The following is a 115,343-nucleotide window of genomic DNA, read 5'->3' as shown; positions in this document are numbered from 1 at the left end:
CTGGAGCGACTGAAACGCGAAGAACCGGACAACTTCGGCGATATCCAGGAAATCGAAGCGGAAATCGAACGACTCAGCGCGCGCATTCACCGTGTGCCGTTCCTCGACACGTTCGACCTCAAGTACAACCTGCTGGTCAAGCAACCCAACCCCAGCTCCAAGGCCGTGATGTTCTGCCTGATGGACGTGTCCGGCTCGATGACCCAGGCGACCAAGGACATCGCCAAGCGCTTCTTCATCCTGCTGTACCTGTTCCTCAAGCGTAACTACGACAAGATCGAAGTGGTGTTCATCCGCCATCACACCAGCGCCCGGGAGGTCGACGAGGAGGAGTTCTTCTACTCGCGGGAAACCGGCGGCACCATCGTCTCCAGCGCCCTGAAGCTGATGCAGGAGATCATGGCCGAACGCTATCCAACCAACGAATGGAACATCTATGCCGCCCAGGCCTCCGACGGCGACAACTGGAACGATGATTCGCCGATCTGCCGCGACATCCTGATCAACCAGATCATGCCGTTCGTGCAGTACTACACTTATGTAGAGATCACCCCGCGCGAACACCAGGCCCTGTGGTACGAGTACGAACGCATCAGCGAAGCGTTCAGCGATACGTTTGCCCAGCAGCAGCTGGTATCGGCCGCCGATATCTATCCGGTCTTCCGTGAACTCTTCCAGCGCAGGTTAGTGACATGACCTCCAGAGAGCAGAAACAGCCCAAGCGCCAACCCATTTCCACCGGCTCGGAATGGACCTTCGAACTGATCCAGGCCTACGACCGCGAAATCAGCCGTATCGCCGAGCGCTACGCCCTGGACACCTACCCCAACCAGATCGAGGTGATCACCGCCGAGCAGATGATGGATGCCTATGCCTCGGTGGGGATGCCCCTGGGCTATCACCACTGGTCCTACGGCAAGCACTTCCTCAGCACCGAGAAGTCCTACAGCCGCGGCCAGATGGGCCTGGCCTACGAGATCGTGATCAATTCCGACCCCTGCATCGCCTACCTGATGGAGGAAAACACCATCTGCATGCAGGCGCTGGTGGTCGCGCACGCCTGCTACGGCCACAACAGCTTCTTCAAGGGCAACTACCTGTTCCGTACCTGGACCGATGCCAGCTCGATCATCGACTATCTGGTTTTCGCCAAGCAGTACATCACCCAGTGCGAGGAACGCCACGGTATCGACGCCGTCGAGGACCTGCTCGACTCCTGCCACGCCCTGATGAACTACGGCGTCGACCGCTACAAGCGCCCCTACCCGATCTCCGCGGAGGAGGAACGGCGTCGGCAGAAGGAGCGTGAAGAACACCTGCAGAAACAGATCAACGACCTGTGGCGAACCATTCCCAAGGGCGCGGACAAGCTCAGCGAGAAGGACAACGCCCGCTTCCCCTCCGAACCCCAGGAGAACATTCTCTATTTCATCGAGAAACACGCGCCGCTGTTGGAACCCTGGCAGCGGGAAATCGTGCGGATCGTGCGCAAGATCGCCCAGTACTTCTATCCGCAGCGCCAGACCCAGGTGATGAACGAAGGCTGGGCGACGTTCTGGCACTACACCCTGATGAACGATCTCTACGACGAAGGCCTGGTCACCGACGGCTTCATGATGGAATTCCTCGCCTCCCATACCAGCGTGGTGTTCCAGCCCGGCTTCGACAGCCCCTACTACAGCGGGATCAACCCTTATGCCCTGGGCTTCGCGATGTACCGCGACATCCGCCGGATGTGCGAGGAACCCACCGAAGAAGACCGCCGCTGGTTCCCCGAGCTGGCGGGCAGCGACTGGTTGTCGAGCATCAAGTTCGCCATGAGCAGCTTCAAGGACGAGAGTTTCATCCTGCAGTACCTGTCGCCCAAGGTGATCCGCGACCTGAAGCTGTTCAGCATTCTCGACGACGATCAACGCGACGACCTGCTGGTACCGGCCATCCACGACGAAAGCGGCTACCGGACCATCCGCGAAACCCTGGCCGCCCAGTACAACCTGGGCAACCGCGAGCCCAACGTGCAGATCTGGAGCATCGACCGCCGCGGCGACCGTTCGCTCACCCTGCGCCACCAGCAACACAACCGCAAACCCCTGGGCGACTCGACCGAGGAGGTACTCAAGCATCTGCATCGCCTCTGGGGCTTCGACATCCACCTGGAAACCCTGCAGGGCGACCAGATCATGAAGACCCATCACGTCCCCCCCAAAGGCGAACACGGCGAAAGCGAGTACGGTCGACTCGACCTGGCCGTGATTCACCTCTGAGTTGCAGACACCTCCGTTGGCGGACAACACAGGTTATCCTGTCCGGCTAACGGAGGTTTTTCATGCAGATCTATAAAGTCGGCGGTGCGGTACGTGATCGCCTGCTGGGCCGCGCGGTCACCGATATCGACTGGGTCGTGGTCGGTGCCACCAGTGAAGAGATGCTCGCCAGGGGCTTTCGCCCGGTCGGAGCGGACTTCCCGGTGTTTCTCCACCCCAAAAGCGGCGAGGAATACGCCCTGGCCCGCACCGAACGCAAGAGCGGGCGCGGCTACGGCGGTTTCACCTTCCATGCCAGTCCCGAGGTCACCCTCGAAGAGGACCTGATCCGTCGCGACCTGACGATCAACGCCATGGCCGAAGACGACCACGGCAACCTGACCGACCCCTACCACGGCCAGCAGGATCTCGAAAATCGCGTATTGCGGCACGTTTCCCCGGCATTCGCCGAAGACCCCCTGCGCGTATTGCGCGTTGCCCGCTTTGCCGCCCGTTATGCCGGCCTCGGGTTCACGGTGGCGCCACAGACGCTCGCACTGATGCGTCAGTTGGCGGAGTCGGGCGAACTGGAGGCGCTGACACCGGAGCGCAGCTGGAAGGAAATCTCCAGGGCCCTGATGGAGGAACAGCCTCAGGTATTCATCCAGGTACTGCGCGAATGTGGCGCCCTGGCAGTGCTGTTTCCCGAGATAGATGCCCTCTTTGGTGTCCCGCAGCCAGCCGCCCACCATCCGGAGATCGATACGGGTCGGCACACCCTGAGCGTGCTGGAACAGGCCGCCCGCCACCAGCAACCCCTGACCGTACGCTGGGCCTGCCTGCTGCATGACCTGGGCAAGGGTCTCACCCCCGAGGAGGAATGGCCGAGGCACATTGCCCACGAAGCCAGGGGGCTTGCTCTGATCAAGGCCGTCAACGAGCGCTACAAGGTGCCCCGCGATTGCCAGGAGCTGGCCTTGCTGGTGGGTGAGTATCACACCCACGGCCATCGCGCTCTCGAACTGAAAGCCTCGACCCTGCTGGAGCTACTGCAGAGTTTCGATGTCTATCGTCGGCCGCAACGCTTCGAGGAATTCATCGCCGCCTGTGAAATGGATGCCCGCGGGCGCCAGGGGCTGGAACAGCGGGATTATCCGCAGGCCGCCTACCTGCGCGGCGCGGCGCAGGCGGCCAAGGCCGTCGCGGTTCAGCCGCTGATCGAAAAGGGCTACAAGGGACCGGCACTGGGCGAGGCGCTGCGCCGCGAGCGCCTGACCGCCCTCAAGGCCTACAAGGAGAAAAACACGACCGCCCGTTGAGGAACATGGTCCGATGTGGGAGCGGGTTTGCCCGCGAAGCTCTGCGCTATATCAAGGACGCCGCACCGGCAAGCCAGCTCCCACAGGCTGACGAGGCTTCGGCTCAGGCCGATGCCGCCAGCAACGCGGCCGGTGTCAGTTGCTCGCCGCGCCATTCGAACGCAACGGGAGCCAGCACCTGATCGATCCGCGCCTCGCGCCATAACGTCGCAAAACTCTTCCCGGCTTCGGGATGCAGCTTTTGCGGCGCAATCAGCGATAATGGCCACAATACGAATGCATTTTTCAGGATTTCGGCACGCGGCAGGATCAGCCCGTCGAAATTCCCTACCTGCTCACCATACAGCAGGACATCGATATCCAGCGGCAAGCCTTTGCGATCCGGCGCATAACGGCCGTTGTCGGCCTCGATGAACTTCAGTCGACGATCCAGCTCCATCAACGGCAGATCGGTCAGGGCCGAGACCACCAGGTTGAAGAACGGCCCGCTCCTGATCCCCACCGGCTGGCTCTCGAACACCGCCGAGCAGCGGATATCCTGCAGAAACCCGGCAAGGGCATCCAGACCGGCGCACAAATGGGTTTCGCGCTCGATGTTGCTGCCGAGCCCGAGATAAACCTGAGTTAGCGACATCCGCGCTCGATCTCCACGCCCACGCCCCTGGCGGCCGCAACCGCCCCCGGCTTGGTCAACTTGAGGTGCAGCCAGGGAATCTGGAACTCGCTCATGAGCACTTCGGCCAGGCGCTCGGCAAAGGTTTCCACCAACTGGAACTGCGACTGCTCGGCAAAAGCCTGGATCCGCGTCGACACGCTGGCGTAGTCGAGCGCCAGGGTCAGGTCATCCCCTGCCGCGGCCGGGCGGTTGTCCCAGGCGAAACTGAGGTCAAGACGCAGGCATTGCCTGATGCCGCGCTCCCAGTCGTAGGCCCCGATCACCGTGTCGACTTCCAGGCCCTCGATAAACACTCTGTCCAAGCACTCTTCTCCGCAGCACGACAAGGGCGCAATGCGCCGTTAGAATCAGGGCGTCCTCGCCCGGAATAGTTAGCATGTTTTGGTTACTGGCGATCCTCGCCTACCTGCTCGGCTCTCTGTCCTTCGCCATTTTGCTCAGCCGCCTGACCGGTACGCCCGATCCGCGAATGAGTGGTTCGGGCAATGCCGGCGCCACCAACATGCTGCGCCTGGCCGGCAAGAAACTGGCGATCCTGACGCTACTCGGCGACCTGCTCAAAGGCCTGCTGCCGGTACTGATCGCCGGGCTAGCCGGCATGACGCTGCAACAACAGGCCTGGATCGGCGTCTGCGCCGTTCTTGGCCACCTGTTTCCCCTCTATTTCCGCTTTCGCGGCGGCAAGGGGGTGGCGACAGCGGCCGGCATGCTGCTGGGGCTCTACCCTCCAGCGGCCCTGCTGGCCATCGCCACCTGGATCCTGACCTTCTACCTCACCCGCACCAGCTCGCTGGCCGCCTTGATCGCCACACCGCTGACCCTGCCGCTGCTGGCCTGGCAGGAGCCGGCGGCGCTGTTGCCGATGAGCGTACTGACCGGGCTGATCGTATGGCGCCACCGTGGCAATCTACGCGACCTTTTCGCCGGCCGCGAACGGCATTTCTAGATATTGCCCGTGAAAGCCGAGCCACAGCGCCTCAAAGTGGCGGCAACTGCTCCATCGGCCAACGCGCCTGTACGCTGATCGCCAGGCTTTCATGCTGCCCGGCCTGCAGGCGCTGGCAGCCGGCAAAGGCAATCATCGCGCCGTTATCGGTGCAGAACCTCGGGCGTGCATAGAACACCTCGCCCTTCAGGTCGCCGAGCATTTTTTCCAGGGACTCGCGCAAGGCCTTGTTGGCACTGACGCCACCGGCGATCACCAGACGCTTCATGCCGGTCTGCTTCAACGCCCGCTTGCACTTGAAGGTCAGAGTCTCCACCACTGCCTGCTGGAAGGCCAGCGAGATGTCGCAACGGGTTTGCTCACCGTCGTCTCCAGCGCTGACGCACTGCTGCCAGGTATTGAGGGCAAAGGTCTTCAGGCCGCTGAAGCTGAACTCCAGGCCCGGACGGTCGCACATCGGCCGCGGGAACACGAAGCGCCCGGGCACACCCTGTTCGGCCAACCGGGCGATTTCCGGGCCGCCCGGATAATTCAGGCCGATCAGCTTGGCGGTCTTGTCGAAGGCTTCGCCGGCGGCATCGTCCAGGCTTTCGCCCAGCACGCTGTACTGACCGATACCCTCGACCTGCACCAACTGCGTGTGCCCGCCGGAGACCAGCAGGGCGACGAAAGGAAACTCCGGTGGCTGCTCCTCGAGCATGGGCGCCAGCAGATGACCTTCCATATGGTGCACGCCCAACGCCGGGATATCCCAGGCGAAAGCCAGGGCCTGGGCGCACGAGGCGCCGACCAGCAAGGCGCCGACCAACCCTGGGCCGGCGGTATAGGCGATCGCATCGATCTCGGTCGGTGCACAGTCGGCCTCGGCCAGCACCTGGCGGATCAGCGGCAGCATGCGCTTGACGTGATCGCGGGAAGCCAGTTCCGGCACCACGCCACCATAGGCCCGGTGCAGGTCGATCTGGCTGAACAGCGCGTCGGCCAGAAGGCCGCGCTCACTGTCGTACAGCGCGACGCCGGTCTCGTCGCAGGAGGTTTCTAATCCCAGTACTAGCATGGGTTTGCGCCCTGAGGCTGAATTCGAAGGCGCGCATGATAGTCGTCCCCCCCAGCTCCGACCAGCGGTTTTCGATCAGAGGCTTTGCATTCCGCGCCCCGAGGGGTTAACATCCGCAACCCTTAAAAACCGATGATCTCCAGTGCGCTTTTGCCTGAGGACGTCGACCCCGGTAATGAATGAAGGTAGCTCTGGATGCCAGCCGTCAAAGTTAAAGAGAACGAACCCTTCGACGTAGCTCTGCGTCGTTTCAAGCGCTCCTGCGAAAAAGCCGGTGTTCTGGCTGAAGTTCGTAGCCGCGAATTTTACGAGAAGCCAACTTCCGAGCGTAAGCGCAAGGCAGCTGCTGCTGTCAAGCGTCACGCCAAGAAAGTTCAGCGCGAACAGCGCCGCGCCGTTCGTCTGTACTAATACACAGACGTTCGCTGCAAGCTTCTGCCAAGCCCGGCCCTCAGCCGGGCTAATGGCATTTGCGGATATCGCTTGATGCTTCACCGTCAAAGCCGCCGATGCGGCCCAGACGAACCCGCTTCACCACGTCAGAACTGGCTTATAGCCAGCGGTGCACGTCTTTACTGACGAGCCTAACAAGGCTACCGGCGAGCACACCCTTTCCAGCTTGCGGCAAATCCGTGGTCACCTTGACCTCCAGCGGGCCCGACAGCGACATTGTACAAATCGAAATTCGACAGGCCGCCCGATTCAAGGTCAGCCGGTTTCGACAGATACATTTCCCGACGATGCTTGAGCAGACGACGAACGGTCGCGCAGCCAACAGGCCTGCATGCCTCACGTCGACAGGCCCTTTCGGGATCTCCCAGCAGCGCAGTGACAACGAGAACGCCATGGCCGGGCTGATACCCCAGAGCTTCATTGACGACCTTCTGAACCGTACCGACATCGTCGATGTGGTCAGCTCGCGCGTGCAACTGAAAAAGGCCGGCAAGAACTACACCGCCTGCTGTCCTTTCCACAAGGAAAAGACCCCGTCCTTCAGCGTCAGCCCGGACAAGCAGTTCTACTATTGCTTCGGCTGCGGCGCGGGGGGCAATGCCCTCGGCTTCATCATGGACCACGACAACCTGGACTTCCCCCAGGCTGTCGAGGAGCTGGCGAAAGCTGCCGGCATGGAAGTCCCCCGCGAGGAAAGGGACAACGGCCGCGGGCGCAAGCCACGCCAGCCGACCGACTCGCCGCTCTATCCGCTGCTGACCGCGGCCGCCGAATTCTACCGCCAGGCGCTCAAGAGCCATCCGGCGCGCAAGGCTGCCGTCGATTACCTCAAGGGCCGCGGCCTGACCGGCGAAATTGCCCGCGACTTCGGCCTGGGTTTCGCCCCGCCGGGCTGGGACAACCTGTTCAAGCACCTGTCCAGCGACACGCTGCAGCAGAAGGCCATGATCGACGCCGGCCTGCTGATCGAGAACGCCGAAACCGGCAAGCGCTACGACCGCTTCCGCGACCGCGTGATGTTCCCTATCCGCGACACCCGCGGCCGCATCATCGCCTTCGGCGGCCGGGTGCTCGGCGACGACAAGCCCAAGTACCTGAACTCGCCGGAAACCCCGGTGTTCCACAAGGGCCAGGAACTCTACGGCCTGTACGAAGCGCGCAAGAACAACCGCAACCTCGACGAGATCATCGTCGTCGAGGGCTACATGGACGTCATCGCCCTGGCCCAGCAGGGCCTGCGCAACGCCGTGGCCACCCTGGGCACCGCGACCAGCGAAGAGCATATGAAACGCCTGTTCCGGGTGGTGCCCAGCGTGCTGTTCTGCTTCGACGGCGACCAGGCCGGCCGCAATGCCGCCTGGCGCGCGCTCGAGGCCACCCTGAGCAGCCTGCAGGACGGCCGGCGCGCGCGCTTTCTGTTCCTGCCGGAAGGCGAAGACCCGGATACCCTGATCCGCGCCGAAGGCACCGACGCCTTCCGTGCCCGGATCAACCAGCATGCGCAGCCCCTGGCCGACTACTTCTTCCAGCAATTGACGGAAGAGGCAGACCCACGCTCGCTGGAGGGCAAGGCCCACATGGCCACCCTCGCCGCCCCGCTGATCGACAAGGTGCCAGGCGCCAACCTGCGCATCCTGATGCGCCAGCGGCTGACGGAAATCACCGGCCTGAGCAGCGAAACGGTCAGCCAACTGGCGCAAAGCGCGCCAGCACCGATGCCGGGTGCCTACGACCCGGGCATCGACTACGGCTTCACTCCGGACTACTCGGACCACCCGGACTATTCGGATTACCACCAGCCGCAGGAGGCCTACGTGCCCCAGCAGCAGGAGTGGACGCCGAAGAAATCCGCTGGCGGTGGCAAGAAGTGGGAAAAGAAACCCTGGGACAAGAACGGCAAGCGTGGCGGCGATCGCGACCAGCCACACCCACCCAGGGTCCCGGCACCGGTGGAGCCCCCGATCCAGGCCGCGGTGCGCACGCTCATTCACTACCCGCAACTGGCCGGCAAGGTCGAGACCGCCGGTCACTTCGCCGATGAAGACAACAGCACGACCCAGTTGCTGGTGGCCCTGCTCGAGGCCTTGCAGAAGAATCCTCAGCTAAGCTCCATTCAGATGCTTTCGCGCTGGCACGGCACCGAACAGGGCCGATTGCTGACCCGTCTGGCGGAAAAGGAGTGGCTGATCGACGGAGAAAACCTTGAACAACAGTTTTTCGACACCATAACTAGCTTGTCAGCCCGCCAGCGCGAGCGAAAGCTGGAACAACTTCTCAGGAAATCGCGACAGAGCGAGTTGAGCGCCGAGGAGAAATCCCTGCTGCTCGAATTGCTCAAACGCGATGTTCCTGCATCAAACCCGACCTCAACTGGCGCGTGAGGTCATAGCTCAGGTATAATCCTCGGCTTGTTTTTTGCCCGCCAAGACCTTCAGTGGATAGGGTGTTATGTCCGGAAAAGCGCAACAGCAGTCTCGCCTCAAAGAGTTGATCAGCCGTGGTCGTGAGCAGGGTTACCTGACTTACGCGGAGGTCAACGACCACCTGCCGGAGGATATTTCAGATCCGGAACAGGTGGAAGACATCATCCGCATGATCAACGACATGGGGATCAACGTATTCGAGAGTGCTCCGGATGCGGATGCCCTTTTGTTGGCCGAAGCCGATACCGACGAAGCCGCTGCCGAAGAAGCAGCTGCGGCGCTCGCGGCTGTGGAAACCGACATCGGTCGCACTACCGACCCGGTGCGCATGTACATGCGCGAAATGGGCACGGTGGAGCTGCTCACACGTGAAGGCGAAATCGAAATCGCCAAGCGTATCGAAGAGGGCATCCGTGAAGTCATGAGTGCCATCGCGCACTTCCCTGGCACGGTTGAATACATCCTCGACGAGTACAATCGCGTCACCAGCGAAGGTGGCCGCCTGTCCGACGTTCTCAGCGGCTACATCGACCCGGACGACGGCACCGCGCCGCCTGCCGCCGAAGTTCCGCCACCGGTCGATGCCAAGTCCGGCAAGGACGACGGCGACGACGACGAAGACGAAGAATCCGAAAGCGGTGACGACGAGGAAGAGGCCGAAAGCGGTCCGGACCCGGTCGTTGCGGCACAGCGTTTCGGCGCCGTCGCCGAGCAGATGGAAATCACCCGCAAGGCGCTGAAGAAGCACGGCCGCCACAACAAGGCGGCCATCGCCGAACTGTTGATCCTGGCCGACCTGTTCATGCCGATCAAGCTGGTGCCCAAGCAGTTCGAGATCCTGGTCGAGCGCGTTCGCAGCGCCCTGGATCGCCTGCGTCAGCAGGAACGCGCCATCATGCAGCTGTGCGTGCGTGATGCCCGCATGCCGCGCGCCGATTTCCTGCGCCAGTTCCCTGGCAACGAAATCGACGAGAGCTGGAGCGATGCCCTGGCCAAGGGCAAGGCCAAGTACGCCGAAGCCATCGGCCGCCTGCAGCCGGACATCATCCGTTGCCAGCAGAAGCTGACCGCACTCGAGGCCGAAACCGGCCTGACGATCGCCGAGATCAAGGAAATCAACCGTCGCATGTCGATCGGTGAGGCCAAGGCCCGCCGCGCGAAGAAAGAGATGGTTGAAGCCAACCTGCGTCTGGTGATCTCCATCGCCAAGAAGTACACCAACCGTGGCCTGCAATTCCTCGACCTGATCCAGGAAGGCAACATCGGCCTGATGAAGGCGGTGGACAAGTTCGAATACCGTCGTGGCTACAAGTTCTCGACCTATGCCACCTGGTGGATTCGTCAGGCGATCACTCGCTCGATCGCCGACCAGGCCCGCACCATCCGTATTCCGGTGCACATGATCGAGACGATCAACAAGCTCAACCGTATTTCCCGGCAGATGCTGCAGGAAATGGGTCGCGAGCCGACGCCGGAAGAGCTGGGCGAACGCATGGAAATGCCTGAGGACAAGATCCGCAAGGTATTGAAGATCGCCAAGGAACCGATCTCCATGGAAACCCCGATCGGTGATGATGAAGACTCTCATCTGGGTGACTTCATCGAAGACTCGACCATGCAGTCGCCAATCGATGTCGCCACCGTTGAAAGCCTCAAGGAAGCCACCCGCGAAGTGCTGTCCGGCCTCACCGCCCGTGAAGCCAAGGTACTGCGGATGCGTTTCGGCATCGACATGAATACCGACCACACCCTCGAGGAAGTCGGTAAGCAGTTCGACGTGACCCGCGAGCGGATTCGTCAGATCGAAGCCAAGGCGCTGCGCAAGCTGCGTCACCCGACGCGAAGCGAGCATCTGCGCTCCTTCCTCGACGAGTGATGGACAAAACCCCCGGCCCGCCGGGGGTTTTGCTTTTCAGCAGGGTACAAAAGCCTCTCCTCCCCCACAGCCCGTCTACACTCGAAACAATCCCCGTGCCATAACGAGACCGTTATGCCCAGACTGCCAGCCCTGCTACTGCTGTCGCTGCTCGCCTGGACCGCAACGGCTGGCGCGTTGAGTCTCACCGATGAGGAACGTAGCTGGCTCGCGGCCCATCCGGAGCTTCGCCTGGGCATCGATAGCGCCTGGCCGCCGTTCGAGTTTCGCGATGAGGACGGGCGCCATCAGGGACTGTCCGCCGACTACATGGCACTGGTGGAAAAACGCCTGGGCATCAGGCTCACACCCGCCGAGCCAATGAGCTGGGCAGCGGTGCTGCAACAGGCACGCGATGGCAAGCTCGACCTGCTGCCCGGCGTGATGTCCACGCCGGAACGTCGGGCCTACCTGGCCTTCACCCGCCCATACCTGGACTTTCCGATCGTCATCCTCGCCCATGAGGGCGGTGCCAAGCCGCGCAACCTGCAGGAACTGTATGGCCTGAAGATCGCCGTGGTCGAAAGCTACGCCCCCCACGAGCTGTTGCGCACCCATCATCCGGACCTGAACCTGGTCGCCCTGCCCAACGTCAGCTCGACCCTCCAGGCCCTGGCCACCGACGAGGTCGATGCCGTGGTCGGCGATCTCGCCTCCACCGTCTGGAGCCTGCGCCAACTCAAGCTCGACGGCCTGTATGTCAGCGGCGAAACGCCCTACCGCTACCAACTGGCCATGGGTGTGCCGCAGGAGCAGAAGATCCTGGTGGGCATTCTCGACAAGGTCATGGCCGACATGAGCCCCGCCGAAGTCGACGCCATCCAGAAACACTGGGTCGGCAACGTCATGAGCGGCCCCTCGTACTGGGTCGATATCCTCAGCTACGGCTTGCCGGGCGTCCTACTGCTGGTCACCGTGCTCGCCGTGGTGATCCGCGTCAACCGGCGCCTGAGCTCGGAGATCTCCCGGCGGGTGGCCCTCGAACAGGAACTGCGCAGCAGCGAGTACCACTACCGCGGCCTGGTGGAGAGCCTGTCGGCGATTGCCTGGGAAGCACGGATGGAGGATTACACCTATACCTATGTCTCGCCGCACGCCGAAGCCCTGCTTGGCTATCCGCTGGCCCACTGGCTGGTACCGGGCTTCTGGCGCAGCATCACCCACCCTGCCGACCTCACCCGCGCCCACGCCTTCTTCGATCACCAGGTCCTGGCCGGCCTCGACCACAGCCTCGATTATCGGGTGATCACCGCCGACGGCCGGACCCTGTGGGTGCGCGACATCGTCAGCCTGATCGGAGAGGGTGATGATCTGGTCATCCGTGGCTTGATGATCGACATCAGCGAAACCAAGCACACCGAGGAGGCGCTGCGCCTGTCGGAGCAGAAATTCGCCTCGGTATTCCAGCAGTGCCCCGACATCCTGGTGATCGCCCGGCTATCGGACGGCTGCCTGCTGGAGGTCAACGAAGCCTTCGAGGAACAGATCGGCCTGCGCGCCGCGCAGGTCCTGGGGCGGAGCGCCACCGAACTCAACATCTGGGGCATCGAGGGGGTCGGTCCCGGCCTCCTCCAGCGCCTGCAGGGTGGCAGCCTCCGCAACCTGGAAATGCCCTTTCGCCGCAGCAACGGCCAGCTGTTCACCGGGCTGATTTCCGCCGAGGTTTTCGAACTCGACACCACCCCCGCGCTGGTGGTCGTGGTGCGCGACATCAGCCAGCTCAAGGAAACCCGGGAGCAACTGCAGACCTCCGAGGAAAAATTCGCCAAGGCCTTCCACGCCTCTCCGGACGGCATGCTGCTGAGCCGCCAGCGCGACGGCATGCTGCTGGAAATCAACGAAGGCTTCACCCGCCTCACCGGCTACAACAGCGCCAGCTCGCTGGACCACTCGGCCATGGATCTGGGCCTGTGGGTCAACCTCAACGAGCGCAAGCACATGCTCGAACTGCTGCAACGCGATGGCTTCGTCCGCGACTTCAATTGCCATATCCGCCGCAGCGACGGGCAGATCCGCCTCTGCGAAGTCTCCAGCCGCCCCCTGCCGATCGGCGGCGAAGACTGCATGCTGACCATCGCCCGGGACATCACCGAACGCCACCTGATGCAGGAGAAGCTGCAGCAGGCCGCCACGGTCTTCGAAAGCACCGCCGAAGGCGTCCTGATCACCGACACCCGGCAGCACATCAGCGCGGTCAATCGCGCCTTCAGCGAAATCACCGGCTACAGCGAAACCGAGGCCCTGGGCAACACCCCGCGCCTGCTCGCCTCGGGCCAGCACGACAGCGCCTTCTACGCCGCCATGTGGCACCAGTTGAGCGCCGACGGCCACTGGCAGGGCGAGATCTACAACCGGCGCAAGAATGGCGAACTCTATCCCAGCTGGCTGACCATCAGCGCCGTGCGCAACCGCGACCAGGTCATCACCCACTTCGTCGCCGTGTTCGCCGACATCTCCAGTATCAAGCACGCCCAGGCGCGGCTCGACTACCAGGCCCACCACGACCCGCTGACCGGCCTGCCCAACCGCACCCTGTTCGAAAGCCGCTTGCAGGCGGCGCTGAACAGCCAGCAGGAAAATGGCGGCCAGGGCGCGGTGCTGTTCCTCGACCTGGATCGTTTCAAGCATATCAACGACAGCCTCGGCCACCCGGTCGGCGACCTGCTGCTCAAGGGCATCGCCCAGCGCCTGAAGGAGCAACTGCGGGATATCGACACCGTGGCCCGCCTGGGTGGTGACGAGTTCATCATCCTGCTGCCCGGCCTGCACCAGCCCAGCGACGCCGAGCACCTGGCCAACAAGCTGCTGGGCTGCTTCAGCGCGCCGTTCCAGGCCGGCGAACACGAGTTCTTCATCAGCGCCAGTATCGGCACCAGCCTCTACCCCGGCGACGGCACCGATGTCGCCACCCTGATCAAGAACGCCGACGCGGCGATGTACCGCTCCAAGGCCAAGGGCCGCAACCGGGTCGAAAGCTACACCCGCGACCTCACCGCCCAGGCCAGCGAACGGGTCGCGCTGGAACACGAGTTGCGCCGCGCCATCGAACGCCAGGAACTGGTGCTCTACTACCAGCCCAAGATCAGCCTCGACGATGGTGCACTGGTCGGTGCCGAAGCGCTGATCCGCTGGCACAACCCGACCTACGGCGACGTGCCACCCGAGCACTTCATTCCGCTGGCGGAAGACAACGGCATGATTCTGCAGATCGGTGACTGGGTCCTGGAGCGCGCCTGCCGCCAGATGCAACGCTGGACCTTGCGCTACGGCGAGTTCGGCCCACTGTCGGTCAACCTCGCCGGCGCACAATTGCGCCAGCCGAACCTGCTGGCACGCATCGAACAACTGCTCAAGAGCCACCACCTGCGCCCCGGCTGCCTGCAACTGGAAATCACCGAAAACTTCATCATGAGCCAGACCGAAGAGGCCCTGGATGTCCTGCACCAGCTCAAGCGCCTGGGCGTGCAACTGGCCATCGACGACTTCGGCACCGGCTACTCCTCGCTGAGCTACCTCAAGCGCCTGCCGCTGGACATCCTCAAGATCGACCAGTCATTCGTCCGCGGCCTGCCGGACGACCCCCACGACGCCGCGATCGTCCGTGCCATCATCGCCCTGGGCCGCAGCATGCAGTTCACGATCATCGCCGAGGGCGTGGAAAACCTGGCGCAGCAGGCATTCCTCGCGGCCGAAGGGTGCGAACAGATCCAGGGCTACATCGTCAGCCTGCCGCTGTCCGCCGACGAATTTGCCGCGACCTTTCTTCACATGACGCTTTCGGAGTTTTCGGATGGCACAGGAGAGAAACCGTCGTTATAATTCGCGGCCAACTGAGGGCCTATAGCTCAGTCGGTTAGAGCAGAGGACTCATAATCCTTTGGTCCACGGTTCGAGTCCGTGTGGGCCCACCACCTTCAAAGCCGCGCGTTGCGCGGCTTTTGCGTTTCTGGCCTTTATGTTGTCGGCTAATATCCCTATCTCGAAGCGGCCATGACCAGTCCGTCTGTGCTGGTAGTTCAGTAGAGACAGGCCCTCTTGCAGAACTGGACGCTGAGCCGAATAACTCGCACAATCGGCTCACGAAATGAGCCGAATAGCCCTCTTATTCGGCTCACGCGTTTGCCGAGGCGCCAATGACCGACCTTCCCTACTGGATCTGGCAGCAGCCAGACTGGCCCAACTTCACCTGGCAGGCCGACACTCTGGCTCCCTGCCTGCTGAGATGCAGTGAGGCCCAAGGACGCCTGCTCGGCATGGCTCGCGCTATCGACGCAGAAAGCAACGCACAGAACGAACTGGATGCCCTGCTGCAAAACATCATCACCTCCTCGGCCATCGAAGGTGAGCAATTGAATGTCGGCTCGGTGCGCTCCTCGCTGGCGAGGCGCCTGGGGTTGGCTGCTGATCATCAGGTCAGCCCGCGCAGCGAAGGTCTGGCCGAGTTGCTTCTGGATGCGATCCAGCATCACACACAGCCATTGAGCCTGGAGCGCCTGCTGCATTGGCATACCTTGCTTTTTCCTGTTGACGAAGGCCCTCTGGCAGCACGTATCAGTGTGGGAAAGTTGCGAGGTGACGAGCCCATGCAGGTTGTCTCCGGACGCCTTGATCGGCCAGTCGTGCACTTCGAGGTGCCCCCCCGTAGCGGACTCGATCAGGAGTTGGCAACCTTTATCCACTGGTTCAATACCAGCCAAACGGATAACACACTGCATCCACTCCTGCGTGCCGCCATCGCCCACTTCTGGTTTGTAACACTGCATCCGTTCGATGATGGCAACGGTCGCTTGACCCGTAGCCTCACCGACCTGGCCCTGGCGCAGGCTGAGCAGCAAGCTATCCGTTTTTATGCGATGTCCGCCAGCATCCTCGAAGATCGCAAGGGTTATTACCAGATACTTGAAAGCAGCCAGAAAGGCTTGCTGGATATCACCGCCTGGTTGCAGTGGTTTCTACAAACCTTGCTGCGTAGCCTGGAACACGCCCAGCAGCGGATCGATCGGGTACTGATCAAGGCCAGGTATTGGCAACAGCATCGTCAGTATCAGCTCTCGACCGAACAGTTGAAGGTGCTGAATAGCTTGCTCGATGGCGGCGAGAAAGGGTTCGTGCACGGAATCAGCGCTGCGCAATATCAGGCGGTCGCCAAGGTCAGTAAGGCCACGGCGACTCGGCATCTGGCCGACTTGCTGGAAAAAGGCTGCCTGATCCGCCTTCCGGGCGGTGGCCGCAGTACCCGCTATCAGATCCCCGGCCTGCATTGGGTGGATCAAGTGGATCAATAATGTGAGCACACCTCTCCGACGGAGTAGCACCTTGCCTGACAGCCGCATCCCCCTCGACGAAATCGATCGCCAACTGATCGCCGCCTTGCAGATCAACGCGCGCGAAAGCGTGGCCATGCTCGCCCGGCAATTGGGCATCGCCCGCACAACCGTGACCTCGAGGCTGGCGCGCCTGGAGAAGGCCAAGGTGATCACCGGTTATGGTGTGCGTCTCGGTCAGCGGGTAGTGGATGGCGGGCTGCAGGCCTATGTCGGGATCACGGTACAGCCGCGCTCCGGCAAGGATGTGGTGCGCAGGCTCAGTGCCATGGCACAGATCCAGCAACTCTGTGCGGTGAGTGGGGAGTTCGACTACGTGGCCTGGCTGCGCAGTGATTCGCCAGAGCAACTGGACCAGTTGCTCGACCAGATCGGCAGCGTCGAGGGTGTGGAGAAAACCACGACTTCGATCATCCTCAGCAGCAAGGTGGATCGGGGACAGCCGGTCTGACCAGGCGTTTCCACAAGAGCGCTTTCGCGGGCAAGCCCCTTCCCACAAAGGACCAAAGCCTTGAGTACGCCGCCAAACCCGTAGGAGCGGGCTTGCCCGCGAAAAGATCAACGCATTGCTGCAAAATGCCCACCACCTTCGTCATAAAGCATCACCGATCAACAAAACGACGACACTCTGCGTCTTATTTACGTACTCCCCGCTCCCTACAATGGCGCCAGTCTTTTCCTAACTACACTTCTACCGGGTAACGTTTCCGGCAGGAGTCGCCAGCAAGGTCCGCCATGAACAAGAAGAATCGCCACCCAGCCGACGGTAAAAAACCGGTCACCATTTTCGGCCCGGACTTTCCTTTCGCCTTCGATGACTGGATCGAGCATCCGGCCGGGCTGGGCACGATTCCGGTGGAGAACCATGGCGCCGAAGTGGCCATCGTCGGTGCCGGTATCGCTGGCCTGGTGGCCGCCTATGAACTGATGAAGCTCGGCCTCAAGCCGGTGGTGTACGAAGCCTCGAAGATGGGCGGCCGCCTGCGCTCCCAGGAGTTCGAAGGCGCCAAGGGCATCATCGCCGAGTTGGGCGGCATGCGTTTCCCGGTATCGTCCACCGCGTTCTATCACTATGTCGACAAGCTCGGCCTGGAAACCAAACCCTTCCCCAACCCGCTGACCCCGGCCTCCGGCAGCACGGTGATCGACCTCGAAGGGCAGACCCACTACGCGGAAAAACTCGCCGACCTGCCGGCGCTGTTCCAGGAAGTCGCCGACGCCTGGGCCGATGCCCTGGAGGACGGTGCGCGCTTCGGCGATATCCAGCAGGCCATCCGCGACCGCGATGTGCCACGCCTGAAGGAGCTGTGGAACACCCTGGTGCCCCTGTGGGACGACCGCACTTTCTATGACTTCGTCGCCACCTCGAAAGCCTTCGCCAAGCTGTCTTTCCACCACCGCGAGGTGTTCGGCCAGGTCGGTTTCGGCACCGGCGGCTGGGACTCGGACTTCCCCAACTCGATGCTGGAAATCTTCCGCGTGGTCATGACCAACTGCGATGACCACCAGCACCTGGTGGTCGGCGGCGTCGAGCAGGTGCCGCTGGGCATCTGGCGGCATGTCCCGGAGCGCTGCGCGCACTGGCCGGCCGGCACCAGCTTGAGTTCCCTGCACCACGGCGCGCCGCGCACCGGGGTGAAACGCATTGCCCGCGCCGCCGATGGCCGCTTCGCGGTGACCGACAACTGGGGCGACACCCGCCATTACGCCGCCGTGCTCACCACCTGCCAGAGCTGGCTGCTGACCACCCAGATCGAGTGTGAGGAATCGCTGTTCTCGCAGAAGATGTGGATGGCCCTGGACCGCACGCGCTACATGCAGTCGTCGAAGACCTTCGTCATGGTCGACCGGCCGTTCTGGAAGGACAAGGACCCGGAAACCGGCCGCGACCTGATGAGCATGACCCTCACCGACCGCCTGACCCGCGGTACCTACCTGTTCGACAACGGCGACGACAAGCCGGGGGTGATCTGCCTGTCCTACTCGTGGATGAGCGACGCGCTGAAGATGCTGCCGCAGCCCATCGACAAGCGGGTCAAGCTGGCCCTGGACGCCCTGAAGAAGATCTACCCGAAAGTGGACATCGCCGCACGCATCATCGGCGACCCGATCACCGTGTCCTGGGAGGCCGACCCGCATTTCCTCGGCGCCTTCAAGGGTGCGCTGCCCGGCCATTACCGCTACAACCAGCGGATGTACGCGCACTTCATGCAGGCCGACATGCCCGCCGAACAACGCGGCATCTTCATCGCCGGTGACGACGTGTCGTGGACACCGGCCTGGGTCGAGGGCGCGGTACAGACCTCGCTCAACGCGGTATGGGGCATCATGAACCACTTCGGTGGCCGCACCCATGCCGAGAACCCGGGCCCGGGCGATGTGTTCGCCGAGATCGGTCCGATCGCCCTGGCCGACTGAACGGAGTCGAACCCATGCGCGTAGCGCTTTACCAATGCCCGCCCCTGCCACTGGACGTGGCGGGCAACCTGCAGCGACTGCAGCAACTGGTGACCGAAGCCCATGGCGCCGATGTCCTGGTGTTGCCGGAGATGTTCCTGACCGGCTACAACATCGGCGCCGAGGCGGTCGCGGCACTGGCGCAAGCGCGCGACGGCGCGGCGGCGCAACACATCGCCGCGCTGGCCCGGGCGGCGAACATCGCCATCGCCTACGGCTATCCGGAGCGTGCCGAGGACGGCAACCTCTACAACGCCGTGCAGTTGATCGATGCCCGGGGCAACAGCCTGTGCAACTATCGCAAGACCCACCTGTTCGGCGACCTCGATCACGCGATGTTCAGTGCCGGGCCGGACGAGTTCCCGGTGGTCGAACTCAATGGCTGGAAAGTCGGCCTGCTGATCTGCTACGACGTGGAATTCCCGGAAAACACCCGGCGCCTGGCCCTCGCCGGCGCCGAATTGATCCTGGTGCCCACCGCCAACATGGTGCCGTTCGACTTCGTCGCCGACGTGACCATCCGCGCCCGCGCCTTCGAGAACCAGTGCTACGTGGCCTACGCCAACTATTGCGGCCACGAGGAGGACATCCAGTACTGCGGCCAGAGCAGCATCGCCGCGCCGGACGGTAGCCGTATCGCCCATGCCGGCCTGGACGAGGCACTGATCATCGGCACGCTGGATCGCGCAGCAATGCAGCAATCCCGGGCCAGCAACCGCTATCTGCTGGACCGGCGCCCCGCGCTCTACAGCCAGCTCAGCCGGGACTGACCCGACGTTATCCGCTAGCATGGGCACTTCTCTGAAACGGAAGTGCCCATGCCTGCGCCCATCGCCCACGCCCCCGAATACCTGACCCTGGCCAACGGCCTGCGGGTCTCGCTGCGCCATGCGCCACAACTGAAGCTTTGCGCGGCGGCCTTGCGGGTAGCGGCAGGCAGTCATGATGCGCCCGCGGCCTGGCCAGGGCTGGCACACTTCCTGGAACACCTGCTGTTTCTCGGAACCGAGCGCTTTGCCACCGCCGACGGGCTGATGGCCTACGTCCAACGCCACGGTGGCCAGGTGAATGCCAGTACCGCCGAACGCAGTACCGAATTCTTCTTCGAACTGCCACCCCAGGCCTTTGCCGGCGGCCTCGAACGCCTGTGCGACATGCTCGGCCGGGCCCGTCTGGACCCCGACGAACAATTGCGCGAACGCGAGGTGCTGGAGGCGGAATTCATCGCCTGGTCGCGGGATGTCGTGGCGCAACGGCAGTTCCGGCTTTACGCCGGGTTGGCCGAACACCACCCGTTGCGCGGCGTACATGCCGGCAATCGCGCCAGCCTGCAAGTCGAGGCGCCGGCCTTCCAACAGGCGCTACGGGATTTTTACCAGGGCTTCTACCAGACCGGGCAGATGGCCCTGAGCCTGGTCGGCCCACAGCCGCTGGACGAGCTGAGGTCACTGGCACAGACCCTGACTGCCGAGCTGCGTCCGGGCCAGGCGGTCGAACAGAAGTCGCCACCGGCCTTGTTCGCTCACGGCAGGCAAGGTTATCAACAGGCTGATGCTCAGCAGCTCGACCTGCTGCTGGCCTGGGACGATCTGCCCGATGGAGCCCGGCAGGCGCTGGATTTCCTCTGCACCTGGCTCAACGACAGCCAGCCCGGCGGATTCTCGGCCGCGTTGCGCGAGCGCCTGTGGATAAATTCGCTGACCGCCACCGTGCTCTATCAGTTCGCCGGACAAGCGCTGGTGCGACTCGAATTCGCACTGACGCCCCAGGGCGTCGGCCAAGGCGCCGCGATCCAGGCACTGCTCGAGGACTGGCTGGCCTTCTTCGCCAGCCACGCCGACTGGCCAGGGCTGCGCCGGGAATACCGACTGCTGCAGAACCGCAGGATCCGTAGCGGCACCGCCCTGGAACAAGCGCGCCGGGATGCCGCCGATACCCCGGCAGAACTCTCGGAGGCTGCCCTGTCGGCCCTCAAGGCCCTGCTGCACCGGACCCACGCCGCGCCTGTGGATAACCAGGCGGCGTCCTGGCGGCTACCACCGGCCAACCCGTTCCTGCGCTCCACCGCACCTGCCGAGCACCCTGGGCTGATCCGTGGGCAGACCAGTGCCCACCGCGGCCTGCGCACTTTTGCCCAGGACCGCCTGCACAAACGCCGCGACTCATCCGCCATCACCCATATCGAGCTGCCGGCGGATGACAGCGGTGAAGCCGCCGTCTATCTGCGCTGGCAACTGGACAACCCGCACAGCACCTCTGTCCTGCAGGCGCGACTGAGCCACAGCCTGCACAACCTGCGAGCCCAGGCGCGGCAGGCCGGTGTGGAACTGTCCTTCACGGTTCAGGCCGGTGCCTGGCAACTCCAGCTCATCGGCTGGCGTGAACCGATCCCGGCGATTCTCGAACAGGCCCTGCGCTGCCTGACGAGTCCGGCCGATGGATTCTGGCAAGCGCCCACCGAACAGCCCAAGCCACTGATCCCCATTCGCGAACTGCTCCGCCAGTTGTCCGAACAGACGCAGCCGGCCGATGACCCCACAGCGGCCTGGGATACCGAGCAGCTGGGCAAGCTCTGGGCCGAGGCCAAATGGCAAGGTCTGGCCCTGGGTTTTCCAGCCGCCACACAAGCTGCCCTCAACAACGCGTTGAACCGCACGCCTGGCAGCCCGATACGACAACCGCCCCGGCTGCCCGTGGTACCCGGTCAGAGGCGTTGGCAAAGCGTGCCCTGCGACACCGGCGAGCAGGCCCTGCTGCTGTTCTGCCCGGCCGCCAGCGCCAGCATCGTTGACGAGGCCTGCTGGCGGGCACTCGGCCAACTGATCCAGGCCCCCTTCTACCAGCGCCTGCGGGTCGAGTTGCAACTGGGCTATGCGGTGTTCAGCAGCGTCCGCCAGATCCATGGCCGCAGCGGTCTGCTGCTCGGCGTACAATCTCCCGGCGCATCGCTCGCGGCGTTGCTGGGGCACTTCGAAAGCTTCCTGGCGAGCCTGCCCGAACGGATCGCCAGCCTGGACGACAGCACCTGGCATGCCCAGCGCGAGGCTCTGGCCGCACAGTTCAACCTGGCGGACCTGCCCTTGGCCCAGGCCGCCGAACTGCTCTGGCAGGGGCATCTGGCCGACCACTCGTCGGATTACCTGGCACAACTGGCCACCGCCATTCGCGGCCTGGAACGCACGCCCCTGCAAGCGGCCGCCAGACAACTCGCCCAGGCAGCAGGAGGCTGGCTGTGCCTGGCCAACGGCGCCGAACCGGAGTCGGCCTGGCAGACCCCAACGGGATCATTACTCGAGCTGCAATGAGCTTTCTCCAAGAAAACGGTCTACTTAGCCGGTAAGATTCAGTAACATTAGCTTGCTAAGCATTTGAACATCTCCCGCCGGAGGTGGACTATATGTATAGACACCCATCCACCCAACCGAAGGAGTCATTCATGGCCTGGACCAAACCCGCCTACACCGACCTGCGTATCGGCTTCGAAGTCACCATGTACTTCGCCAACCGTTGATCGGTCGACCTGCAGTGCAACGCCTCGGTTCGCCGGGGCGTTTTCGTTTTCAGTCCCTGAGTGAGTGACAGGTTCATGTACGTCCAGATTCTCGGCTCCGCCGCCGGCGGCGGCTTTCCCCAATGGAACTGCAACTGCGCCAACTGCGCGGGGTTCCGCGCCGGCAGCCTGCGGGCCACGGCACGCACCCAATCCTCCATCGCCCTTTCCGATGACGGCGTGAACTGGATCCTGTGCAATGCCTCGCCGGACATCCGCGCCCAGCTCCAGAGCTTCGCCCCCATGCAGCCGGGCCGGGCCCTGCGCGATACAGGCATCAGCGCGATCATCCTGATGGACAGCCAGATCGACCACACCACCGGCCTGCTCAGCCTGCGCGAGGGTTGCCCGCACCAGGTCTGGTGCACCGACATGGTCAAGGAGGACCTGAGCACCGGCTTCCCGCTGTTCAAGATGCTGAGCCACTGGAATGGCGGCCTCGACTGGCAACGCATCGAGCTCGAGGGCCGCTTCACCATCGCCGCCTGCCCCAACCTGCGCTTCACCCCACTGCCGCTGCGCAGCGCCGCCCCACCCTACTCGCCGCACCGCTTCGACCCGCATCCGGGCGACAACATCGGTCTGATCGTCGAGGACCTGCGCACCGGCGGCAAGCTGTTCTATGCCCCGGGCCTGGGCAAGGTCGACGAGCCGTTGCTGCGGATCATGGCCGAAAGCGACTGCCTGCTGGTGGACGGCACCCTGTGGGACGACGATGAAATGCAGCGTCGCGGCGTCGGTACCCGCACCGGCCGGGAAATGGGCCACCTGGCGCAAAGCGGCCCCGGCGGCATGCTCGAGGTGCTGGAGCAACTACCGGCACAGCGCAAGGTCCTTATCCACATAAACAACACCAACCCCATCCTCGACGAAGACTCGCCGCAACGTGCCGAACTGCAGCGACGCAATGTCGAAGTCGCATACGACGGCATGAGCATCGAGCTGTAGGAGCACCACCGAATGAGCCAAACCCCGCTGTCCCGCGCCGAGTTCGAGCAGGCACTGCGTGCCAAGGGCGCCTACTACCACATCCATCACCCCTACCACGTGGCGATGTATGAAGGTCGCGCCACCCGCGAACAGATCCAGGGCTGGGTCGCCAACCGGTTCTATTACCAGGTCAACATTCCCCTCAAGGATGCGGCGATCCTCGCCAATTGCCCGGACCGGGAAATCCGCCGCGAGTGGATCCAGCGCCTGCTCGACCACGACGGGGCACCCGGCGAGGATGGCGGCATCGAAGCCTGGCTGCGCCTGGGCCAGGCGGTCGGCCTGAACCCCGATAAGTTGCGCTCCCAGGAACTGGTGCTGCCCGGCGTTCGGTTCGCCGTGGACGCCTACGTCAACTTCGCCCGCCGGGCCAGTTGGCAGGAAGCCGCCAGCAGCTCGCTGACCGAACTGTTCGCGCCGCAGATCCACCAGTCGCGGCTCGACAGCTGGCCGCAGCACTACCCCTGGATCGATCCCGCCGGCTACGAATACTTCCGCACCCGCCTCGGCCAGGCCCGGCGCGATGTCGAGCACGGGCTGGAGATCACCCTGCAGCACTACACCACGTACGAAGGCCAGCAGCGTATGCTGGAGATTCTCCAGTTCAAACTGGATATTCTCTGGAGCATGCTCGATGCCATGAGCATGGCCTATGAACTGAATCGCCCGCCCTACCACAGCGTGACCGACCAGCGGGTCTGGCACCGAGGAATCCCCCTATGAGTTTCGATCGCGGCCTGACCCCGAAATGGCGCCCCGGCTACCGCTTCCAGTACGAACCGGCGCAGAAGGGCCACGTACTGCTGTACCCGGAAGGGATGATCAAGCTCAACGAGAGTGCCGCACTGATCGGTGGCCTGATCGATGGCCAGCGCGATGTCGCGGCGATCATCGCCGAGCTGCAGAAACAGTTCCCCGACGTAGCCGAGCTCGGCGAGGATATCGAGCAGTTCATGGAGGTCGCCCGTGCAGAGCACTGGATCGAACTTGCCTGACCCCGGCCTGCCACCCACGCCGCAGGTCGGCCTGCCGCTGTGGCTACTGGCCGAGCTGACCTACCGCTGCCCGCTGCAGTGCCCATACTGCTCGAATCCGCTGGACTTCGCCGGGCAGGGCCAGGAACTGAGCACCGAACAATGGTTCAAGGTCCTGCGCGAGGCTCGGGAAATGGGTGCCGCCCAGTTGGGCTTTTCCGGCGGTGAACCGCTGGTGCGCCAGGACCTTGTCGAACTGATCGCCGAGGCTCGCCGGCTGGGCTTCTACACCAACCTGATCACCTCCGGCATCGGCCTGACCGAACAGAAGATCAGCGATTTCAGGCAGGCCGGCCTCGACCATATCCAGATCAGCTTCCAGGCCAGCGACGAACAGGTGAACAACCTGCTGGCCGGCTCGAAGAAGGCCTTCGCGCAGAAACTGGAAATGGCCCGGGCGGTGAAGGCCCACGGTTATCCGATGGTGCTGAACTTCGTCACCCATCGGCACAACATCGACCGCATCGACCGCATCATCGAGCTGTGCCTGGCCCTGGAGGCGGACTTCGTCGAGCTCGCCACCTGCCAGTTCTATGGCTGGGCGCAGCTCAATCGCCAGGGCCTGCTGCCTACCCGCGAGCAACTGCAGCGCGCCGAACGCATCACCAATGAGTACCGCGCCCGGCTGCAGGCCGAGGGCAACCCGTGCAAGCTGATCTTCGTTACACCGGACTACTACGAGGAGCGCCCGAAAGCCTGCATGAACGGCTGGGGCAGCCTGTTCCTCACCGTCACTCCGGATGGCACCGCGTTACCCTGCCATGGCGCCCGGCAGTTGCCGGTACAGTTCCCCAACGTGCGCGACCACAGCCTACAACATATCTGGTACGACTCGTTCGGTTTCAACCGCTTTCGCGGTTACGAGTGGATGCCCGAACCGTGCCGTTCCTGTGACGAGAAGGAAAAGGACTTCGGCGGTTGCCGTTGCCAGGCCTTCATGCTCACCGGCGACGCCAGCAACGCCGACCCGGTCTGCGCCAAGTCCCACCACCATGATGTGATCCTGCAGGCCCGCGAAGAAGCCAGCCTGGAGGGGCCGGCCATCGAACAACTGGTGTTTCGCAACGAGCGCAACTCGCGCCTCATCGCCAAGGGCTGAGCCCAGCGCCGAGTGCCACGTCACGTCATTCAGGCGAGTATCTGCAAGCCGTGCTTCTGCACGATGCTCAGCAGCTTGAGTGCCATGCCGCTGGGCTGCTTGTCGCCAGCCTCCCATTGCTTGACGGTCGATACGCTGGTGTTCAGGTAACGGGCGAACACCGGCTGGCTGACCTGGTTGCGCTCGCGCAGCGACTTGATCTGCTCGGGGGCGATCTCGTCCGGTACCGGCGCCAGGCACGAGGCGTCGAACTCGCGCATGGTCGCCTTGCCGATCGCACCGATTGCATGCAGGGCGCTGGCCGATTCATGGACCGATTCCAATGCCTCGGATTTATACCGCTTGCTCATAAGCTATCTCCACAAACTCTCTCATCTCCAGCAACTGCCCGATCTGCCGGCTGCTCAGGTTCTCATAGGCCTTCGCCAGCGCCCTGAAGGCCTTGAGCTCCTGCTGGCTGATATTGCCCTGGTCACTCTTGGCGAACAGGAACTGGAAGATCCAGTAACAGCCGCCCCGGGCCAGGACGATGGAACGATGACGGTTTTCGTTCAGGCGCTTTTTCCACACGCCACCCCCCAGGTTGTCGGCCTGCCCCCTGACCACCGCCCCCATTGCCAACACCAGTTCGGCGTCGTCGATCCTTGCCTTCCTGGCGCTGGCGGCGAATCCCCTGGTCTTGAAAACCCTGTATCGCATGGAAATCCTTCTCCATAAAACGTACCACCAGGTGGTATATAAATTCAAATCCATTGAGGTTCTTTCCGCCCGATGGCAGCAACGCTCGCCCCGCACCTCAATGCGAGCCGAAATACCGCCCACAAAAAAACACCCCGTGCCAAAAGAGTCAGGCACAGGGCGACGCGTTATACCGCAAGACGGTTCGGAATCAGATTTGGGAAAAAACGACGCGCCAAGTCAGACGGCGATTCCCCTGCGGCATTGCACCTGGGCGGTACGGACTCGGGAGAAGGCCCGGGCCAGGCGCAGCAGCATTTCGTCGATGGTGCTCTGGCTGACGGTCAGGGCCGGGGTAAAGCGCAGACTGTCGGCGGTCGGCGCATCGAGCAGCAGGCCTTCCTGCAACGCGGCCTTGACCACCGCATCCGCCGAAGCGTCGCTCAGGGTCAGCCCCCAGAGCAGCCCGGCGCCGCGCAGTTGGCCGTGCTCATAACGCCGTGCCAGCCGATCCAGGCCCTGTTGCAGGTAGTGCCCGCGCTCAGCCACCTCGTCGAGGAAGCCATGCTTGAGCAGCGTATCGAGCACCGCCAGGCCGGCCGCACTCATCAAGGCGTTACCGTGGTGGCTGCCACCGATTTCGCCGGGCTCGAAACAGCAGGCCGTGCCCCGCGCCAGCAGCGCCGACAACGGCGCGCCACCACCCAGGCCCTTGCCGAGGGCGATGATGTCGGCACGCACCGCGTACCGTTGCTCGGCCAGCAGGCTGCCGCAGCGGCCGATACCGGTCTGCACCTCGTCGAAGATCAGCAGGATGCCCAGCGCCCGGCACAACCGCTCGACGCCCTGGAGGTATTCCCGGGTCGCCGGGGTAACGCCCGCCGCACGCTGGATCGGTTCGAGCATGATGGCCACGGTCTTGGCATCCACCGCGGCATGCAAGGCCTCCAGATCGTTGAACGGCACCTGGCTGAAGCCGGGCAATTGCGGCTCGAAGCGGTTGCCGAAGCAATCCTGGCCGGACGCCGACATGGCACCGAAACTGCGCCCATGGCAGGCGTTGCTTGCGCTGATGATTCGGTAGGCGCCGCCACGATGCAGCTGGCCCCACTTGCGCGCCAATTTGATCGCCGCCTCGCAGGCTTCCGAACCACTGTTGAGAAAATACACCTGGTCGCTGTCGGTGGCACGACACAGGCGGTCCGCCAGTTGCGATTGGACCGGGTTATGAAAACCCGCGCCGACATTGATCAGGCCATGGGCCTGGTCCGCCAGGGCATGGGCCAGCACACCGGGGCTATGACCGAGGCTGTTGCTGCCACCGCCCTGGCTGAAATCCAGATAGGCCCGTTCCTCGCTGTCCCACAGCCAGGAGCCCTGGCCACGGACGAACACCGGGCTGGGGCGCTCGGCGGCGGGCATCAGGTACTCGCTGGCCGCGTGCTCGTGGCGGGCGCGGGGCTGGAAGTCGGCGGTCAGGTCATCGAGGCTCGGTTGCGGCCGGCGCAGCTTGAACAGATTCATGCGCGCAGCCCTTCCAGCGGCAGCCCGAGCAGCCGGGCCGACCAGTCCTCGACCCGGCCGCTGCGCAGGCGACGAATGGCGATGTCGCGCCAGCGCGAGGACAGCGCCGGGCAGTCCACCAGTTTCTTCAGGCCGGAATGCTCCAGCGGTTCGGCGTAGAACGCGTGCAGGGCCCAGGCCACGCTGAGGCCGGGATAACTGCGCTGCAGCAGTTCGAAGGGCTGGTCGGCGCTGACGAAACCGGGCTTGAGCACCCGATAGAACCAGCCGCAGCGCCCCGTGTCCTGGGCCTGCTGCGGCAGCTCGGACAAGCCCCAGCGATGGCTCAGGCGATAGCAGGGCGAACGTGGCTGGCTGACCTGCAGCAGCGCACCGCCCCAGCGGAACAGGTCGCCCAGGCAGACCTGCTCTTCGGTCAGACCACGGGTCGAGAGATTTTCGCCAAAGGCCGGTGCCGACCAGTCGAGTTGCGGATGCCGTTTGCGCCAGTAGTCATAGTGCTCGGCGGGGTAATGATGCAGCGCCCGCTCCGGTCCGCTGTGGAAACGCGGATCGCCCTGCTCGTCGCTGCCCAGGCCCTGTGGCCATAACCAGAGCCGACTGGCAACCCGGTGTTTATCCGTATCGCTGATCAGACCCTGTCCGAGATTTTTTGCCTTGCCTATGTAAACACCATCAACGCAAACGGTATTCATCGCACGCTCTGGCCCTGTAAGCCCTTTTAATTGCGGTTAGACTAGGCTTGCGAGGCGTTCACGGCCATTTCGTTTTTCGAGCATTTTCGATAAGTACTGCTTATGGATTTCAAGCAACTGCGTTATTTCGTCGCGGTGTATGAAGAAGGCCATGTCGGCCGCGCCGCCGAACGGCTGTCGATCTCCCAGCCGGCCCTGTCGCAACAGATACGCCACCTGGAACACCACCTCGACGTCAGCCTGTTCGAACGCAGCAGCAAGCGCCTGCTGCCGACCCTGGCCGCCCACACCCTGTACAACCATGCATTGCCGCTGCTCGATGGCCTGCAACGGGCCCGCGAAGCCCTGCGCAACTTCCAGGGGCAGGCGTTGCGCACCCTCGCCATCGGCGTGCTGCAGACCGTGCACACCAGCCTGGTGCCGCAGTTGCTCGAACGGGTGCGCAAGGCCCATCCGCACCTGGTGGTGCAGATCTACGAATTGACCGGCATGGAGATCGAACGGCGCCTGCTCAACGGCTCGCTGGATATCGGCATCAGTTATCTGCCACCCCGCCAGCCGGGCTTGCACGGCCTGCCGCTGTACGAAGACGAGCTGCAACTGGTGATCCCCGCCGAGCACCCGCTGCGTGAATTCAAGAAGGTCTCGGTCGGCCAGGCCGCGGAGCTGCCGATGCTGCTGCTCGGCGAAGAATTCCAGATCCGGCAGATCTGGCAGGCGCAACTGGCCAACCTGGGGCGACGCCCGCAGGTCCAGGCCGAATTGAACAACATGGCGGGGATTCTCGACAGCCTGCCGCATACCCGCCTGGCCACCGTACTGCCGGGTCGCTCACGGGACGAACACGATGACCATGATCTGCTGTGGAAACCGCTGACCGAACCGCGGGTCTCGCTGCGGGTCGGCCTGGTGTGTCGCGACATGCAACGCCAGCAGGCTTCGCTGGAGCTGCTGCGGGTGCTGCTGGAGGACGTGATGAACAGCCCGGTCAAGCACCTGCACGGAGCGACGGGGCTTGAAGGCCTGGGCTGAAAAACTTTTTCGCGGACAAAAGAAAACCCCGCCGAAGCGGGGCTTTGCAGACTGTTTCCCTGACATCCATTTCGCTCCACCATCCTGGCGGAATCCTACGTGTCCGTGTTTTGCTTTGAGCTTCCTGCTCGACGTCCTTCATAAGTAGATTACCGCTGGATCCAATATGGCGATATGGGCAAACAGCAGCGCGTTATGTAAGCAAAGGCTTACATGCCAACCCCGCCTCAGAACTGCTCGGCATCGAGCAGGAACAGCGATTCGCTACCCGCCTTCACCGACGCCGTCAGCGAGTGGATGCGCGGCAGCAGGCGGGCGAAATAGAACCTCGCGGTGCCCAGCTTGCTCGCGTAGAACGCATCTTCCCTGTCCTTGCCCAAGGCGGCCCGGGCCATCAGGGCCCACATGTAGGCATAGGCGGTATAGCCGAAGGTGTGCAGGTATTCGACCGATGCCGCACCGATCTCGTTCGGGTTGGTTCCGGAACGGTCGAGCACCCAGTCGGTCAGCTCGTCGAGGTTGTCCAGCGCCGCCGCCAGGGGCTTGGTGAACTCGGCCAGATTGGCGCTCGCGGTATCGATGAAGTGCCGCACTTCCTCGGCGAACAGGCGGTAGTAGGCACCGCCGCTGCCGACGATCTTGCGGCCTACCAGGTCCAGCGCCTGGATGCCGTTGGTGCCCTCGTAGATCTGGGTGATGCGCACGTCACGCACCAGTTGCTCCTGGCCCCACTCGCGCACGTAACCATGACCACCGAAAACCTGCTGGCCGTGCACCGTGACCTCCAGCCCCAGGTCGGTCAGGAATGCCTTGGCCACCGGCGTCAGCAAGGCCACCAGTTCATCGGCACGCTTGCGGGCCGCCGCGTCCTCGCTGAACTTGGCAGTGTCCAGTTGCATCGCCACGTAGGTGGAGAAGGCACGGCCGCCCTCGTTCGCCGCCTTCATGGTCAACAGCATGCGGCGCACGTCCGGATGCACGATGATCGGGTCGGCCGCCTTGTCCTTGGCCTTCGGCCCGGTCGGCGAACGGCTCTGCAGGCGGTCGCGGGCGTATTCGATCGCGTTCTGGTAGGAACGCTCGCCGGAAGCCAGGCCCTGGATGCCGACACCCAGGCGCTCGTAGTTCATCATGGTGAACATCGCCGCCAGGCCCTTGTTCGGCTCGCCCACCAGGTAACCGGTGGCCTCGTCGAAGTTCATCACGCAGGTCGCCGAAGCCTGGATCCCCATCTTGTGTTCGATCGAACCGCAGGTCGCCGGGTTGCGCGCGCCCAGGCTGCCATCGGCATTGACCAGGAACTTCGGCACCAGGAACAGCGAGATGCCTTTCGGACCGGCCGGCGCGTCGGGCAGCTTGGCCAGTACCAGGTGGATGATGTTTTCGGTCAGGTCATGCTCGCCACCGGTGATGAAGATCTTGGTCCCGCTGATCTTGTACGAGCCGTCCGCCTGCGGCTCGGCCTTGGTGCGGATGATCCCCAGGTCGGTGCCGGCGTGGGGTTCGGTCAGGCACATGGAACCGGCCCACAGACCGGCGTACATGTTCGGCAGGTAGGTGGCCTTGAGCTCTTCGCTGGCATGGGTGTTGATCGACACGCAGGCGCCGGAGGTCAGCATCGGGTATAGGCCGAAGGCGAGGCTGGACGAGTTGATCATTTCCTCGACCTGCGCCGAAACGGCCTTGGGCATGCCCATGCCGCCAAACTGCGGATCACCGCCGACACCGACCCAGCCGCCTTCGGCGTAGGTCTGATAGGCCTGTGGGAAACCGCTGGGCGTACGGACCACGCCATTGTCCCAGCGGCAGCCTTCCTCGTCGCCGCCACGGCTCAGGGGCGCGATGCTCTTGGCGGTGACCTTGCCGGCTTCCTCGAGAATCGCCTCGACGGTTTCCTCATCGACGGTCTCGGCCAGGGCAGGCAGTTGGGCCCAGAGATTGCCGACCTCGAAGACTTCATTGAGGACGAAGCGCATATCGCGCAGGGGCGCTTTGTAGTCAGCCATGGCAAACCTCGCAAGATCTAGAACGATAGGGCCCGCGCGGGGCCGATTTCCGAAGGCTTGAGTGTACCTTAACAACTTTTCAGACACATAGGGTCATCACGTGACGTTTTTGTTATTTTTAGTCACAACGCTATGCAGGAGTTTTGGAGTGAATGTTCTGACCTCTTCGCGGGCAAGGCGGTGCGGCGACCCGACTTGCCCGCGAAGGTCCTTCAAGCCTCATCCATCGACTACAGGGCAAACAGATCCGCCGGCAACCGCATCAGGCTCTCGCTCCCCGCTTCCACCGCCGCCCGATGAGCGGCGGTGCGCGGCAGCAACCGCTTGAAGTAGAACTCGCACGTCGCCAGCTTGCCCCGGCAATAATCCGCGTCGCCACTGCCCTCTTCCAACTGCGCCTGGGCCACCAGCGCCATGCGCAGCCACAGGTAGGCCAGGACGATGTAACCGCTGTACATCAGGTAATCCACCGCCGCCGCGCCGACCTCATCCGGATTCTGCATGGCCGCCTTGCCGACCAGCAGCGTCAGCTCGCCCCACTCCCGGTTCAACTGATCGAGCCGCGTCACATGAGCGCCAAGCTGCCCGTGCCCGGCATTGGCCTCGCAGAACTTGTGCACGATCCGGGTAAAGCCGCGCAGCAGCTTGCCCTGGCTGCCGAGCACCTTGCGCCCCAGCAGGTCCAGGGCCTGGATGCCATTGGTACCTTCGTAGATCGGCGCGATGCGGCAATCGCGCACCAGTTGTTCCATGCCCCACTCACGGATGAAGCCGTGACCGCCGAACACCTGCATGCCGTGGTTGGTCACCTCCAGCCCGGTCTCGGTCATGAACGCCTTGCAGATCGGGGTCAGGAATGCCAGCAGGTCCTCGGCCTCCTGGCGCTGCTCGGGCTGGGCGGCGCGATGGGCGATATCCAGCCACTGTGCGGTGAAATAGGTCAGTGCCCGGTTACCTTCGTTGAACGCCTTCATGGTCAGCAGCATGCGCCGTACGTCCGGGTGCACGATGATCGGGTCGGCGGCCTTGTCCGGCGCCTTGGGGCCGGTCAGCGAACGCATCTGCAAACGCTCGCTGGCGTAGCGGACCGCGCCCTGGAAGCTGGTTTCGCCCAGGCACAGGCCCTGCATGCCGGTACCGAGGCGGGCATGGTTCATCATGGTGAACATGCAGTTGAGGCCCTTGTTCGCCTCACCGATCAGAAAGCCCTTGGCAGCATCGAAGTTCAGCACGCAGGTGGCCGAGGCCTTGATGCCCATCTTGTGCTCGATGGAGCCGCAGCTCACCCCGTTGCGCTCGCCCGCCTCGCCGGCCGCATCGGGCAGGAACTTGGGCACGATGAACAGCGAGATACCCTTGGTACCGGCCGGCGCGTCCGGCAACTTGGCCAGCACCAGGTGCACGATGTTGCGGCTCATGTCGTGCTCGCCGGCGGAAATGAAGATCTTGCTCCCGGACACCGCATAGCTGCCATCGGCCTGGGGCACGGCGCGGGTCTTGATCAGCCCCAGGTCGGTGCCGCAGTGGGCTTCGGTCAGGCACATGGTGCCGGTCCATTCGCCGGCGGTCAGCCTGCTCAGGTAGGTCTGTTTCTGTTGCTCGGTACCGTGGGCATGAATCGCCGACATGGCGCCGTGGGTCAGCCCCGGGTACATGCCCCAGGAAGTGTTGCTGGAACCGATCATTTCGCTGATCACCAGCCCCAGCGACTGCGGCAGGCCCTGCCCGCCATACTGCGGATCGGCCGCCAGGCCATGCCAGCCGGCCTCGACGTACTGGGCAAAGGCCTGCTTGAAACCCTTGGGCGTGGTCACCACGCCATTGTCGAAATGGCAACCCTCTTCATCGCCGGAGCGGTTCAGCGGTGCCAGCACCTGTTCACAGAATTTCGCGCCTTCCTCCAGGATCGCCCCGACCATGTCCGGGCTGGCATCGCTGGCGCCGAGGCGTTCGTAATGGGCGTGGAAATCGAAAACATGGTCGAGCAGAAAGCGCATGTCGCGTAGCGGGGCTTTGTAGTCAGGCATGGTCGTTTCTCCGGCAGCAGATGATTCAACCTACTGTCGGCGCCCGCCCCCGGGCAATCACAGTCCAGCCGCTGAATGCTCCACCATCACTCAGCCCACGGCTTCCTTGGTCCGCACCGCGCCGCGCTTGGCGGTCTGCCCGGCGGCCATGACGCAGTTGCGCCCGGCCCCCTTGGCGGCATAGAGCGCCTGGTCGGCGGACTTGAGCACTTCGTCCGGGGTGCGCTGATCCAGCTGGCGCTCGGCGACGCCGATACTGATCGTCACCGACACACTCGACGCACCACCGCCCGAACGGCGCTGGCGGCCTTGCTGGTCGTCCTGCGGGCGGCTGTCCGGGTTGCGCAGTTGAATGCTGTAGTTGGCGATCACCTCACGGATCACCTCCAGGTGCGGCAGGCATTCTTCAAGGCTCTTGCCGGCGAACACCACCGCGAATTCCTCGCCACCGTAGCGGTAGGCCCGGCCGCCGCCGCTGACCTTCGCCAGCTTGCTCGCGACCAGCCGCAAGACCTGGTCACCGACGTCGTGGCCATGGGTGTCGTTGAATTTCTTGAAGTGGTCGACGTCGGTCATCGCCAGCACATAGTTGCGCCCCAGGCGCTGCATCCGCTCGTTGAGCGCGCGACGGCCGGGCAGCCCGGTCAGTTCATCGCGGAACGCCATCTGATAGGCCTCGTGGGCCACCGCCACGGCGATCATCAGCATCACCTGGCTGCACATGATGTTCAGGGTGAACGGCAGGATGAAGGTCATCGGCAGCATCCAGAACAGGCCCAGCAGGCCGATCAGTTGGGCCGCATGCAGCGGCCGCGGGTTGCGCCAGTACTGCACGGTCAGCAGCAGGAACGCCGCGAGGAACACCGGGTAGGACAACTGGATCAGGCTCATCCACGCCCCATGCAATGCGGGCCAGCGGATTTCCGCCAGCCAGCCGAGCAGGGCTTCCGGGTAACTCTGCTCCAGGCCCAGGGCCACGCTGCCCACCGCCAGCAGCACGGCAAACCGCGCGATCATGTCCTGGAACAGGTGTGTGCGCTCCTGCCAGGCGGCGAACACGCCGAACAGCAGTGGCAACAGCAGGCAGACCAGGTGGAAAACCACCGCGGCATCCTGTCGGACCCTGCCATGGTCGCGGTAGTAATCGGCCTGGGTGGAAAGCAGGAAGTAGGCGATGTACACCGTGATCATCAGGAACAGTTCGCGCTGGCGCCGATAGACCGCGCAATAGGAACCGCCGAGCAACAGCACCAGGGTCGGCAGAACGTTGAACAGCGAAGTGAAGAAGACGTTGAGATCCTTGACGTAGGCCGCCGCGAGCCCCGCAAGCAACAACATGACGGAGGGTAGAAAATGACTGGCATGTACAGCAGGAGAACGCGGCAAGGGTAAAGCTCCGACCGGCAGATTCAATAGATGGCATTGTGCCTTTATTTACGCGAGTAAAGCACAAAGAATGTGACAGAGATCACGAATCCTCTCTCTTTAACGGCAGGTCTCGGCTTCTTCTTAGCGTTTTAGTCAGGAATTTTCACTATTGACGCCAATAAATCGGCAATGCCGAAAAGCGCCCACAAAAAAGCCGCTTCCCCCGAAGGAGAAGCGGCTTTTCGAGGTCACTCCGGCAGGGCTCAGTAGCCCAGGCTGAAGTGCTCTTCCTGCATGTCCATCAGGTTGTTGGCGCCCGACAGCATGGTGGCCACGTGGGTACGGGTGCGCGGCAGAATGCGCTGGAAGTAGAAGCGCGCGGTCTGCAGCTTGGCGGTGTAGAACGCCTCGTCGCTGGTACCCGCGGCCAGTTTCTCGGCGGCCAGGCGGGCCATGTCGGCCCAGAAGTAGGCCAGGCAGGCGTAGCCGGAGTACATCAGGTAATCCACCGAAGCGGCACCGACTTCCTCACGGTCCTTCATCGCGGCCATGCCCACTTTCATGGTCAGCTCGCCCCACTCCTTGTTCAACGCGGCCAGTGGCGCAACGAACTCGCTGACCGCCTCGTTGCCTTCGTTGGCCTGGCAGAACTTATGGACGATCTTGGTGAAACCCTTGAGGGCCTCGCCCTGGGTCATCAGCACCTTGCGACCCAGCAGGTCGAGGGCCTGGATGCCGGTGGTGCCTTCGTACAGCATCGAGATACGGCTGTCGCGAACGTTCTGCTCCATGCCCCACTCGGCGATGAAGCCGTGGCCACCGTAGATCTGCAAGCCCTGGTTGGCGGCTTCGAAACCGACCTCGGTCATGAACGCCTTGGCGATCGGCGTCATGAACGCCAGCAGGGCGTCGGCCTTCTTCTTCTCTTCCTCGTCCTGGCTGTACTTGACGATATCCACCTGCTTGGCGGTGAAGTACACCATCGCCCGGTTACCCTCGGCGAAGGCCTTCATGGTCAGCAGCATGCGACGCACGTCAGGGTGCACGATGATCGGGTCAGCGGCCTTGTCCGGCGCTTTCGGACCGGTCAGGGAGCGCATCTGCAGGCGTTCGCGTGCGTACTTCAGGCCACCCTGGAAACCGATTTCGGCGTGGGCCAGGCCTTGCAGCGCGGTCCCCAGGCGAGCGGTGTTCATGAAGGTGAACATGCAGTTCAGGCCCTTGTTCGGCGGGCCGATCAGGAAGCCGGTGGCGCCGTCGAAGTTCATCACGCAGGTGGCATTGCCGTGGATGCCCATCTTGTGTTCGATGGAACCGCAGGACACGGCGTTGCGCTGGCCGACCGAACCGTCGGCGTTGGGCAGGAACTTGGGCACGATGAACAGCGAAATGCCCTTGGTGCCGGCCGGTGCGTCCGGCAGGCGGGCCAGGACGATATGGACGATGTTGTCGGCCATGTCGTGCTCACCGGCCGAGATGAAGATCTTGGTCCCGCTGACCTTGTAGGAACCGTCGGCCTGAGGTTCGGCCTTGGTGCGCAGCATGCCCAGGTCGGTGCCGCAGTGCGGTTCGGTCAGGCACATGGTGCCGGTCCACTCGCCGGACACCAGCTTGGTCAGGTAGGCCTCCTGCTGTTCAGGGGTACCGTGTTCGGAAATGGTGTTCATCGCACCATGGGACAGGCCCGGGTACATGCCCCACGACCAGTTCGCCTCACCGACCATCTCGCTGATCGCCAGGCCCAGAGACTCCGGCAGACCCTGGCCGCCGTGCTCGACGTCGTGAGCCAGGCTCGGCCAGCCACCTTCGACGAACTGCTTGTAGGCTTCCTTGAAGCCGCTCGGGGTCTTCACGCCCGATTCGCTCCAGGTGCAGCCTTCGGTATCACCAACACGGTTCAGCGGAGCCAGGACCTGTTCGCAGAACTTGGCGCCTTCCTCGAGGATGGCGTTGACCATATCCGGAGTAGCGTCCTGGCAAGCCGGCAGGCTCTGATAGTGCGCTTCGTAGCCAAGCAGTTCGTCACGAACGAAGCGAATATCACGCAAGGGGGCCTTGTAGTCAGGCATAGCGATAAACCTCTGCTGATGAAACCTGGAATAAGCGACCGCGTCGATTTGCCACGCCGGTCAAACAGTTGTTTGAAACATACGTTTGCGCCAAAGCCTTGTCAAGCGTCGTTCATGAGCCATTGGTCATACAGGCCGACAATAGGCGCGGGAAATCGCCGGCAGCCCCGCAGGCAGCGGCTGGCAACAAGGAAAGAATAGTCGAGAGGATGGTCTGGCGAGCGGACGCATCGAACGCCAAGCGCCACTGACGCCGGGTATCGAGGCACGACAAGGGGTATGCGCATGGCAAAACGGGCGCTGTCGCGCCCGGATGGGGGATTACGCCGGAGCGATCAGGCGTAGGTGTCGATCAGCGTGCCGAGAGCCTTGTCCGCGGCCTTCTCGACCTTGGTCCCCAGTTCGACCTGGAGCTTGCCCTGGGACAGGTCGACCAGACTGTTCGACAGGTCCTGCTGGCTACGGTCCAGCGACAGCAGCCGTTCGACCTGGGAGTCGGAGGACTGGCTCTTCAGCGAACGCTCGACAGTGGTGTTGGCGATCTGGCCGGCGGCCTGGTCGACACGGTTCTGCCCGGACTGAATAGTGCTCAGACCGGCATAAAAAGCGGTGCTACCTGAGATTTCCATGGGCGAACTCGACTGTACGAAACCATTACAGGCTGCATTGAAGCAGAACCCGGGCAAAAACGCCCGTCAAAAACACTAATGGCACAATGCCTGGCAATAGGCAAAAGCTAGCGCCTGGCCTCGGGCATCAGTCCAGCAGATCCAGCTGCAAGCGCTCTGCCACGGCCTGTGCGGTCGCTGCCTTGAGGCGCGGCACGCGTCCCAGGCACGGCGCCGGCAGGCGCTCGGCCAGCGTCGCGAGGTTGTCTTCCAGACGAGAGGTCTTCGGATCGATGATGTTGGCCACCCAACCGGCCAACTGCAGGCCATCGCGGGCAATCGCCTCGGCGGTCAGCAGGGCGTGACTGATGCACCCCAGGCGTACGCCCACCACCAGGATCACCGGCAACCCCAGGCCACAGGCCAGGTCCGACAGATTGGCCTGGTCGGCCAGGGGTACCCGCCAACCGCCGGCCCCTTCGATCAGGGTGAAATCGGCCTGCAGCGCGAGAATCTCGCGCATCGGCTCCAGCAGTGATTGCACCGTCAGCACCACGCCGGCTTCGCGCGCCGCCAGGTGCGGGGCGATGGCCGGTTCGAGCGCCACCGGGTTGACCTGCGCGTAGGACAACGGCAACGAGCACTCGGCCAGCAACGCCAGGGCATCGGCGTTACGCAGGCCCTGGGGGGTCACCTCGCAACCGGACGCCACCGGCTTGCCCGCCGCGGTGCTCAGGCCGGCGGCCCGGGCCGCATGCAGCAGGCCGGCGGCGATGGTGGTCTTGCCGACATCGGTGTCGGTCCCGGCAATGAAATAGGCTGCGCTCATAGCGGCTTCTCCAACACGGCGTAGACCACCTGGTAGGTCGCCGGCAGCCCCTGCGCCTGGCGAAATTGTTCATAGGCGTCGATCAGGCCGAGCACCCGCGCGCGTCCGGTCAGCCCGCCCGGCCGTCCGGGGTTGAGGTTGTGCGCACCGAGCGCCTTGAGCTCGTGGGTCAGGCTGCGCACGTCCGGGTAAAACAGCACCTGTGGCCGGCTTTCCAGGCTCACCACGCGCAAGCCGCTGGCCGCGCACAGGCGCTGGTACTCGGCGAACTCGCGAAAGCGATTGACGTGAACCAGACCATCCACGGCCCGCCAGCTCTCACGCAGCTCATGCAGGGTGCCGACACACAGGCTGGCAAACGCCATCACGCCGCCCGGGCGCAACACTCGCCGCGCCTCGTCGAGCACGGCGGCAAAGTCGGCACACCACTGTACGGCCAGGCTGGAGAACACCAGGTCGCAACACTGCGCCTGCAGCGGCAGCCGCTCGGCATCACCGGCGATGAAATGTCGCGCGCCGCCCAGGGGCCGGGCGTGTTCGAGCATGCCCTCGGCGATATCCAGGGCCAGGCCCTGCCCTTCAGCAAAACGGCCGCCCAGGGCCCGGGTGAAGTAGCCGGTACCGCAGCCGACATCGAGCCAGCGCGAAGGGCTGAACTGCTCCGGCAGGCGCCGCAACAACTCGTCACCGACATCGCGCTGCAACTGGGCCACGCTGTCGTAACTGGCGGCCGCACGGGAAAACGAGGCGGCGACCTGGCGCTTGTCGGGCAGGCCGCCCGGCAACGGCGGACGGGAAAGATCAGTCATCGGCGCACTCGTGCAAAAAGGCCTGGATAGCCCCGGCCACTCCATGGGGGTCTTCCAGAAGAAACGCATGGCCGGCCTGTTCGATCAGGCCGACTTCGACATCCGGCAACAACGCCAGCAACTCGCCCGCCGCCTCGGCCGGCACCAGGCCGTCGAGCCCGGCAAACAGGTGCAACTGCGGGCCGCCATAGGTTTGCAGGGCCTCGCGGGTGTCCAACTGTGCCAACACCTCAAGCCCACTGAGCAGAACCTCGGGGCTGCTGTGCGGTGCCCCGCCCAGGAGCACCCGCGATTGCCCGCGCGGGTCCGACGAGCCCTGGACGCACAGCAGGCTGAAGCGCTTGAGGGTGGCCTGAGGCTGCGCGCGACAGCCGCTCAGGAACTGCTCGAAGGTGTCCTCGGCCATGGCGCCGGACCAGCCGTCACCGGCCACGAAACGCGGATTGCTCGCCAGCGTCAGCAGGCCGCAGCAACGATCGCCACGGCGGGCCGCCAGTTCCGCTGCCAGCATGCCGCCGAGCGACCAGCCACCCAGCCAGGTGTTCTCCGGCAGGCTGGCATCGAGCGCCTCGATCCACTCCGTCAGTTCGCCGCCGGCAAGCGCCGGCAGCGGCTCGATCTCCACCCGCAGGTGCTCGTCCAGACCGCGCAAGGCCGCCGCCAAGGGTTCCAGCGGCGAAATGCCAAGGCCCCAGCCGGGCAACAGAATCAGACGGTCACGCATGAGGTGGCTCCAACGGCTCATGGGGCCCCAGCAATCTGGAACACTCTGCCAATGCTTCTAACAATAGCCGCACCTGCGCCTCGCTGTGGGCGGCGGTCAGCGTGACCCGCAGGCGCGCACTGCCGGCCGGTACGGTCGGCGGCCGAATCGCCGTCACCATCAGCCCGCGTTCGCGCAGCAGTTGCGAGAAGCGCAGCGCCCGGCCGGCATCACCGATCAGGATCGGCTGGATCGGCGTGAAACTGTCCATCAACTCCAGGCCGATCTGCTGCGCCCCCTCGCGGAACTGGCGGATCAGCGCGTCCAGATGCTGCCGACGCCAATGTTCGCTGCGCAGCAGTTCCAGGCTTTTCAGCGTGGCGCAGGCCAGCGCCGGCGGCTGGCTGGTGGTGTAGATGTAGGGCCGGGCGAACTGCACCAGGCTTTCGATCAGTTCTTCGCTGCCGGCGACGAACGCACCCGCCGTGCCGAATGCCTTGCCCAGGGTGCCGACCAGCACCGGTACGTCTTCCTGGCTCAGGCCGAAGTGCTCGACGATACCGCCGCCCTGGGCGCCCAGAGGGCCGAAACCGTGGGCGTCGTCGACCATCAGCCAGGCGCCGCGGGCACGGGTTTCACGGGCCAGGGCCGGCAGGTCGGCGATATCGCCATCCATGCTGAACACCCCGTCGGTGACCACCAGCGTATTGCCGGTGGCTTTTTCCAGGCGCTTGGCGAGGCTGGCCGGATCGTTGTGCAGGTAGCGATTGAACCGTGCACCCGAGAGCAGCCCGGCATCCAGCAATGATGCGTGATTGAGACGATCTTCCAGCACCGTATCGCCCTGCCCGACCAGCGCCGTGACCGCGCCCAGGTTGGCCATGTAGCCGGCGCTGAACAACAACGCGCGAGGCCGCCCGGTGAACTCGGCCAACGCTTCTTCCAGCGCCTGGTGCGGACCGCTGTGGCCGATCACCAGATGCGCCGCCCCACCGCCCACGCCCCAGCGCGCGGCACCGGCCTGCCAGGCCTCGATGACTTGCGGGTGATTGGCCAGGCCCAGGTAATCGTTATTGCAGAAAGCCAGCAGGGGCTGGCCATCGACCAGCACTTCCGGGCCCTGCGGGCTTTCGAGCAGCGGCCGCTGGCGATAGAGGTTTTGCGCACGACGGGCGGCCAGGCGTGCGGACAGATCGAAGGACATGGGCGCCTCGCAGATGCAATCTGAAGAACACCGCCTGGTCCCGGCTGCGCCGCCCCCTGTAGGAGCCGGGCTTGCCCGCGAATGCGTCCTCTCGATCGCTAAAAGCTTCGCGGGCAAGCCCGACTCCTACAGAGATCGGCGCAGCCAAGGGCCGGGCGGTGTTCCGTTGGAAAAGCGGTGTGAATCAGACTGCGGCGTTGTAGAACTGCTCGCTGCTCTTCTGCTCCACCAGCGCCTGCTCGATAGCCGCCTGGTGCACTTCGTCGGCATGTTCCTCGCGGGCTTCGGGCTGGATACCCAGGCGGGCGAACAGGCGCATGTCCTTGTCGGCCTGCGGGTTGGCGGTGGTCAGCAGCTTCTCGCCATAGAAGATCGAGTTGGCACCGGCGAAGAACGCCAGGGCCTGCATCTGTTCGTTCATCGCCTCGCGGCCCGCCGACAGGCGCACGTGGGACTTGGGCATCAGAATCCGCGCCACCGCCAGCATGCGGATGAAGTCGAACGGATCGACATCCTCGGCATTCTCCAGCGGCGTACCGGCGACCTTCACCAGCATGTTGATCGGCACCGACTCCGGGTGCTCCGGCAGGTTGGCCAGCTGGATCAGCAGGCCGGCCCGGTCGTCGAGGGACTCGCCCATGCCGAGGATGCCGCCGGAACAGATCTTCATCCCGGCATCGCGCACGTAGGCGAGGGTCTGCAGACGCTCGCTGTAGGTGCGGGTGGTGATGATGCTGCCGTAGAACTCCGGCGAGGTGTCGAGGTTATGGTTGTAGTAGTCCAGGCCGGCTTCGGCCAGCGCGGCGGTCTGCTCCTGATCCAGCCGCCCCAGCGTCATGCAGGTTTCCAGGCCCATGGCCTTCACGCCCTTGACCATCTCCAGCACGTACGGCATGTCCTTGGCCGACGGGTGCTTCCACGCCGCGCCCATGCAGAAGCGGGTCGAACCGATGGCCTTGGCCCGGGCAGCCTCCTCCAGGACCTTCTGCACTTCCAGCAGCTTTTCCTTTTCCAGCCCGGTGTTGTAGTGACCGGACTGCGGGCAGTACTTGCAGTCTTCCGGGCAGGCGCCGGTCTTGATCGACAGCAGGGTCGACACTTGCACGCGGTTGGCGTCGAAGTGCGCGCGGTGCACGGTCTGGGCCTGGAACAGCAGGTCGTTGAACGGCTGCTCGAACAGTGCCTTGACCTCGGCCAGGGACCAATCGTGACGCAAAGTGGCGGTAGTGCTGGCACTCATCGCTGGAGTTCCTTGTTTTATGCTGGGCAAGCGGCCGGGGGCGACAGCCACGACCACGACACGGATGCCGGCATATTTAAGGAAGCGACATGGACTGTCAACCACATCGCAAAAGACAGGTTTACATCTGGCTAAAAAACAACCAGACCTGTCTACTCTGCGACGAGCCCAGCGACAACCTCCATCCATTGTGCAGCCCCTGCGAAAGCGAACTGCCCTGGCTGCTGGAATACTGCCAGACCTGCGCCCTGCCCTTGCCGATGGCCGGCCTGACCTGCGGCCATTGCCTGAAACAGCCGCCCAGCTTCGAGCAGGTCATTGCCCCCTGGACCTACCAGTTCCCGGTGGACAGCCTGATCACCCGCTTCAAGCACCAGAGCCAGTGGCCGCTGGGACGCCTGCTGGCCGAACTGCTGGCCCTGGCCCTGCGCGAACGCTTCGACCACGGCCTGCCGCGACCGGACCTGCTGCTGCCGGTGCCCATGGCCGTGAAACGGCAACGCCAGCGCGGCTACAACCAGGCCGCGATGTTGATGAACTGGCTGGGCAGAAGCCTGCAGATTCCGACAGATGAGCACCGTTTACTGCGTATTCAGGACACCGTCGCCCAGCAGGAACTGGACGCCAGGGCGCGCCGGCGCAACCTGCTGAACGCCTTCGCCCTGGCCCCCGGCGTTTCGGTCGCAGGCCTGCACCTGGCGCTGGTCGACGACGTGCTGACCACCGGCGCCACCGCCGAAAGCCTGGCGCGCCTGCTGCTGCGGGCCGGCGCCCGACGGGTCGATGTCTACTGCCTGGCCCGCACGCCCAAGCCGGGAGCACCGGCTTGACGCCCGCCACGCCAGCGGGCACTTTCGAAGGCACCTCCTTGAAAACACTGCCACCACCGCCCATGTCCCTGCCCGTCCTGCTGACCCAATACATCGCCCGCCGCCCACAGCGCATCGCCCTGTTGCAACACATCGCCGAGCAGGGCTCGATCACCCGCGCGGCGAAAAGCGCGGGCCTGAGCTACAAGGCCGCCTGGGATGCCATCGACGAGCTGAACAACCTGGCGCACAAGCCGTTGGTGGAACGCAGTGTCGGCGGCAAGGGCGGCGGCGGGGCGAAACTGTCGACCGAGGGCGAGCGGGTGTTGCGTCTCTATCAACGCCTGCAGACGATCCAGGCGCAGGTGCTGGAAGCCGCCGAGGACGCCAGCGACCTCGACCTGCTCGGACGCCTGATGTTGCGCACCAGCGCCCGCAACCAGTTGCACGGCACCGTGGTCGGCATCGACAGCCATGGACGCAACGACCTGGTACGTCTGGAACTGGCCGCAGGCCTGACCCTGCAGGCGCAGATCACCCACGACAGCACCCTGCGGCTGGAACTGGAAACCGGCACCCAGGTGGTCGCCCTGATCAAGGCCGGCTGGCTGGAACTGCTCGCTCCGCAGGCCTCGGCAACACCTGGAAACAATTGTCTGGACGGTATCGTCGAGGACATTCTGGAAGACGAAAACGGCCCTGCCGAGGTCAGAATCACCTTGCCTAACGGACAGACGCTGTGCGCCCTGGCCACCGCGCAAAAGCTCGCGGCCCTGGGTTTGACCAGCGGGAGCGCGGTACGGGCGCAGTTTGCGCCCGCCTTCGTGTTGCTGGGTACGCCACTTTGACGCTTTCGTGGGCAAGCCATGCTCCTACAAGGTACGGACGGCATTCTGCAGCCGGCGGTGGGTGGGCGAAACATTCCGACTTTTTCCTGCAACAAATCCGTCATCCGCGCTGATTAAGGTGACTGCCTAACCGCAGGGAGCCTGACGATGAGCCTATTAGAAGACAACCAATCCACCGACCTCGAGCAGATGGTCGGCCTCAGCCGCCGTGGCTTCATCAGTGCCGGTGCCCTGTGCGGCGCCGCACTGTTCCTCGGCGGCAACCTGCTGACCCGCAGCGTGATGGCTGCCAGTGTCAGCGCCGCCACCGGCAAGCTGCTGGGTTTCGACAGCATTGCCGCCGCCACCGGCGACCAACTGAGCCTGCCGCCCGGCTACACCAGTTCGGTACTGATCAGTTGGGGCCAGCCACTGGAGAAGAACGGTCCGGCCTTCGACCCGAGCGGCAACGGCACCGCCAAGGCCCAGGAAGTCCAGTTCGGCGACAACAACGACGGCATGAGCCTGTTCCCCTTCCCCGGCGACGACCATCGCGCGCTGATGGCGATCAACAACGAATACACCAACTACCGCTACCTCTACGCTCACGGTGGCCAGCCGCAGTCGCTGGAAGACGTGCACAAGGCCCAGGCCAGCGAAGGCGTGTCGGTGATCGAGATCCAGCGCAAGGACGACCAGTGGCACTTCGTCCAGGGCTCGCCCTACAACCGGCGCATCCACGGCAACACGCCGATCCGCATCGGCGGCCCGGCGGCCGGTCATCCCTGGCTGCAGACCCGCGCCGACAAGCAGGGGCGCAAGGTGCTCGGCACCTTCCAGAACTGCGCCAACGGCAAGACGCCGTGGGGCACCTACCTGACCTGCGAGGAAAACTTCACCGACTGCTTCGGCAGCAGCAATGCCGAGCAGAAGTTCGATGCCGCGCAGAAACGCTACGGTGTGGTGGCCGCGAGCAAGGAGATCGGCTGGCACGTCCACGACCCGCGCTTCGACCTGGCCCTGAACCCCAACGAGTTGAACCGTCATGGCTGGGTGGTGGAGATCGACCCGTTCGATCCGCAGTCCACGCCGGTCAAGCGCACCGCCCTCGGCCGCTTCAAGCACGAGAACGCCGCCCTCGCCGAAACCCGCGACGGGCGCGCGGTGGTCTACATGGGCGACGACGAGCGCGGCGAGTTCATCTACAAGTTCATCAGCCGCGACCGCATCAACCACAAGAACCCCAAGGCCAACCGCGACCTGCTCGACCACGGCACCCTGTATGTGGCGCGCTTCGACAACGGCGACGGCAACCCGGATCGGCCCAGGGGCAAGGGTGAGTGGGTCGAACTGAGCTTCGGCAGGAACGGCATCGATGCCGACAGCGGCTTTGCCAGCCAGGCCGAGGTGCTGATCCATGCCCGCCTCGCCGCCAGCGTGGTCAAGGCCACCCGCATGGACCGCCCGGAGTGGATCGTCGTCAGTCCCATCGATGGCCAGGTGTATTGCACCCTGACCAACAACGCCAGGCGCGGCGAGGACGGCCAGCCGGTGGGCGGGCCGAACCCGCGGGAGAAGAACGTCTACGGCCAGATCCTGCGCTGGCACGCCGCCGGCAACGATCACGGCGCCCCAACCTTCGAATGGGACCTGTTCGTGGTCGCCGGCAACCCCGGCGTGCATGCCGGGACGCCCAAGGGTGGCTCGTCGAACATCACCCCGCAGAACATGTTCAACAGCCCCGATGGCCTGGGCTTCGACAAGGCCGGGCGGTTGTGGATCCTCACCGATGGCGACTACAGCAACGCCGGTGACTTCGCCGGCATGGGCAACAACCAGATGCTCTGTGCCGACCCGGCGAGTGGCGAGATCCGCCGGTTCATGGTCGGCCCGGTCGGCTGCGAGGTGACCGGCATCAGCTTCGCGCCAGACCAGAAGACCCTGTTCGTCGGCATCCAGCATCCGGGCGAGAACGGCGGCTCGACCTTTCCCGAGCACCTGCCCAATGGCAAGCCACGGTCGTCGGTGATGGCGATTCGGCGGGAGGATGGCGGGATCATCGGCGCCTGACACCCGGCTTTCGCGGGCAAGCGCGCTCCCCCAGCGACGGCGTCAAGCGCAGTTGCACCAGTGGAAGCGGGCTTGCCCGCGAAGATGCCCTGACCGCCCACACCATTGCGCTCCCCAGTGCGCTAAGATGCCTGGCCGGACGCGGCAACCTGCTGCGCGCAGGAGCCAACATGTCCCATCCGTTTGATACCCTCACCCCCGACCTGGTCCTCGACGCCGTGGAAAGCCTCGGCTTTCTCAGCGATGCCCGGGTACTGGCGCTCAACAGCTATGAAAATCGCGTCTATCAGGTCGGCATCGAAGACAGCGAACCGCTGATCGCCAAGTTCTATCGTCCACAGCGCTGGACCGACGCCGCGATCCTCGAGGAACACCGCTTCACCTTCGAACTGGCCGACTGCGAAGTGCCGGTGGTCGCGCCGCTGCAACACAACGGCGAAAGCCTGTTCGAACACCAGGGCTTCCGCTTCGCCCTGTTCCCACGGCGCGGCGGGCGGGCCCCAGAGCCGGGCAATCTCGACCAGCTCTACCGCCTCGGCCAACTGCTGGGCCGCCTGCACGCGGTCGGCGCCACCCGCCCGTTCGAGCACCGAGAAGCCCTCGGCGTGCAGAACTTCGGCCATGATGCGCTGGCCACCCTGCTCGAAGGCGGCTTCATCCCCGGCAGCCTGTTGCCGGCCTACGAGTCGGTGGCCCGTGACCTGCTCAAGCGGGTGGAACAGCTCTACCGCGAAACCCCGCACCGCAACATCCGCCTGCATGGCGACTGCCACCCCGGCAACATGATGTGTCGCGACGAGGTGTTCCACATCGTCGACCTCGACGACTGCCGCATGGGCCCGGCGGTCCAGGACCTGTGGATGATGCTCGCCGGCGACCGCCAGGAATGTCTCGGCCAACTCTCGGAACTGGTCGAGGGCTACAGCGAGTTCCACGACTTCGATCCCCGCGAACTGGCGCTGATCGAACCGCTGCGTGCCCTGCGCCTGATGCACTACAGCGCCTGGCTGGCTCGGCGCTGGGACGACCCGGCGTTTCCACGCAGCTTTCCGTGGTTCGGCAGCGAACGCTACTGGGGCGACCAGGTCCTGGCGTTGCGCGAGCAACTGGCAGCGTTGAATGAAGAACCGCTGAAGCTCTTCTGATCGACATACCGACAAGCAACCCGCGACCCGTGTGGCAGCGGGTGTGCTCGCGAACGCGGCGCATCAGCCGGCACCATCGCTGAATGCCGCGACGCAATCGCGAGCCAGCCCGCTCCCACAATGGATCCGTGGTGCCAGCACCACAACGCCATAAATCTCCTTACAATCGCTCTTCTGTCAGCAGCCCAAGCAAGGACTTTGCATGCAAGCCGCCAACCCGCGCCGCGGGTACATCCTCGGCCTTACCGCCTACATCATCTGGGGCCTGTTCCCGATCTACTTCAAGATCATCGCCGCCGTGCCTGCGGTGGAGATCATCATCCACCGCGTGCTCTGGTCGGCCCTGTTCGGCAGCCTGCTGCTGGCCGCCTGGAAACATCCGGGCTGGTGGCGCGAACTGCGCGAGAATCCGCGCCGCCTGGCGATCCTGGCGCTGAGCGGCACGCTGATCGCGGCCAACTGGCTGACCTACGTCTGGTCGGTGAACAACGGGCGCATGCTCGAAGCCAGCCTCGGCTACTACATCAACCCGCTGGTCAACGTGCTGCTGGGGATGTTGCTGCTGGGTGAGCGCCTGCGCCGCCTGCAGTGGATCGCAGTGGGCCTGGCGGCCATCGGCGTGGCCCAGCAGGTCTGGCAGGTCGGCAGCCTGCCCTGGGTCTCGCTGGCACTGGCGCTGACCTTCGGCTTCTACGGCCTGATCCGCAAGCAGGCACCGGTCCAGGCGCTACCCGGCCTGGTGGTGGAAACCTGGATGCTGGTGCCGCTGGCCGTGGGCTGGCTGCTGTTGCATCCGCAAGCGAGCAGTGCCCATCTGGAATTCTGGAGCAACCCCCAGTCCTGGTGGCTGGTGGCCGCCGGCCCGGTCACGCTGGTGCCGCTGGTCAGCTTCAACGCCGCCGCCCGCCACCTGCCCTACACCACCCTGGGCTTCCTCCAATACCTGGCGCCAACGCTGGTATTGATGGAGGCCGTGCTGCTGTTCGACGAGCACCTGTCATCCAGCACCCTGACCGCCTTCATGTTCATCTGGGCGGGCCTGGTGGTCTACAGCGTGGATATCTGGCTCAGCCTGCGCAAACGCGGCTGATCAGAAAACGTACAGAAGCCTGCAAGCCGCGATCCGCAAGGGCTGCAGGCTTCCATCCCAAGGTTATCCACAAGCCGGTCCACGCCGTTTGTGCACAAGCCCTTGAAACTGCTCGTTTTTTGCTCAACTCTCGGTAAGCCACGGCCCACCTGGCCGGGCGCCGTGTCTCCCCAGCTTATCCACAGGCCCGTCCCCGGTTAACTTGGATAAACCGGTTCAGCCTTCACTGCGCAGCACCAGCTCCACCATCAGGTCGTCGGCCAGGGCTTCCAGGCTCGCCTGCAGGCCCTCCAGGGACAGGGTCAACGGCACCGCCAGAATCGCTTCGGCGTGAAACAGCGGCTCACTGCTCATCGGTGCCGGGCGGACATCGGTCACCAACCGTTCGAGATTGACGCCCTGCTCGCTGAGCAGGCGGGTGATATCACGGACGATGCCGGGGCGATCGTTGCCCACCAGTTCCATGGCGATGGGTTTCCAGGTGCAGGACTGCTCGATGCCGCTTTCGGCGATCAGCACGCGGATACCCTGGCTGGAGAGTGCCTGCAGGGCTTCGATCAGTTCATCGTGGGCTTCGGCCGGCACGCCGATGCGCAGGATCCCGGCGAACTGCCCGGCCAGTCGCGACAGGCGGCTTTCCAGCCAGTTGCCGCCGTGGGCGGCGATGCATTGGGCGATCCGTTCGACCTGGCCGGCCTTGTCCGGGGCGAATACAGTCAGTACGAGATGGTCCACGGGGCAGCCCTCTGGCGGTTCATCGATCCAGTATAGGCAATGAGCCAGGCGATGACCGGGCTGGCGCTTTCACATTCAGGAAGCGCTCCACCGGGCATATCCAATCGCAGACAACAAATTGTGTACCATTTTCAGATTTTTATGGAACAACCCATGCATTTCTTGAGAACATCAAGACCTGCTGCGTGACCAGACAGAACCGATTGGTCGCAGAACGACGTATTTAGTCTGATTTTCACAACCGCAATGCATCATGTAGTATGCCCCAGCGCGCACTACATAACCTTGGATGGATGTTCGCCCGAGTGCCTGTGAAATCACGGAAAGCCCCACCGGCCAAGGTTGGCGGGGCCAGCCCAGCCGTCCGCGAGGGCATGTTCTGGTACTGTGTTTAGAGAAGCACGCAAGGCTTTAAATAGAAGAGCTGAATAGCTGAGCAGAGTGAGGCAAGCAATGACTGAACACGTTCAAGTCGGTGGCCTTCGGGTCGCCAGAGTCCTGTTCGACTTCGTGAACAACGAAGCCATTCCCGGCACCGGTCTGACTGCGGACCAGTTCTGGGCCGGTGCCGACAAGGTCATCCACGACCTGGCGCCGAAGAACAAAGCCCTACTCGCCAAACGCGATGATTTCCAGGCCCGCATCGACGCCTGGCACCAGTCGAGAGCCGGCCAGGCCCACGACGCCGTGGCTTACAAAGCCTTCCTGCAAGACATTGGCTACCTGCTGCCAGAAGCGGCGGATTTCCAGGCCACTACCCAGAATGTCGACGACGAGATCGCCCGTACCGCCGGCCCGCAGCTGGTCGTCCCGGTGATGAACGCCCGTTTCGCCCTCAACGCCTCGAACGCCCGCTGGGGTTCGCTGTATGACGCCCTCTACGGCACCGACGCCATCAGCGAGGCCGGTGGCGCGGAAAAGGGCAAAGGCTACAACAAGGTCCGCGGCGACAAGGTCATCGCCTTCGCCCGCGCCTTCCTCGATGAAGCCGCCCCCCTGGCCGCAGGTTCCCATGTCGATGCCACCGGCTACAGCATCGTTGCCGGCAAGCTGGTGGTCGCCCTCAAGGGCGGCAGCAACAGCGGCCTGCGCAACGATGCCCAGTTGATCGGCTTCCAGGGCGCTGCCGAGAAGCCGAGCGCCATCCTGCTGAAGAACAACGGCCTGCACTTCGAAATCCAGATCGACGCCACCAGCCCCATCGGCCAGACCGACGCCGCCGGCGTGAAGGACGTGCTGATGGAGGCCGCGCTGACCACCATCATGGACTGCGAAGACTCGGTCGCCGCCGTCGATGCCGATGACAAGGTGGTGATCTACCGCAACTGGCTCGGCCTGATGAAGGGCGACCTGGCGGAAGAAGTCGCCAAGGGCGGCACCACCTTCACCCGTACCATGAACGCCGATCGCCGCTACACCGCGGTCGACGGCAGCGAACTGAGCCTGCACGGCCGCTCGCTGCTGTTCGTGCGCAACGTCGGTCACCTGATGACCATCGACGCGATCCTCGACAGCCAGGGCAACGAAGTGCCCGAAGGCATCCTCGACGGCCTGGTCACCAGCCTCGCGGCAATCCACAACCTCAACGGCAACACCGTGCGCCGCAACAGCCGCACCGGCTCGATCTACATCGTCAAGCCGAAAATGCACGGCCCCGAGGAAGTGGCGTTCACCAACGAACTGTTCGGGCGCATCGAGGAAGTGCTGAACCTGCCGCGCAACACCCTCAAGGTCGGCATCATGGACGAGGAACGCCGCACCACGGTCAACCTCAAGGCCTGCATCAAGGCCGCCAGCGAGCGCGTGGTGTTCATCAACACCGGCTTCCTCGACCGTACCGGCGACGAAATCCACACCTCCATGGAAGCCGGCGCGATGGTGCGCAAGGCTGCCATGAAGGCCGAGAAGTGGATCGGCGCCTACGAGAACTGGAACGTCGACATCGGCCTGAGCACCGGTCTGCAAGGCCGCGCGCAGATCGGCAAGGGCATGTGGGCCATGCCCGACCTGATGGCGGCGATGCTCGAACAGAAGATCGCCCACCCACTGGCCGGTGCCAACACCGCCTGGGTTCCGTCGCCGACCGCAGCCGCGCTGCATGCGCTGCACTACCACAAGGTCGACGTGTTCGCCCGCCAGGCCGAACTGGCCAAACGCGCGCGCGCGTCGGTGGACGACATCCTGAGCATCCCGCTGGCGAGCGACACCCACTGGTCGGCCGAGGAGATCCGCAACGAGCTGGACAACAACGCCCAGGGCATCCTCGGCTACGTGGTGCGCTGGATCGACCAGGGCGTCGGCTGCTCGAAAGTACCGGACATCAACGACGTCGGGCTGATGGAAGACCGCGCAACCCTGCGCATCTCCAGCCAGCACATCGCCAACTGGCTGCGCCACGGCATCGTCAGCGAAGCCCAGGTGCTGGAAAGCCTCAAGCGCATGGCACCGGTGGTTGACCGGCAGAACGCCGGCGACCCACTGTACCGTCCGCTGGCACCGGACTTCGACAGCAACATCGCCTTCCAGGCGGCAGTCGAGCTGGTGATCGAAGGGACCAAGCAGCCGAACGGCTACACCGAGCCGGTGCTGCACCGCCGCCGCCGCGAGTTCAAGGCCCGCAACGGCCTGTAATCACGCGCTAGCGCAACGAAAAAGCCCTGGCCGGAACGGTCAGGGCTTTTTCATTTCCGGGCTCACCAACCTACCCCGGTTACCGGCCCATTCGCGGGCGGCCCCAGTGCTGATCAGGCCACCATGCCCAGCTCGCGCCGGGCCAGCTTCAGCAGATGGTCGGCATTGATCGGCTTGAGCAGGAAGTCCACCACGCTCAGGTGCATGGCATCGATGGCATCGCGCACCTGGGCATTGCCGGAGACAATGATGATCGGCAATGTCGCGCGCTCCGAACCGCGCACCTTGCGGATCAGGTCCAGGCCATCGTCGGCCATGCGCAGGTCGGTAATCATCAAGCCGATGGAGCGGTTGGCTTCCAGCACCTCGAACGCCGCCCTGCCACTGGCGGCGGTCAGGCAATTGATCCCATTGATGGCAAAAATCTCCGACAACAGCTCGCGGGCGTCCTGGTCGTCATCGACGATCAGCACACGCTGCGCGGGCAACTGGGGAGCATGCATCACCTGAAGTAACGCCTCACGCTCGGCATCGCTCAAAATATCGTGGTCGGTCATACGCTTCTCTGGCTTCCCTTGGCCATCCAAATACCCTGGCACTGTGCTCAGACATCGCTCTACGGCTGCTCAATGTGCACTTCGTCGGAAAGTTTTCCAAGAGGTTCAGCATCAAGAACCCAACGAGTTAACTGTAGGTTATTTCCCAAATTGACGGGGCCACCCCTGGTGCTGGCCCTGCGGAGATCAGGAATATTTCCTACGGACCCTAGACTTACGTCCAATGGGCACCCGCCAACAAGCGTCCGACCATGGGTGAACACAGCGACAGCTCGCGACAGAAACCGATAACAACAACGGACAACAGCGATAGCGGTTATGAGCAAAGCGGATGCCTTCACCCAGGCAGGGAAGACCGCGGTGTTGCAAAACATCCACGGCACCATGCAGTTCCTGCAACGTTTCCCCCCCTTCAACCAGATGGAACACGCCCACCTGGCCTACCTGGTCGAGCAGTGCCAGCTGCGCTTCTACAGCCAGGGCGAGAGCATCATCAAGCCCGCCGACGGCCCGGTGGAGCACTTCTATATCGTCAAGCAGGGGCGCATCGTCGGCGAACGCCCGCACACGGCCAAGGGTGGCACCCAGACCGTCTTCGAAATCGCAACCGGCGAATGCTTCCCCCTCGCCGCGCTGCTGGGCGAACGCGCGACCCGCACCGAGCACCTGGCGGGCGAAGACACCTTCTGCCTGCAACTGAACAAGCCGGCGTTCATCAAGCTGTTCTCGCTCTCCGACTGTTTCCGCAACTTCGCCCTGCGCTGCGTCAGCAGCCTGCTCGACCAGGTCAACCAGCAGGTGCAGCAGAAGGCCGTGGAAACCCTCGGCACCCAGTACTCGCTCAATAGCCGGCTGGGCGAGTTGGCCATGCGCCATCCGGTCACCTGCGGCCCGCTCACGCCATTGCGCGAAGCGGTCAGCCTGATGCACGAGCAGCAGGTCGGCAGCATAGTGGTGGTCGATGAAAACAAGACTCCGCTGGGTATCTTCACCCTGCGCGACCTGCGCCAGGTGGTCGCCGATGGCGTCAGCGACTTCAACCAGGTCATCGAGCGGCACATGACCCAGGCCCCCTTCGCCCTGAGCCCGGAGCACAGCGCGTTCGACGCGGCGATCGCCATGACCCAGCGGCATATCGCCCATGTCTGCCTGGTGAAGGACCAGCGGCTATGCGGCGTGGTGTCCGAGCGCGACCTGTTTTCCCTGCAACGGGTCGACCTGGTGCACCTGGCCCGTACCATCCGCACGGCCGCCCGGGTGGAAAACCTGGTGGCGATACGCGGCGAGATCGGCCAACTGGTCGAACGCATGCTCGCCCACGGCGCCTCCTCGACCCAGATCACCCACATCATCACCCTGCTCAACGACCACACGGTGTGCCGGGTGATCGAACTGACCCTGGCCGAGCGCGGCGACCCGGGCGTACCGTTCAGTTGGCTGTGCTTCGGCAGCGAGGGCCGCCGCGAACAGACCCTGCACACCGACCAGGACAACGGCATCCTCTTCGAGGCCCGCGACGCCGCGCATGCCGCCGAGATCCGCGGCAAGCTGCTGCCGCTGGCCCAACAGATCAACCAGAGCCTGGCGCTGTGCGGCTTCACCCTGTGCAAGGGCAACATCATGGCCGGCAACCCCGAGCTGTGCCTTTCCCGCGCCGAATGGGCCCGGCGCTTCGCCGCCTTCATTCGCGAGGCCACCCCGGAAAACCTGCTGGGTTCGAGCATCTACTTCGACCTGCGGGTGGTCTGGGGCGCAGAGCAGGCCTGCCAGCAACTGCGCCAGGGCATTCTGGCCCAGGTCGCCGACAATCGCCTGTTCCAGCGCATGATGGCCGAGAACGCCTTGCGCAACCGCCCACCGGTAGGGCGTTTCCGCGAGTTCGTGCTCAGCCGCAAGGGCAACGACAAGGCCACCCTCGACCTGAAGATCCAGGGCCTGACGCCCTTCGTCGACGGCGCCCGCCTGCTGGCGCTGGCCAACGGCATCGAGGCCAACAATACCCTGGAACGCCTGCAACAGCTGGTGGCCCGCGAAGTGATCGACCCGCTCGACGGCGCCGCCTATGAAGAGGCCTATCATTTCATCCAGCAGACCCGCATGCAGCAGCATCAATTGCAGACCCGCAGCAACCTGCCCTACTCCAACCGGGTCGACCCGGAGAGCCTCAATCACCTGGACCGGCGCATCCTGCGCGAATCGCTGCGCCAGGCCCAGCGCCTGCAGGCCAGCCTGACCCTGCGGTATCAGCTATGAGCCTGTTCTCCTGGTTCAGGGCCAACGCGCCACAGCTCGATGCCGGGCAACAGGAGCGCCTGCAACGGCTCTCGGCGGCGGCACCGCTGGGCGAATGCTCGCTGCGTGAACAACGCTGGGTCGTGGTCGACCTGGAAACCACCGGGCTCAACCTGAACCGCGACCAGGTGATCTCGATTGGCGCGGTGGCGATCGAGGATGGCGCCATCGACCTGGGCCAGTCGTTCGAACGGACCTTGCAACGCACCGAGCGGACCGTCAGCCCCAGTGTGCTGATCCACGGCCTGGGACCCAGCGCACTGGCGGCCGGCAGCGACCCGGTCGAGGCACTGCTGGATTTCATGGCGTTCGTGGGTGACAGTCCGCTGCTGGCGTTCCATGCCCCCTTCGACCAGCACATGCTTTGCCGCGCACTGAAGGAAAGCCTGGGCTATCGCCTGCAGCACCCGTTCCTTGATATCGCCGACCTGGCCCCGCTGCTGTGCCCCCAGGCGCACTTCCGGGAGGCCGGGCTGGACGACTGGATCGGCCACTTCCAGTTGCAGGTCGAGGAGCGCCACCACGCCAGCGCCGATGCCCTGGCCACCGCCGAGCTGGCGCTGATCCTGTTCAGCCGAGCACGGCGGCAGCAACTGGACAGTCCGCTGGCCCTGCAACAGCGGCTGGGCCAGTGGAAGCGACGGCAGCAGGCACCGTCCTTCTGACGCGACGCGGCGTATTCTTCTTTTCACGCAGTGCATTAATCCTGCGAGCGACGGTGGCACTGTGGGAGCCGGCTCCATCGGCGAAGAGGCCGGCTCTGACGACCACACCCGGATGATGGCAATCCGACCAGCAGCCATTGCACCTTTCCCGGCACCCTGACACAATCGCGAATAATTCTCGTTAATTTAAACTTCCTGTCGGTAATCCCGTGTCGTCAGTCCGAAGCCCGCACCACGAGCTTGTTGGCGCCTTGTATCGCGACCATCGCAGCTGGCTGCTGGCATGGCTGCGGCGCAACATTGCCTGCCCGCAACGCGCCGAGGACCTGAGCCAGGACACTTTCGTGCGCCTGCTCGGACGGGACGAACTCAGGGCTCCCCGCGAACCCAAGGCGTTCCTGGTGGCGATTGCCAAGGGCCTGCTGTTCGACCATTTCCGCCGGGCGGACCTGGAACAGGCCTACCTCAACGAACTGATGCTGCTGCCGGAGCACGAACAGCCGTCCCTGGAAGAACAGCAGTCGATCCTCGAGGACCTCAAGGCCATCGACCAGATGCTCGGCAAGCTGTCGAGCAAGGCCCGCGCAGCCTTCCTCTACAACCGCCTCGACGGCCTGGGCCACGCCGAAATTGCAGAAAAACTCGGCGTCTCGGTGCCCCGCGTACGCCAGTACCTGGCCCAGGGCATTCGTCAGTGCTACATCGCACTGTATGGCGAGCCGACATGAAACCGTTCAGTCACAAACCGGTATCGGCCCGCGTTCTCGATGCCGCCATTGCCTGGCAACTGTGCCTGGAGGGCAGCGGCCACAGTGCCGTGGAACAGGCCGAGTTCGAGAAATGGCACGCGGCCGACGAGGAACACGCCCGGGCCTGGAGCCAGTTGGGCATGCTCGACCAGCGTTTCAGCGGCACCAGCGCGCCGGCCCGCAGCGCCCTGCTGAAATCCCGTGACGGTGCGCACCGGCGGATGCGCAAGCTCGGCAGCGGCCTGGCCAGCGTGGCGCTGGCCTGCGGCCTGGCCCTGCTGCTGGGCAACCGCTTCCTGCCGATCGACTACTGGCTGGCCGACCAGCGCACCGCCACCGGCGAGCAGCGCACCCTGCACCTCGCCGATGGCACTGTCATCCAGCTCAACACCCACAGTGCGCTGGACGTGCGTTTCGACGAGAAGACCCGCCGGGTCGTGCTGCGTGACGGCGAAATCCTCATCGAGACCGGCCATGGCGATGCCCGTCCGTTCATCGTCGAGACCGCCGACGGGCGCATGCGCGCTCTGGGCACGCGCTTCCTGGTCAAGCGCGAAGACCGTGGCACGCGCCTGAGCGTCCTGCAATCGGCAGTGGCCGCCCGCCCCGAATCGCAGCCTGACGAGCAGATCCTCCGTGAAGGCCAGCAGGTGCTGATGCAGCACGACCGCCTGGGCCCGCTGCAAACCCTGGCCCCCGGCGCCGACGCCTGGACCCGCGGCATGCTGGTGGTGGACAACGTGCGCCTGGCGGACATGCTCGACGAACTGGGCCGCTACCGCCGCGGCCACCTTGGCGTCGACCCGAAAGTCGCCGACCTGCGGATCACCGGCAGCTTCCCGCTGCACGACACCGACCTGGCGCTGACCGCGCTGCTGCCGACCCTGCCGGTGCAGATCGAGCGACACACGCAGTGGTGGGTGACGGTGCAGGCCAAGGCCGATCCCAAGCCCTGAATGCAGACACCTGATCGTTCCCATCCGGGAACGATCATCCCCCTCACCGGCCACGGAATGCCCCGCACCTGTCCCCACGGGAGGACAGTGTTCATCCTGAGCGCCGACGTGAATCTAAATTATTTTCAATCAGCCCTATCACTTTTCGAATCTCGTCCGGCCCATAGGCAGTGAGAAACATTTCCATTCAGGAATCCGCCCATGTCCCGCACGCTCGATACCCTGCTCCGCCCCAGTCTCCTGGCCGCCGCCATCGCTCTCGGCACGCCGCTGCTCAGCCCGACGCTGATCGCCGCCGAACAGGCCTCCAGCGTGCGCGCCTACAACCTGCCGGCCGGCCCATTGGGCGCCGTGCTGAGCCAGATCGCCAGCCAGGCGGGCGTGGCGCTGAGCCTTGACCCGGCCCTGGCCGCCGGCAAGACCTCGGCACCGGTCCAGGGCCAGTTCGACACCCTCGGCGCCCTGTACACCGCATTGAACGGCACCGGCCTGCAACTGGTGCAGAGCAGTGCCGGGACCTATACCCTGGTCCCTGTCACCACTGGCGCGCTGGCCCTGCCGGAAACCAATATCACCGGCCAGGGCACTGGAGAAAGCGCCTGGGGCCCGGTCGAGGGCTACGTGGCCACCCGCACCGCAGCCGGCACCAAGACCGACACCGCGCTGGTCGAGGCGCCACGCTCGATCTCCGTGGCGACCCGCGAGCAGATGAAACAGCGCAACGTGCAGAACCTCGACGACGCCGTACGCTACATGCCGGGTATCGTCGCCAGCAGCTTCGGCAGCGACAGCCGCGCCGACTGGCTGCTGGTGCGCGGTTTCGAACCGACCCAGTTCCTCGATGGTCTGCCCCTGCCCAAGGGCGTGTATGCCAACCCGAAGATGGAAACCTGGAACCTCGATCGCGTCGCCCTGCTGCGCGGCCCGGCCTCCTCGGTCTACGGCCAGACCCCGCCAGGCGGCCTGATCGACATGGTCAGCCGTCGACCCAGCGCCGAAGCCAGCCATGAAATCGAAGTGCAGTACGGCACCGATAACCATCGCCAGATCAACTTCGCCAGCACCGGCAAGATCGATGACAACGGCCAGTTCCTCTACAACCTCAGCGGCGTGGTGCGCGACGGCGGTACCCAGATCGAAAAGATCGACGACAAGCGCTACAACATCGCCCCCAGCCTGACCTGGAACATCGACCCCGACACCCGGCTGACCCTGCTGTCGCAGTTCACCCGCGACGATACCGGGATGACCAGCCAGTTCCGGCCGATCCAGGGCACCAAGATCAAGATGCCATTTGGCGACATCTCCCGCGACAAGAACCTCGGCGACCCGAACTGGGAATACTACGACCGCACGTACTACTCGCTGGGCTACGCCTTCGAGCACCGCTTCAACGACACCTGGCAGTTCCGCCAGAACCTGCGTTATACCAAGTCCGAGTTGCACTTCCAGGCCATCACACCCACTTCCTATCCCTATGGGCTGGTGGATGACCAGGGCAACCTGTCTTCGCGCACCACCACCAGCACCGACGAAAACATCGGCCAGATCGCCGTCGACAACAACCTGCAGGGCAATTTCAACACCGGCGACATCGCCCACACCCTGCTGCTCGGCCTGGACCACCAGCGCAGCGATACCACCTACACCTCGATCTTCGGCAGCGCGCCCGGTATCAACGTGAACAACCCGACCTACGGGTTGGCGATCACCCGTCCGGCACGTTCCACCGCCTACTACGACTACAACCAGAAAACCAACCAGACCGGCCTGTACATCCAGGACCAGATGGCCCTGGACCAATGGCGCCTGACCCTCGGCGGTCGTGAGGACTGGGTCCACAGCGGCACCACCTACTTCAACAAGAACGACGTCACCAACACCCAGCGTGACAAGGCTTTCACCGGCAACGCGGCAATCAGCTACGTGTTCGACTCGGGCGTGGTGCCCTACCTGTCGTACGCCGAGTCGTTCCAGCCGGCCAGCAACGCCAGCGCTTCGCCCACCGAAACCTTCAAGCCGACCGAAGGCAAGCAATGGGAACTGGGCGTGAAATACCAGCCGCCAGGCAGCAACACCCTGCTCACCGCCGCGGTCTACGACCTGACCCAGAAAAACGTCCAGGTCACCGACATGGTCGGGAATGTCTCGGTCACCAGCCAGACCGGCGAAGTGAAGGTCAAGGGTCTGGAACTGGAAGCGACCTCCGACGTGACCGAGAACCTCAAGCTGATCGCCAGCTACACCCTGTCCAAGTCCGAAGTACAGAAAGGCCTCTACAAGGGCAACCGCCTGCAACGGATGCCCGAGCAGCAGGCCTCGCTGTGGACCGACTACACCTGGCACAGCGGCCTGCTCGACGGCTTCGGCATTGGCGCCGGCGCCCGCTACACCGGCAACACCTATGGCGACCAGGCCAACACCTGGCTGGGCAAGGCCGACGCCTACACGGTGTTCGACGCCTCGGTCCATTACGACCTGGGCCGCGTGGACAACGCCCTCAAGGGCGCCACCGTGGCGGTCAAGGCCACCAACCTGTTCGACAAGGAATACCTGTCCACCTGCGACAGCTACTACTGCTACTACGGCGACCAGCGCAGTGTGGTCGCCAGCGTGAATTACAAGTGGTAAACCGCCAGGCGTTGAAACAAGGGTCACGGGCAACCGTGACCCTTTCGCATTTGGGAAAGCCATGAAAAGCCAAACCATCCGCCGCTGGTCCTTCATCCACACCTGGACCAGCCTGATCTGCACCCTGTTCCTGCTGATGCTGGCGCTGACCGGGCTGCCGCTGGTCTTCCACCATGAAATCGATCATCTGCTGGGCAACGAACCCGAGCTGCGGCAGATGCCCGCCGACACTCCACGGCTGAACCTGGAGCAACTGGTCCAGGCCGCCCAGGCCCATCGCCCAGGCGAAGCCCTGCAGTACCTGGCCTGGGACGACGATGACCCGAACGGGGTGATCGCGATCATGGCCGCCACCGCCGGCACCGAACCCAACTCGTCCCATTCCTTCCTGCTCGACGCCCGCACCGGCGAGGCGCTGGAAACACCGGCGGCGAACGGCGGGCTGACGCTGTTCCTGCTGCGCCTGCACGTGGACATGTTCGCCGGCCTGCCCGGCAAACTGCTGCTGGCGTTCATGGGCGTGCTGTTCGTGCTGGCCCTGGTCTCCGGCACGGTGCTGTACCTGCCGTTCATGCGCCGCCTGAAGTTCGCCAGCGTGCGCCAGGACAAGTCCACGCGCCTGCGCTGGCTCGACCTGCACAACCTGATCGGCATCGTCACGCTGACCTGGTGCCTGGTGGTCGGCATCACCGGTGTGATCAGCGCCTGCGCCGACCTGATCATCGACGCCTGGCGCAACGAAAGCCTCGCCGCCATGGTCGAGCCCTACCGCAACGCCCCGCCACTGACCCTCCGCGCACCGGCCAGCGAGCTGCTGAAGATTGCCGAACAGGCCGCGCCCGGCATGCAACCGGACTTCATCGCCTTCCCCGGCACACGCTTCTCCAGCGAACACCACTACGCGGTGTTCATGAAGGGCGCCAGCCACCTGACCTCGCACCTGCTGACGCCGGTGCTGATCGACGCCAGCAACCTGCAGGTCACCGCAGTGGCCGAAAGGCCCTGGTACATGGACGCGATGGGCATGTCGCAGCCGCTGCACTTCGGCGACTACGGCGGCCTGCCGATGAAGATCCTCTGGGCCCTGCTCGACGTGCTGACCATCATCGTGCTCGGCAGCGGCCTGTACCTGTGGTGGGTCCGCCGCCACGCCAGGGCCACCGTGACGACGGAGACCAGCCGATGAAACCGCGAGTGTCGAGTTTCTGGAAGGTCTTCGCCATCCCGCTGCTGATCGCCGTGCTCACGGCCGCCGGCCTGTTCACCGCCCTGCTCGGCGACGGCCTGTGGGACACGCTGAGCTGGCTGGGCCTGGGCGTGCCAACCCTCATCGGCATCCAGGCTCTGCTGCGACGCCGCTGACCGCCGAGTCATACGACAACATCAGAAGCGCCCACGGGTCAAAAACCCCAAGAGGCGCTTTTTTATTGAAATCCCAATTGACATCCGCTCTCGACAGTCCTTATAAAGGCACAAGTCATACGACGACATACAACGAAACAAATTCGCTCCAATAAAAATAATTCAAAGAGTGTCAACGCAAATGATCGGACTCATGGCTTCCTCGGCAGGCCCCTGCGCCTTGCACACCCGGCCCATTCGCCGCCCTCCTGATGCCCCTCGTGAACCGGCTTGCCGTTCGAACGCGGGGCGCTGCGCACTCCCTCGACTCCAAAAACAACAAGGGTGAAGTGATGAAAATCAAAGGCATCCGCTGGTGGATGATCGGCCTGGTCACCTGTGGCCTGATGGTCAACTACCTGGCTCGCAACACGCTGTCGGTGGCCGCACCGACGCTGATGAGCGAGATGAGCGTTTCCACCGAGCAGTACTCGCATATCGTCGTCGCCTGGCAGATCGGCTATGCGCTGATGCAGCCGATCGCCGGCTACATCGTCGACGCCATCGGTACCAAGCTGGGCTTCGCGATTTTCGCTATCGCCTGGTCCCTGGCCTGCGCGGCGGCGGCCCTGGCCAGCGGCTGGCAGGGCCTGGCGTTCGTGCGCGGGCTGCTCGGCGTTACCGAGGCCGCCGGCCTGCCGGCGGCGGTCAAGACCACCACCGAGTGGTTCCCGGCCAAGGAGCGCTCCGTCGCCATCGGCTGGTTCAACATCGGCTCGTCCTTCGGTGCACTGCTGGCACCGCCGCTGGTGGTCTGGGCGATCCTGCAAAGCGGCTGGCAACTGGCGTTCATCATCGTCGGCGCCCTGGGCATCGTCTGGAGCCTGACCTGGCTGTGGCTGTACAAGCACCCGCGGGACCAGAAGCGCCTGAGCGACACCGAGCGCGACTACATCCTCAGTGGCCAGGAAGAACACTTCAAGGACACCGGCACGAAAAAAGGCAGTTGGAAGAAAGTCGTCATCAGCCGCAACTTCTTCGCCATCGCCAGCGCGCGTTTTCTCTCCGAACCGGCCTGGCAGACCTTCAACGCCTGGATTCCTCTGTACCTGATGACCGAACGGCACATGAACATCAAGGAAATCGCGATGTTCGCCTGGTTGCCGTTCCTCGCTGCCGACCTCGGCTGTATCCTCGGCGGCTACCTGAGCCCGTTCTTCCACAAGCACCTGAAGGTCAGCCTGTTCACCTCGCGCAAGATGGTGATGTTCCTCGGCTGCAGCTGCATGATCGGCCCGGCCTGCATCGGCCTGGTGGAGAGCCCCTACACCGCCATCGCCCTGCTCTGTGTCGGCGGCTTTGCCCACCAGACCCTGTCGGGCGCGTTATACGCGATCACCTCCGACTCCTTCGGCAAGAACGAAGTGGCCACCGCCACCGGGGTCGGCGGCATGTTCGGCTACTTCGGCGCGGCACTGTTCACCATGCTGCTGGGCATCATGGTCACCAAGGTCGGCTACAGCCCACTGTTCGTGGTGCTGGCAATCTTCGACATCGTCGCCGCGCTGCTGGTGTGGAACGTGGCCCGGCCGCTCAAGCCGGCGCCGAATGAACCGGCGCTGAGCGGCACTCCCGCCACGGCGTAGCCCTCATGTGAGGCTCAAGGGCCTGTTCGCGGCGGTTCGGGGCGCCGAACCGCCGCGAAGCTCTTGGCCATTTCAAGGGCACCTTCGCGGATAAGCCGTGCCAACTCCATCCCCCACTGCTGGTCCTCGCGCAACCCCAGTGACCTACTCATGGGCCACCTCGCCGGCGACCGGCAGGTCATCGCCCCCCTTCGCCAAACCAACCCCGTACCAGTCCAGCTTGCGGGTCAGCACCATGAACACGCCGAGCAGGCCGAACAGCAGCAGCGAGCCCATCAGCAATGCATAGTCCTCGGCGCTCAACAATCCGTACAGCAGGCCGTAGAGCGCGGCCAGCGCCAGCGCAAAACCCAGCCCATGCCCCAGGCTGCGCAACACGTGGCAGGCATAGAAACCGATCAGACCGACACAGGCCCCCGCCGACACCAGATACGCCAGGCCGAACCCCAGGTGCTCCGACAACGACAGCAACAGCAGGTAGAACAGTGCCAGCGCCACGCCCACCAGGGCGTACTGGATCGGGTGCACCGCCAAACGCTTGAGCACTTCGAACAGGAAGAAACCGGCGAACGTCAGGGCGATGAACAGCAATGCATATTTGATCGCCCGATCGGACTTCAGGTACTGATCCACCGGATCGATCAGGCTCACCCCGAAACTGCGGGACTTGAAAGCCTCGCAATCGTTGGTGTCCACACAATTGCCCATCGCTTCATGCAGGTTGGTGGAGAAGAACGAGGTCTGCCAGTTGGCCGTGAAGCCCTGTTCGCCCACTTCACGCTGGGTCGGCAGGTAGTTGCCGATGAAGCTCGGGTGCGGCCAGTCGGCGGCCAGGTGCACGTTGCTGGTCTTGCCCACCGGAATCACCTGCAACTGGCCGGTGCCCTGCAGCGCCAGGTCGAACTCGAAGTCCAGGCGCTGCTGCAGCCGACCGTCGACCCGCGGCAGGTTCACATGCACACCATCGCCCAGCCAGCTCACCTGCGTTCCCGGCATGAACTCCAGTTGCCGGTCGCCCAACTGCAGCGTCAGGGCGTTCTCGATACCCCGGATATCGCTGATACCGACCGCGAGATAGGGCTCGTCGAAGCGGTAATCGGCGAAACCCTCGTCGATGCCCAACTGTGGCGGCACGACGAAGGTGCCGCTGATATGGTTATTGGCGTGAAACAGCCGCGCCTCATAGATCCCGCGCGCACGGCGCTCGGTCTGGACCTTGCCATCGAGGACGAAACGCTCCGGCAGCAGGTACAGCCGCCCGCTGACTTCCTTGCTCTCCTGGGTACGCTTGCCCTTGGCGTCGGTCTTCCACTCGCGCACCGTCTGGCGATAGGGCACCACCAGCACCGGACCGCTGATCAACTGGCTGTTGCTGGAACTGCGGGCGATATCTTCCAGGACACCGTCACGCAGGTACTGCCGCTCGCTGATCAAGCCGTCGATCATCATCAACGGGATCAGCAACAACAGCATCAGCAGGGCAATCGCCCCGAATTTTATTGCCAGACTGCGGTTCATGGGTCTCTCTCCCTGATTGGAATGGGAGAGAGTCTGGAGCCTCCTTATGGGGCGTTGATGGAGCCCATGTGGAGACTGTGTGGAGATTCAGGGCAGGCGCAACGTCACCTCGACCCCACCCTCGACATTACCGATCCGCAGTTCGCCACCGTGCAGCTTCACCACTTCCTCGACGAAGTTCAGCCCCAGCCCGGTGCTCTTGCGGCCGCTCTGCGGGCGCGGCAGCGAGTAGAAACGTTCGCTCAGGCGTGGCAGGGCGTAGTCGGGAATCGCCTCGGCCTGGTTGAACAGGCTGAACCGCAACAGCTGTCCCTCGCGCTCGGCGGCGAAGCGGATCGTCCCGCCAGCCGGGGTGAAGTCCAGGGCGTTCTCCAGCAGGTTGCCGATGGCCTGGCGCAGCAGGAAACGCTCGCCGAACACGCTGACGTGCGCAGCGATCCGGCGTTCGATCTGCAAGCCGGCCCGCTCGATACGGGCGGCCTGGGCCTGCAGCACGTCGTCGACCAATGCCGCCAGCGGCACCTCGACCTGCTCTTCCAGCACCTGGCGCTGTTCCACCAGCGCCAGGTTCAGCAGCCGTTCGATCAACTGCTGCATCCGCGCACTCTCGTTCTCGATATTGCCGACGAAACGCTCGCGCTGGGCGTCCGGCATCTCGCCGTGCAAAAGCTCCGCAGCCCCACGGATCGCCGCCAACGGGCTTTTCAGTTCGTGGGTCAGGGTATGCACATAACGCTCGACGTAGGCCTTGCCTTCCAGTTGTGTGCGCATGTGTTCCACGGCATTGGCCAACTGCTCCATTTCTCCGCCGCGATAATGCGGCAGCTCGGCACGTCGGCCTTCGCTGACCGCCTGGGCATAGGCGGTCAGCCGGCGCAGGGCCGCGCTCAGCCACCAGGACAGCAGTGCACCGAACAGCAGGCCCAGGGCGATCAGCCCGGCGCCCCACAGAATCAGCCGATGCTCGGTGCGATCGACATAGGGCTGCAGCGAACTGTTGGGCTTGGCCACGGTGACCACGCCGATGATCTGGCCGTGGTCGGTGATTGGCGCGCCGACATGCATCACCGACGAATTCGGGTCGTCGGGATCGGAGCGGGTCGAGCGCGCACCGTACTCGCCACGCAGGGTCAGGTACACGTCGTTCCAGCGCGAATAATCCTGGCCGAGGGCCAACCCGGCGGAGTCGAGCAGGACGATGCCCTTGGCATCGGTCACATAGATGCGGTGGTTGACCTGGTTCTTCGGCAGGCCCCAGATGTTCGCCGCCGGCTTGCGCTGGCCGTAGGCCTTGAGCACCTCGGGCAGGCGGCTCTGGCCGAGGGTGCCGGACTTGACGTCGTCATGGAGGATTTCCGCCAGCAGGTTGGCGGTGTCCACCAGGGTCTCCTCGGTGGACTGGCGCACCCCGGGGCGGATTTCCTTCATCACGGTGCTCAGCACGAAATAGCCGGTCAGGCCGACGAACAGGAAGTAGACGAGGAAGATCCGCAGCCCCAGCGGCATCAGCTGAGACTCGGGCTGTAGCTGTAGCCCAGGCCGCGGTGGGTCTGGATCGGTTCGGCCGCGCTGGCCACCAGCCGCAGCTTGGCCCGCAGGCTCTTGATGTGGCTGTCGATGCTGCGCTCGTAGCCGGCATCCGCCGCGACCCCGACGGCATCGAGCAGTTGCTCGCGGCTGAATACCCGCTCGGGCTGTTCCAGCAGGCAGGCGAGCAGGCGGAATTCATGGCGGGTCAGGCTCAGGACCTGGCCGCGGTAACTGATCTGCACCCGTTCGTGATCGACCACGAAACGCTCGTCGGCCACCGCCGCCGGCGCCTGGGGCACCACCCGTTTGAGTATCGCCCGCACCCGCGCCGCCACTTCCCGCGGGCTGAAGGGCTTGACCACGTAGTCGTCGGCACCGATCTCCAGGCCCACCACCCGGTCGATCTCGCCGTCACGGGCGCTGAGGAAGATCACCGGCACTTCGGTGAAGCGCCGCAGTTGCTTGCAGACTTCGAAGCCGCTGATGTCCGGCAGGCCGATATCGAGAATCAGCAGGTCGGCCGGCGTGGTGCGCTGGTACTCCACCGCGGCGGCGCCGAGGTTCAGCCAGGTGGTGGTGAACCCCTCGCCCTGCAGGGCATAGATCAGGGTATCGGCAATCGCCGCTTCGTCTTCGACAATCAGGATATGGGGCATGGCGTCCGAGCGCTGGGAGTGATCGCGCAACGGTGCCGCAGGCGTGTCGCGCCGTCAATCGGCCGGGGCTGGCTTTGTGAGCAGGGGCGCGAGCCTGATAGTTCTGCTAGTAGGCAAGAGCCCGGAAACAGCCAACACTCGGCAGAGTATTTTCGCCCTTGAACGGAGTCCACACCATGCCGACCTCTGCTCGCGAAACCCTCCTGTGTCGCTATCACTACGACCCACTGGATCGGCTGGCCGACTGCTCACCGGTCGACCAGGCCAGCGTCCAGCGCTTCTACTGCAAGAGCCGCCTGGCCAGCGAGATCCAGGGCACGGTTCGCACCCGTGTGTTCCAGTACGACGACCATCTGCTGGCCCAACACCGGCAGGACGCAAACGCCAGCGAAAGCCATCTGCTCGCCACCGATACCCAGGGTTCGGTCCTGCATTGCCTCAGCCCCCAGCAGCGGCAACCCAGCGCCTATTCCGCCTACGGGCAGCGGACACCGCAGAATGGATTGCTCAGCTTGCTCGGATTTAACGGCGAACGGCCAGATCCGCTGACCGGGCACTATCTGCTGGGCAATGGCTACCGGGCATTCAACCCGGTGTTGATGCGTTTCAACAGTCCGGACAGTTTGAGTCCATTCGGGGAGGGAGGGCTCAATAGCTATGCCTATTGCCAGGGAGACCCAGTGAATCTGGTGGATCCTGGCGGGCATGTGGGTTCGCCCCCATCCTATAAGGCGCCCAAGCCTCGGAAGAAGCCCCCCTTAGCACCAAAAACAAGTGATCAAGAGGCAGCCCTTAGAGCCGCAGATAAAGCACGCAGGCGCGAGAGAAGCCTACAATTATTCAAGGAGTCACAAGCAATTGACAGCAACAAGAAATTTTTCACAGACCGAATTAATTTTGAGCCAACCACAAAAATCACCAGCAATGATGACCTTAAGACAGCATTCAAATCCTCACAGGAAATACATGGGTTCGACCAATACCCAAGCATTCAAAAAGCCATCTACCTCCCTGATGGAAGACTTGACGCACAGCACTTTCAAATCACAAAAAAATACTACGGAAGGTTCTCAGCCAGCGGCAAAAAGGGGCGCAGTACAGGAAGCGTTTATCGCACGAATATATTACTTTCCAGGTACGCCGCCTTGAACGCCAACGTTGACTTACTCCGAGCCCCGTCTCCACCAAAACTCCAGTTGCCAGGTTTCAAAACTTTTAATAAAAAATACTTCGATGGATTTAATTCGCAAGATCCCCAAATACTAGAATAATGGCCATAAAATGAAAATTGACGCACTCTGCTGAACATTGGGAGGAGCCTGACCGATGTCAACCATCCCCCGAAACACGCTTCTGTGCCGCTATCACTACGACCCACTGGATCGGCTGGCCGACTGCTCACCGGTCGACCAGGCCAGCGTCCAGCGCTTCTACTGCAAGAGCCGCCTGGCCAGCGAGATCCAGGGCACGGTTCGCACCAGTGTGTTCCAGTACGACGACCATCTGCTGGCACAACACCGGCAGGACGCAAACGCCAGCGAAAGCCATCTGCTCGCCACCGATACCCAGGGTTCGGTCCTGCATTGCCTCAGCCCCCAGCAGCGGCAGCCCAGCGCCTATTCCGCCTACGGGCAGCGCACACCGCAGAATGGATTGCTCAGCTTGCTCGGATTTAACGGCGAACGGCCAGATCCGCTGACCGGGCACTATCTGCTGGGCAATGGCTACCGGGCATTCAACCCGGTGTTGATGCGTTTCAACAGTCCGGACAACTTGAGTCCGTTTGGGGAAGGTGGGTTGAATGCCTATGCGTACTGCTTGGGAGATCCGGTCAACAGGCTGGATCCGACCGGGCATGCTCCAGGATTCGTCGAGTTTCTATCAAGACTACGGCGTTCAAGATCTCACCTTACGACTCGGCCGGGTACAGCTCAAGTTTCACAACCAGTTGGGACAGCAGAACCATCCACGCCCGTACCAGTGAACCTGGACCGGCCTCCGGGAGCACCTCAAACCGGTCTCGATACTTTGAACATTCCCATCGACTCTGAACGTGTCGCGATTTACAGCATAAGCGCAGAACAGTGGCGTACCCCCCCATCAGCACAACCAGCGCCTATGCGCCACAGTCAACCTTCCCAAAGGACTCAGGCATCTTCCTCGACCAGGCCCAATCAATCCCATTCAAACTACGACTACGGCAGGACACGATCCAACCCTCAGATAGCGCCGCCCACCTATAGAGAAGCAACAGACACAACCCCGCTCCGTCCAACCGATCCTGACTACGATCAAGAACTCTTTCTGCGAGTCAGCAGCAAACTGGAAAATATTCGGCACGGCCGGATGCATCGCCGAAAATATGTCGTGCTGGCGTATCTATAGATCTGCGTACTCACTGCACCACGAACCTGATGGTTCTGCTAGTAGGCAAGAGCCTGAAAACAGCCAACACTCGGCAGAGTATTTCGCCCCTGAACGGAGACTACGCCATGCCGACCTCTGCTCGCGAAACCCTCCTGTGTCGCTATCACTACGACCCGCTGGATCGGCTGGCTGACTCGAACCAGGCTCAACAGTCCGGCTTGTCCGCCGTATACCGCCGCGCCGGATTCACCGCCGCACCGAACTCGCGCAGGGCCTTGGCGCCGATCAGCAACGGGTAGTTGAAGCTGCTGCGGTTGGTCAGGTTGACCTCCACCGTGCGCCTGACGTTGCCCAGGCACATTTCCAGGTCGACCACCGGGCGCTTGCTCGGGTCGGCGGCTTCACCGTCCTCGTCTTCCTCGGCACGGGTCTTGATCTTGCTGATGCGCGAGACCTTGTGCTCGTAGACCTTGTTGTCGGCGTCAGCGGTGCCGAGGCGGAAGCGCACCCAGTCCTCGCCGTCACGCTTGAACAGCTCGATGTCCTTGGCCGACAGCGACGCGGTGAGCGCGCCGGTGTCCATCTTGGCCTTGAAGGTCTGGCCGATCTCCGGCAGACGGATGTATTCGTAGCGCCCGTAGAGGGTCGGCTCGGCGGCCATGACCGGCAGGGCCAGGAGGGACAACAGGGCAAGAACGGATTTCACTTGGGCTGTACCTTTGTGTGGACGCGCAGAGGCGAGCAGTTTAGACCGCGCCGTCGTCATTGGTTCATGAACAATCGGCTAAATGACCGCCATCCTGGCACATCGTGCGTGAAACATTCGTCGATCAGCGGATTTGGCGTCTGTCCGCCCCCGCTTTATGATGGCGCGCCCTCACGCCCTTGAAAGAGTTCCCTTATGCGCCGCCTGCTCACCGGCAGCCTCGTTACGCTGCTGCTCCTGCTCAACACCCTGGTGCTGTTCGGCCCGCTGATGGTGTTCGCCCTGCTCAAGCTGGTGCTGCCCGGCCGTTTGCGCGACTACGCCAGTTGGGCAGTGATGTGGATCGCCGAGACCTGGGCCGAGATCGACAAGCTGATCTTCTCCCTGTGCATTCCCACCCGCTGGGACATTCGCGGCGCCGATGGCCTGCGCCGCGACACTTCGTACCTGGTGGTGTGCAACCACCAGTCGTGGGTCGACATTCCGGCGCTGATCCAGTCGCTCAACCGGCGCACGCCGTTCTTCAAGTTCTTCCTCAAGAAGGAACTGATCTGGGTGCCATTCCTGGGCCTGGCCTGGTGGGCGCTGGACTACCCGTTCATGAAGCGCTACTCCAAGGCCTTCCTCGACAGGCACCCGGAACTCAAGGGCCAGGACCTGGAAATCACCAAGGCCGCCTGCGAGCTGTTCAAGCGCCAGCCGGTGACCGTGGTCAACTACCTCGAAGGCACCCGCTTCAGCGAGGCCAAGCGCCAGCAGCAGGCCTCGCCGTTCCAGCATCTGCTCAAGCCCAAGGCCGGCGGCGTGGCCTTCGTCCTCGCCGCGATGGGCGAACAGCTGGACGCGGTGCTCGATGTCACGGTGGTTTATCCACAGGAGAAGATCCCCGGTTTCTGGGACCTGATCAGCGGCAACGTGCCCAAGGTGATCATCGACTTCCACACCCGCGCCATGGACCCGAGCCTGTGGCAGGGCGACTACGAGAACGACCCGGTGCTGCGCAAGCGGGTCCAGGACTGGGTCAACCAGCTCTGGAGCGAGAAGGACCAGCGCATCGCCGCCCTGCGCAGCGAGCGCGACTGAACCTCAGTCGAGGATGATGTGCGGCAGGAAACGGCTGGTGTCTTTGGTGATCAGCGAGTTGTCTTCGCGAATGCCGATGCCGGCCGGCTGATCACCGATCATCCAGCTGCCGAGCACCGTGTGGCTGCCGGCAAATGAAGGCAGCGGCTTGAACTGCTGCAGCACGAACGGCCCCTGGTCATAGGGGCCCGGCTCGCTGACCCGTTCGCCGGTCGGCGAGTGAATCTCGACATTGGCGCCCTCCCGCGAAAAGAACGGCTTGCGCACCCAGCCCCGTTCCGGACGGCCGTTCGGCTGCGGGTCGATGAAGGTCGGCAGCAGGTTCGGGTGGCCCTCATGCATTTCCCAGAGCAGCGCCAGGGCGCCCTTGTTCGACAGGATCGCCTTCCACGGCGGCTCGACGAACAGCGTCTGGCTGTGGGCGATGGCCGGGCCGAAGGCTTCGCTGAACAGGTTTTCCCACGGATAGAGCTTGAACAGGGTGCTGATCGGCAGGTCCTGCTCATCGACGAAACGCCCGGCCCGATCCAGGCCGATCGCCTCGATGTCGAGCAGTTGCGTCGTCAGCCCGGCCTGGCGGGCGATGTCGCTCAGGTACTCGACCGTGCCGCGATCCTCCAGCGAGTCGCGGACCGAGGCGAAGTGCAATGGCGACGGGAAGCCGATCTCGACGAAGGCCTGCAGCAGCTTGTCCTCGATGCTGTTGAACTGGTCGGCACGGGTCGGCAGTTGCCCGCGGCGCATCTGCTCCTCGAGCCAGACGTACTGGAAGAAACTCGCCTCGTACAACGAAGTCGGCGTGTCGTAGTTGGTCTCCAGCAGCTTGGCCGGGCCGCGGCCGTCGTAGCACAGGTCCATCCGCCCGTAGAGGTGCGGGTGGCCCTGGCGCCAGGAATGGCGGATCAGGTCGCGATAGCCCTCGGGAATCGCCAGGCGGTCGAGCAGGTGCTCGCTGTCCACCACCCGCTCGACCAGGTCCATGCACAGCTCATGCAACTGGCGGGTCGGCTCTTCGAGGTCGTCCTCGATCTGGCGCAGGCTGAACTGGTAGTACGCCGACTCGTCCCAATAGGGTTCGCCGTCAAACGTATGGAAGTGGAAGCCCAGCCGTTCGGCGGTGGCCTGCCAGTCCGGGCGGGGTACGCTGGAGATGCGTTTCATCAGCCGCCCCTGCTGCTGCCGTGGGACGAGCCGAAACCGCCACGGCTGACCATCCGCGGTGCCGAGCCACGGTAGGAGGCCGGGGTGAACTGCCCCGGGCTGTTCAGGCGAAAGCGCGCGTTGGTCGACTGGGCGAAGGTCTTGCCGGCCCGGGCCTGCTGGTTGAGGCTGCTGGCCTGATAACCGCCACGGCCGTCGCGCTCGTTGTACAGCGGCTCGCTGAAGTAGCGCGGCGCATAGGGGTCGCTGCCCAGGCCGATCCAGCGCCAGAAGCGGCTGCCCCAATCGTTGGAATGGCTGGAGTAACCGGAACCGCCGAACGAACCGCCATAGCTGCCGCCGCCCGAGGATGAAACGGGCGGGGCGCTCTGGACGGCAGCCTGGGCCTCCTGTTCCTGCTCCTGCTCAAGAGGTGCCGGCACCGCCTGCACGGTGGTCAGGTTGAAGCCGGACATCAGCGGGTGGAAACGGCTGTTGCCCAGGTCAGCCACGCAATCGCTGCGGGCGAAATCACTGGCGCAGGCATCCTGGCTGGCATATTCCGGAACGATTTCCAGATGCTGTTCCCGAGCCTCGGCCGCCGCGTCGGCACAGACATCGGCCGCCACGCCGGCCGCGACACAGGCCGGCTCGCTGGTGTACGACGTGGTTTTGATGACGTCCCGCGTACGCACCTGTTCACCGTCACAGGCCACCAGCACGAAGGGCACGCTGCCCAGCAGGACCAGGCCAACACGTTGACTACGTTTCATCGCCAGCCCCCTCAGACCGGAGGGGTCATGCAGGCCGCATTGAGCAGGCCGACACTGATGGAAATCGCCGCCGAGAGAATCGCCGCCGCCGACTCACCCTTGGCGATCCGTACCGACAGGCCACGAATCGACAGACTGACCAGGCCGAACGCCAGCAACTGGGCGACCAGGGCGATCAGCGCCCAGATCAGGAAATCCACCAGCGATACCGAATGGGCGATGGCACTGGCCGCCGGAATCGCGAAACCGATCAACGCGCCGCCCAGCGCGATCGCGGCGGCAATATTGCCCTCGCGGATCAGCGTCCACTCCCTGTGCGGCGTCATCCGGGTATAGAGGCAGGCATACAGCCCGAAAACCAGCAGTGCCACCAGCAGGTACAGGACGAATCCCATCACCGCATCCAGGTGCAACGACATCTTCACCGCATCGACCAACATGCTTGTGCCACTCTCTCCATGAACAGGCGGCGACAAATAGCACACCGCACGCGATAACTGAACCCGCGTCGTGGCCGCACAGACAAAAACGCACCGGTTCCTCGCGGAGTCCGGTGCGTCGTCAGCCGTAGCGGGGTTCAGCCACCCGCGCCCCAGATACCGCCGAGGCTCTGCAACAGCGAGCCGCCGACACCCTGTTCGCCCAGGTAGCTGAGGAGGATCGGCGCAAACTGGCCGACCATGCCGCTGTCCATGCCCAGGGCGTCGAAGGCGTTGTTCAGGTCGTGGGTGTTCTTCACATTCCCCAGGGCGTTGCCCACCGCCGAGTCGCCGACCGACTGGCCGAGCAGGCCGCCAAGCCCGGCCAGGGCACCCGCGCCGGACAACTGGTCGAGGCCCGGTACGCTCTGGCTCAACTGCGAATAGTCGTTGCCGCTGAGCTGGTTCTTCGCCAGGCCGAGCATGGCGGCGGCGCCGCCGATGGCCTGTTCCGGGGTGACGTTCAGTTGCGATCCCAGGGCGCTGAGCAGGCCACCCTCCGGCGCCGTGGCATTGCCGTTCTGACCACCCTGCAAAGCCGACAACGCATTGGCCGCGTCATTCAGGCTGAACGCCGCGAACACCGGCGTAGCGGCGAAGGTCAGGAGCGAAGCCAGTACGACACCGCGTGGAATTTTCATTGCAGCTACCTCACAAGTCATCGAAGGCCGCCGCTGGCCAGCGGTCGGCGCTGGCCATTGGAGTGGAAAAAGCCGGGCTTGTTCCGCCTGGCGGGGGTGACCTTTTCGTCAGCCGGGCAGCCGTTCGATCGCCGCCTGGACCAGTGGCCGCGCCCACTCGGGCGTGGCTTGCAGGGCCTGGGCGTCCTGCGGATCGGGGCTGAGCAGGTGGCCGTCGGCCATTTCCAGCACCAGCAACGGATCGGGAATCTCCTCGCCCGGCTCGACGTCGGTGCTGTTGTCGAACACCTGCAGGTGCGCCAGATACGGCATGAGGGCGACCAGGTTGAGCCGCGATTTGACCCAGCGCTCGCGGATCTTCGCTTGTGGAATATCGTGACCGCCACGCGCCACCCGCAGGCGCACCCGGCGCAGGTGCTGTTCCGGCGAGGACAGGCCGCAGAACAGCATCACCACATCGTGAGTCTGCGCCGCCTGGGCGAGCATCAGGGCGATGGTGTTGCCGCCCAGGGTGGTTTCGAAGGCATGGTTGCGCCCCTCGCGCAGGGCGTTTTCCAGCTGCTGGCGACCATGCTCCCAGGCCAGGCCGTTGGCCCGTTGCGGGTCGATGCCGAGGCTGGCGGTCAGTTCTCGGGCAAAGCTGTCGGGGTTGAACCAGTCCAGGCCGTTCTCGGCGAGCAACGCGCCCCCCACCGAACTCTTGCCGGCGCCGTTGACCCCGGCCAGCACGAAAATGAACGGGCGCTCGCTCGCCGGCGGCGCACTCATCAGAACGTGGAGCCGGCTTCAGGCCGCTTGCCCAGCTTGCCCCTGGACGCCAGCAGCGAGCGCACACCCTGGGCCGCCCGGGGTTCCTGCAGGCTCCGCAGACGCGCATCGAAACGCTGGGTCAACTCATCCAGGGCCGACTGTTCGCGATCCTGGTAGGCCTGCACCTGGGCGGTCAGTTGCTGGTAGGTCTCGGCGTCCAGCAGGACCATTTCCACGGTGGAATGGTTGGTGACCGCGACACTGCCGGACTGATGGACCAGGCGGACCACATCGGCCCACTTGTTCTTCACCTGGGAGGCATTCTGGCGCGGCAGATCGAGGAGGTCAGGCAGGGCAATCATGACGTGTGCTCGCAGACAGGGAAGTCCCCTGCACTATAACAACCGCCGGCCATTTTGGCCATTTTTGCCCTATTGACCTGTAAAAGCCCTGACCCTTCCCGCCAGGGGCGTGAGGGCCAGAGGCAAGCCGCCTACCCGCGGCGTGGCGAAGGCAGGCGGCCATCCGAAGGGTTAGCGGGCGAATCCGGCGAAAGCCTGGCACAGGGAGAGCAGATGACGCTCGTCGTCGGCATCCAGGTCGCCATCTTCATCCATGTCCACCCGGACGTTGACGGTGTCGTAGGTCTTGTCCTCGCCAGACGAGGAAACGGCCGAAGCAAAGACAAGCTCATTACCTTCGTAGAACTCTACCAGCACCTCCGGGCTGCCATTGTTGTCGATGTCTTCCAGGGAGAGTCGGATTTCCTTTTTGGCCATGAAGGCACCTCGTTATCGAGTGATGTAATGGGGGGCTCATGTTGGGAGGCGAGCGACGTGGCGACCATTGCCCGGCGGCGACAGCCGGCAGCGGAAAACACGACCGGCCCCGATGGAAAACCGCGGGCAGGGACTGGGAATCGATGATCGCGGCCTGTGCGGGCGGCTGGGCACTTGGCGTAAAATGGGAGTCCCTGAGGGAGTGTGCGCGTATGGACGTGAAAATCGGCGGAACCGCCCTGGCAATCATCCTGGCCGGCCTGGCCATCGCTTTCGGCGTGCACGAGTGCCAGCGCGGCCCGCTCAACCCCGAACTGCCCGACAACCTCGGCGACGAGCAGACCGCCTGGCTGACCCTCGAACACCGCATCAGGCGCATCGACCCCGCACTGACCGACGTCAGCCACGAGCAGCAGACGCTGACTATCCGCTATCAGCCCGAGAAGGTCGCCGACAGCGAAGAAGCCTGGGTTCCACGCCTGCTGCGCACGGTCGGCCAGGGCCTGGCGGCGGTGAACAATGCGCCGGGTGGCAAGCAGTATGCCCAGGTGACGATCAAGGCGCGGATCGTCGTCGCCGATGACGTCGAGCTGGTCTACCAGATGGACGGCTTCGACGCGATCAAGACCCAACAGGGCGGCTACATCAACTTCGCCAGCATGCCCCGGGAACTGAAGTTCGGCACCGAGGCGCTGGCCCAGGCCAGCGACTATTGCCGCGATCCGAGTGGCTGGGGTTTCTATCCGGAGTTCTGTCAGCGGGTGAGTGCGGTGAAGTCAGTCCAACGCTGAAGGGAGGCTTGCGTCTGCGGTCACCTCCGGAAGATGGCGGGTGAGGCCACTGGCCCTTTCGCGGGCAAGCCCGGCTCCTACGGTTTGTCGGTGTGCCGGTGCTGTGCGAAGGCCCGCTCCCTGTAGGAGCCGGGCTTGCCCGCGAATGGCCCAACACCCCTGACACGCCATTCACCCAGCCTGACGCCCGCTAATAGCCCCGCCGTCGATCCACCCTCCCGGTTATTTCGAAACGACCTTGAGAACTGTCATTTCTGACAGTAGCCGCCCCCTCCCCGGCCACTCAACATGAAGGCCCAAGACAACGGAAGGGAGTACCGACTCATGCAAAACCGACTTGCAACCAGTCTGGCAGTACTCACCCTGGCACTGGCAGGCCAGGCCTGGGCCGAAACCCCGGTGCTGACCGCAACCTGCCCACGGGCAGGCGACATCAACCAGCACCCGGGCAGCGAAGGCTACACCTACGACGCCAAGGGCCCGGGGGGCAGTCAATGGACCGGTGAAAACCCGGAAACCGGGATTGAGTACAAGGTCGCGTTCGTCAGCGCCAGCTACAAGGCCAGCACCCAGGCGGTGATCTGTGACTACGAAGGGGACGGTGACGCGGGAATCCGCCTGACGCTCAAGGCCGTCCAGGACTGGAAACCCTCCCAGGACACCGACTGGAAGGATGGCTTCTGCAAAAGCGGGGAAACCAGCCGTTGTGGATTCTCATACAGCGCGCTGATCACTACGCAGTGAACGGCGAAACACAAAAAAGGGCGACCGGGGTCGCCCTTTTTCTATCGTGATTGCACCTTACGCCGCACTGAACAGCTTGTGCGGGTCGATCACGAATTTCTTCGGCACGCCGGCATCGAACTCGCCATAACCCTTCGGCGCGTCGTCCAGGCTGATCACCTGCACGCCCACCACTTCGGCGATGTTGATGCGGTCCCACATGATCGCCTGCATCAGTTGGCGGTTGTACTTCATCACCGGGGTCTGGCCGGTGTGGAAGCTGTGGGACTTGGCCCAACCCAGGCCGAAGCGGATGCTCAGCGCACCGATCTTGGCGGCGGCGTCCACCGCACCCGGGTCTTCGGTCACGTACAGGCCGGGGATACCGATCTTGCCGGCCACGCGGGTGACCTGCATCAGCGAGTTGAGCACGGTGGCCGGCGCCTCGTGCTTGGCCCCTTCATGGCCGTGGCCACGGGCTTCGAAGCCCACCGCGTCGACGGCGCAGTCCACTTCCGGCTCGCCCAGCAGCGCGGCGATCTGCTCGTGCAGCGGAGTGTCCAGGGACAGGTCGGCGATCTCGAAGCCCTGGGCCTTGGCGTGTGCCAGGCGGGCCGGGTTCAGGTCACCGACGATGACCACGGCAGCCCCCAGCAGGCGCGCCGAGGCGGCAGCCGCCAGGCCGACCGGGCCGGCACCGGCGACATACACGGTGCTGCCCGGGCCGACGCCCGCGGTGACAGCGCCGTGGAAACCGGTTGGCAGGATATCGGACAGGCAGGTCAGGTCACGGATCTTCTCCATGGCCTTGTCGCGATCCGGCAGTTTCAACAGGTTGAAATCGGCGTATGGCACCAGCACGTACTCGGCCTGGCCGCCGGTCCAGTCGCCCATGTCGACGTAGCCGTAGGCACCGCCGGCACGCGCCGGGTTGACGGTCAGGCAGACGCCGGTGTGCATTTCCTTGCAGGAACGGCAGCGACCGCAGGCGACGTTGAACGGCACGGAGACCAGGTCGCCGATCTTCAGGTTCTCGACGTCGCTGCCCTTCTCGACCACTTCACCGGTGATCTCGTGGCCCAGCACCAGGCCGACCTGGGCGGTGGTACGGCCGCGGACCATGTGCTGGTCGGAGCCGCAGATATTGGTGGACACCACACGCAGGATCACGCCGTGCTCGATCTTCTTGCCACGGGGGTCCTGCATTTTCGGATAGTCGATCTTCTGTACTTCTACCTTGCCAGCGCCAAGGTATACCACTCCACGATTGCCAGACATGCTTTCACCTCGCTGTTGTTTTTATGTAGCTGACGCATTGCCACGCGGCAAAGCGTTGATTGCTCGGGGTTGTGCGTGTGTCTTTTTCTACTGCGTTGTTATTTGGATCGCTTTCGCGGATGAATCCGCGAGCGGGCGCTCGAAAGCGCCCTGGGAACTCAGAGGACCACCGTCCGGTTGGCATTGAGGAACACCCGCCGCTCGATGTGATAGCCCACCGCCCGCGCCAGGGTCAGGCCCTCGATATCCCGGCCCTTGGCGATCAGGTCCTCGGGATAGTGGCTGTGATCCACCACCTCCACGCCCTGGGCGATGATCGGGCCTTCGTCCAGGTCGTTGTTGATGTAGTGCGCGGTCGCCCCCACCAGCTTGACGCCCTTGTTGTAGGCCTGGTGATAGGGCTTGGCACCCTTGAAGCCGGGCAGCAACGAGTGGTGGATGTTGATGGCGCGACCATCGAGCTTGCGGCACAGCTCCGGCGACAGCACCTGCATGTAGCGGGCGAGAATCACCAGCTCGGCGCCGGACTCCTCGATCACCTGCCACACCTGCCGCTCCTGGGCCGGTTTGTCGTTGGGGTCGAGGGGGAAATGGTAGTAGGGAATCTGGTGCCAGTCGGCCAGGGGCTTGAGGTCGGGATGGTTGGACACCACCGCGACCACGTCCATCGACAGTTGGCCGATGCGCTGGCGGTAGAGCAGGTCATTGAGGCAGTGATCGGCCTTGGAGACCATGATCACCACTTTCGGCCGGTAGTTCGGCGCGGTCAGTTCGAAGGTCATGCCGAAGGCCTTGCCACGCTCGGCCAGGCCGGCGCGGAACGCCTGCTCGTCGAAACCTTCGGACTGGCGGAACTCCACCCGGATGAAGAAACGCCCCGAGAGGCGGTCATCGAACGAGTGGTGTTCGGTCACGTAACAGCCCTGCTCGAACAGGAAGCGGGTCACCGCATCCACCGTGCCGAGCACGCTGGGGCAGTCGGCAGTCAGAATCCATGTATCGGGGGCGCGGCTCATTGGGTGACTCCTGTTTTTGTGGGGCAAGCGCCAGGTGATCGATCAGCCGTATCATGATCGGCCTGCGGGCAATCCTCGCCCTTGTGTACACACCAAATCCTGTAGGAGCGAGGCTTGCCCGCGAAGCGTTTAGCGCCCTTGAGGACGCATTCGCGGCGGTTCGGCGCCCCGATAAGCCACGCTCCTACAGGGATCCAGGCAACGCGGTGCATCAGGTACCCCGCGGTGATGCCATCGCGAGCAGGATCAGGCCTGGACGTTCAGGCCATACTCGGCCGCCGCATCCTGCAGCCACAGCCACCAGTAGTCCGAGAAGCTGCGACGGATCACCAGTTCCCAGGTGTCTTCGGCGGTATGGCGGATGATCAGCTGCGACTTGGCGAACACCGTGCCGACGGCCTTGCCTACCGGGAAGTTGTTCGGGTGCACGTCGTAGCTGGTGGACTTCATCAGCACCTGGCGCACGTTCGGGCCGCTCAGCTCCAGCAGTTGCTGGCCTCCACTGACGTTGACGATGGCGATATGCAGGTCGCCCAGCGCCTCGCGCAGGGCCTTCTCGGTGGCGTATTCCTCACCGGTGGGAACCACCAGCAGCCACTCGTCCGGGCCGAGCCATTGCAGGCTGGTCTCGCCCTTGGCGACGACGGTCAGGGCCACGGGCAGGTCCAGCCCCAGGGCCTTCTTCACGCCGGCGGCGAACGCCGGGTCATGGCCGTCGCCACGGAGGGTCAGGTGGCCGAGCAGTTTCTTTTCCCGCACGGTCACGCCGGCGTTCTTGCGGCCCTTGCCCACCAGGCTGGCGAGATCGGCATGGTGCAACGACGACTCGGCCTTGGCCCCGGAAGTCGGGCGTTGCTGGTAAACGTTGGCTGTGCTCATGTGAAACACCTGTATTGAATTCTGTCTCTGATCGTTCCCACGCGAAGCGTGGGAACCATCGACTTAGATGTTCTGGCGATCGCCCTTCGGATCGAAGAACACCGACGACACGATCTCCGCCTCGATCACGGTGCCATCGGCCAGCGGTGCGAACACCCGCTCACCCATGCGCTTGAGACCGCCCTTCACCACCGCCATGGCGAACGAATAGCCAAGGGAGTTGTGGGCGTAGCTGGAGGTCACGTGACCGACCATCTTCATCGGGATCGACTGCTTCGGATCGAACACCAGTTGCGCACCTTCCGGCAGCCACTGGGTCGGATCGATCGGCTTGAGGCCGACCAGTTGCTTGCGGTCTTCACGCACGCAGTCCTCGCGGTTCATCCCGCGCCAGCCGATCCAGGAGAACGGCTTGGTGCGGCCGACGCACCAGCCCATGTTGAGGTCGTCCGGGGTCATCGAGGCGTCGGTGTCCTGGCCGACGATGATGAAGCCCTTCTCGGCCCGCAGCACGTGCATGGTTTCGGTGCCGTACGGGGTCAGGTTGTACTGCTTGCCCGCCTCGACGATCTGCTCCAGCACGCCCATGGCGTAGTCGGCCTGGATGTTGACCTCGTAGGACAGCTCACCGGTAAACGAAATCCGGAATACCCGCGCCGGTACGCCACCGACCAGGCCTTCCTTCCAGGTCATGAACGGGAACGCATCCTTGTCCAGGTCGATGTCGGTGACTTCGCTGAGCAGCTTGCGGCTGTTGGGGCCGGACAGGGTCAGGGTCGCCCAGTGGTCGGTCACGGAGGTGAAGTACACCTTCATGTCCGGCCATTCGGTCTGGTGGTACAGCTCCAGCCACTGCAGGACGCGCGCCGCGCCGCCGGTGGTGGTGGTCATCAGGAAGTGGTTGTCGGCCAGGCAGGCGGTCACGCCGTCGTCGAAGACCATGCCGTCTTCCTTGCACATCAGGCCATAACGGGCCTTGCCCACGTCGAGCTTGGTCCAGGCGTTGGTGTACACGCGGTTGAGGAACTCACGGGCATCCGGGCCCTGGATGTCGATCTTGCCCAGGGTCGAGGCGTCGAGCAGGCCGACGCTGTCGCGCACGGCCTTGCACTCACGCTTGATCGCGGCGTGCATGTCTTCGCCGGCGCGCGGGAAGTACCAGGGACGCTTCCACTGGCCGACGTCCTCGAACTTGGCGCCCTGTTTCACGTGCCAGGCGTGCAAGGCGGTGTAGCGCACCGGCTCGAAGATATGCCCGCAGTGACGACCGGCCACCGCACCGAAGGTGATCGGCGTGTAGTTCGGGCGGAACATGGTGGTGCCCATCTGCGGGATGGTCACGTTAAGCGAACGGGCGGCGATCGCCAGGCCGTTGACGTTGCCCAGCTTGCCCTGGTCGGTACCGAAGCCCAGCGCGGTGTAGCGCTTGACGTGTTCGACCGACTCGAAGCCCTCGCGGGTCGCCAGCTCGATGGCGGCGGCGGTGACGTCGTTCTGCAGGTCGACGAACTGCTTCGGTGCCCGTGCGGTGCCTTTTTCATGAGGCACCTGGAACAGCGCCAGAGTCGGTTCTTCCTGACGGGACAGGGCTTTGGGCAGTACGCCTTCGACCGCCTTGAAGCCGGCTTCGCTGGCGGCGCGCACGCCACCTTCGAAACCGTCGGCGAGGGTATCGGCCAGGCTGTAGACGCCGTTCAGGCCACCGACGCACACGCGTTTCTGCGGTGCTTCACCGGCGACGAAGCCGAGGATGTCTTCGCGCCAGACCGGCTTGCCGCCCAGGTGCGAAGCCAGGTGCACCACCGGGCTGTAGCCGCCGGAGCTGGCGATCAGGTCGCAGTCCAGCCATTCGCCGGGGCTGGTCACCTTGTGGGCACGCACGTCGATCGCGGCGACGCGGGCCGCAGTGACGCGCTTGCTGCCACGGGCCTCGATCACGGCGCTGCCGGTCAGGATGCGAATGCCCTTGGCACGCGCCTCTTCCACCAGCGCACCCCGTGGGTTGCTGCGGGCGTCGGCGATCGCCACCACCTGCAGGCTGGCATCGAGCCAGTCCAGCGCGACGCGGTAGGCGTGGTCGTTGTTGGTGCTCAGCACCAGTTTCTTGCCCGGTGCCACACCGTAGCGGCGGACGTACACCGAAACGGCGCCGGCGAGCATGTTGCCCGGCACGTCGTTGTTGCCGTAGACCAGCGGACGCTCGTGAGCGCCGGTGGCCAGGACCACGCGCTTGGCACGGACCCGGTGGATACGCTGGCGAACCTGGCCGATCGGCGCGCGGTCACCGAGATGGTCGGTGAGGCGTTCGTGGATGGTCAGGAAGTTGTGGTCGTGATAGCCGTTGACGGTCGCCCGTGGCAGCAGCAATACGTCCGGCAGCGCCTTCAGCTCGGCGATGACGCTGGCGACCCACTCTGCCGCCGGCTTGCCATCGAGGCTTTCGCGGGAGTCGAGCAGGCTGCCGCCGAACTCTTCCTGTTCGTCGGCGAGGATCACCCGCGCACCGCTGCGGGCAGCGGCCAGCGCGGCGGCCAGGCCCGCAGGCCCGGCACCGACGATCAGCACGTCGCAGTGCTGGTTCATGTTGTCGTAGGTGTCAGGGTCGTTCTCGGTCGGCGAACGGCCCAGGCCGGCCGCCTTGCGGATGTACTTCTCGTAGGTCATCCAGAACGACTGCGGGTACATGAAGGTCTTGTAGTAGAAGCCTGGCGGCATCAGCTTGCCGCCGACCTTGCCAAGAATGCCCATCACGTCGTTGTTGACGCTCGGCCAGCCGTTGGTGCTGGTGGCGACCAGGCCCTGGTACAGCGCCTGCTGGGTGGCCCGCACGTTGGGGATCTGGGTGGCCTCGGTGGCGCCGATCTGCAGCACCGCGTTCGGCTCTTCGGCACCGGCGGCGAAGATGCCCCGCGGCCGGGAGTACTTGAAGCTGCGGCCGACGATGTCGACGCCGTTGGCCAGCAGCGCGGCGGCCAGGGTGTCACCTTCATAGCCCTTGTAGGTCTCGCCGTTGAAGGTGAAGCTCAAGACTTTGTTGCGGTCGATACGACCACCGTTGGACAGGCGATTGACCTGGCTCATACCTTTTCTCCCACAGCCACGCCGGGCGCTTTCGAACTTTCCGCCTTGGCAGCGGTGAATTGGGGCTTCTCGCCGATCTTGTAGGTTTCCAGGATTTCGTAGGTGACCGTGTCACGGGTCACGTTGAAATACTGGCGGCAACCGGCGACGTGGTCCCAGAGTTCGTGGTGCAGGCCGCGCGGGTTGTCGCGGAAGAACATGTAGTCGCCCCACTGCTCGTCGGTGCAGTTGTTGGGGTCCAGCGGACGCGGGATGTGCGCCTGACCGGAAGCGTGGAATTCCTCTTCGGAGCGCAGTTCGCCGCAATGAGGACAGAAGATATGCAACATGGGAGTTTCTCCTGTTAGTGGGCGACCGCTGCAGCGCCGTGTTCGTCGATCAACGCACCGTTGTGGAAACGGTCGATGGAGAAAGGTGCGGCCAGCGGGTGCATTTCACCCTTGGCCAGGCTCGCGGCGAAGACGTTGCCCGAACCCGGGGTGGCCTTGAAGCCGCCGGTGCCCCAGCCGCAGTTGAAGAACATGTTCGGTACCGGCGTCTTGGAGATGATCGGGCAGGCGTCCGGAGTGGTGTCGACGATGCCGCCCCACTGGCGGTTCATGCGCACCCGCGACAGGATCGGGAACATCTCGACGATGGCCTGGATGGTGTGCTCGATCACCGGGTACGAACCACGCTGGCCGTAGCCGTTGTAGCCGTCGATACCGGCGCCGATCACCAGGTCGCCCTTGTCGGACTGGCTGATGTAGCCGTGCACGGCGTTGGACATGATCACGCTGTCGATGATCGGCTTGATCGGCTCGGACACCAGCGCCTGCAGCGGATGGGACTCGAGCGGCAGGCGGAAGCCGGCCAGTTTCGCCATGTGCCCGGAGTTACCGGCGGTGACCACGCCGACGCGCTTGGCGCCGATGAAGCCCTTGTTGGTTTCCACGCCGATGCACACGCCGTTTTCCTTGCGGAAGCCGATCACTTCGGTCTGCTGGATCAGGTCGACGCCCAGGGCGTCGGCACCGCGGGCGAAGCCCCAGGCCACGGCATCGTGGCGGGCCACGCCGCCGCGACGCTGGACGGTGGCGCCCATGATCGGGTAGCGGGTGTTCTTCGAGCAGTCCAGGTACGGAATCTCGTCCGCCACCTGCTGGGCGTTGAGCAGCTCGCCATCGACGCCGTTGAGGCGGTTGGCACTGACCCGACGCTCGGAGTCACGGATGTCCTGCAGGGTGTGGCAGAGGTTGTAGACGCCACGCTGGGAGAACATCACGTTGTAGTTCAGGTCCTGGGACAGGCCTTCCCACAGTTTCATCGCGTGTTCGTACAGGTGCGCCGACTCGTCCCACAGGTAGTTGGAACGCACGATGGTGGTGTTGCGGGCGGTGTTGCCGCCGCCCAGCCAGCCTTTCTCGACCACCGCGACGTTGGTGATGCCGTGTTCCTTGGCCAGGTAGTAGGCGGTGGCCAGGCCGTGGCCGCCACCGCCGACGATGACCACGTCGTAGACCTTTTTCGGGGTTGGCGTGCGCCACATGCGCTGCCAGTTCTCATGGTGGCTGAGAGAATGCTTGAAGAGGCCGAAGCCCGAATAGCGTTGCATAGTCATTTACTCCAAAACCGCTCTCAGCGATAAACCGGGAAGTCCGCGCACAGGGCCGCCACGTGCTTGGCGACATTCGCCTCGACGTCGGCATCGCCGAGGTTGTCGAGGATGTCGCAGATCCAGCCAGCCAGCTCGACGCACTGGGCCACCTTGAAACCACGGGTGGTGACCGCCGGGGTGCCGATACGCAGGCCGGAGGTGACGAACGGCGACTGCGGGTCGTTCGGCACGGCGTTCTTGTTCACGGTGATGTGGGCACGGCCCAGGGCGGCATCGGCGTCCTTGCCGGTCAGGCCCTGGCGAATCAGGCTGACCAGGAACAGGTGGTTATCGGTGCCGCCGGACACTACATCGTAGCCACGTTTTACAAACACGCCGGCCATGGCCTGGGCGTTGTCGATCACCTGCTGCTGGTAGGCCTTGAAGCTAGGCTCCAGCGCTTCCTTGAAGCACACGGCCTTGGCGGCGATCACGTGCATCAGCGGGCCGCCCTGGGCGCCAGGGAATACCGCGGCGTTGAGTTTTTTCTCGATCTCTTCGTTGGCCTTGGCCAGGATCAGGCCGCCACGCGGACCACGCAGGGTCTTGTGGGTGGTGGTGGTGACCACGTCGGCGAAGGGGATCGGGTTGGGGTACAGGCCGGCGGCGACCAGGCCGGCGACGTGGGCCATGTCGACGAACAGCAGCGCACCGACCTTGTCGGCAATGGCGCGGAAACGTGGGAAATCGAGGGTTTTCGAGTAGGCGGAGAAACCGGCGACGATCATCTTCGGCTTGTGCTCGACTGCCAGGCGCTCGACTTCATCGTAGTCGATCAGGCCGGTATTGGTGTCGATTCCGTACTGAACGGCGTTGTAGAGCTTGCCCGAGGACGACACCTTGGCGCCGTGGGTCAGGTGACCGCCGTGGGCCAGGCTCATGCCCAGGATGGTATCGCCGGCCTGCAGCAGCGCCAGGTACACGGCACCGTTGGCCGAGGAGCCGGAGTGCGGCTGGACGTTGGCGTAGTCGGCACCGAACAGTTGCTTGGCGCGTTCGATGGCCAGGGCCTCGACCTTGTCCACGTGCTCGCAGCCACCGTAGTAGCGCTTGCCCGGGTAGCCTTCGGCGTACTTGTTGGTGAGGCCACTGCCCTGGGCCTGCATCACACGCTTGCTGGTGTAGTTTTCCGACGCGATCAGTTCGATGTGATCTTCCTGGCGCTGCTCTTCGGCATTCATGGCGGCCAACAGTGCGTCATCGTAACCCTGGATCTGGTCTTGCTTGCTGAACATCGCGTCTCTCCCAGCGGCAGTGCGCCATTTCTTTTTGGTGGGGCACAGCTATTCGGTGGTGCCCTTTGATAGCGATGGTATGACCGGCGCAGACGCGTCAAATGCCTACGCACGCCTTGCAAGGGTGCGTTTACGACATGATCGTGGCGCGATCGAATAAAGGAGGGCCGGCCCCCCGCAAACCACGGGTGCCACCCGGTCCCTGCAGGAACCTATACCCCTGTGGGAAACCTCAACCCCCGCAGGGGCCGGATTTATCCGCGAACCGGTCCTGGAGATCGCTAAACGCTTCGCGGATAAATCCGACTTCCACAGGGACAGGGCGGCTTCCACAATGGCCGCTCCAGGCTTTTGATTGAATGGTTTTTTCCTACGGAAACTGTGCCTGTGCGCTGACGTCGATTCTGGTTACAGTGCAGGTCGTAAACGACCATAAGGACCGGGCCATGACCGACAAGAGCCAACAATTCGCCAGCGACAACTATTCCGGTATCTGCCCCGAAGCCTGGACCGCCATGGAACAGGCCAACCATGGCCACCAGCGCGCCTATGGCGACGACGAGTGGACCCAGCGCGCCGCCGACGGTTTCCGCAAGTTGTTCGACACCGACTGCGAGGTGTTCTTCGCCTTCAACGGCACCGCCGCCAACTCCCTCGCCCTGTCGTCGCTGTGCCAGAGTTACCATAGCGTGATCTGCTCGGAGACCGCCCACGTCGAGACCGACGAATGCGGCGCACCGGAGTTCTTCTCCAACGGTTCCAAGCTGCTCATCGCGCGCACCGAAAGCGGCAAGCTGACTCCCGATTCCATCCGCGAAATCGCCCTCAAGCGCCAGGACATCCACTACCCCAAACCGCGGGTGGTGACCCTGACCCAGGCCACCGAGGTCGGCAGCGTCTACACCCCGGACGAAGTCCGCGCCATCAGCACCACCTGCAAGGAACTGGGCCTGCACCTGCACATGGACGGCGCACGCTTCTCCAACGCCTGCGCCTTCCTCGGCTGCACGCCGGCCGAGCTGACCTGGAAGGCTGGCGTCGACGTGCTGTGCTTCGGCGGGACGAAAAACGGCATGGCCGTGGGCGAGGCGATCCTGTTCTTCAACCACGACCTGGCGGAGGACTTCGACTACCGCTGCAAGCAGGCCGGGCAACTGGCGTCGAAGATGCGCTTCCTCTCCGCGCCCTGGGTCGGCCTGCTGGAAAACGACGCCTGGCTCAAGCACGCCCGCCACGCCAACCATTGCGCGCAATTGCTGAGCAGCCTGGTCAAGGACATTCCCGGCGTGGAACTGATGTTCCCGGTGGAGGCCAACGGCGTGTTCCTGCAACTGTCGGAACCGGCGATCGTCGCACTGACCGCCCGGGGCTGGCGCTTCTACACCTTCATCGGCAAGGGCGGCGCGCGCTTCATGTGCTCGTGGGACACCGAGGAAGCGCGGGTAAGGGAGCTGGCGGCGGATATCCGCGAGGTCATGTCCGCCTGAACAACCGCTTGAACGTGGCGCTCCCGTGCAAGACGGGAGCGCCAATAGCGCAACGGACGCTGCCGCGCGCGACCCGCCGCTGCGCAGCGAGCCACACAGTGACTCAGTTCTGCCCGATCGTCCTGGAAATCACGTCCACCGTGGCACTGACCTGCTCCTGGCAACGATCGAGCACCTCACGGTGTTCACGCTGTTCCTCGATCCGCTGGGAGCACAGGTTCAGCGCGGTGAGCACCAGCAGTTGCTCACCGATCAACGTGGGAAACTTCTTCTTGGTATCGACCAGGGCGGTCTTGAGCATCTGGGTCGCTTCCAGCAGCGTCTGCTCATGCCCCGCGGGGGCCTTGATCGAGTAGTCCTCGCCGAGGATCGAGATGACGGTCACGCCGTCGTTGCTGGCTCTCATGCGCTCACGGGACCTGCGCTGACACGCTCGACCAGCGCCTGGATACGGGCGGCGGTGGCGCCCTGTTTCTCTTCCTGCTCCATCAGGCTCAACTGCAGGCTTTCGTTTTCATCCTTGGCCCGGGCCAGTTCGGTATTGAGTTGAGCATTGGCGGCCAACAGCTCCTGCTTCTGCTGCACCAGCTCGCTGACCAGTTGCTCCAGTTGGTTGAGGGAAGTCTCCAGCATTTTCTTGATCTCTCGGGCAGTTTCAAAGGGCGCGTACGATAAAGAAAAGCCCCCCGGTTTGCCAGGGAAAAACGCTCGCAAAGCCTTGATTTTACTGGCACGGGACTTCTCTTCGCCCCATAGGGACTGCGATTGGCGGAACATGTTCCAAACCTTCCGTCGCAAAGCCTCGACTGCGACAAATCCGCGCAGCGCCCTTTAGACTTTAGTCGCAGGACCGATAAGTCAGGTAGAGCTTCATCCAAAAGGCCGCACGGAACGCGCTTCTCTCAGGAAACATCATGTCCCTACGCACAATGAACATCGCTCCGAGAGCGTTCCTCGGTTTTGCCATCATTGGCACACTCATGCTGATTCTGGGCGTGTGTTCGCTGATCCAGATGAGCAAGATCCGTGCAGCCGCCGAGCAACTCACCAGCAACAGCGTGCCCAGTATCAAGACCCTGGACGAGTTCACCCAACTGACCCTGCGCCTGCGGGTGCTCTCCTATCGCCTGCTGACCAACCGCGAGCCGGATATCCAGGCCAAGACCCTGGAGCTGTTCGCCCAGCGCAACCAGCAGATCGACAGTGCCCGTGCGGTTTACGAAAAACTGATCGTCAGCCCCGAAGAGCGGGCGGCCTACGAGCAGTACGGGCAACTGCTCGGGCAGTACCGGCAGATCGAAGAGCGCATGAAGAACCTGTCGCGCAACAATCAGATGGCCGAGCTGACAGCCCTGCTCAACAGCGAATTGCTCACCAACTCCGAGCAGATCAACGCCGTACTCAACCGCCTGCTGGAGATCCTCAACCAGCAGACCAACGACAACAACCAGCAGGCGCGCGAACAATACGACGCGGCCTTCAACCTGGTGGTGATCCTGCTGCTGCTCGCCACCACCCTGACCTGCCTGTTCGCCTGGCTGCTGACCCGCAGCATCACCCAGCCGATCGCCCAGGCCCTGAACGCCGCCGAGCATATCGCCGAGGGCGACCTGACCCATCCGATCGTGGTCGACGGCACCGACGAGGCCGGCCGCCTGCTGCAGGCCATGCTCAAGATGCAGCAGAAACTGCGCGACACCCTGCAGCGCATCTCCGGCTCGGCGACCCAGCTGGCCTCCGCCGCCGAGGAGCTGAACAGCGTCACCGACGAAAGCGCCCGCGGGCTGCAGCAGCAGAACAATGAAATCGAACAGGCGGCCACCGCGGTCAACGAGATGACCAGCGCGGTGGAAGAAGTCGCGCGCAATGCCGTGAGCACTTCCGAAGCCTCGAAAAACGCCACCGCCTCGGCCAGCGACGGTCGCGACCTGGTACAGGAAACCGTCAGCGCCATCGAACGCATGAGCAGCGACGTGCAGAGCACCGCGACGCTGATTGGCAACCTCGCCGACGAGTCCCGGGATATCGGCAAGGTGCTGGACGTGATCCGCGGCCTGGCCGACCAGACCAACCTGCTCGCGCTGAACGCCGCGATCGAGGCGGCCCGCGCCGGGGAAGCCGGGCGTGGTTTTGCCGTGGTCGCCGATGAAGTACGCGCACTGGCCCACCGCACCCAGCAGTCGACCAGCGAGATCGAACGGATGATCGGCAGCATCCAGGGCGGTACCGAACAGGCGGTGGACTCGATGCGCAACAGCACCGAGCGCGCCGAATCGACCCTGAACATTGCCAAGGGCGCAGGCCTGGCGCTGGACACCATCAACAGCGCGATCGTCGAGATCAACGAACGCAACCTGGTGATCGCCAGCGCGGCCGAGGAGCAGGCCCAGGTGGCCCGCGAGGTGGATCACAACCTGGTGAACATCCGCGACCTGTCGGTACAGTCGGCCACCGGTGCCGGCCAGACCAGCGCGGCGAGCAACGAGCTGGCGCGCCTGGCGGTGGATCTCAACGGGTTGGTGGCGCGGTTCAGCCTGTAAACCGTGGGGCGCCCTTCGCGGGCAAGCCTCGCTCCTACAGGATCGAGTCGTTCAAAAATGCAATGAACGACGCAACCCTGTAGGAGCGTGGCTTGCCCGCGAAGAGACTCACACCGCCCTCAATCAGTACTCGATCCGCACATCGCCCTTCGGCACGCTGCAGCACGACAGGATGTAGCCCTCGGCCACGTCCTCGTCGGTGATCCCGCCGTTGTGCTCCATGTCCACCTCGCCGCCCAGCTTGAGCACCTTGCAGGTCCCGCAGATGCCCATGCCGCAGGCCTTGGGAATCATCAGGCCCAGCTTGGCCGCCGCCGCGTGCACGGTTTCGCCCGGTGCCACGCGAATGCTCTTGCCGGTGGCGGTGAACTCCACCTGGTGCAGGTCGGCCGCATCCACCGGCGGTGCGTCGGCGGCCTGTTCGGCCTGCTCCACCGCATCGGCCCGGGCTTCCGGCGGCGTCGCGCCAAAGGATTCCTCGTGGTAGCGGCTCATGTCGAAGCCCGCCGCCTCCAGCAGACGCTTCACCGCGTTCATGTACGGTGTCGGGCCGCAGCAGAACACTTCGCGCTCGAGGAAGTCCGGCGCCATCAGTTCCAGCATCTTGTGGTTCAGGTAGCCGCGATAGCCGGCCCACGGCTCGCCCAGGCCGTGTTTTTCACAGATCAGGTGCAGGCTGAAGTTGTCGATCCGCGACGCCATGTGTTCCAGCTCGCGGTGATAGATGATGTCCTTGGGCGACCGGGCGCTATGGATGAACACCATGTCGACGTTGCCGTTGGTATCGTAGAACCAGCGGGCCATGGACATCACCGGCGTGATGCCGACGCCACCGCTGAGGTACAGCACCTTGGGGCTGGGGAAGTCGATGGCGTTGAACAGGCCCACCGGACCGTGCACCGCCAGCTCCTGGCCCTCGTGCAGGGTGTCGTGCAACCAGTTGGACACCTTGCCGCCCGGCACCCGCTTGATGGTCACCGAGAAGCTGTAGGGCACCGACGGCGAACTGGAAATGGTGTAGGAGCGCATGATCTGCTGCCCCTCGATTTCCAGTTCCAGGGTGACGAACTGCCCCGGCTTGAAAAAGAACATGATCGGCTGATCGGCCATGAAGCAGAAGGTGCGCACATCCCAGGTTTCCTGGATGACCTTCACACAGCGCACGATATGCCGACCATTGGCCCAGGTCTGGGTCGTTACCGGATTCAGGAAGTTGTTCGACATGTTGTTCTCCACCGCTGACTGTCAGCTCTTATGGTGGCGATTCTGCGCAAGGCCCAAGCGCCCCGTTTACCTATTCGCGACATTGGCATGCTTATCGCGACCAGCCCCTAACGACGGGTGCTTGCGCGTCGGGAACGGATTCGGCCGTGTCGCCCATGGATAAGGTCCTGGTCGCTGCCAGCCCCACACTCCGTCGCAAATGATCCGCTGTATTTCTGTCTTGCGTCGCAACCGTGTGGTCCGAACCTGCTGCATCGACCACTTAGCCAATATTCGTCGGCCACACCGCATGGCCATGAGGACCTGAACGATGGACAACACCACCACCCTGAGCCTGGGCGACCCACTGGAGCCCGCACGCAAGGCCACCGCACAGATGCTGCAGGAACGTGAGCGGACCTTCTCCCTGCCACAACCGTTCTATTCGGATGACCGCCTGTTCGAAATCGACATGCAGGAGATCTTCCACAAGGAATGGCTGATCGCCGGCATGACCAGCGAGATCCCGACCAAGGGCAACTACCTGACGCTGCAGATCGGCAAGAACCCGATCATCGTCATCCGCGGCGCCGACGGCGTGGTCCACGCCTTCCACAACGTCTGCCGGCACCGCGGCTCGCGCCTGTGCACCGGCGAAAAGGGCAAGGTCGCCAAGCTGGTCTGCCCCTACCACCAGTGGACCTACGAACTCGATGGCCGCCTGCTGTTCGCCGGCACCGAGATGGGTGCCGACTTCGACATGAAGCAGTACGGCCTCAAGCCGGTCAACGTGAAGACCGCCGGCGGCTACATCTTCATCAGCCTGGCCGAGAACCCGCCACCGATCGACGAGTTCCTCAGCACCCTGAGCCACTACATGGAACCCTACGACATGGAGAACACCAAGGTGGCGGTGCAGACCACCTTGATGGAAAAGGCCAACTGGAAGCTGGTGATCGAAAACAACCGTGAGTGCTACCACTGCAACGGCTCCCACCCGGAACTGCTGAAAACCCTGCTGGAATGGGACGACGTCACCGACCCGCGTGCCGACCAGGCGTTCAAGGACCACGTGGCCGCCTCCGCCGCCGCCTGGGAAGCCGAGAAGATCCCCTATGCCCACGCCAGCTTCGGCCTGCGCAACCGTATCGTGCGCATGCCGCTGCTCAAGGGCACTGTATCGATGACCATGGACGGCCAGCAGGGCTGCAAGAAACTGATGGGCCGGATCAAGAACCCGGACCTGGGCTCGATGCGCATCCTGCACCTGCCGCACTCGTGGAACCACTGCATGGGCGACCACATCATCGTGTTCACCGTATGGCCGATCAGCGCCCAGGAAACCATGGTCACCACCAAGTGGCTGGTGCACAAGGACGCGGTCGAGGGTGTCGACTATGACGTGGCGCGCATGCGTCAGGTCTGGGATGCCACCAACGACCAGGACCGTCGCCTGGCCGAGGAAAACCAGCGCGGCATCAACTCCGTGGCCTACCAGCCCGGCCCGTACTCGAAGACCTACGAGTTCGGCGTGGTCAACTTCATCGACTGGTACAGCGAGCGCATGCTGAGCAACCTGGGGGCAGAGCCTGCACCATACCTCAAGGGCGTGCCGGTTAACGGCTAAGGGCAAAAGCTTCGCGGGCAAGCCCGGCTCCTACAGTACTCCATCGTTCACCTCATTGGTGTACGACACCAGACTGTAGGAGCCGGGCTTGCCCGCGAAAGCGCCAGACCGGCCTACCCCGCCCACGACAACACCACAGGACTTGCTGGCCCTAGTGATGATCGTTCCCACGCTCTGCGTGGGAATGCCTCTCTGGACGCTCGGCGTCCGCTCTTGTGACGCAGAGCGTCACGGGCGGCGCTCCCACGCAGAGCGTGGGAACGATCAATAACCCCCGCTCCTGCCAAACCCTACCCGTTCGACGTCCAGCGCACCGAACCATCCTCGCCGATGAACTCCTCGATGATGTTCGCGCCACTCAGCCGCACCCGCGCAAACCCATTGAGCACCCGCTCCGGATAATCCGGGTCACCGGCATTGCGCGTCTCGGAGAACAACACCCGCTTGTTGCCATCCAGCTCGCTGGTCACGCCATAGGGGATGGCCCCGTGCCCGGCGCAACGCGCCTTCAACCCGTTCAATTCGGCATAGACGATGCCGTTGTGCAGGTGGCCCCAATACCAGTAGTCCGGCACCCGCCCCAGGGCATCGCAAACCTGTTTGTACAGGCCGTTCGGGTTGTGCCCGGTGATATCGAAGCCCTGGTGGTGACTGAGCACCAGCAACCGGTCGCGCTTGGGCAAGGTCTTCATCCAGTCGATCTGCTGCGGGTTCAGGGTGCCGTCCATGTACAGGTTCAGCGGCTTGGAGGCATAGGCCGAATCCAGCCCGACGATCAGCCAGTCATCGTTGTACAGGGCGAAATAGCTGGTGCCCTGCTGCACCGGGAAGCGCGCATTGAGCTCGGCGAAATAGCCGTGGGCACCGCTGTACATTTCGTGGTTGGAGTTGAGCGTGAAGGCGCCGTGCTTGCCCATCGGCCAGCCGGCCATGTCGACATCCTCCTCGGAGCCGGTACCGGCGTAGTAGACGTCGCCCAGGTGAATGGTGAAATCGGCCTGGACCCGACTCATCTGGTTGGCCACGCTGACCGCCGGCGCATGGCTGTCGAACGGCCCCGTGCCCCAGTCGCCGGCAATCGCCAGGCTGACCTCGTTGTCGATCATCATCACCATCGGCGTGGTGGCGAACGTGGCGTGATGGCGCAGGTTCTCGATCCACTTGATCAGCGCCTCGCTCCACAGCAGGTCCAGCAGTTCCCACTTGCGACAACCGAGCAGCGTGCCGTCCTTGAGCACCCGGGTCGGCAACTCCGCCTCCGAGGTCGGCAGCGCCTGGGCATGGCCCAGGTGCAGGATCGACAGGCCATGGGCCAGTTCCCAGGGTACCGCCGGCTCGTCGCTCGGCAGGTCGCCGTGCGCCAGCACGTAATGGGCCTGGTCATGCCCGCGTTGCAGCAGTTGCTGGATCGCCTGGAATTCCTCCGGCTCGATATCGCTGATCAGTTTCTTCCACGACAACTCCAGCCGGGCCTTCAAACCGCTGAGCCGGATCTGGATCTTCGCCAGCTCATGTTCCAGATGGTGCAGGTTCATGGCGCTCTCCCTACAAGGTTTTCATGAACTCGATCAGCGCCCATTTCTCGGCGTCGGTCAGTTGGGTGCCATACAGGTGACCACCGTTGTGGTTGCCTTCCAGGCGGGTGTCGTACTTGAAGTAGGTCGGTGCCTGTACCTGCGGCCCGCTGGTGACGAAGCCGACCTTGACCGGGTCGTACACATCCGAGCCGGTGCTGAAGGTCACCGGACGCTTGTCCGGGGTCTGCAGCAGGTCCCACAGGCTCGGTACCGAGCCGTTGTGCAGATACGGCGCACGCATCCAGATGCCATCGGTGGGGGTGTTGCTGTAGCTCTGGGTCTTGCGGTAGGCGCCGAAGTCGAACGGCGGCTTCTTGAAGCCGTGGAACGCCTGCACCAGGCCGGTAGTGAAGGAGTTCAGGCGATGCGGGTCGGTGCCCAGGGTGTCGATGGGAACGGTGACCTGGCCGGTGTCGGCCTTGCCGAACTCATGGCAACCGGCACAGTTGCTGGCCCACAGCGGCTTGCCCTGGGCGACCCGCGCCTGATCCAGGGCGAACGGCCAGGCCGGCGGCCGGGTGCCGAGCAGCCAGTTGGTGACCCGGTTGAAACTCTCCGGCAGCACCGACTGCGGCGTCGCGCCCACGGCCATGGCCGCCGCGTAGTTGCGCTCGTGGATATTGTTGTTATTGCCGTCCCAATGCAGGTACAGCGACTCGCGCGGTTTCTGGTTCCAGATCTGCGGCAGGTCGACGGTGCCGATGGTCGAGTCGTCCGGGAAGCCGAACACCACCATCTTGGTCGGGTTGAACGTGTCGGTACGCCCAGGCCCCTGGGCCGGCCGCAGTTTCTGCCAGGCATAGCCCTGCTTCTGCTTGAGCAGCGCGCTCTTGGCCATCGGGATGATCAGATAGCGGTTGTACAGCTTCTCGAAGAAGCCCAACTGGAACTTGGCGTTGATCGCCGCCATCACCGCGTCGGCGGTGAATTTCGGATCGCTGGCGCAGTCGTAGGCGAACCACTGGAAGGCCTGCAGTTGCAGGGTATTGGCCGGTGCCGTGGCCAGTGGCCGGGCGACGTCGTCGGCCGCGGCGCGATAGGAACCGGTGTGGCACAGGGCGCAGTTGGGCTCCACGGTCGGGTAGCCGATCTGCCGCTTGGCCATGCCGATCGGCAGGTCGCGGCCGTTCTCGTAGAGAAAGCCGAACGACTCCCAACCCCCACCCGGCCTGGGCATTTTCTCCGGGCACATCTGTGGCAGCACGGAGAACAGGTAGTAGGGAATCCGTGCCTCGATCCCCAGGCCAATAGCGGCGTACTTGAAATGGTCCTCGTCGGCGGCGAACTTCTCCTCGGGCACCACCCGCAGCATGTTGTACCAGGTCTGGTAGCCAATGAAGCCCAGCACCAGCAGGGTGACCAGCAGGCCGACCCGGAAGCTGTGGCGTTGCCAGCGCACCGCCCAGCCGTGGCACCAGGCATGCCAGCCATCGACCAGCAGGGCCCAGGGCCGGGTGGCCGGCGGGCTGCCCAGGTAAAGGGTGATGCCCAGCAGCAGGAACATGCTCAGGTCGCCATAGAGCATCGGCACGAACACCGACGGCGTGGTGCTGGTCTGGATCAGGTAGATCCAGAACGCCACGGCGATCAGCCGGCTCAGTACGCAGAGCCAGGAGTTGATCGGAAAGCGCCGGGCGTTGAAACCCGAAGGCATGTAGAACAGGCTGATGCCCACCAGCAGCATGCCGGCGTTTTCCAGCCAGGGGTCCGACAGCACCGGTGGCAGGCCGACCACCGAGGTCAGCAGCGCCGGAGCGAAAAGGGCCGGCAGTGCGAACACCATGTTCATCACGATGCCGAGCCAGATGAAGCGTTGATACCAGCGGATGTAGTTATCCATGTCACCCTCTATCTGCAAATCCATGCCTATCGGGCCACCGCTGCCCCCCTGTAGGAGCCGGGCTTGCCCGCGAAGCTTTTAACGATCTCAAGGGCCATTTCGCGGGCAAGCCCTGCTCCTACAGGTTCGATGGCATATTCAGAACGGGCAGATCAGCCCAGCGCGGTCTTCTCCAGGTGCGCCAGGATCAGCGGATACACATCGACCACCGCGTTCTTGCCGAAGATGCAGTCGATATGGCCGTAACCGGGCACCACATGCCGGCTGTACAGCTCCGGACCATGCATCTGCACCAGCCGCTCGTAGGTCTTCTCGGTGCTTTGCGGCAGGTAGCACTGGTTGTCCGCACCGCTGATGAAGCAGATCGGCAGATCCAGGCGGTCGAAATGCGGCATGTAGACGTCGTGGCCCTTGAAGTCCACCAGGTGGCCCTTGCGACAGATCAGCGCCAGGTGCTCGAAGGTCTCGATGTTCGACTCGCCGAACAGCTCATGCAGGTTGTCGTGCAGGGTCTCGTTGAGGGTGTCGTGCCGGTACAGCGAGGCATACATGAAGGTGATCCGGTGACAGACCGGGTTGGTGCAGTAGCCCTGGGCCTCGATCCGCGCATAGACGTTGAGGGCCTTGTCGTAGAGCTTGTTGAACCAGCTTTCCTTGCTGTCGGCATAGGCGGTCAGCGACTTGATGCCCACCGTATCCAGTACCCCCGGCAGGTGCAGGCCGGCCTTGATCCCGGTGGCCGTGGCCACCACCGTGTCGGCGGCGATCTGCGAGCAGACCACCGAACGTACATGTTCCAGCCCCGCCAGCAGCGCCATGAAGAACGTCGTGGCGCCGTAGCAGTGCACCACGCACTGCACGTCCGCCGCGCCGGTGGCCTGGCGGATCTGCGCGATGGCGGCCTTGAAGTCGTACTGGGCGATCTGGTCGCCGTTGCATTCCTGCTTGCTCGCCGGCAGCAGGATGCTGACGCGAAAGTCCAGCAGCCAGACGTCATAGTCGTGCTTGCACAGGTACTCCAGCAGGTTGGTCTGGATGGTGTCGGTGGAGAAGATGTTCGAACCCACGCCGAGGCCGTGCACCAGCATCACCGGGCCCTTGCTGCCGGCCTGGTAGCGGGTCAGGCGCAGTTGCACGCGATCCTCGGTCTCGAAGAAATGCACCGTGGGCACCGGCGCATCCAGCGGCCGCTTGTGCCGCGGTGGCGCATCCGGGTTGAAGTAGATATCGCCGGCGAAGACCCCGCCGTAGCTTTCCCAGAGAATCCCGGCGAAGAACTTGCCGAAGCGCGCCAGGGCCTCGATGCGCTCGCGCTCGTTGCGCGCGTTGAGCACCTTCATGGTGGTCATCTGCTTGGCGAAGTCAGCCGGCTTGATGTGCATGACCCCGGAGCCGATCACCGCGCCGGTCTTGTCCGGGCCCTGGTAGAGGGTGACGTAGAGGGTGCTGGTGTCCGGCCAGATATTGAGCAGGCCATGGTCCTCGGGGACGGTCTTGAAGGCACTGAAGTAGTAGTCGCGGCCGTCCTCGGCGGTCAGCTTCATGTCGTAGTTCATGTGCCGTACGCCGACCTGCTGCTCATATTGCTCGAACAGGTTGAATACACCGTTGCTGGCGGTCAGCGGGTACGGTGACAGCGCCGGGGCATCGAGGGTACCGACCAGGGTGGCGGCGTGCTGGGGCTCCCTGATCATCCGGTCGAGGTCGTTCGCGGTGATGGTCAGGGTGAACTCGATGGGCGAGTTCTGCGCCTCGCCGCGTTTCGCCGCCGCCTCGTAGACCTTCAGGTCGGTGCCCTGGGGCTGGGTGAAATCCCTGGAGAAGTAGCCCTTCATGGTCTCGGTGAACTGCACGCCGAGGGTCGGCGGCGCCACCGGCTTGCGCGGGGCCGAGGGCAGGCTGTAGTCGATGACCCAGCCGCGGTCGGCCGCCAGCAGGCTCATGTTGCGTTCGCTGACCGCGGAAATGGTCAACAGCGGATTGACCGCCAGGGAGGTCGGGATCACCGCGCCGTCGGCCACGTACAACCCCGGGTACACCTCGCTGCCACTGACGCCGCTGAACACCTGGCCCTTGTGGTTGACCACCCCCTGCCCGGCATCCTCGCCCATCACGCAACCGCCCAGGGGGTGCACCGAGACGATGCTGTGCCGCAGCAGCTTGGTCCAGATCGGGTTCGGCACCCAGACCCCGCCCAGGGCCTTGGTCGACTGGTGCAGGCGTTCGTTGCCCAGCTTGAAGTTCTCCTGCTCGCCGACACCCGGCCAGTCGATGCGCAGTTGGTCCTTGTCATCGAGCACCATGCGCCCCTTGCCGTCGTCATGGCTCATGATCAGGTAGGTCTGCATGTTGTGCAGCGCGCCATGGTACGGGCCACGCAGGAAACTCTCGGCCTCGCGGGCCTTGTAGTGCAGTTCGGCGCTGACACCCTTCTCGGTCGCCTCGCCGATCAGCTCGGCGAAACCGGCCATCGCCGGCACCATCGGCCGCCCCAGCGCCCCCGGGATCGAGCCTTCCTCGATCACCATGTGGCTGCGCCAGTCGCCCTCGTTGCGCATGTCGATGATCGAGGTGATGCAGGGGCCGACCGGCTGCAGGTCCTTGGCCGAATGGCTGCCGAAGCCGATGCCGTTGATGGTCTGCCCGCAGTTGTGGCCGAACCCGAGGATGTCGCCGTTGCCGCTCATGTTCTCGCCGAGCTGGTTGGACAACGACAGGCCCTTGTTGCGCGAACGCAGCAGGATCTCCGTGGAGCCCAGGGTGCCGGCGGACAGCACGACGATATCGGCCTTGACGAACAGGGTCGGTGCAGAGAATTTCTCGCGACCGCTGTCCAGGTACTGGAAGTGCACGATCCAGCCATCGCCGTCGCGCTCCAGGTGACGTACCTCGGCCTGGCAGAAAATCTCCGCGCCATGGTTCCAGGCGTCCGGCAGGTAATTCATCAGGGTGGTGTTCTTGGCCTTGTTGTTACAGCCCGAGACGCAGTCGCCACAGTGGTTGCACGGCAGTTGCTCGACACCGACGTGGTTGAGGTTGCCGGGCAACGGGTCGAAGGTCACGTTGATCGGCGGCGTATAGAAATGCGTTTTCTCCTGCAGATAGTCCGCCGACTTGCGATTGGCTTCCAGCTTGTCCAGGGACGGGGCGGAGGCCGGATAGGGGTTGGGCTTGAGCATCTCGCGCGCCAGCTCATAGCCTTTGGCGAGCAGCGTGTCGCGGTGCTCGCGCACCGCCTGGGGCCAGCGCGGATCCTCGAAGACCCCCGGCTCCGGTTCCAGGGACACGTTGGCGTTGATCAGCGACGTGCCGCCCAGGCCACAGCCGACCACCACGTTCTGCTGGGCGTTGACATGCAGGTCGTACAGCCCGGTGCGCGAACCGATATGCCCGTCCGGGTCATGTACCTGCAATTCCTCGGTCGCCGCGATCATGGTGTTGGGGTACTCGCCCGGGCGGATTTCCCGCCCCCGCTCAAGCAGGCACACGCGCTGGCCGGCGCGGGACAGGCGCGACGCGGCGATGCCGCCGCCGTAGCCGGAGCCGATCACAATGACGTCGTAACGCTCCTTGATGGCACTGATGGGTGTGGAAATCCGGGTCATGGTCGTTTCCTCTCAGGGTCCGGGCCGGGCCACTCTGCGGTGGTCGCAACCGGGACAGACGGTGATGCAACGAACAAACGCGCACACGGGCTCGGCGTGTGAACGGCTGATGACGGCAGGCCGGGGCGGCGCTATAGGCGCGCGCGCTGATTGATCGCGTGGCGATGGATACGTCGGGGAATCAGGGCGCTGGTGCGGGCCGCGGCGCTGCTGGCGGAGAGCGGCGACGGGCGGGAGTGAGATTGGCGACCCATCGAGCGTTCTCCCTGAACCTGGAATGGATACGAGTAAGGCTGTGTCCTTGTGCCATTAGTGAAGACTTTCACCGGAGGGGTGTCAACGAACCCCCTTAGAACTGTATGAAATTTGATCTATAGCGCTGAATGCTATGAAAACCGGGGCCTGCGGCGCTTGGCGAACAACTTATCCACAGAGCGACCCACAGCAAATGTGGGAAACTGTCGATTTCCATCGCCCCGCTCGCGGGTGAATGTGAATGAAATCCGTGACTTATCCGGAAAGGGCGACTTCAAGGAGCATTGATCGTTTTTTGATCAAACCCCTGTAAGCCTCATATTCCGGTGGCTGTAGCCGATCGCAAACATCTTATCCACAGAAAGGCCAACAGACTTTGTGCGCAACTCACGAAGAGCGTCAAGCGATTGTGGAAAACCGCTGAAAACCACGAAAAACAAAGCGTCCAGCGGTCTGGGCCGAAGAAAATCGCCATATCGATCATTTTTTGAACAAACCCTTGAACGCCTTGTAAAACAAGGGCTACATCAGATAGCGAACAACTTATCCACAAAAGCGCCAACAGACTTTGTTGAAAAAACCCAAGTTCACGCCAACCCCCAGCGCCCCTTATCCACATAAAAAAGCCAAGGAAAACCGCTGGTTATGCTGGTCATTTTTCGTACGACCGGCTGAAGACGTTGATTTCAGCTGGCTGCAGCGATGCGCGAACACGTTATCCACAGATCGGCCAACAGCCTCTGTGGACACTTGTGCAAATCTTCCTGCAAGGAGGTCTGAATGGCGCTACCGGACCTTGAGCTACACTCCTTGGCACAGCGCGCCTTGTTCTTGCAGTAAAGGTGTCTTGGCCTGATGCATTGACTCGAGGATATCCGGCATGGTGCGATCCCCATGTGGCCGCTTGCGCTATTTTCCGTAGCGCCCTGTCGCCTGCCTGGCGCCGGTTTGTCCCTGATCGAGCTGCTGGCAACCCTGGCGACGGTGACCTCTGCGCCGGGCCGCGATCGCAGGGCCGGTGGGGACGTCGTGTATGGCGTCCGAAGCCGTGCGCAGGGCCTGAGCATGCACCCGCCACTCGCCGCTCTGCTCGCCCTGGCGGCCCTGTTCAACGTGAGCAGTGGCCTGGCCAACTGCTTCCAGGACGCCGGTGAGCGCTATCGCATCGATCCGCTGCTGCTCTACGCCATCGCCCAGGTCGAGTCGGGGCTAAATCCCCGGGCGCGCCACGACAACCGGGATGGCAGCCGGGACATCGGCCTGATGCAGATCAACAGCCGCCACCTGCCGGCCCTCGCCGCCTTCGGCATCGCCGAGCGCAACCTGCAGGAAGAGCCCTGTACCAGCGTGATGGCCGGCGCCTGGATTCTCGCCCGCTTCGTCCAGCGACTGGGCTACGGCTGGCAGGCGGTGGGCGCCTACAACGCCGGCACCGCCAGCGAACGCGATGCCCGCCGCGAACGGTATGCGCAACAGGTATGGGCGTACTACGCCAAGCTGCTGGAGCGGCGTCGGGCCGGCGCCCTGCATAGCGGAACCCGGCCATGAGACAGTCCGATGCGCGGGTCCTCAGCCATGGCCAGTTGCGCCACCTGCGGCTGCAGGCGGCCAACCTCGAGTGCGGTCAGCGCACTACGCCTTCCTCGATCAGCAACTTGAGGATCGCCTCGGCTCCCGCTTCGGCACTGACGCCCTTGAGCACCTGCCCGCCGCCGCCACTGGCCTTGGCTGTGGCAGCCTTCATCCGGTCGGCACCGCTCTTCGCCTTGATCACCTTCAACCGCTTGGGCCGTGGCTTGGCCGGCTGCAGCTGGGCACTGGCGAACAACTCGTCCTCCAGCACCTCCACTTCCTCAGCCTGCAGCACCCCGCGCTGCGCCGGGCCATAGGCGCTCTGCCGTGGCTTGGGCGCGGCGTTATCCACCGTGGCGAGAAACGGCAAACGCACCTTCAGCCGCCGCCGCTGACCGCGGGGCAAGGCCTGCAGTACCTGGGCCACGCCAGCCGTGATCGACTCGACCTCGGCCAAACCCACCACCAGCGGCCAACCGAGGTTTTCCGCCAGCAGGAACGGCAACATCCCCGAGCCCTCGCCGGTTTCCGCCTGGCTGCCGGTGAGCACCAGTTGGGCACCGACGTCGCGCAAGTAATCGGTCAGTACCGGCAGCGCATCGGCGCCGGCCGGCTGCTCGAGCACCCGCATCTCCGACAGGCCCATGCCCAGGTAGGCACGCAGCGCCGGCTCGGCGACATCGCCGGCATGCACCACCTGCAAGTTATCCCCAGCCAGTTGCAGGCCCAACTCCACCGCCCGGGCATCCTGCTCGGCGCGACGGGCGCGGCCGGAGGTCGGGTGGGCGCCAATCGATACCAGGCTGATGACATTCGTGTTCATGAACTTACCCCCACCTTAGGCCGCATCGCGCTTGGCGCCATTGCGATATGCCGTCACCGCGGCGATCAGCGCGCGGCAGATCTCGTTGCTGTCGCCGATCACCGACAGGTCGGCGCGCTTGATCATGTCGCAGCCCGGATCGAGGTTGATCGCCACCACCTTGTCGCAGGCACCGATGCCCTGCAGGTGCTGGATCGCCCCGGAAATGCCCACGGCGACATAGACCCGCGCGGTCACCCAGGTACCACTGGCCCCGACCTGGCGATCGCGGGTCATGAAACCATCGTCCACCGCCACCCGCGAAGCGCCTTCGGTGGCGCCCAGCGCCGCCGCCGTCTCGTGGAACAGCGGCCAGTCCTGGACGCCGTTGCCGCCGGAGAAAATGAACTCGGCCTCGGCCATGGGAATCGCCGCCGGGTCCACGGCCACTGCGCCGAGATCCTCGATGCGCGACAGGCTGCGGGCGATGCCTGTGGACAACTCCACGGGCAAGGCTTCGTGACGGGTTTCGCTGACCGGTTCGGCACACTCGGCCGCGGCCAGGATCACCCGGGCCAGCGGTCGTGCCAGGTCCTGCAGGCCGGCACCGGCGCGGCCGATGCACTCGCCGTCCTTGACCTGCCAGACCCGCGTGGCCGGGCGTTCGCCCAGGCTGGCGGCGAAACGCCGGCCCAGTTCGCCACCACCGCTGCGGCTGTCCGGCAGCAGCCAGTGGCGAGGATCGAACTGGTTATCCACAGCCCGCAGGCCCTGGACCCGTTGCTCCGGTGAATAACCGTTGAACTCGTCACCCTCGAGCACCAGCAGGCGATCGACACCGGCGGTCGCGAAGGAGCTTTCCTTGTGTTCGCCGAAGACCACGGCCAACACCGCGCCGTCCTTGCCGGCCAATTGATGGGCCAGGCCGAGCAGGTCGCGGTCGTGGCTGCTCAGGCGGCCGCCGACCATGTCCGGCACCACGCAGATGTGGAACGCCGGCTGGGCCACCTGGTGCAGCGGCAGTTGCACCTCGACGCTGGCCGAACGCTTGGTGGTGCCGCCCTGCTGGGCGCCACTGCGGTCGATGCGCTTGATGCCGTTGGGGCCGATGAAACCGACGCCATGGGGGTTCTTGCGGATGACCCCGTTGGGGCCCATCCAGCTGTGTTGCACCGGCTGCATCGCCGCATGCAGCGGATGCAGGCGGTTGCGGGCGATGCGCTCGGCGCGCGGGTCGCGACGGATAATATCGCTCATCAGTGCACCTCCGCGGGTTCACGCTTGGGCGCCGGCTTGCTCGGCTGTGCCTCTTCGAGCAGGGCATCGGCCACCAGCTCGGCCAGGTCCTTGATCATCGGGCGCGGTTCGACCACTCCTTCGAGCATCGCCGTGCATTGTGGGCACCCCACGGCCACCAGCTCGGCGCCGGTCTCGCGGATATCTTCCATGCGCATGTCGGGAATCCGCTGCTTGCCCGGAATGTCGGTTATCGGCGCACCGCCACCACCGCCGCAGCAGCGGGAACGGAAACCGGAACGCTGCATCTCCCTGACCTCGATCCCGAGGGCCCGCAGCACCTCGCGCGGCGCCTCGTATTCGCCGTTGTAGCGGCCCAGGTAGCAAGGGTCGTGATAGGTCACGCTGTTGCCCTTGTGCTGGCCGATGTTCAGGGCACCGGCCCCGATCAGCTCGGCCATGTAGGTACTGTGGTGCTGCACCCGGTAGTTGCCGCCAAAGGCACCGTACTCGTTCTTCAGCACGTGGAAGCTGTGCGGGTCGCAGGTGACGATGCGCTTGAAGCTGTACTGGGCCAGAGTCTGGATATTGCGCTTGGCGAGCAGCTGGAAGGTCGCCTCGTCGCCCAGGCGACGTGCCACGTCGCCGCTGTCGCGCTCTTCCAGGCCGAGGACCGCGAAGTCGACCTTGGCCGCCTTCAGCACCTTGACGAAGGCACGCAGGGTGCGCTGGTTGCGCATGTCGAAGGCACCGTCGCCGACCCAGAACAGCACGTCGGTGCTCTTCTTCTCGCCGAGCACGGCGAGGTTCAGGTCGGCCGCCCAGTTCAGGCGACCGCCGGGGGCGAAACCGCCAGGGTTGTCGGTGGCGATCAGGTTTTCCAGGACCTCGGCGCCCTTGTTCGGCGTCGCGCCCTTTTCCAGGGTCAGGTGCCGGCGCATGTCGACGATGGCATCGACGTGCTCGATCATCATCGGGCATTCCTCGACGCAGGCACGGCAGGTGGTGCAGGACCACAGGGTCTCGGCATCCACCAGGCCGTTGACGATCGGCTGGTGCGGGTTACCCGCATGTTCACCGATCGGCTTGCCCGGATACGGGCTGCCGGCGAACTGGGCATCGGTGCCGCCGGCGAGGCCGACCACCATGTCCTGAATCAGTTTTTTCGGGTTCAGCGGCTGGCCGGCGGCGAACGCCGGGCAGGCGGCCTCACATTTACCGCACTGCACGCAGGCATCGAAGCCCAGCAGCTGGTTCCAGGTGAAGTCCTTGGGCTTTTCCACACCCAGGGGCGCCTGTGGATCATTCAGGTCCAGCGGCTTGAGGCCGGTGGAGCGGCCGCCGCCGAAGCGTTCGGCGCGGCGGTGCCAGGCCAGGTGCAGGGCACCGGCGAAAGCGTGCTTCATCGGCCCGCCCCAGGTCATGCCGAAGAACAGCTCCGACACGCCCCACAGCACACCGACGCCGAGGATCAGCGCCAGCACCCAGCCGCCGAAGTCTTCCGGCAGGATGCCGGCCACCGGCAGGGTGACCAGGAAGAACGAGCCCGAAAACGCCAGCAGGCTTTTCGGCAGGCGCATCCACGGGCCTTTCGACAGCCGCGACGGCGGGTTGCGCCGGCGCCGGTAGACGAAGATCGCCCCGACGAACATCACCGCCGACATCAGCAGCAAGGCGTAGCCGAGAATGCGGTTGTGCAGGCCGAAACCATGCACCAGCAGCGCCAGGACGATCGACGCCACCGCGCCACCGGCGGTGGCGACGTGGGTATTGGCGATGTATTTGTCCCGCGCTACCACATGGTGCAGATCGACCATGTAGCGCTTGGGCATGGCGAACAGGCCGCCGATCAGATCGACCTTCGACGGTCGGCCGCGGCGCCACATGGCGACCCGCCGCAGCGCGCCGAGGACGGCGAGGCCCAGGGCGGCGAACAGCAGGATGGGAAGAAGGGTGTTCAACATGGTGAAGCTCCCAAAGACCTAAGGCCTTGCAAGGGTTAATTGCATGCCAGTGAAGCCATGCACCTACTGGTGGCGAGAAGGGCCCGATGCCATTCAGTCAGGACCGAACACCATCCCTGTAGGAGCAGGGCTTGCCCGCGAAGCTTTTGGCGACCTCAAGGACGCATTCGCGGGCAAGCCCTGCTCCTACAGGTTACGCGGCGTTTTCGGTATCAAGCCCGCCCCGCACCACAGGTGATGGTGTGATGCCGTCAAAAATCCTTGCACAGACGCAGCGCGTCATAGATCGCCGCATGCGTGTTGCGCTGGGCCACGCAGTCGCCGATACGGAACAGCAGGTAGCCGTCGCCGGACTGGCTCAGGCAAGGCTGCGGCTGGATCGCGAAGAGCGCCTCGACGTCGATCTGGCCCTTGTTGCGCGAACCGTCCTTGAGCCCGTAGTAGAGCGCTTCGTCCGGACGGACGCCGTTCTCCACCACCACCTGGTCGACCACCCGTTCCTCCTTGGCACCGGTGTATTCGTTCTCCAGCACCGCCACCAGCTTGTCGCCCTCGCGGTAGACCTTTTCCAGCATCATGTCGCCGGTCATGATCACTTCCTTGGGGTACATGCTGCGGTAGTAGGTCGGGAACGACGTACCGCCGATCGCCACGCCCGGCTTGATGTCATCGGTGACGATCTCGACCTGGCTGCCCTTGTCGGCGAGGAAGTCGGCCACCGACATGCCGGTGAATTCGCAGATGGTGTCGTAGACCAGCACGTTCTTGCCCGGCGCGACCTTGCCGTCGAGCACGTCCCAACTGCTGACCACCAGCCCTTCGGCGGCACCCCAGTGTTCGTTCTGCTCCAGGTTCGGATGCCCGCCGACGGCCAGCACGACGATGTCCGGACGCAGGTCGAGGATGGTCGCGATGTCGGCGGCGGTACCCAGGCGCAGGTCGACCTTCAGCCGGGCCAGTTCCAGCTGGAACCAGCGGGTGATACCGGCGATCTGGTCACGCTGCGGCGCCTTGGCCGCCGTGGTGATCTGGCCACCGATGCTGTCCTTCTTCTCGAACAGGGTCACGTCGTGGCCCCGTTCGGCCGCCACGCGGGCGGCTTCCATGCCGGCCGGGCCGGCACCGACGATCACCACCTTGCGCTTGGGCCCGGTGGATTTCTCGATGATGTGCGGCACGCCCATGTATTCACGGGAGGTGGCGGCGTTCTGGATGCACAGGACATCCAGGCCCTGGTACTGGCGGTCGATGCAATAGTTGGCACCGACGCACTGCTTGATCTGGTCGACCTGGCCCATCTTGATCTTGGCGATCAGGTGCGGGTCGGCGATGTGCGCGCGGGTCATGCCGACCATGTCCACGTAGCCGCCTTCGAGGATACGGGTGGCCTGGTTCGGGTCCTTGATGTTCTGCGCGTGCAGCACCGGGACCTTGACCACTTCCTTGATACCGGCAGCCAGGTGCAGGAACGGCTCCGGCGGGAAGCTCATGTTCGGGATGACGTTGGCCAGGGTGTTGTGGGTGTCGCAACCCGAGCCGACCACGCCGATGAAATCGAGCATGCCGGTGTCGTCGTAGTACTTGGCGATCTGCTTCATGTCCTCGTGGGACAGGCCGTCCGGGTGGAACTCGTCACCGCAGATACGCATGCCGACGCAGAAATCGTCACCGACTTCCTTGCGCACGGCCTTGAGCACTTCCAGGCCGAACTTCATCCGGCCCTCGAAGCTGCCGCCCCATTCGTCGGTCCGCTTGTTGACCCGCGGGCTCCAGAACTGGTCGATCATGTGCTGGTGCACGGCGGACAGTTCGACGCCGTCCAGGCCGCCTTCCTTCGCACGGCGGGCCGCCTGCGCGTAGTTGCCGATCACCCGCCAGATCTCTTCCGGCTCGATGGTCTTGCAGGTGGCGCGGTGCACCGGCTCCCGTACGCCCGAGGGCGACATCAGGGTCGGCCAGTGGTAGCCGTCCCAACGCGAGCGACGACCCATGTGGGTAATCTGGATCATGATCTTGGCGCCATGCTTGTGCATGGCGTCGGCCAGGTTCTGGAAGTGCGGGATGATGCGGTCGGTGGACAGGTTCACCGAGCTCCACCACTGCTGCGGGCTGTCGATGGCGACCACCGACGATCCGCCGCAGATCGCCAGGCCGATGCCGCCCTTGGCCTTTTCCTCGTAGTACTTCACATAGCGGTCGGTGGTCATTCCGCCGTCGGTGGCATACACCTCGGCGTGGGCGGTACTGAGCACGCGGTTGCGGATGGTCAGCTTGCCGATCTGGATCGGCTGGAACATTGCTTCGAAAGCCATGATGCGATCCTCGACTTACAGCGGCTTGACGGTGAACAGGCCATCATCGTGGCCCTCTTCGGAACCGCCATAGACCTGCTCGGCCACGGTGCGGATCTTGCTGCCACGGGCGGCCAGGATCTGGTCCATGGCGCCGGCGAACCAGCCGGTGAACATGTAGTCGACCTTGCGCCCGACCTTGCCGTAGACGTAGACGAACGCCGAGTGCTCGAGCTTGACGCTGGCGGTGCCCTTGTCGAGGTCGATGTCCTGGATCTTGAACAGGCCCCAGCCGCGCTGCGACAGGCGCTTCATGTAGTGTTCGAATACCGCGACGCCTTCCAGGCCGTGGCATTCGGCTTCCTTTTCGCACCAGTGCCAGGCGGACTTGTAGCCGGCCTTGTAGAGAATTTCGGCATAGGCTTCGGCGCCCAGCACTTCTTCGATACCCATGTGGTTGTTGACGAAGAAATGGCGTGGCACGTAGAGCATCGGCAATGCGTCAGAGGTCCAGACACCGGTCTCGCTGTCGACTTCAATGGGCAGTTGCGGGGCGATTTTAGCCATGGGAAACACTCCAGAATTCATTGTTTGCGGCTGGCCGCGTACGCCCTGCGCGACCGGCGCGCAGGGGAAATCAGCAAAAAAAGGACGTCGTCGGGGGTTATTCGCCCCAGACCTCCTTGAGGACGTTGACCCAGTTCTCGCCCATGATCTTGCGCACCACGCGCTCGCTGTGACCGCGCTTGAGCAGGGTCTCGGTGAGGTTGGGGAACTCGCCCACGGTACGGATGCCCAGCGGGTTGATGATCTTGCCGAAGCTGGTCAGGCGGCGGGCGTAGCCCTTGTCGTGGGTCAGGTATTCGAAGAAGTCCTGGCCATGGCCCTGGGTGAAGTCGGTACCGATGCCGATGGCGTCTTCGCCGACGATGTTCATCACGTACTCGATCGCTTCGGCGTAGTCGTCGATGGTCGAGTCGATGCCCTTGGCCAGGAACGGCGCGAACATGGTCACACCGACGAAGCCGCCGTGGTCGGCGATGAACTTAAGTTCCGCATCGGACTTGTTGCGCGGGTGCTCTTTCAGGCCCGAAGGCAGGCAGTGGGAGTAGGTCACCGGCTTCTTCGATTCGAGGATGACTTCCTCGCTGGTCTTGGAACCGACGTGGGACAGGTCACACATGATGCCGACACGGTTCATCTCGGCGACGATCTCGCGACCGAAGCCCGACAGGCCGCCGTCACGCTCGTAGCAGCCGGTGCCGACCAGGTTCTGGGTGTTGTAGCACATCTGCACGATGCCCACGCCCAGTTGCTTGAAGATCTCCACGTAGCCGATCTGGTCTTCGAACGCATGGGCGTTCTGGAAGCCGAAGAGGATGCCGGTCTTGCCCAGTTCCTTGGCCTTGCGGATGTCGGCGGTGGTCCGTACCGGCATCACCAGGTCGCTGTTCTCGCGGATCAGCTTCTGGCTGGCGGCGATGCTGTTGACGGTAGCCTGGAAGCCCTCCCAGACCGACACGGTGCAGTTGGCGGCGGTCAGCCCGCCCTTGCGCATGTCCTCGAACAGTTCGCGGTTCCATTTGGCAATGATCAGCCCGTCGATAACGATGCTGTCGGCGTGTAACTCGGCTGGGCTCATCAGGCTGTCCCCTTTATTGGCAATTCATGCGCCGAATCGTCTGCCGGCGCTTTGGACCCAGCATATGCCCAGGGCCTGTCGGAGCCGGGTGCAAAAACGACAGGGGAATTGCCGAAAGCGTCAATCCGCGACAAAGGGCGTCAAGACAGTAGGCTCCAGCACTTATCGTTGTACGACTATTCTTTGCATTCGGCATGAGACAGAATTGCCGTTTACCGTTCTCCCATCAGCTTCAGGACGCCGTAATGAAATCGATTTTCCTGGCCTTGGCCCTTGTCAGCGTGGGTGTGCATGCGGCTGAAGACACCGACAACTCGCCGTGCGATGCGGTTGCGGACGACCAGCAGACCCTGGAATGCGCCACCTACAACAAGAACACCGCCGATCAGTTGCTCAAGGACAACTTCCAGGCGCTGCTGGATCGGGTGACGTCGCAATACGCCAGCAAGAAGGCCGAGCAGACCGACATCACCGCCAGGCTGCAAAAGGCCCAGCAGCTCTGGACCCAGTCGCGCGACGCCGACTGCGCCATTGCGCCGCTGCCGGCCAAGGTCGGCAGCAAGCAGTACAACATCGACCTGAACGACTGCCTGGCGAGCAAGAGCGACGAACGCTCGGAGTTTCTCGAATCGCTGCTGCAGGAATGACGCGCATGGGCATCGACAGGTCGGTGCCCGGCCCGGGCTGGCCGTTTGCGGCCGGCGCCTTGACAAGCCCCACGACGAAACTTAACTGATAGGCAACCACTCAAGCCCTGAACCGGCTGTACAGGCGAGTCGACCACGATAATCAGAGGATTTTCGTATGCGCTCACTCTCAGCCATTCCGCTGTATGCCCTGCTCATTTTCGTTGCCATCGTGCTGTTCATCGAGGTCGGCCGGCGGGTCGGCGCCCGACACCTGGCCGCCGACCCCGAGGGCGCGCGCACCGGCATCGGTGCCATCGAGGGCGCGGTGTTCGGCCTGCTGGCGTTGCTGATCGCCTTCACCTTCTCCGGTGCGGCCACGCGCATGGACACCCGGCGCACGCTGATCGTCGAGGAAACCAACGCCATGGGCACCGCCTGGCTGCGCCTGGACCTGCTGCCGCCGGCCAGCCAGCCCGCCCTGCGCCAGGCCTTTCGCGACTATGTGGATGCGCGCATCGCCTACTATCGCGACCTCACCGATATCGACCTGGCCAGCCGCGAGAATGCCCGGGCCAGTGCCTTGCAACAGGAGATCTGGAAGCAGGCGATCGCCGGCCTGCAACAGATGCCGACGCCGACCCTGGGCGTCAGCCTGCTGCAGGCACTCAACGCGATGATCGACATCACCACCACCCGCAGCGTGGCCCTGGAAACCCACCCGCCACTGATCATCTACCTGATGCTGATCGCCCTGACCCAGGTCAGCGCCCTGTTCATCGGCTACGGCATGGCCGGCAGCGCCCGGCACAACTGGTTGCATATCTTCGGCTATGCGCTGGTGATGGTCTGCGTGCTCTACGTGATTCTCGACTTCGAGTTCCCGCGGTTGGGTATCATCCGGGTCGACTACTTCGACAAGATCATGCTGGATTTGCGTAGAAGCATGCATTGACCTCCCCCTGGAAGGCCCCAAACGGGCTACTAAGGATTCAAATGACTATCTGCGGTATCGAAATCAAGGGCAGCGAAGCCATCTTCGCCCTCGCCACCCTGCGGGATGCCACGCCGGAACACTTGGCTGTCGCTATCAAGAAGATCGCCCTGGACGATGATGACGAAGCTGCCAACGTCAGGGCCTTCGCCAGCCAGTTGCGGGCGTTCGTCGAGGCCAATGGCATCACTCGCATCGCCATCAGGAAACGCAGCAAGAAAGGCGAGTTCGCCGGCGGGCCGACCACCTTCAAGATCGAGGCCATCGTGCAACTGCTGGACCACTGCGAAGTGACGCTGCTATCGCCGCAGACCCTCAATGCCCAGCACAAGAAGCACGGTTTCGATCTGCCGGGCACGCTGAACAAGTACCAGCACGAAGCCTACAAGGCGGCCTGTGCGGCGCTGCTGAAGAAGTAGCGCCGGGCACCGGCGCACCGCCGGCTCCACAGCACGCCGCTAGACCTTGAGCGCCCGCCGGTCCTCGCGCGGGCACTGGGCAAACCGGGCCCGGTAGCTGCGGGTGAAGTACGACGGCGACTCGAAGCCACTGGCGATGCTCACCTCCAGCACGCTCATGTCGGTCTGGCGCAACAACTGCCGGGCCTTTTCCAGGCGCAGGCCCAGGTAGAAGTTGCTCGGGGTGTCCTTGAGGTGGAGGCGGAACAGCCGCTCCAGCTGGCGTCGTGTCACCTTGATCGACTGCGCCAGCTCCAGCGTGCTCAGGGGCGGTTCCATGTGCTGCTCCATCTCGCCGACCACCTGCACCAGCTTCTTGTTGCTGATGCCGTAGCGCGTGGCGATCTGCATGCGCTGGTGGTCCTTGCGCGGGCGAATGCGCCCGAGCACGAACTGCTCCGACACCTGGATCGCCAGTTCCGGGCCATGGGCCTGGCCGATCAGGTCGAGCATCATGTCGATCGACGCCGTACCGCCGGCACAGGTGATCCGCCGACGGTCGATCTCGAACAGTTCCTGGGTCACTTCCAACTGTGGATAGGACTCCTTGAACGCCTCCAGTGCCTCCCAGTGCAACGTCACCCGATGGCCCTCAAGCAGGCCGGCCTCGGCCAGCACCACGCTGCCGGTGTCGATGCCGCCGAGGGTGACACCCTCGCCGTCCAGGCGGCGCAACCAGTGTTCCAGGGCCGGGGTGACGAATTTCAGCGGCTCGAAGCCGGCGACCACCAGCAGGGTCGCACCTTTCTTCAGGGGTTCCAGTGCCGCGTCGGCGTTGACCGACATGCCGTTGCTCGCCAGCACCGCGCCGCCATCCGCGCTCAGCACGTGCCAGCGATACAGCTCGCCGCGAAAGCGATTGGCCACGCGCAGCGGTTCGATCGCCGAGATGAAGCCCATCGCCGAAAAACCTGGCATCAACAAGAAATAGAGATCCTGGGACATGGAGCGCACTCGCAAGACGGGTAGCGTTGTCGCTGTGATACGCCAGTTCGCAGGCAGGAGCAATAGCGCTGGTCGCCGCAGTGCAAGAGTCGGTCGCCGTAGGGCGTTTTCAGATCACCCAGGCTGCGTAACTTGAGCATCACCGGCGCATCAGACGCCGGAACCGACAATAACGACCTGCCGAGGATACCCGCATGAAACGACTGATCAGCCGCTGTGCACTCGCACTCACCGGCGCCGCGCTCCTGAACGCCAGCGTGATGGCCGCCGACCAGGCCTCCTGTCAGAACGTCCGCCTCGGCGTGGTCAACTGGACCGACGTGATCGCCACCAGCGCCATGAGCCAGGTGCTGCTCGAAGGCCTCGGCTACCAGGTCAAGCAGACCAGCGCCTCCCAGCAGATCATCTTCGCCGGCATCCGCGACCAGCGCCTGGACCTGTTCCTCGGCTACTGGAACCCGCTGATGACCCAGACCATCACCCCGTTCGTCGACGCCAGGCAGGTCAAGGTGCTGGCCGAACCGAGCCTCAAGGACGCCCGCGCGACCCTGGCGGTGCCCACCTACCTGGCCGACAAGGGCCTGAAGACCTTCGCCGACATCGCCAAATTCGAGAAGGAGCTGGGCGGCAAGATCTACGGCATCGAACCCGGTTCGGGCGCCAATACCCAGATCAAGGCAATGATCGCCAAGAACCAGTTCGGCCTCGGCAAGTTCCAGCTGGTGGAGTCCAGCGAGGCCGGCATGCTCGCCGCCGTCGACCGCGCCGTGCGGCGCAAGGAGGCCGTGGTGTTCTTCGGCTGGGCGCCGCACCCGATGAACGTCAACGTGCAGATGACCTACCTCACCGGCAGCGAGGATGCCCTGGGCCCGAACGAAGGCATGGCGACGGTGTGGACCGTGACCTCGCCGACCTACGCCGAGCAGTGCCCGAACATCAACCGGCTGCTGACCAACCTGACCTTCAGCGCCGAGGACGAGAGCCGGATGATGCAACCGCTGCTCGACCACAAGGACGCCCTCGAATCGGCCCGCCAGTGGCTCAAGGACCACCCGCAGGACCAGGCCCGCTGGCTGCAGGGGGTGACCACTTTCGATGGCCGCCCGGCCGCCGGGAACCTGCAGCTGACCAGCCAGTAACCCGATACCCATCATCCCCCGCAGCCCTGTCGGCTGCGGTGTGAACCACCACGCCTGTAAGGAACCCGCACCATGAACCACGACGTCATCATCACCTGCGCTCTCACCGGTGCTGGCGACACCACCGCCAAGAGCCCACACGTGCCGGTCACGCCCAAGCAGATCGCCGCGGCGGCCGTCGAGGCGGCCAAGGCCGGCGCCACCGTGGTGCACTGCCACGTCCGCAACCCCGAAACCGGCAAGTTCAGCCGCGACGTGGCGCTGTACCGCGAAGTGATGGAGCGCATCCGCGAGGCGGACGTCGACATCATCGTCAACCTCACCGCCGGCATGGGCGGCGACCTGGAAATCGGCGCCGGCGAGAACCCCATGGCGTTCGGCCCGAATACCGACCTGGTCGGCCCGCTGACCCGCCTGGCGCATGTCGAGGCCCTGCTGCCGGAAATCTGCACCCTGGACTGCGGCACTCTCAACTTCGGCGACGGCGACACCATCTACGTCTCCACCCCGGCGCAACTGCGCGCCGGCGCCAAGCGTATCCAGGAACTGGGGGTGAAGGCCGAGCTGGAGATCTTCGATACCGGCCACCTGTGGTTCGCCAAGCAGATGATGAAGGAAGGCCTGCTGGACAACCCGCTGTTCCAGCTGTGCCTGGGCATCCCATGGGGCGCACCGGCCGACACCACCACCATGAAGGCCATGGTCGACAACCTGCCGCCGGACGTGGTCTGGGCCGGCTTCGGCATCGGCCGCATGCAGATGCCGATGGCCGCGCAGGCAGTGCTGCTGGGCGGCAACGTGCGGGTCGGCCTGGAAGACAACCTCTGGCTGGACAAGGGCGTGCTGGCGACCAACGGCCAACTGGTCGAGCGGGCCACGGAAATCCTCAGCCGCCTGGGCGCCCGCGTCCTGACCCCAGCCGAGGGCCGGGCGAAGATGGGGTTGGCCAAGCGCGGCTGAGCCGCCCCGAAAGAACACCAAAAATCCTGTAGGAGTGGCCGGCCGACGCTCCTACAAGGGACCGCATTACCCACCTCCGACCATGCAGGAATTCGTCATGAGCTTTATCACTGAGATCAAAACCTTCGCTGCCCTCGGCAGCGGTGTCATCGGCAGCGGTTGGGTCGCCCGCGCCCTCGCCCACGGCCTCGACGTGATCGCCTGGGACCCGGCGCCCGGCGCCGAGGCGGCCCTGCGCAAGCGCATCGCCAACGCCTGGGGCGCCCTGGAGAAACAGGGCCTGGCGCCCGGTGCCTCCCAGGACCGCCTGCGCTTCGTCGCCACCATCGAGGAATGCGTGAAAGACGCCGACTTCATCCAGGAAAGCGCCCCGGAACGCCTGGAATTGAAACTCGAGCTGCACGCCAAGATCAGCGCCGCGGCCAAGCCCAACGCGCTGATCGGCTCCAGCACCTCGGGTCTGCTGCCCAGCGAGTTCTACGAAGGCGCCACCCACCCGGAACGCTGCGTGGTCGGCCACCCGTTCAACCCGGTGTACCTGCTGCCGCTGGTGGAAGTGGTCGGCGGCAGGCAGACCGCGCCGCAAGCCGTGCAGGCGGCGATCAAGGTCTATGAATCCCTCGGCATGCGCCCGCTGCACGTGCGCAAGGAAGTCCCAGGGTTCATCGCCGACCGCCTGCTCGAAGCGCTGTGGCGCGAGGCGCTGCACCTGGTCAACGACGGCGTTGCCAGCACCGGCGAAATCGACGACGCGATCCGCTTCGGCGCCGGGCTGCGCTGGTCGTTCATGGGCACCTTCCTGACCTACACCCTGGCCGGTGGCGATGCCGGCATGCGCCACTTCATGGCCCAGTTCGGCCCTGCCCTGCAACTGCCGTGGACCTACCTGCCGGCGCCGGAACTGACCGACAAGCTGATCGACGACGTGGTCGAGGGCACCAGCGAGCAGTTGGGCCGCCACAGCATTTCGGCGCTGGAGCGCTATCGCGATGACTGCCTGCTGGCGGTGCTGGATGCGGTAAAGAGCACCAAGGCCAAACATGGCATGAGCTTCAGCGAGTAAGTTCAGCGGGGCCGGGGGCGCTTTCGCGGGCGAG

General features: G+C 64.0%; 98 protein-coding genes, 1 tRNA gene and 1 pseudogene (1 of these 100 running past the window's edge). 50 read left to right on the top strand and 50 right to left on the bottom strand.

The features are described 5' to 3' along the window. From PF66_RS29855 to PF66_RS29845, 3 genes are all read left to right on the top strand, one after another. On the top strand, window positions 1–696 hold the 3' portion of the coding sequence (locus PF66_RS29855) for a YeaH/YhbH family protein (RefSeq protein ID WP_017902887.1). 576 nt of this gene lie to the left of the window's left edge; only the last 696 of its 1,272 coding nucleotides appear in the window; the start codon falls outside the window, past its left edge; it ends in the stop codon at window positions 694–696. Beyond that, window positions 693–2,264, top strand: a complete 1,572-nt coding sequence (locus PF66_RS29850; protein ID WP_054057024.1) for a SpoVR family protein — start codon at window positions 693–695, stop codon at window positions 2,262–2,264. Before PF66_RS29855 ends, PF66_RS29850 begins: the two co-directional genes overlap by 4 nt. 62 nt (window positions 2,265–2,326) lie before the next feature. After that, window positions 2,327–3,562 carry a multifunctional CCA addition/repair protein gene (locus PF66_RS29845; RefSeq protein WP_054064655.1) on the top strand — a complete coding sequence of 412 codons (1,236 nt, stop codon included), beginning with the start codon at window positions 2,327–2,329 and terminating at the stop codon, window positions 3,560–3,562. Window positions 3,563–3,665: 103 nt separating this feature from the next. Here the strand turns inward: PF66_RS29845 and folK are convergent, their stop codons facing one another. Continuing rightward, window positions 3,666–4,196, bottom strand: a complete 531-nt coding sequence (gene folK, locus PF66_RS29840; protein ID WP_054057026.1) for a 2-amino-4-hydroxy-6-hydroxymethyldihydropteridine diphosphokinase — start codon at window positions 4,194–4,196, stop codon at window positions 3,666–3,668. Next, window positions 4,187–4,540 carry a dihydroneopterin aldolase gene (gene folB, locus PF66_RS29835; protein ID WP_054057027.1) on the bottom strand — a complete coding sequence of 118 codons (354 nt, stop codon included), beginning with the start codon at window positions 4,538–4,540 and terminating at the stop codon, window positions 4,187–4,189. Before folB ends, folK begins: the two co-directional genes overlap by 10 nt. Before the next feature lie 74 nt (window positions 4,541–4,614). Between folB and plsY the strand changes: the two genes are divergently transcribed. Further along, complete coding sequence (plsY, locus tag PF66_RS29830; protein WP_054057028.1) at window positions 4,615–5,184, top strand: glycerol-3-phosphate 1-O-acyltransferase PlsY; 570 nt, start codon at window positions 4,615–4,617, stop codon at window positions 5,182–5,184. A gap of 31 nt (window positions 5,185–5,215) precedes the next feature. On the opposite strand, the gene tsaD is transcribed toward plsY, so the two are convergent. Beyond that, window positions 5,216–6,241, bottom strand: a complete 1,026-nt coding sequence (gene tsaD, locus PF66_RS29825; protein ID WP_054057029.1) for a tRNA (adenosine(37)-N6)-threonylcarbamoyltransferase complex transferase subunit TsaD — start codon at window positions 6,239–6,241, stop codon at window positions 5,216–5,218. A 195-nt stretch (window positions 6,242–6,436) separates the two neighbouring features. Here tsaD and rpsU point away from each other — a divergent pair, with 195 nt between their 5' ends. The 15 genes from rpsU (at window position 6,437) to pqqE (ending at window position 25,486) form a co-directional block, all read left to right on the top strand. Beyond that, window positions 6,437–6,652 (top strand): 30S ribosomal protein S21, encoded by a 216-nt coding sequence (rpsU, locus tag PF66_RS32430; RefSeq protein ID WP_002551877.1) that lies wholly within the window; start codon window positions 6,437–6,439, stop codon window positions 6,650–6,652. A 434-nt stretch (window positions 6,653–7,086) separates the two neighbouring features. Beyond that, window positions 7,087–9,075: a DNA primase gene (dnaG, locus tag PF66_RS29815; RefSeq protein WP_054057031.1), complete on the top strand. Its 1,989-nt coding sequence runs from the start codon at window positions 7,087–7,089 to the stop codon at window positions 9,073–9,075. A 67-nt stretch (window positions 9,076–9,142) separates the two neighbouring features. Continuing rightward, window positions 9,143–10,993 (top strand): RNA polymerase sigma factor RpoD, encoded by a 1,851-nt coding sequence (gene rpoD, locus PF66_RS29810; RefSeq protein ID WP_054057032.1) that lies wholly within the window; start codon window positions 9,143–9,145, stop codon window positions 10,991–10,993. 114 nt (window positions 10,994–11,107) lie between these two features. Further along, window positions 11,108–14,851: a bifunctional diguanylate cyclase/phosphodiesterase gene (locus tag PF66_RS29805; protein WP_054064654.1), complete on the top strand. Its 3,744-nt coding sequence runs from the start codon at window positions 11,108–11,110 to the stop codon at window positions 14,849–14,851. 15 nt (window positions 14,852–14,866) lie between these two features. Continuing rightward, window positions 14,867–14,943, top strand: a tRNA-Ile gene (locus PF66_RS29800). A gap of 222 nt (window positions 14,944–15,165) precedes the next feature. Beyond that, the gene (locus PF66_RS29795) at window positions 15,166–16,317 is read left to right on the top strand and encodes a Fic family protein (RefSeq protein ID WP_054064653.1); all 1,152 of its coding nucleotides are present in this window, start codon (window positions 15,166–15,168) and stop codon (window positions 16,315–16,317) included. A 31-nt stretch (window positions 16,318–16,348) separates the two neighbouring features. Beyond that, entirely contained in the window at window positions 16,349–16,807 is a 459-nt protein-coding gene (locus tag PF66_RS29790; RefSeq protein WP_017906284.1) for an Lrp/AsnC family transcriptional regulator, read from the top strand. 284 nt (window positions 16,808–17,091) lie between these two features. Then, entirely contained in the window at window positions 17,092–18,774 is a 1,683-nt protein-coding gene (locus PF66_RS29785) for a flavin monoamine oxidase family protein (protein WP_054057035.1), read from the top strand. A 14-nt stretch (window positions 18,775–18,788) separates the two neighbouring features. Continuing rightward, on the top strand, window positions 18,789–19,583 hold the full coding sequence (locus PF66_RS29780) for a carbon-nitrogen hydrolase family protein (protein WP_054064652.1): 795 nt from the start codon (window positions 18,789–18,791) through the stop codon (window positions 19,581–19,583). A gap of 48 nt (window positions 19,584–19,631) precedes the next feature. Beyond that, on the top strand, window positions 19,632–22,118 hold the full coding sequence (gene pqqF / locus PF66_RS29775) for a pyrroloquinoline quinone biosynthesis protein PqqF (RefSeq protein ID WP_054064651.1): 2,487 nt from the start codon (window positions 19,632–19,634) through the stop codon (window positions 22,116–22,118). A gap of 131 nt (window positions 22,119–22,249) precedes the next feature. Next, window positions 22,250–22,324 (top strand): pyrroloquinoline quinone precursor peptide PqqA, encoded by a 75-nt coding sequence (gene pqqA / locus PF66_RS29770; RefSeq protein ID WP_054057055.1) that lies wholly within the window; start codon window positions 22,250–22,252, stop codon window positions 22,322–22,324. 75 nt (window positions 22,325–22,399) lie between these two features. Continuing rightward, window positions 22,400–23,311, top strand: coding sequence for a pyrroloquinoline quinone biosynthesis protein PqqB (pqqB, locus tag PF66_RS29765; protein ID WP_054064650.1), 912 nt, complete (start codon window positions 22,400–22,402; stop codon window positions 23,309–23,311). Window positions 23,312–23,323: 12 nt separating this feature from the next. Further along, entirely contained in the window at window positions 23,324–24,076 is a 753-nt protein-coding gene (pqqC, locus tag PF66_RS29760; RefSeq protein WP_054064649.1) for a pyrroloquinoline-quinone synthase PqqC, read from the top strand. After that, complete coding sequence (gene pqqD, locus PF66_RS29755) at window positions 24,073–24,348, top strand: pyrroloquinoline quinone biosynthesis peptide chaperone PqqD (RefSeq protein WP_054064648.1); 276 nt, start codon at window positions 24,073–24,075, stop codon at window positions 24,346–24,348. The genes pqqC and pqqD overlap by 4 nt, the downstream gene beginning before the upstream one ends. Beyond that, window positions 24,341–25,486, top strand: coding sequence for a pyrroloquinoline quinone biosynthesis protein PqqE (gene pqqE / locus PF66_RS29750; protein WP_192842658.1), 1,146 nt, complete (start codon window positions 24,341–24,343; stop codon window positions 25,484–25,486). Before pqqD ends, pqqE begins: the two co-directional genes overlap by 8 nt. Before the next feature lie 29 nt (window positions 25,487–25,515). Here pqqE and PF66_RS29745 read toward each other — a convergent pair whose 3' ends face one another. From PF66_RS29745 to PF66_RS29730, 4 genes are all read right to left on the bottom strand, one after another. Continuing rightward, complete coding sequence (locus tag PF66_RS29745) at window positions 25,516–25,836, bottom strand: helix-turn-helix domain-containing protein (RefSeq protein ID WP_054057042.1); 321 nt, start codon at window positions 25,834–25,836, stop codon at window positions 25,516–25,518. After that, window positions 25,820–26,185: a type II toxin-antitoxin system RelE/ParE family toxin gene (locus PF66_RS29740; RefSeq protein WP_054064676.1), complete on the bottom strand. Its 366-nt coding sequence runs from the start codon at window positions 26,183–26,185 to the stop codon at window positions 25,820–25,822. The genes PF66_RS29745 and PF66_RS29740 overlap by 17 nt, the downstream gene beginning before the upstream one ends. Window positions 26,186–26,404: 219 nt before the next feature. Beyond that, the gene (locus tag PF66_RS29735) at window positions 26,405–27,688 is read right to left on the bottom strand and encodes an aspartate aminotransferase family protein (protein WP_054064647.1); all 1,284 of its coding nucleotides are present in this window, start codon (window positions 27,686–27,688) and stop codon (window positions 26,405–26,407) included. Then, complete coding sequence (locus tag PF66_RS29730; RefSeq protein WP_054057045.1) at window positions 27,685–28,383, bottom strand: MOSC domain-containing protein; 699 nt, start codon at window positions 28,381–28,383, stop codon at window positions 27,685–27,687. Before PF66_RS29730 ends, PF66_RS29735 begins: the two co-directional genes overlap by 4 nt. Before the next feature lie 102 nt (window positions 28,384–28,485). Between PF66_RS29730 and PF66_RS29725 the strand changes: the two genes are divergently transcribed. Then, window positions 28,486–29,415, top strand: a complete 930-nt coding sequence (locus PF66_RS29725; protein WP_054057046.1) for a LysR substrate-binding domain-containing protein — start codon at window positions 28,486–28,488, stop codon at window positions 29,413–29,415. 227 nt (window positions 29,416–29,642) lie between these two features. Here the strand turns inward: PF66_RS29725 and PF66_RS29720 are convergent, their stop codons facing one another. The 10 genes from PF66_RS29720 to bioB form a co-directional block, all read right to left on the bottom strand. After that, window positions 29,643–31,421: an acyl-CoA dehydrogenase C-terminal domain-containing protein gene (locus PF66_RS29720; RefSeq protein WP_054057047.1), complete on the bottom strand. Its 1,779-nt coding sequence runs from the start codon at window positions 31,419–31,421 to the stop codon at window positions 29,643–29,645. A 230-nt stretch (window positions 31,422–31,651) separates the two neighbouring features. After that, entirely contained in the window at window positions 31,652–33,448 is a 1,797-nt protein-coding gene (locus tag PF66_RS29715; protein WP_054064646.1) for an acyl-CoA dehydrogenase C-terminal domain-containing protein, read from the bottom strand. Window positions 33,449–33,538: 90 nt separating this feature from the next. Then, a complete protein-coding gene (locus PF66_RS29710) occupies window positions 33,539–34,834 on the bottom strand; it encodes a GGDEF domain-containing protein (protein ID WP_054064645.1) in 1,296 nt (431 codons plus the stop codon). A gap of 245 nt (window positions 34,835–35,079) precedes the next feature. Beyond that, window positions 35,080–36,885, bottom strand: coding sequence for a phenylacyl-CoA dehydrogenase (locus PF66_RS29705; RefSeq protein ID WP_054064644.1), 1,806 nt, complete (start codon window positions 36,883–36,885; stop codon window positions 35,080–35,082). A gap of 335 nt (window positions 36,886–37,220) precedes the next feature. Next, entirely contained in the window at window positions 37,221–37,514 is a 294-nt protein-coding gene (locus PF66_RS29700; protein WP_054057051.1) for a hypothetical protein, read from the bottom strand. A 127-nt stretch (window positions 37,515–37,641) separates the two neighbouring features. Beyond that, window positions 37,642–38,322, bottom strand: a complete 681-nt coding sequence (gene bioD, locus PF66_RS29695; RefSeq protein WP_054064643.1) for a dethiobiotin synthase — start codon at window positions 38,320–38,322, stop codon at window positions 37,642–37,644. After that, a complete protein-coding gene (gene bioC, locus PF66_RS29690) occupies window positions 38,319–39,131 on the bottom strand; it encodes a malonyl-ACP O-methyltransferase BioC (protein ID WP_054064642.1) in 813 nt (270 codons plus the stop codon). Before bioC ends, bioD begins: the two co-directional genes overlap by 4 nt. Next, a complete protein-coding gene (locus PF66_RS29685; RefSeq protein WP_054064641.1) occupies window positions 39,124–39,855 on the bottom strand; it encodes an alpha/beta fold hydrolase in 732 nt (243 codons plus the stop codon). The genes bioC and PF66_RS29685 overlap by 8 nt, the downstream gene beginning before the upstream one ends. Next, window positions 39,848–41,038, bottom strand: coding sequence for an 8-amino-7-oxononanoate synthase (gene bioF / locus PF66_RS29680; RefSeq protein ID WP_054064640.1), 1,191 nt, complete (start codon window positions 41,036–41,038; stop codon window positions 39,848–39,850). The genes PF66_RS29685 and bioF overlap by 8 nt, the downstream gene beginning before the upstream one ends. A gap of 184 nt (window positions 41,039–41,222) precedes the next feature. Continuing rightward, on the bottom strand, window positions 41,223–42,278 hold the full coding sequence (gene bioB, locus PF66_RS29675; protein ID WP_054059332.1) for a biotin synthase BioB: 1,056 nt from the start codon (window positions 42,276–42,278) through the stop codon (window positions 41,223–41,225). Between the two features lie 89 nt (window positions 42,279–42,367). On the opposite strand from bioB, the gene PF66_RS29670 reads away from it, so the two are divergent. From PF66_RS29670 to rarD, 5 genes are all read left to right on the top strand, one after another. Continuing rightward, window positions 42,368–43,108: a ComF family protein gene (locus tag PF66_RS29670; protein ID WP_054064639.1), complete on the top strand. Its 741-nt coding sequence runs from the start codon at window positions 42,368–42,370 to the stop codon at window positions 43,106–43,108. Between the two features lie 62 nt (window positions 43,109–43,170). Beyond that, a complete protein-coding gene (locus tag PF66_RS29665) occupies window positions 43,171–43,935 on the top strand; it encodes a TOBE domain-containing protein (RefSeq protein WP_054058339.1) in 765 nt (254 codons plus the stop codon). Between the two features lie 147 nt (window positions 43,936–44,082). Beyond that, entirely contained in the window at window positions 44,083–45,984 is a 1,902-nt protein-coding gene (locus tag PF66_RS29660) for a PhoX family protein (RefSeq protein WP_054058340.1), read from the top strand. Window positions 45,985–46,154: 170 nt separating this feature from the next. Next, window positions 46,155–47,129 carry a serine/threonine protein kinase gene (locus tag PF66_RS29655; protein WP_054058341.1) on the top strand — a complete coding sequence of 325 codons (975 nt, stop codon included), beginning with the start codon at window positions 46,155–46,157 and terminating at the stop codon, window positions 47,127–47,129. A gap of 202 nt (window positions 47,130–47,331) precedes the next feature. Further along, a complete protein-coding gene (gene rarD, locus PF66_RS29650; protein ID WP_054064638.1) occupies window positions 47,332–48,219 on the top strand; it encodes an EamA family transporter RarD in 888 nt (295 codons plus the stop codon). Window positions 48,220–48,435: 216 nt separating this feature from the next. Here the strand turns inward: rarD and PF66_RS29645 are convergent, their stop codons facing one another. Further along, window positions 48,436–48,954 carry a glycine cleavage system protein R gene (locus tag PF66_RS29645; protein ID WP_054058343.1) on the bottom strand — a complete coding sequence of 173 codons (519 nt, stop codon included), beginning with the start codon at window positions 48,952–48,954 and terminating at the stop codon, window positions 48,436–48,438. Window positions 48,955–49,407: 453 nt separating this feature from the next. Here PF66_RS29645 and PF66_RS29640 point away from each other — a divergent pair, with 453 nt between their 5' ends. Further along, window positions 49,408–51,585 carry a malate synthase G gene (locus PF66_RS29640; protein WP_054058344.1) on the top strand — a complete coding sequence of 726 codons (2,178 nt, stop codon included), beginning with the start codon at window positions 49,408–49,410 and terminating at the stop codon, window positions 51,583–51,585. 113 nt (window positions 51,586–51,698) lie between these two features. Here the strand turns inward: PF66_RS29640 and PF66_RS29635 are convergent, their stop codons facing one another. Then, entirely contained in the window at window positions 51,699–52,142 is a 444-nt protein-coding gene (locus PF66_RS29635; RefSeq protein WP_054058345.1) for a response regulator, read from the bottom strand. 318 nt (window positions 52,143–52,460) lie between these two features. Between PF66_RS29635 and PF66_RS29630 the strand changes: the two genes are divergently transcribed. The 8 genes from PF66_RS29630 to PF66_RS29595 all read left to right on the top strand — a co-directional run bounded on the left by PF66_RS29630 (window position 52,461) and on the right by PF66_RS29595 (window position 62,422). Beyond that, window positions 52,461–54,395, top strand: coding sequence for a putative nucleotidyltransferase substrate binding domain-containing protein (locus PF66_RS29630; RefSeq protein WP_054064637.1), 1,935 nt, complete (start codon window positions 52,461–52,463; stop codon window positions 54,393–54,395). After that, a complete protein-coding gene (locus PF66_RS29625) occupies window positions 54,392–55,099 on the top strand; it encodes a 3'-5' exonuclease (protein WP_054058347.1) in 708 nt (235 codons plus the stop codon). The genes PF66_RS29630 and PF66_RS29625 overlap by 4 nt, the downstream gene beginning before the upstream one ends. Before the next feature lie 209 nt (window positions 55,100–55,308). Next, the gene (locus tag PF66_RS29620; protein WP_054064636.1) at window positions 55,309–55,827 is read left to right on the top strand and encodes an RNA polymerase sigma factor; all 519 of its coding nucleotides are present in this window, start codon (window positions 55,309–55,311) and stop codon (window positions 55,825–55,827) included. Next, window positions 55,824–56,804, top strand: a complete 981-nt coding sequence (locus PF66_RS29615) for a FecR domain-containing protein (protein ID WP_054064635.1) — start codon at window positions 55,824–55,826, stop codon at window positions 56,802–56,804. Before PF66_RS29620 ends, PF66_RS29615 begins: the two co-directional genes overlap by 4 nt. A gap of 201 nt (window positions 56,805–57,005) precedes the next feature. After that, window positions 57,006–59,435: a TonB-dependent siderophore receptor gene (locus PF66_RS29610; RefSeq protein ID WP_054064634.1), complete on the top strand. Its 2,430-nt coding sequence runs from the start codon at window positions 57,006–57,008 to the stop codon at window positions 59,433–59,435. A gap of 61 nt (window positions 59,436–59,496) precedes the next feature. After that, window positions 59,497–60,621, top strand: coding sequence for a PepSY-associated TM helix domain-containing protein (locus PF66_RS29605; RefSeq protein WP_054064633.1), 1,125 nt, complete (start codon window positions 59,497–59,499; stop codon window positions 60,619–60,621). Beyond that, on the top strand, window positions 60,618–60,797 hold the full coding sequence (locus PF66_RS29600; RefSeq protein ID WP_054064632.1) for a hypothetical protein: 180 nt from the start codon (window positions 60,618–60,620) through the stop codon (window positions 60,795–60,797). The genes PF66_RS29605 and PF66_RS29600 overlap by 4 nt, the downstream gene beginning before the upstream one ends. Window positions 60,798–61,129: 332 nt before the next feature. Further along, entirely contained in the window at window positions 61,130–62,422 is a 1,293-nt protein-coding gene (locus tag PF66_RS29595) for an MFS transporter (RefSeq protein WP_054064631.1), read from the top strand. A gap of 144 nt (window positions 62,423–62,566) precedes the next feature. On the opposite strand, the gene creD is transcribed toward PF66_RS29595, so the two are convergent. The 3 genes from creD to creB all read right to left on the bottom strand — a co-directional run bounded on the left by creD (window position 62,567) and on the right by creB (window position 66,126). Continuing rightward, on the bottom strand, window positions 62,567–63,940 hold the full coding sequence (gene creD, locus PF66_RS29590) for a cell envelope integrity protein CreD (RefSeq protein ID WP_054064630.1): 1,374 nt from the start codon (window positions 63,938–63,940) through the stop codon (window positions 62,567–62,569). An 87-nt stretch (window positions 63,941–64,027) separates the two neighbouring features. Further along, window positions 64,028–65,446 carry a two-component system sensor histidine kinase CreC gene (gene creC / locus PF66_RS29585; protein ID WP_054058607.1) on the bottom strand — a complete coding sequence of 473 codons (1,419 nt, stop codon included), beginning with the start codon at window positions 65,444–65,446 and terminating at the stop codon, window positions 64,028–64,030. After that, window positions 65,446–66,126 (bottom strand): two-component system response regulator CreB, encoded by a 681-nt coding sequence (gene creB / locus PF66_RS29580; RefSeq protein ID WP_054064675.1) that lies wholly within the window; start codon window positions 66,124–66,126, stop codon window positions 65,446–65,448. The genes creC and creB overlap by 1 nt, the downstream gene beginning before the upstream one ends. A gap of 176 nt (window positions 66,127–66,302) precedes the next feature. On the opposite strand from creB, the gene PF66_RS32425 reads away from it, so the two are divergent. Continuing rightward, on the top strand, window positions 66,303–67,397 hold the full coding sequence (locus PF66_RS32425) for an RHS repeat-associated core domain-containing protein (protein WP_081009940.1): 1,095 nt from the start codon (window positions 66,303–66,305) through the stop codon (window positions 67,395–67,397). A 55-nt stretch (window positions 67,398–67,452) separates the two neighbouring features. Continuing rightward, the gene (locus tag PF66_RS32420; RefSeq protein WP_081009939.1) at window positions 67,453–68,511 is read left to right on the top strand and encodes an RHS repeat-associated core domain-containing protein; all 1,059 of its coding nucleotides are present in this window, start codon (window positions 67,453–67,455) and stop codon (window positions 68,509–68,511) included. 187 nt (window positions 68,512–68,698) lie between these two features. Here PF66_RS32420 and PF66_RS29565 read toward each other — a convergent pair whose 3' ends face one another. Further along, window positions 68,699–69,199 (bottom strand): ATP-dependent zinc protease family protein, encoded by a 501-nt coding sequence (locus tag PF66_RS29565; protein ID WP_054064627.1) that lies wholly within the window; start codon window positions 69,197–69,199, stop codon window positions 68,699–68,701. Between the two features lie 195 nt (window positions 69,200–69,394). Here PF66_RS29565 and PF66_RS29560 point away from each other — a divergent pair, with 195 nt between their 5' ends. Next, window positions 69,395–70,282 (top strand): acyltransferase, encoded by an 888-nt coding sequence (locus PF66_RS29560; protein WP_054064626.1) that lies wholly within the window; start codon window positions 69,395–69,397, stop codon window positions 70,280–70,282. A 3-nt stretch (window positions 70,283–70,285) separates the two neighbouring features. Here PF66_RS29560 and PF66_RS29555 read toward each other — a convergent pair whose 3' ends face one another. The 7 genes from PF66_RS29555 to PF66_RS29525 form a co-directional block, all read right to left on the bottom strand. Then, window positions 70,286–71,443: a glutathionylspermidine synthase family protein gene (locus PF66_RS29555; protein WP_054064625.1), complete on the bottom strand. Its 1,158-nt coding sequence runs from the start codon at window positions 71,441–71,443 to the stop codon at window positions 70,286–70,288. Then, window positions 71,443–72,195 carry a DUF1190 domain-containing protein gene (locus PF66_RS29550; RefSeq protein ID WP_054064624.1) on the bottom strand — a complete coding sequence of 251 codons (753 nt, stop codon included), beginning with the start codon at window positions 72,193–72,195 and terminating at the stop codon, window positions 71,443–71,445. Before PF66_RS29550 ends, PF66_RS29555 begins: the two co-directional genes overlap by 1 nt. Window positions 72,196–72,206: 11 nt before the next feature. Next, window positions 72,207–72,632 carry a DUF350 domain-containing protein gene (locus tag PF66_RS29545; RefSeq protein WP_193394242.1) on the bottom strand — a complete coding sequence of 142 codons (426 nt, stop codon included), beginning with the start codon at window positions 72,630–72,632 and terminating at the stop codon, window positions 72,207–72,209. Window positions 72,633–72,772: 140 nt separating this feature from the next. Then, window positions 72,773–73,315 carry a DUF2780 domain-containing protein gene (locus PF66_RS29540; protein ID WP_054058614.1) on the bottom strand — a complete coding sequence of 181 codons (543 nt, stop codon included), beginning with the start codon at window positions 73,313–73,315 and terminating at the stop codon, window positions 72,773–72,775. Between the two features lie 108 nt (window positions 73,316–73,423). Further along, complete coding sequence (locus PF66_RS29535) at window positions 73,424–74,083, bottom strand: AAA family ATPase (RefSeq protein WP_054064622.1); 660 nt, start codon at window positions 74,081–74,083, stop codon at window positions 73,424–73,426. Next, window positions 74,083–74,427: a type II toxin-antitoxin system Phd/YefM family antitoxin gene (locus tag PF66_RS29530; protein WP_054058616.1), complete on the bottom strand. Its 345-nt coding sequence runs from the start codon at window positions 74,425–74,427 to the stop codon at window positions 74,083–74,085. Before PF66_RS29530 ends, PF66_RS29535 begins: the two co-directional genes overlap by 1 nt. Before the next feature lie 171 nt (window positions 74,428–74,598). Beyond that, a complete protein-coding gene (locus PF66_RS29525) occupies window positions 74,599–74,844 on the bottom strand; it encodes a hypothetical protein (RefSeq protein ID WP_054064621.1) in 246 nt (81 codons plus the stop codon). Window positions 74,845–75,056: 212 nt separating this feature from the next. Between PF66_RS29525 and PF66_RS29520 the strand changes: the two genes are divergently transcribed. Both PF66_RS29520 and PF66_RS29515 read left to right on the top strand, forming a co-directional pair. Next, window positions 75,057–75,635, top strand: a complete 579-nt coding sequence (locus PF66_RS29520) for a hypothetical protein (protein WP_054064620.1) — start codon at window positions 75,057–75,059, stop codon at window positions 75,633–75,635. A gap of 324 nt (window positions 75,636–75,959) precedes the next feature. Next, the gene (locus tag PF66_RS29515; RefSeq protein ID WP_054064619.1) at window positions 75,960–76,379 is read left to right on the top strand and encodes a DUF3757 domain-containing protein; all 420 of its coding nucleotides are present in this window, start codon (window positions 75,960–75,962) and stop codon (window positions 76,377–76,379) included. 57 nt (window positions 76,380–76,436) lie between these two features. On the opposite strand, the gene fdhA is transcribed toward PF66_RS29515, so the two are convergent. The 7 genes from fdhA to PF66_RS29480 all read right to left on the bottom strand — a co-directional run bounded on the left by fdhA (window position 76,437) and on the right by PF66_RS29480 (window position 85,483). Further along, window positions 76,437–77,636 carry a formaldehyde dehydrogenase, glutathione-independent gene (fdhA, locus tag PF66_RS29510; RefSeq protein WP_054064618.1) on the bottom strand — a complete coding sequence of 400 codons (1,200 nt, stop codon included), beginning with the start codon at window positions 77,634–77,636 and terminating at the stop codon, window positions 76,437–76,439. Between the two features lie 158 nt (window positions 77,637–77,794). Next, window positions 77,795–78,652, bottom strand: a complete 858-nt coding sequence (gene purU / locus PF66_RS29505; RefSeq protein WP_017903087.1) for a formyltetrahydrofolate deformylase — start codon at window positions 78,650–78,652, stop codon at window positions 77,795–77,797. Between the two features lie 246 nt (window positions 78,653–78,898). After that, window positions 78,899–79,531, bottom strand: coding sequence for a sarcosine oxidase subunit gamma (locus PF66_RS29500; RefSeq protein ID WP_054064617.1), 633 nt, complete (start codon window positions 79,529–79,531; stop codon window positions 78,899–78,901). 63 nt (window positions 79,532–79,594) lie between these two features. Beyond that, window positions 79,595–82,612 carry a sarcosine oxidase subunit alpha gene (locus PF66_RS29495; RefSeq protein WP_054064616.1) on the bottom strand — a complete coding sequence of 1,006 codons (3,018 nt, stop codon included), beginning with the start codon at window positions 82,610–82,612 and terminating at the stop codon, window positions 79,595–79,597. Next, the gene (locus PF66_RS29490; RefSeq protein ID WP_054058087.1) at window positions 82,609–82,941 is read right to left on the bottom strand and encodes a sarcosine oxidase subunit delta; all 333 of its coding nucleotides are present in this window, start codon (window positions 82,939–82,941) and stop codon (window positions 82,609–82,611) included. The genes PF66_RS29495 and PF66_RS29490 overlap by 4 nt, the downstream gene beginning before the upstream one ends. A gap of 14 nt (window positions 82,942–82,955) precedes the next feature. Further along, window positions 82,956–84,206, bottom strand: a complete 1,251-nt coding sequence (locus PF66_RS29485; RefSeq protein WP_054058086.1) for a sarcosine oxidase subunit beta — start codon at window positions 84,204–84,206, stop codon at window positions 82,956–82,958. A gap of 23 nt (window positions 84,207–84,229) precedes the next feature. After that, window positions 84,230–85,483 carry a serine hydroxymethyltransferase gene (locus PF66_RS29480; protein WP_054064615.1) on the bottom strand — a complete coding sequence of 418 codons (1,254 nt, stop codon included), beginning with the start codon at window positions 85,481–85,483 and terminating at the stop codon, window positions 84,230–84,232. A 446-nt stretch (window positions 85,484–85,929) separates the two neighbouring features. Between PF66_RS29480 and PF66_RS29475 the strand changes: the two genes are divergently transcribed. Further along, window positions 85,930–86,970: a low specificity L-threonine aldolase gene (locus tag PF66_RS29475; protein WP_054064614.1), complete on the top strand. Its 1,041-nt coding sequence runs from the start codon at window positions 85,930–85,932 to the stop codon at window positions 86,968–86,970. Between the two features lie 103 nt (window positions 86,971–87,073). On the opposite strand, the gene PF66_RS29470 is transcribed toward PF66_RS29475, so the two are convergent. Beyond that, complete coding sequence (locus tag PF66_RS29470) at window positions 87,074–87,376, bottom strand: cell division protein ZapA (protein WP_054058083.1); 303 nt, start codon at window positions 87,374–87,376, stop codon at window positions 87,074–87,076. Further along, window positions 87,373–87,603 (bottom strand): hypothetical protein, encoded by a 231-nt coding sequence (locus PF66_RS29465; protein WP_054058082.1) that lies wholly within the window; start codon window positions 87,601–87,603, stop codon window positions 87,373–87,375. The genes PF66_RS29470 and PF66_RS29465 overlap by 4 nt, the downstream gene beginning before the upstream one ends. A 281-nt stretch (window positions 87,604–87,884) precedes the next feature. Between PF66_RS29465 and PF66_RS34105 the strand changes: the two are divergent. Beyond that, window positions 87,885–88,607 (top strand): annotated as a pseudogene (locus PF66_RS34105) (MCP four helix bundle domain-containing protein); the annotation flags it as partial. Window positions 88,608–88,637: 30 nt separating this feature from the next. Next, on the top strand, window positions 88,638–89,510 hold the full coding sequence (locus PF66_RS34100; RefSeq protein ID WP_425357925.1) for a methyl-accepting chemotaxis protein: 873 nt from the start codon (window positions 88,638–88,640) through the stop codon (window positions 89,508–89,510). Window positions 89,511–89,633: 123 nt separating this feature from the next. Here PF66_RS34100 and gbcB read toward each other — a convergent pair whose 3' ends face one another. Continuing rightward, window positions 89,634–90,734 carry a glycine-betaine demethylase subunit GbcB gene (gene gbcB, locus PF66_RS29455; protein ID WP_054058080.1) on the bottom strand — a complete coding sequence of 367 codons (1,101 nt, stop codon included), beginning with the start codon at window positions 90,732–90,734 and terminating at the stop codon, window positions 89,634–89,636. A gap of 310 nt (window positions 90,735–91,044) precedes the next feature. On the opposite strand from gbcB, the gene gbcA reads away from it, so the two are divergent. Continuing rightward, complete coding sequence (gbcA, locus tag PF66_RS29450) at window positions 91,045–92,340, top strand: glycine-betaine demethylase subunit GbcA (RefSeq protein ID WP_054064613.1); 1,296 nt, start codon at window positions 91,045–91,047, stop codon at window positions 92,338–92,340. A 290-nt stretch (window positions 92,341–92,630) separates the two neighbouring features. Here gbcA and PF66_RS29445 read toward each other — a convergent pair whose 3' ends face one another. The 3 genes from PF66_RS29445 to PF66_RS29435 all read right to left on the bottom strand — a co-directional run bounded on the left by PF66_RS29445 (window position 92,631) and on the right by PF66_RS29435 (window position 99,362). Beyond that, entirely contained in the window at window positions 92,631–93,875 is a 1,245-nt protein-coding gene (locus tag PF66_RS29445; protein ID WP_054058078.1) for a metallophosphoesterase family protein, read from the bottom strand. Window positions 93,876–93,885: 10 nt separating this feature from the next. Then, a complete protein-coding gene (locus tag PF66_RS29440) occupies window positions 93,886–95,757 on the bottom strand; it encodes a hypothetical protein (protein ID WP_054058077.1) in 1,872 nt (623 codons plus the stop codon). Window positions 95,758–95,909: 152 nt separating this feature from the next. Continuing rightward, a complete protein-coding gene (locus tag PF66_RS29435) occupies window positions 95,910–99,362 on the bottom strand; it encodes an alpha/beta fold hydrolase (RefSeq protein WP_054064612.1) in 3,453 nt (1,150 codons plus the stop codon). 1,320 nt (window positions 99,363–100,682) lie between these two features. Here PF66_RS29435 and PF66_RS29430 point away from each other — a divergent pair. Next, window positions 100,683–101,165 (top strand): lytic transglycosylase domain-containing protein, encoded by a 483-nt coding sequence (locus PF66_RS29430; protein WP_054064674.1) that lies wholly within the window; start codon window positions 100,683–100,685, stop codon window positions 101,163–101,165. 76 nt (window positions 101,166–101,241) lie between these two features. Here the strand turns inward: PF66_RS29430 and PF66_RS29425 are convergent, their stop codons facing one another. From PF66_RS29425 to PF66_RS29400, 6 genes are all read right to left on the bottom strand, one after another. Then, complete coding sequence (locus PF66_RS29425; RefSeq protein WP_054064611.1) at window positions 101,242–102,012, bottom strand: electron transfer flavoprotein subunit beta; 771 nt, start codon at window positions 102,010–102,012, stop codon at window positions 101,242–101,244. A 15-nt stretch (window positions 102,013–102,027) separates the two neighbouring features. After that, entirely contained in the window at window positions 102,028–103,248 is a 1,221-nt protein-coding gene (locus tag PF66_RS29420; protein ID WP_054064610.1) for an electron transfer flavoprotein subunit alpha/FixB family protein, read from the bottom strand. Then, the gene (dgcB, locus tag PF66_RS29415) at window positions 103,248–105,191 is read right to left on the bottom strand and encodes a dimethylglycine demethylation protein DgcB (RefSeq protein WP_054058073.1); all 1,944 of its coding nucleotides are present in this window, start codon (window positions 105,189–105,191) and stop codon (window positions 103,248–103,250) included. The genes PF66_RS29420 and dgcB overlap by 1 nt, the downstream gene beginning before the upstream one ends. A gap of 251 nt (window positions 105,192–105,442) precedes the next feature. Further along, window positions 105,443–107,503, bottom strand: a complete 2,061-nt coding sequence (dgcA, locus tag PF66_RS29410; protein WP_054058072.1) for a dimethylglycine demethylation protein DgcA — start codon at window positions 107,501–107,503, stop codon at window positions 105,443–105,445. Window positions 107,504–107,518: 15 nt separating this feature from the next. Beyond that, window positions 107,519–108,049, bottom strand: coding sequence for a DUF5943 domain-containing protein (locus PF66_RS29405; protein ID WP_003228980.1), 531 nt, complete (start codon window positions 108,047–108,049; stop codon window positions 107,519–107,521). A 97-nt stretch (window positions 108,050–108,146) separates the two neighbouring features. Continuing rightward, on the bottom strand, window positions 108,147–109,124 hold the full coding sequence (locus PF66_RS29400) for a dipeptidase (protein ID WP_017903678.1): 978 nt from the start codon (window positions 109,122–109,124) through the stop codon (window positions 108,147–108,149). 245 nt (window positions 109,125–109,369) lie between these two features. Between PF66_RS29400 and PF66_RS29395 the strand changes: the two genes are divergently transcribed. The 3 genes from PF66_RS29395 (at window position 109,370) to PF66_RS29385 (ending at window position 111,163) form a co-directional block, all read left to right on the top strand. Beyond that, on the top strand, window positions 109,370–109,771 hold the full coding sequence (locus PF66_RS29395) for a lysozyme inhibitor LprI family protein (protein WP_054058071.1): 402 nt from the start codon (window positions 109,370–109,372) through the stop codon (window positions 109,769–109,771). 157 nt (window positions 109,772–109,928) lie between these two features. After that, a complete protein-coding gene (locus tag PF66_RS29390; RefSeq protein ID WP_054064609.1) occupies window positions 109,929–110,705 on the top strand; it encodes a hypothetical protein in 777 nt (258 codons plus the stop codon). 41 nt (window positions 110,706–110,746) lie between these two features. Beyond that, the gene (locus PF66_RS29385) at window positions 110,747–111,163 is read left to right on the top strand and encodes a DUF3010 family protein (RefSeq protein ID WP_054064608.1); all 417 of its coding nucleotides are present in this window, start codon (window positions 110,747–110,749) and stop codon (window positions 111,161–111,163) included. Window positions 111,164–111,202: 39 nt separating this feature from the next. Here the strand turns inward: PF66_RS29385 and PF66_RS29380 are convergent, their stop codons facing one another. Then, window positions 111,203–112,147 carry a GlxA family transcriptional regulator gene (locus PF66_RS29380; RefSeq protein WP_054058514.1) on the bottom strand — a complete coding sequence of 315 codons (945 nt, stop codon included), beginning with the start codon at window positions 112,145–112,147 and terminating at the stop codon, window positions 111,203–111,205. A 194-nt stretch (window positions 112,148–112,341) separates the two neighbouring features. Here PF66_RS29380 and PF66_RS29375 point away from each other — a divergent pair, with 194 nt between their 5' ends. The 3 genes from PF66_RS29375 to PF66_RS29365 all read left to right on the top strand — a co-directional run bounded on the left by PF66_RS29375 (window position 112,342) and on the right by PF66_RS29365 (window position 115,309). Continuing rightward, window positions 112,342–113,286, top strand: a complete 945-nt coding sequence (locus tag PF66_RS29375) for a choline ABC transporter substrate-binding protein (protein WP_054058515.1) — start codon at window positions 112,342–112,344, stop codon at window positions 113,284–113,286. 72 nt (window positions 113,287–113,358) lie between these two features. Next, window positions 113,359–114,246, top strand: coding sequence for a 3-keto-5-aminohexanoate cleavage protein (locus tag PF66_RS29370; RefSeq protein ID WP_054058516.1), 888 nt, complete (start codon window positions 113,359–113,361; stop codon window positions 114,244–114,246). Between the two features lie 97 nt (window positions 114,247–114,343). After that, window positions 114,344–115,309, top strand: coding sequence for an L-carnitine dehydrogenase (locus PF66_RS29365; protein ID WP_054064607.1), 966 nt, complete (start codon window positions 114,344–114,346; stop codon window positions 115,307–115,309). Window positions 115,310–115,343: the final 34 nt, after the last annotated feature.

The sequence above is a fragment of the Pseudomonas asplenii genome (genome assembly GCF_001293465.1).
Classification (GTDB): domain Bacteria; phylum Pseudomonadota; class Gammaproteobacteria; order Pseudomonadales; family Pseudomonadaceae; genus Aquipseudomonas; species Aquipseudomonas fuscovaginae_B.
This window is presented reverse-complemented; position numbering and strand designations above follow the sequence as displayed.

What these genes read in the sequence shown, in the direction of transcription:
- PF66_RS29715 (WP_054064646.1), bottom strand. Translation starts at nt 33,448, where the DNA reads ATGCCTGACTACAAAGCCCCGCTACGCGACATGCGCTTTCTGCTCGAC.
- creB (WP_054064675.1), bottom strand. Translation starts at nt 66,126, where the DNA reads ATGCCCCATATCCTGATTGTCGAAGACGAAGCGGCGATTGCCGATACC.
- rarD (WP_054064638.1), top strand. Translation starts at nt 47,332, where the DNA reads ATGCAAGCCGCCAACCCGCGCCGCGGGTACATCCTCGGCCTTACCGCC.
- bioC (WP_054064642.1), bottom strand. Translation starts at nt 39,131, where the DNA reads ATGACTGATCTTTCCCGTCCGCCGTTGCCGGGCGGCCTGCCCGACAAG.
- PF66_RS29625 (WP_054058347.1), top strand. Translation starts at nt 54,392, where the DNA reads ATGAGCCTGTTCTCCTGGTTCAGGGCCAACGCGCCACAGCTCGATGCC.
- PF66_RS29665 (WP_054058339.1), top strand. Translation starts at nt 43,171, where the DNA reads ATGTCCCTGCCCGTCCTGCTGACCCAATACATCGCCCGCCGCCCACAG.
- creC (WP_054058607.1), bottom strand. Translation starts at nt 65,446, where the DNA reads ATGCCGCTGGGGCTGCGGATCTTCCTCGTCTACTTCCTGTTCGTCGGC.
- PF66_RS29805 (WP_054064654.1), top strand. Translation starts at nt 11,108, where the DNA reads ATGCCCAGACTGCCAGCCCTGCTACTGCTGTCGCTGCTCGCCTGGACC.
- plsY (WP_054057028.1), top strand. Translation starts at nt 4,615, where the DNA reads ATGTTTTGGTTACTGGCGATCCTCGCCTACCTGCTCGGCTCTCTGTCC.
- PF66_RS32420 (WP_081009939.1), top strand. Translation starts at nt 67,453, where the DNA reads ATGTCAACCATCCCCCGAAACACGCTTCTGTGCCGCTATCACTACGAC.
- PF66_RS29540 (WP_054058614.1), bottom strand. Translation starts at nt 73,315, where the DNA reads ATGAAAATTCCACGCGGTGTCGTACTGGCTTCGCTCCTGACCTTCGCC.
- PF66_RS29660 (WP_054058340.1), top strand. Translation starts at nt 44,083, where the DNA reads ATGAGCCTATTAGAAGACAACCAATCCACCGACCTCGAGCAGATGGTC.
- PF66_RS29560 (WP_054064626.1), top strand. Translation starts at nt 69,395, where the DNA reads ATGCGCCGCCTGCTCACCGGCAGCCTCGTTACGCTGCTGCTCCTGCTC.
- PF66_RS29500 (WP_054064617.1), bottom strand. Translation starts at nt 79,531, where the DNA reads ATGAGCACAGCCAACGTTTACCAGCAACGCCCGACTTCCGGGGCCAAG.
- PF66_RS29400 (WP_017903678.1), bottom strand. Translation starts at nt 109,124, where the DNA reads ATGAGCCCAGCCGAGTTACACGCCGACAGCATCGTTATCGACGGGCTG.
- PF66_RS29605 (WP_054064633.1), top strand. Translation starts at nt 59,497, where the DNA reads ATGAAAAGCCAAACCATCCGCCGCTGGTCCTTCATCCACACCTGGACC.
- PF66_RS29685 (WP_054064641.1), bottom strand. Translation starts at nt 39,855, where the DNA reads ATGCGTGACCGTCTGATTCTGTTGCCCGGCTGGGGCCTTGGCATTTCG.
- PF66_RS29380 (WP_054058514.1), bottom strand. Translation starts at nt 112,147, where the DNA reads ATGTCCCAGGATCTCTATTTCTTGTTGATGCCAGGTTTTTCGGCGATG.
- PF66_RS29535 (WP_054064622.1), bottom strand. Translation starts at nt 74,083, where the DNA reads ATGAGTGCGCCGCCGGCGAGCGAGCGCCCGTTCATTTTCGTGCTGGCC.
- PF66_RS29525 (WP_054064621.1), bottom strand. Translation starts at nt 74,844, where the DNA reads ATGGCCAAAAAGGAAATCCGACTCTCCCTGGAAGACATCGACAACAAT.
- PF66_RS29395 (WP_054058071.1), top strand. Translation starts at nt 109,370, where the DNA reads ATGAAATCGATTTTCCTGGCCTTGGCCCTTGTCAGCGTGGGTGTGCAT.
- PF66_RS29420 (WP_054064610.1), bottom strand. Translation starts at nt 103,248, where the DNA reads ATGAGCGATATTATCCGTCGCGACCCGCGCGCCGAGCGCATCGCCCGC.
- PF66_RS29720 (WP_054057047.1), bottom strand. Translation starts at nt 31,421, where the DNA reads ATGGCTGACTACAAAGCGCCCCTGCGCGATATGCGCTTCGTCCTCAAT.
- PF66_RS29745 (WP_054057042.1), bottom strand. Translation starts at nt 25,836, where the DNA reads ATGAGCAAGCGGTATAAATCCGAGGCATTGGAATCGGTCCATGAATCG.
- PF66_RS29735 (WP_054064647.1), bottom strand. Translation starts at nt 27,688, where the DNA reads ATGAATCTGTTCAAGCTGCGCCGGCCGCAACCGAGCCTCGATGACCTG.
- gbcA (WP_054064613.1), top strand. Translation starts at nt 91,045, where the DNA reads ATGGACAACACCACCACCCTGAGCCTGGGCGACCCACTGGAGCCCGCA.
- PF66_RS29595 (WP_054064631.1), top strand. Translation starts at nt 61,130, where the DNA reads ATGAAAATCAAAGGCATCCGCTGGTGGATGATCGGCCTGGTCACCTGT.
- PF66_RS29850 (WP_054057024.1), top strand. Translation starts at nt 693, where the DNA reads ATGACCTCCAGAGAGCAGAAACAGCCCAAGCGCCAACCCATTTCCACC.
- bioB (WP_054059332.1), bottom strand. Translation starts at nt 42,278, where the DNA reads ATGAGTGCCAGCACTACCGCCACTTTGCGTCACGATTGGTCCCTGGCC.
- PF66_RS29370 (WP_054058516.1), top strand. Translation starts at nt 113,359, where the DNA reads ATGAACCACGACGTCATCATCACCTGCGCTCTCACCGGTGCTGGCGAC.
- PF66_RS29600 (WP_054064632.1), top strand. Translation starts at nt 60,618, where the DNA reads ATGAAACCGCGAGTGTCGAGTTTCTGGAAGGTCTTCGCCATCCCGCTG.
- PF66_RS29780 (WP_054064652.1), top strand. Translation starts at nt 18,789, where the DNA reads ATGCGCGTAGCGCTTTACCAATGCCCGCCCCTGCCACTGGACGTGGCG.
- PF66_RS29740 (WP_054064676.1), bottom strand. Translation starts at nt 26,185, where the DNA reads ATGCGATACAGGGTTTTCAAGACCAGGGGATTCGCCGCCAGCGCCAGG.
- PF66_RS29640 (WP_054058344.1), top strand. Translation starts at nt 49,408, where the DNA reads ATGACTGAACACGTTCAAGTCGGTGGCCTTCGGGTCGCCAGAGTCCTG.
- PF66_RS29730 (WP_054057045.1), bottom strand. Translation starts at nt 28,383, where the DNA reads ATGAATACCGTTTGCGTTGATGGTGTTTACATAGGCAAGGCAAAAAAT.
- pqqB (WP_054064650.1), top strand. Translation starts at nt 22,400, where the DNA reads ATGTACGTCCAGATTCTCGGCTCCGCCGCCGGCGGCGGCTTTCCCCAA.
- PF66_RS29365 (WP_054064607.1), top strand. Translation starts at nt 114,344, where the DNA reads ATGAGCTTTATCACTGAGATCAAAACCTTCGCTGCCCTCGGCAGCGGT.
- PF66_RS29845 (WP_054064655.1), top strand. Translation starts at nt 2,327, where the DNA reads ATGCAGATCTATAAAGTCGGCGGTGCGGTACGTGATCGCCTGCTGGGC.
- PF66_RS29465 (WP_054058082.1), bottom strand. Translation starts at nt 87,603, where the DNA reads ATGCTGGAGACTTCCCTCAACCAACTGGAGCAACTGGTCAGCGAGCTG.
- bioF (WP_054064640.1), bottom strand. Translation starts at nt 41,038, where the DNA reads ATGTCCTTCGATCTGTCCGCACGCCTGGCCGCCCGTCGTGCGCAAAAC.
- creD (WP_054064630.1), bottom strand. Translation starts at nt 63,940, where the DNA reads ATGAACCGCAGTCTGGCAATAAAATTCGGGGCGATTGCCCTGCTGATG.
- PF66_RS29385 (WP_054064608.1), top strand. Translation starts at nt 110,747, where the DNA reads ATGACTATCTGCGGTATCGAAATCAAGGGCAGCGAAGCCATCTTCGCC.
- rpsU (WP_002551877.1), top strand. Translation starts at nt 6,437, where the DNA reads ATGCCAGCCGTCAAAGTTAAAGAGAACGAACCCTTCGACGTAGCTCTG.
- PF66_RS29530 (WP_054058616.1), bottom strand. Translation starts at nt 74,427, where the DNA reads ATGATTGCCCTGCCTGACCTCCTCGATCTGCCGCGCCAGAATGCCTCC.
- rpoD (WP_054057032.1), top strand. Translation starts at nt 9,143, where the DNA reads ATGTCCGGAAAAGCGCAACAGCAGTCTCGCCTCAAAGAGTTGATCAGC.
- PF66_RS29445 (WP_054058078.1), bottom strand. Translation starts at nt 93,875, where the DNA reads ATGAACCTGCACCATCTGGAACATGAGCTGGCGAAGATCCAGATCCGG.
- PF66_RS29425 (WP_054064611.1), bottom strand. Translation starts at nt 102,012, where the DNA reads ATGAACACGAATGTCATCAGCCTGGTATCGATTGGCGCCCACCCGACC.
- PF66_RS29470 (WP_054058083.1), bottom strand. Translation starts at nt 87,376, where the DNA reads ATGAGAGCCAGCAACGACGGCGTGACCGTCATCTCGATCCTCGGCGAG.
- PF66_RS29375 (WP_054058515.1), top strand. Translation starts at nt 112,342, where the DNA reads ATGAAACGACTGATCAGCCGCTGTGCACTCGCACTCACCGGCGCCGCG.
- PF66_RS29435 (WP_054064612.1), bottom strand. Translation starts at nt 99,362, where the DNA reads ATGACCCGGATTTCCACACCCATCAGTGCCATCAAGGAGCGTTACGAC.
- PF66_RS29480 (WP_054064615.1), bottom strand. Translation starts at nt 85,483, where the DNA reads ATGTTCAGCAAGCAAGACCAGATCCAGGGTTACGATGACGCACTGTTG.
- folK (WP_054057026.1), bottom strand. Translation starts at nt 4,196, where the DNA reads ATGTCGCTAACTCAGGTTTATCTCGGGCTCGGCAGCAACATCGAGCGC.
- pqqF (WP_054064651.1), top strand. Translation starts at nt 19,632, where the DNA reads ATGCCTGCGCCCATCGCCCACGCCCCCGAATACCTGACCCTGGCCAAC.
- PF66_RS29550 (WP_054064624.1), bottom strand. Translation starts at nt 72,195, where the DNA reads ATGAAACGTAGTCAACGTGTTGGCCTGGTCCTGCTGGGCAGCGTGCCC.
- PF66_RS32425 (WP_081009940.1), top strand. Translation starts at nt 66,303, where the DNA reads ATGCCGACCTCTGCTCGCGAAACCCTCCTGTGTCGCTATCACTACGAC.
- PF66_RS29485 (WP_054058086.1), bottom strand. Translation starts at nt 84,206, where the DNA reads ATGCAACGCTATTCGGGCTTCGGCCTCTTCAAGCATTCTCTCAGCCAC.
- pqqD (WP_054064648.1), top strand. Translation starts at nt 24,073, where the DNA reads ATGAGTTTCGATCGCGGCCTGACCCCGAAATGGCGCCCCGGCTACCGC.
- PF66_RS29785 (WP_054057035.1), top strand. Translation starts at nt 17,092, where the DNA reads ATGAACAAGAAGAATCGCCACCCAGCCGACGGTAAAAAACCGGTCACC.
- PF66_RS29495 (WP_054064616.1), bottom strand. Translation starts at nt 82,612, where the DNA reads ATGAGCCAGGTCAATCGCCTGTCCAACGGTGGTCGTATCGACCGCAAC.
- purU (WP_017903087.1), bottom strand. Translation starts at nt 78,652, where the DNA reads ATGAGCCGCGCCCCCGATACATGGATTCTGACTGCCGACTGCCCCAGC.
- PF66_RS29615 (WP_054064635.1), top strand. Translation starts at nt 55,824, where the DNA reads ATGAAACCGTTCAGTCACAAACCGGTATCGGCCCGCGTTCTCGATGCC.
- PF66_RS34100 (WP_425357925.1), top strand. Translation starts at nt 88,638, where the DNA reads ATGCTCAAGATGCAGCAGAAACTGCGCGACACCCTGCAGCGCATCTCC.
- PF66_RS29405 (WP_003228980.1), bottom strand. Translation starts at nt 108,049, where the DNA reads ATGGCTAAAATCGCCCCGCAACTGCCCATTGAAGTCGACAGCGAGACC.
- PF66_RS29490 (WP_054058087.1), bottom strand. Translation starts at nt 82,941, where the DNA reads ATGTTGCATATCTTCTGTCCTCATTGCGGCGAACTGCGCTCCGAAGAG.
- PF66_RS29725 (WP_054057046.1), top strand. Translation starts at nt 28,486, where the DNA reads ATGGATTTCAAGCAACTGCGTTATTTCGTCGCGGTGTATGAAGAAGGC.
- PF66_RS29555 (WP_054064625.1), bottom strand. Translation starts at nt 71,443, where the DNA reads ATGAAACGCATCTCCAGCGTACCCCGCCCGGACTGGCAGGCCACCGCC.
- PF66_RS29630 (WP_054064637.1), top strand. Translation starts at nt 52,461, where the DNA reads ATGAGCAAAGCGGATGCCTTCACCCAGGCAGGGAAGACCGCGGTGTTG.
- PF66_RS29610 (WP_054064634.1), top strand. Translation starts at nt 57,006, where the DNA reads ATGTCCCGCACGCTCGATACCCTGCTCCGCCCCAGTCTCCTGGCCGCC.
- fdhA (WP_054064618.1), bottom strand. Translation starts at nt 77,636, where the DNA reads ATGTCTGGCAATCGTGGAGTGGTATACCTTGGCGCTGGCAAGGTAGAA.
- PF66_RS29440 (WP_054058077.1), bottom strand. Translation starts at nt 95,757, where the DNA reads ATGGATAACTACATCCGCTGGTATCAACGCTTCATCTGGCTCGGCATC.
- PF66_RS29635 (WP_054058345.1), bottom strand. Translation starts at nt 52,142, where the DNA reads ATGACCGACCACGATATTTTGAGCGATGCCGAGCGTGAGGCGTTACTT.
- PF66_RS29700 (WP_054057051.1), bottom strand. Translation starts at nt 37,514, where the DNA reads ATGGAAATCTCAGGTAGCACCGCTTTTTATGCCGGTCTGAGCACTATT.
- PF66_RS29430 (WP_054064674.1), top strand. Translation starts at nt 100,683, where the DNA reads ATGCACCCGCCACTCGCCGCTCTGCTCGCCCTGGCGGCCCTGTTCAAC.
- gbcB (WP_054058080.1), bottom strand. Translation starts at nt 90,734, where the DNA reads ATGTCGAACAACTTCCTGAATCCGGTAACGACCCAGACCTGGGCCAAT.
- PF66_RS29515 (WP_054064619.1), top strand. Translation starts at nt 75,960, where the DNA reads ATGCAAAACCGACTTGCAACCAGTCTGGCAGTACTCACCCTGGCACTG.
- pqqC (WP_054064649.1), top strand. Translation starts at nt 23,324, where the DNA reads ATGAGCCAAACCCCGCTGTCCCGCGCCGAGTTCGAGCAGGCACTGCGT.
- PF66_RS29795 (WP_054064653.1), top strand. Translation starts at nt 15,166, where the DNA reads ATGACCGACCTTCCCTACTGGATCTGGCAGCAGCCAGACTGGCCCAAC.
- dgcA (WP_054058072.1), bottom strand. Translation starts at nt 107,503, where the DNA reads ATGGCTTTCGAAGCAATGTTCCAGCCGATCCAGATCGGCAAGCTGACC.
- PF66_RS29390 (WP_054064609.1), top strand. Translation starts at nt 109,929, where the DNA reads ATGCGCTCACTCTCAGCCATTCCGCTGTATGCCCTGCTCATTTTCGTT.
- PF66_RS29475 (WP_054064614.1), top strand. Translation starts at nt 85,930, where the DNA reads ATGACCGACAAGAGCCAACAATTCGCCAGCGACAACTATTCCGGTATC.
- dgcB (WP_054058073.1), bottom strand. Translation starts at nt 105,191, where the DNA reads ATGTTGAACACCCTTCTTCCCATCCTGCTGTTCGCCGCCCTGGGCCTC.
- PF66_RS29705 (WP_054064644.1), bottom strand. Translation starts at nt 36,885, where the DNA reads ATGCCTGACTACAAGGCCCCCTTGCGTGATATTCGCTTCGTTCGTGAC.
- PF66_RS29520 (WP_054064620.1), top strand. Translation starts at nt 75,057, where the DNA reads ATGGACGTGAAAATCGGCGGAACCGCCCTGGCAATCATCCTGGCCGGC.
- tsaD (WP_054057029.1), bottom strand. Translation starts at nt 6,241, where the DNA reads ATGCTAGTACTGGGATTAGAAACCTCCTGCGACGAGACCGGCGTCGCG.
- bioD (WP_054064643.1), bottom strand. Translation starts at nt 38,322, where the DNA reads ATGAGCGCAGCCTATTTCATTGCCGGGACCGACACCGATGTCGGCAAG.
- PF66_RS29670 (WP_054064639.1), top strand. Translation starts at nt 42,368, where the DNA reads ATGGACTGTCAACCACATCGCAAAAGACAGGTTTACATCTGGCTAAAA.
- PF66_RS29655 (WP_054058341.1), top strand. Translation starts at nt 46,155, where the DNA reads ATGTCCCATCCGTTTGATACCCTCACCCCCGACCTGGTCCTCGACGCC.
- dnaG (WP_054057031.1), top strand. Translation starts at nt 7,087, where the DNA reads ATGGCCGGGCTGATACCCCAGAGCTTCATTGACGACCTTCTGAACCGT.